The sequence below is a fragment of the Chitinophaga sp. 22308 genome, assembly GCF_052045305.1.
GTDB classification, from domain to species: domain Bacteria; phylum Bacteroidota; class Bacteroidia; order Chitinophagales; family Chitinophagaceae; genus Chitinophaga; species Chitinophaga varians_A.
The window spans coordinates 230685-346027 of sequence record NZ_JBQEOP010000007.1; the positions used below are offsets into that span (position 1 = coordinate 230685).

Below are 115343 nucleotides of genomic sequence, written 5' to 3' on the forward strand. Positions count from 1 at the left end.
ATCTTTGAACGGGTATAGGTGCGTTTGCCGTTGGCAACGGTGATCACCATGCCATATACCGGGCGGCCAAGGAGTTCCGGCCCTTTTTTCCAGCGGCGCACATCAAACCAGCGTTGTCCCTCGAAGGCCAGTTCCACCGTTCTTTCCTGTTCGTATTTTTCCCAGGTCATTTCACCAGCGGGAATAACGGGCATGCCTGCACGTGCGCGGATAAGGTTGACGTACGTGCGTGCTTCTTCTGCATTACCCAGTTTCAGCTGGCACTCGGCGTAGTTGAGATATACTTCTCCCAACCGCATAATGACGCAGTTGTTCAGGTTGGGATTGGAAATCCCCTTCAGATCGTAGGTCGTGTCCAGGAATTTTTTGAGATAATAGCCGGTGGCAGTGCCACGTTCCGCCGGATTGGCGGCGCTGCCTTTCTGCAGGTCGAGTATCTCTCCGCGGAACATCATACCGTCATACAGTACACTGCTGTAAAGACGGGGATCGCGGTTTTCGTAGGGGCGGTCAGGATTGTACAGCGCCGATTCATTCCATGACTTGCCGTCTTTCATCTGAAATGCGTCCACGATGTTTTGCGTAGGATCGTTCACACCGCTGGCGAAGCCGGTAAAGTTACGCGGGTACTCGTAATCGTTCAGGTCATGTTTTTGTTTGCTTTGCAGGCTGCCAAACTGTTTATCGAAAATAACCTCTACATTGTTGTCATTCGCAGGTTGGAACATCGCCTTAAAATCCGGGAACAGCTTGTACTGGTTGAGGTCCATCACCTGTTTGGCCGCGGCAGCAGCACCCTGGTAATCCTGTTCGTTAAGCAGCAGCCGGCATTTCATGGCGTAGCAGGCGCCTTTGGTGGCACGGCCTGTCTGTGCCTTGTCTGTATAAGTGGCGGGAAGGAGAGCGGCTGCCGCTTCAAGATCTTTCAGGATGAAGTTGACACATTCTTTATTGGTGGCGCGTGGGATAGCCAGTTCGTCGTTCAGCCCCAGTGATTTGTCAACAATAGGGAATGCACCGAAATACGCGTAGATGTCCATGTAAAAGAAAGCGCGCAGGAAGTAGGCTTCGCCGCGCATCCTTTGTTGCAGCGCCGCACTGAAAGGAGCTGATTGCAACTGCTCCAGCAGCGTGTTGCATTTACGGATACTGGCGTAGTTGCTGGTCCAGTTGTCGCTGAACACACCGGTAGCGGAATTATACTGGGCAAAGTTTACCAGCTGGCCGTCCAGGTAGGGACGGTTCGATTCACCTTCGTCGGTATAGCTCATCATCAGGTCACTGCCGCCTCGGTCGTACTCGGAGATAATACCGGAGTAGATGTTAGCGATATAGAGATTTACCAGGCTACTGTCTTTCCATATAAGCTCATCGGTAAACCTGTCTAATGGACCTTTGTTCAGAAAGTCCTTCTGGCAGGCCGTCAGGCAGTAGGCGGTGAGCAAAAGGAGATATGCATATTTTTTCATGATGACTGTTATTGGTTGTTTACAGTTGAACATTAATACCCGCATTGTAGCTCCGAATGATCGGATAGGCAACCGTATTGTTGGCAGCAGCCTCGGGGTCAATTTGTTTCAAACGACTGAATGTGAGCAGGTTATTTCCATTTACATATACTCTTACTCCTTTGATGCCCGCAGGGCGCAGCATATACTCCGGTAAATTGTAGGCCAGTTCGGCGTTCTTAAGGCGGATAAAGGAAGCGTTGTGCAACCAGTAATCTGAGTGTTCAGTATTATTAACATAGGCAACAGACAACCTGGGAAATGCGGCAGTTGGATTTTCCGGTGTCCAGTAGTCTTTGTGTATCTCCTGCGGATGTCCGTCGGCGGTGAAGGGGAAAGAGTAGGAACCGTACACATAGGCTTTCACGTTACCATTGCCCTGCCAGAGGAGGTTCAGTTCAAACCCTTTGTAGCGGCCTCCCATAGCGATGCCGTATTGTATTTCCGGATAACCGCCATTGTCGGCAACTATCCTGTCGTTGTTGGTGATTTTTCCATCACCATCAATATCAACATACCTGATATCGCCTGCGGATACTGTCGGGTACAGGGGCTTAGGTCCTTTCTCTACTTCGTCCTGTGACTGGTACAGCCCATTGGACACGAACTTCGGGTTATAGACATTACCTGCCGGCTTCATGATAATAGGCTTGCCGGTTAGGCGCTGCCATTCAGGAATAGAGCTGGCTTCAGGATAGTATACCACTTTGTTGCGGGCGAAGGTGAGATTAGGTTTTACATAATAGGTGAACTTGTCCGTCTTGCCATTGTAACCGATGCTGATCTCGAAGCCGCGGTTGTCTACGATGCCTGCATTTTCTACGGGCAGCTTTATTCCAATCACGTCCGGTACGGCCTGTGCCCTGGGAGCAAGGATATCTTTGGTTCTTTTATAGAAATAGTCGCCGGCAACAGTGATCCGGTTGTCCCACAATTGCATGTCGAAGCCGATGTTGCTCATCACAGCTTTTTCCCAGGTGAAATTAGGGTTAGGCAATACGTTCAGCTCCAGGCCCTGGTAGTACACGGGGCTGGTGCCACCGAAGGAGTAACCATGGCTGACGCCATATCTGTCAGCACCCACGAGGCTATAGCTCGCGAGGAACTGGTAAGGATCTACACGGTCGTTGCCCAGCTGGCCCCAGGAGCCACGTAATTTGAGATAGTCGACCAGGCTTTTTTGCGGGAAGAAATGCTCTTTGGATATCACCCAGCCGGCGCCCACAGAAGGGAAGAAACCGAAGCGGCCGCCCTGCGGGAAGATGTCTGAACCATCATACCGGAAGTTCATTTCGAACAGGTATTTCTGTTGGTAGTCGTAGGTAAAGCGGCCAACAACCCCCTGTCTGTTCTGACGGCTGGCGGTTCCTGACACTGCCACGTTGGTGGGATCGGCGGCATTGAGTATTTCCAGCGCCGGCGACACAAAATTTCTGCCGGTGGCGCCAAAAGAACGTTCGTTATAAGAGGTCTGTGTAAACAGCAACATGCCACCTACATGATGGTCTTTAAACGACCGGTCATAGTTAACGGAAAACTCACTGGTAGCAAAATTGTTCTGCCTGGTGCTCTCTGACAGTTCAGGCGCGGCCGGCAGGTTGTTGGCTTTCTTCATCACGCCTGCATTGTCCATCGTGTACAATACATAAGGTTTGGAAAAGCTCCTGGAGTTAAGCACCAGCCTGTCGTAAGCGAAGGTTCCTTTGAAGGACAGACCCTCTACGAACGGCAGTTTGTATTGCAGGGAGAGGGTGCCGGTGAAGGTGTTGTTATTGTTCTGTATGTAACCGTCTTCGCCTCTGGACTGCTGATAAGCATTGCCTCTGGCTGCAGGAACGAAGCCATACAGACCGTTGCTGAATTGGTTAACATAATAGGGGGGACTGGAAATCGCCATTTTCACCACTTGTCCTCCGCCACCGCGCGTGTCCTTGCTGTCAGACATGATGCCTGCTATTTTAACGTCGAACAACAGGCCTTTGGTGATTTCTGTCTGGAGGTTGGAGCGCACATTGTACCGTTTGTAATTGACTACGGGGTAAAAACCACCTTCATTGTTATAGCCGGCAGATACAAAGTAGCGTGTTTTTTCATTGCCGCCGCTGACAGACAGATCGTACCGTTGCTGTATGGAAGTGGGAGCGAGGATATCGCCGTACCAGTCCGTGTTCGGATAACGGTCGGGGTCGTTGCCGGTCCTGAATTTTTCCAGGACATCATCGGTGTAGCCCTTTCCCAGCGCGGGATTGAAGCTGTTTTCATTTTTGAGTGCCTGGTTGTATAGTTTGGCATATTCGTAGGAACCCAGCGGTTTGAGCGGGCGTGTCTGTTGCTGAACAGTGAGGTTTCCGCTGAAACTGATAACGGGTTTACCGGACCGACCGCCTTTGGTGGTAACGAGAATAACACCGTTGGCCGCCCTGGCGCCGTACACCGCAATGGCGGATGCATCTTTCAATACGGAAATAGTCTCCACCTCGGTAGGTGCGAGGTCGTCCAGGCTTCGGTTGGGAATACCGTCAATCACCACCAGCGGTTCGGAGTTGTTGGTAGTGCTGATACCACGGACATAAAATGTAGAGCCTCTGCCTGGGGCGCCGCTACCTTTGGATACAAACAAACCGGGGGCACGACCGGCCAGGGCGTCGGTAACCCTTGCTACGGGCGCTTCTGCGATTTCTTTACTGTTAACAGTGCTGATAGCCCCGAGCACCTTTACTCTTTTTTGTTCACCATAACCTACCACCACGACTTCCGTCAGCTCTTTGGAAGAGCTGAGGAGGGTTACGTTTACAGGTGTCGCACCGAGGGTTTGCACCTCCCGGGGCGCGTACCCTACGCCACTGATCATCAGTTTTTTATTGGCGGCATTAGGTATGTTAAATGAGCCATTGGCATCCGTATAGGCGCCGGTGGTAGTGCCGGCCACCTGTACGCTGATCCGTTCAATAGGCATGCCTTTATCATCCGTTACGCGTCCTCTTGCGGGAGCTGCGGCAACCGTCGGAAGTGGCTGTGATGGATCTTCTTCTTTCGGGGCGTTGTCAGTCGTAAGGATGTTGTTGCCTTTGTCTTTATTGACAGTAATAGCATAGTAGTCCTTTTTAATATACAGGAACAGCAGACCGTTAGGGTAGAGGATCGCTTTCAGCTGATCTTCCACGCTTTGGTTGCCGGCATGTTCCGGATTAACGGAAGTGTACTTTTCAGAAGCGAGTGTTTTGTCATAGACAAAGGTGACGCCGTATTTTTTTTCCAGCTTTTTTAATGCCGCATCCACGGTCATTTTTTCCTGCCGTTGTTTACCGGTTGGTACGGTTTGCTGCGCCATGGCCCTTTGCGGGAGGGTAGTGGCATTCAGGCAAAGCAATACCATTCCCATAGGGAAGAATAAGACTTTCCTCATCGTTAGTTGGTTTATGTGATTTTGGTTAGCTGTCGCTAGTCCTTGTTCTGCATACAGTCAGCGCTTATGGTGGATGTGCTCCGGACTGAATGATTGGCTTTTGTTATAATTTTTATTTTCGGTTACTGAAATACATGGTATCGTTTCTGCGGCTGATTTCTATGTCGAGGACATTGGAGATGATAAAGAGAATGTCTGCTTTGCTCTCCAGATATATAATACCCTCTATTTTCCTTTGTTTGATTTTTTCATCGTTCACCACTACTTTTTCCCCGTAGTTGTTCTCCAGAATGTCTATGATTTCTGACAGGGGAGCGTCTACCAGCGTGAGTTTGCCTTGCACCCAGCTACTGTAGCTGCTGTCCGTCCTGGAAGCGGAAACCTGTTTGTCCTGTGCATCATATTCCATGAGATCGCCAGGGGAGAGGATTCTGCTTGTTTGCCGCGGATCATGAAAATCGACGCGTACTTTTCCCGATTGCAGGAACACGGTTGTCCGGTGATGTCTTTGTTTCAGATCAAAAGCGGTGCCCAATACGGTCACATCGGCATCCGGCGTATGTACAACGAATCCCGCTGCTTTTTTATCCTGGTTCACCATGAAATATGCTTCACCATGGAGCCAGGCTTCGCGTAGCTGTCCGTTCAGGGAACGGCGGAAGGTCAGCCTGGAGTTGGCCCGCAGGGTAACGAGGGAACTGTCCGGAAGTACCACCTGTCTGGTTTCTCCAAAAGTGGTAGCTACCGCCAGGGTCCTTTTTTGTTGCCAGATATACCAGGCGGTTGTTCCCACACAGGCCAGCAGTCCGGCCCAGATGGCGGCGTTGCGCCACGTCAGCACAGCGTATAGGCGTCTGCGTTTGACAGGTGCCTGTTGTAACTGCGAGATGGTATGCGTATACCTGGTATAGGATGCTGTTAGTGCTGCCGGTGATGGCTCATGCGTTGTAAATCGTACCTGTAAAAGCAGTTGCCTCGCAGTTTCCGCCATGGCGGCGTGCTCCGGGGCAGCAGCTACCCATGGTTCCCATGTTGTCGCTGCTGTTGGATCGTGCTGCAGTACCCATCTCACAAAGGAAGGATTACCCACGAGGTCGGTCACACTATATGTTTCATTGTCCTGTTTATTGCGCTGCATCCTGTTTTAGCTGTTTACTGATATATATAAGTCAGCACAGGGAGATATTACCCCATGGAAACAAAAGTTTTTTAAAAAGATTTCGTTACTGCCGGATAAACAGTAACCGAAGCATAGGCAGCAGCAGGTAGAAGGGGATGTTGACCAGTTGTTTCAGCTCATCCAAAGCACGGGCCATGAGCTTGTAGGTAGCTTTAACAGAGATATCCATTACCCTGGCAATTTCATCGTACTGCATGTTTTCATAGAAGCGGAGGTAAACGGCTTCCCGCTGCCGTGGCGTAAGTTGTTGCAAAGCCTGTAGTATGGCTGCTTTCAGCTGCTGGTCCTGTTCCCGGTGAATCAGAAAATGATCAGCGCCGAATTCGGGAGTGGCGGCCTGGCTGGCGCGTTCTTCGCGCTGCATCCGCTTGATGGCATCCTCGTGGTAGCGGAACAGTTTACGGCGAAAGCTACTGTACACATAACTTTTGCTGGCGTCCATGGCGGGATTGCGGCTGTAAGCCTGCCACATGGATATAAACACGTCATGAATGGCGTCTTCTATCAGACTATTATTGTCCGTCAGTTTCCTGCCGTAGTTGTACAGCTGCCTGTAATAATCCTTATAAGCGGCTGCCGCCTCTGCGGAATCCGGAGCATTAAATATAACGTTGATATTCCGTTGTCCATTAGTGTCCATCAGCGAGGCTAAAGATAGAAATTTTCCGGTTATTATCTTGTCGGGCAATATGTAGACGGCGGATAACAGGGAAGAAGCAGAAATAATTTTGGCGGAACGGTTATGTTTTTTATTTTTGTATTGATCGTTACAAAAATGAGAGGAAGACCAACAACACATGACAACGACGCTGTTGTCTTAAAGGCCCAGCAGGTATTCTGGGAAAAGGGCTACAGTGCAGCGTCTTTGCAGGACCTGCAGACAGCTACCCAAATGGGAAGCGGCAGTTTGTACAATACGTTCCGGGGCGGGAAGAAAGAACTCTTTTCAAAAGCGCTGCAGCAGCGGCGCGAAGCCTTTATGGCATTTAAGAAAGAGATGAAACAACACGAGGCGCCTATTGAGCTGATCAAGGATTTTTTCAGAAGTCTGGCAGAAGCAGATGAGCATACCCATATGAAAGGATGTATTGTTGCCAATACTGTGACAGCCCTGGCTTTTGTGGACAGTGACCTGGAGGCGGAAGCGGTGGGCATCCTGAAAGATGTGGAGCGGATGTTTACCGACACTATCAGAGAGGCGCAGCGGTCCGGCGCTATTGCCAATCCTGCGGATGCTGCTGTTTTAGGGAGATATCTGATCACTTGTTGGAACGGCCTTAACGTGACCAGGAGGATGCATCCGAATAAGGAAAGGCTGAAAGAACTGATCGACATACAGCTGAGTGTATTGACTTAAAATTTTTTACCCATTTTTGTAATGATCATTACAAAAACATAGACCAATTATAATATGGATTTACAGTTAGCATCAAAGCGTGTTTTTATCAGTGGTTCCACTCAGGGGATCGGATTTGCAATAGCGCAACAAATGGCACAGGAAGGCGCCGAAGTGGTGGTCCATGGCAGAACGCAGGCGAAAGTAGACCTGGCTGTACAACAGATCCGTACATGCCGCCCTAAGGTGGTCGTATCAGGCATTGCGGCAGATCTGGCACACGCAGAAGAAATGGAGACCTTGCTACAGCAGCTGCCTGAAATAGATATTCTTATCAACAACGCAGGCATATTCGAGGTAAAAGACTTTATGGACATAACCGACACAGAATGGCTCCATATGTATAATGTCAACGTCCTGAGCGCCGTAAGGCTTTCCAGGCATGTGTTACCGGGGATGCTTTCGAGGAACGACGGCCGGATTATTTTCATTAGTAGCGAGTCTGGTGTCAACATTCCGGGCAACATGATTCACTATGGCACCTCCAAAGCCGCCATGATGGCCTTAGGTAATGGGTTATCGAAATTAACCAAAGGGAAACAGGTAACAGTCAATACGATTCTCGGCGGACCCACTTATTCAGAAGGCGTAGCAGCAGCTGTAGAACAGATTGCCGCCGCACATCAGGCTCCTGTGGACGTGATCAAACAACAGATCATGCAACAGGCGAATCCGCATTCATTACTGGAACGTTTTATAGCGCCTGCGGAAATTGCCAGCCTGGCCGTTTACCTCGCCAGTCCGTTGTCAGCAGCCATCAATGGAGCGTCTATCCGGGCCGATGGCGGCGCGCTGAGAACGCTGTAATCCGGACGGAGCTTAAGGTTCATTTGTTTTACGCGATTCTCAGGGCCTTCATCGAAAGCGCTGAGAATCGCGTATTTCGTATATAGGTAACAGTTAGTTCGTCTCATAGAATCAGCCAGCATCCTGGCTTGGAAAGTTTAGCGGGAATTAGTATCTTCGACGAAATCTTTGCAGGAAATCATTTCCTTGCGTCAGTGCTAACCCTTCATCTTACCAGCGTTTCCTGCTGGCATTTTCATTTTCTAACCTTTGCTTTTAAACTGGATAGGGCGTACGCGTTATACATTTCCGTTGTATGATGCGTTGTTCGCGTCTCGGGTTCTTTGATAGTTAGTTTATCGCGTGACTTCACGACGACCATGTCTCTATATGAGAAGCGTGTTTATGGGAGTAGAGAAGCATTCAGTATTAGTCATCATCACACATTCATATGATCTTACGCTTTAAAAGCCCCGGGAATCGGCTGTATAACGGCTGAACATAGGGTACTCTGGGCAGCTTCCTCAAAACGTTTTAATCCGATTTTGGTTATGAACTTTTCTAATACTTCTTATGGTCGTTTTTTATTTAACATAATGTTTATTATAAGAATATTTGGAGGCTCTGAATTTTGATTCTCCCTCAGCGAAAAAGTCTCTACCAAAATGGGCGGAAATTGCACGAAATGAAGCCGCTGTGGCTGGTTTATACGAATTTATGCTGAGCTGATGTACGGATGTGGAATTCTCAGCGCCTTCGTTTTTGGGGTAAAATGTCTTCGTTTTTGGGGTAAAATGTCGTTGATGCCTCAGTATAACCTGACCTATACCCCAACGGCGAGGTAGAATATCTTTATAGTATTCTTTGTGCTGGTGCAGGCTTTGTTGGCCTGGATCATTTGCTGGTGTGAAACTGTATATATGGAACGGTGACCATAGGCCCTAACCATCAAAGAAATAAAAATGCCGCCGGCATGCACAAAGCTTGACAAAGCCCACGCGCTGGCGGCAAAAAATGTAGCAAAAAATATTATGCAATAACGGCTATGAATTCGATCACTTCGCCATCCAGCCCGTACACCAGTGCGTTCCGGACTTTCAACGGCGGCTGTCCCAACGATAACACCCCAGGCTCAACGCAGCTCGTAGCGCCGAGAGATATTGCATGCGCATACGCTGCGTCCACATCATCCACAGTGAGCGCCAGGTGTAGCAATGCGCCTGCCACAACGTCTTCTCCGGGTGTTCTCCGACGGCCTTGCGTGGCGATATGGGCGTCTTTATCGAAGACCTCTATAAATGATCCTGTGCCCGGAATTTGCAGCAGCGCGGCATGTGTAATATTGAATGCTGGTAGCGTCCAGGAATGAAACGGTATAAGACCCAGCGCCTCATAAAATCTGCAGGTGGCAAAGAAATCATTCGCCTGAATAGCCAAATGATGGATGCCCGTGATATTCGTCTTCTTCATGCTGCAAACATACTACATGATAAGAACACACCATCGGACTAACAAAATTGTTAGCGCTCAAATAAGCCACTGTGGCCATTTTGTTATCGATAAACAGTAGTCTGATCATTTTCCAAACGTCAGCGATCAGATTCAGGGTTGGAATAAAATTTCGATACCATCAGCTTCTGCGAAGCATAAATACCGGAGTGCCCGCTGAAATAATAAGCGGTGAAACATGCCACAGCAAAATAAAGAACATGGTCGGCGCCAAAAAGCTCAACGCCCATCAAGGTGCAGGCTAACGGGGTATTGGTGGCTCCGGCAAATACAGCAATGAAGCCCAGTCCTGCGAATAGGTCTACCGGTGCGCCAAGCAGCAGCGCCAGCGTATGGCCCAGCGTGGCGCCCATAAAAAACAGGGGGGTCACCTCCCCTCCTTTAAATCCCATTCCCAGCGTTACAGCTGTGAAAACGAGCTTCCACAGCCAACTCCAATCGGAAATATTTCCAGTGTCCCGGAAAGCGTTGACAATGCTGACACCATCCGGCGACTGACTATAAACGCCCAGTCCCAGATAATCACGGGTACCGGCGATGAATGTCATGGCGATGATCATTACTCCACCCACCACCGGAATCAACCAGGGTATTTTAATATAGGTGTTGGCGTTATATTTAATAGCATGTATCAGCCAGGAGAACAAGAAACTGGTCAGCCCGAAAGCTACGCCCACCACAATTACTTTCAATAAGAGCAGTAAATCCGCTTTCACAAAAGGCACATAAGGCGTCAGGTGTGTACTGGTATATAATATTTGATAGTGCGTATGGGAAATACCCCAGGCTGAACACACCACATCAGCCAACACGGCGGCAATCAGGCAAGGCACCAGGGCGTCGTAGCGCATCGCGCCGATGGCCAGCACTTCCAGGGCGAATACAGTACCCGCGATCGGGGTACCGAATACGGCGCCAAAACCCGCCGCAATACCGGTCATCAATAATATACGTATATCCCTGTGGGTTAGCCCCAACGTTTTACCGGTCCATGCTGCCATGCTGCCGCCTATTTGTACCGCTGTGCCTTCCCGCCCGGCGGAACCGCCAAACAGATGGGTGATAACGGTCGTCAACAGCACCAATGGCGCCATTCTCGCAGGAACACCGCCACCTGGCTGGTGTATTTCGTCCATGATCAGGTTATTGCCTTTCTCTGCATTCCTGCCACCCAGACGGTACAACCAATAAATCAAGACGCCCGCCACGGGCAACAGGTATAGTAGCCAGCCATGCTCGAAGCGTATTTTTGTTGCCTTGTCCAGCAACCATAAAAAGAGGGCTACCAGACTGCCCACGATAAGGGCGACGGGTAATACCAATACTGTCCATCTCAGCAGCTGATACGCCACTGTTACTTGTTCCGGTTTATTCGTGTGTTGTTTCATGTCCTACAAACAGCAGTTTACGACGATACTTCTGCATCGCCAGGTTCGTTTTGTAGGCGCCATCAGTTTCGGAGGACCCGAAACGGTTCTGAGCAGGAAGACACCATTTCCTGTGCCGCAAAAATAAAACTAATCTGCTAATAATCCAGCATAATATGCTGCGCCCCAAAGGGCTGACTTATCATTATTGACAATATGAATGGGAACACTGCCCAGCAATTCGGCCATCCGGTCGCCCTGCATATAATGGTGGTAGAATTCGCCCGTTTCCAGTAGCCGCGCTATCTTCGGTGGAATGCCCCCTCCAAGGAACAGCCCTCCGGTGGACTTCATCTTCAATACAAGGTTGCACGATTCACGGCCCAGATAACGCACAAACAGCTCCATGGTCTTCACGCAAATAGGAACTTTCCCTTCCATGGCTGCCTTGCTGATGGCGGCGGCATCATCGCCGGTGGCCATTTCAGCTGCCAGTGCTGACGGTACTTCCATGCCTTTCACATCCCGCAGGAACTGGAAGATGGTCACAATACCAGGGCCCGAAATCACCCGTTCCCAGCTGGCGACCTCATATTTTTCCTGCAGATAACGCAACAACGCAATGTCCAGTTCTGTTCGCGGCGCAAAGTCGCCATGACCGCCTTCTGTCGGGAATGGATGATGATATTGGCCATCCCAATATAGTCCGGCCATCCCCAGCCCCGTGCCCGGAGCGATGATAGCCATATTCCCACTGTTGTCGGCTGCGCCACGGTGCAGCGTGGTCAGTTGTCCGGGCGATAAGGTGGCCAGGCCATAGGCGGTAGCTTCCAGGTCGTTGATAAGGGCTACTGCACGGATGCCCGTCGCCTGCCGGATCTCATCTTCACTTAGTTCACGGGCCAGGTTGGTCAGCTCCACTTTTCCCTTTACCACGGGCCCTGCCACGCCAATGCATATACGCTGCGGCTCCTGCCCTCCCTGACTGATAAAATGCTGGATAATCTCTGAGAAACTGGCGTAGTCGCGGGAAGCGTATTTGTCTTCACGCACCAGGTCCAGCTCTCCATCGGTCAATCGGAACAGCGCCAGGTTGGTCTTGGTGCCACCCAGGTCGCCCGCCAGCAAATACAGGTCCTTCCCCTGCTCATATACGGGCGCTACAAACCTGGGCAAATAATGCTGCTTTTTGATCGTCTGCATAACATCGTGAACTTATCTCCTAAAAATAGTCAAATTGGAACAGCATTTGCCCCTCGTTGAACAATTTTCTGAAAAAAATGTAAACCCAATAAATTGATTTTAATGGAAAGACATACCTATCAGACTGGACTTATCGGCAATTGCGCATTCCTGGCGCATATTAACAAAGATACTAATGTAGACTGGCTCTGCTGGCCGCGGATGGACAGCTCCTTTATTTTCGGCGGGCTGCTCGACCGTAAAAAAGGCGGTACCTTTTCCATTTTGCCCAATGGTGATTTTGATTCCCACCAATATTATATGGAGAACACCAATATTCTCTGTACGGAAATCACGACGCATGAAGGGAGCTACCGGGTGACTGACTTCGCTCCCCGCTTTCTGCAATACGAACGGTTTTTTAAGCCGTTGATGCTGATCAGGAAAGTAGAACCACTGGAAGGTTCTCCCCGTGTGCGCGTGAAATGCACGCCCACCTGCGATTACGGCACGGCACTCCTGCATCCTGTCCGGGGCAGCAACCATATTGAGTTTGCAGGATGTGAAGATAAAATAAGGTTGACCACCAATATCGCTGTCAGCTATGTTTTTGAAGAAGAATATTTTGTGTTGAATGATACCAAGTACCTGATACTGACCTACGGCCAGCCGCTGGAAGCACCATTGACCAGCACCGCGGAGCAGTTTTTTCGTGAAACGATCGCCTATTGGCGCACCTGGATCAAACACTCTTCCATCGCCAACTACCACCAGCCATACGTGATCCGTGCCGCGCTGGCGCTCAAAATACACCAGAACGAAGATACCGGCGCCATTATAGCCGCCAGTACCACCAGCCTCCCCGAGTTCCCGGACAGCGGCCGCAACTGGGACTATCGCTACTGCTGGATGCGTGATACCTATTATGTGATCACCGCACTGAACCATATCGGACATTTTGAGGAGATGGAAAAGTATTTCAGCTATATCACAGACATCTCTTTCTCAGGTGATTTCCGATATCAGCCACTATATGGTATTACTGGTAAGAAGGATTTGACAGAGACCATTCTCCCCCATCTGGACGGTTATATGGGCAATCAGCCAGTAAGGATAGGCAACCAGGCATACGAACATATTCAGAATGATATATATGGACAGGTGCTGATCTCCATGTTGCCCCTGTATACCGACCACCGTTTTATTTTCTCTGAAAGAAAAGACTCTGACCGGTGGATCAATCTGCTGCTGAAGAAGATAGAACGGACCATCGATGAAAAAGATGCAGGTATCTGGGAATTCCGGAACATGGCTAACGTACACTGCTATACGAACCTGTTCCAGTGGGCAGGTTGTAATGCCGCTGAAAAAATGGCCCGTACCATTGGCAATGAAGAACTGATCGACCGCGCCATTGCGCTGAAAAACCGGGCTGCAGCCCATATCGAAAGCTGCTACGATCCCGTGCGGAAAGTATATACCAACGCAGCAGGCAGCCAACACCTGGATGCCAGTACCTTACAGCTGATCATGATGAACTACCTGGACCCTGCGTCTGAAAAGGCGCGTGATCACCTGGCCGGACTGGAAAAGGAATTGAAAACACCGGAAGGACTGTTTTACCGTTACCGGCATTCTGACGATTTCGGGTTGCCAAAGACCACTTTCCTCGTGTGTGCATTCTGGTATGTGGAAGCGCTCGCCTGCGTGGGACGGCTCGACGATGCGCAACGTGAATTCAGTAAGCTGCTCCAATATTCCAACCATCTCCTGCTCTTTAGCGAGGACGTGGAGTCGGCTACCGGCAGCCAATGGGGTAATTTCCCGCAGGCTTATAGCCACGTAGGCCTGATGAATGCCGCCTATCGTATCGCCATGAAACTGGATAGGCCCATCTTCATTTAAGTATTTAGGTATTTAGATATTCTATTGGTGTTTTGTTATAACACCAATAGAATATCTAAATACCTAAATCCCTAAATATCCGAATGTACGGTCTTCAACGTACGCAGCAAATGCCTTACTTCATGATGGCTGCGGAGATAATACTGTGCGGCTGATACCTGACTTCCCACTTTAATGGTGATCGCCTTCGGCGGCAGGGCTTTAAAAATATCCTCATCAGTTACGTCGTCTCCCATCGCCATAATAAAATCATACTTCTTGTGGTTCAACCAGCTCAGCGCCGCCTTACCTTTATTGATCTCAACGTTCTTTACTTCAATCACCTTGTCACCGGGCAATACCTGCAACCCCTTTTCCACGGTATAGTATCGTAGGGTGTTCATGAGTTCATTGGCACGCAATTCTCCCAGACCGGATTCCACTTTGCGGTAATGCCACACCAACGAATAACTTTTTTCTTCTATAAAAGACCCGGGGGTACGGTCTGTGGCCAGTTCCAGCATCGGTATTATCTCTTGTTTCCATTTATCGGTAAGCCCTGGCAGCTGGTACCACTCCCCTTCCTTTGTCTTCTGCCAGGCGCCGTGTTCAGCGATCAGGTCAAGCGGTAAGTGGCCAAACCACTCTCCCAGTGTTTCGTGTTTTCTGCCGCTGATCATAACAATATCATTGCCCGGGAAACTTGCCAGTTCCCGCAACAGCTGATACAGGTCCGGGTCTGGCGCCGCCATGTCTATATTGCTCTGGAACCCTACAAGGGTGCCGTCATAATCCAGGAAAATAATGCGCCTTTTGGACTGCCTGTACTGCTGCCGTATCATCATGGCGGTTTCCTGGTTTACCCGGCGGGCCAGCATATTCTGCTGCATCTGGTTCACTTCCTCCAGACGGGTCATAAACAATTTCACCCAGTGGTTAATGTTGAATTTGGACACCAGCTGCCGCATTTGTTTCATGCGCCGCTGTTGTTCCGGCAAAGGCATATTCAACGCGTCCACAATAGCCCGTGTAATAGCCCCGATGTTATTGGGGTTGACGATGATGGCGTCAATCAGCTCTTTAGATGCACCGGCCATTTCACTGAGGATCAGTACACCGTCATTATTGTTCCTGCTGGCCACATACTCCTTGCTGACGAGGTTCATCCCGTCCCGCATTGGCGTTACCAGACAGATATCTGCATAATTATAGAGGGCCGATAACACCTCTACCGGGAAGGAACGATAAAAGTATTGTACCGGGTGCCAGCTGAGGGTACGGAACCTGGCGTTAATATTCCCTACCAGTTTATCGATTTCGTCCCGCAACTCTTTGTATTGCGGAACGGTGTCCCTGGAGGGTACTACAATCATATACAAGACAACTTTACCTACATACTCCGGGTGCAGCTGTAGCAATAACTCAAAAGCCTGCAGGCGCTGCAGGATGCCCTTACTATAGTCCAGCCGGTCGATAGAAAGTACCATTCTCTCCTGCTGGAAATTCTCTTCCAGTTTTTGCAGCTGATGTTTTACCTCCGGGTCCTGTCCGAGGTTGGAAAATTTATTGAAATCGATCCCCATCGGAAATGTTTCCACTACGGTAACACGATCATTGTTGGAGACAACGTTAGCGCTGGTATTGACCGGCAGGATACGGCTGGCGGCATTGAGGAAGTGACGGGTGTCATCAAACGTGTGAAATCCCATCAGGTCGGCGCCCAGCATCCCTTCTAACAGCTCCGCACGCCACGGGATCAGGCGGAACAGCTCGTAGGAAGGGAAAGGAATATGGTTGAAAAAGCCGATGGACATTTCCGGCATTTCCGCCCGTAGCATGCCTGGCAGCAGCAGCAGCTGATAATCATGTATCCAGATGATATCGCCTTGTTCGGCCACCTGCAGCACGATATCGCGGAATTTTTTGTTCACCTGGTAATAGGCGTCCCAGTAGGCCTGGTCATAGCGGGCATACACGGCCATGTAATGGAATACCGGCCATAACGTCTCATTGGAGAACCCTTCGTAGAAATAATTGATTTCTTCCTGTGTGAGAAAAACGGGCATCAGGTTCATTTGCCTGAGCTGTTTGGTGATCTTCTCCTGTTGTTTCGGATCACTGATTTCCTGTCCGGGCCATCCCAGCCAGATGTTGTTCCCTTCCCTGTAAATAGATCCCAAACCGGTAGCCAACCCACCTTCACTGGCCTGCAGTGTAAATTCACCGTCTTTCTCTGTAATTTTTACCGGTAGCCTGTTCGATACAATAATAGTCTTTCGCATAGTCAGTTTATATCTCTAATTATCAATTACGTGATCTGTGTGCAGCAACAAAACAAATAGCACACCCAAAAGAGCGGAACCGATACATTTAAATAAATATAATGCTGCTAAAGCGGCTGTGGTTCATCAACAGGGCATATCCGGAGTGGGATAGCGGGTTTTCCTGCAAAGGGTGATCTTCGCAATATAATGGTTTTCAAGGGCAAAAGGAAGGGAAATATCTCCCCTTCCTGCGAAATACTTGCTACGCAGGGCTTTCAACACATATAAAAATAAAGGGTATTTATTGGCCGAGCAGTTGCTCCATCATCTCCATTCCAATGACGGCATCTTCCACGGAAGAGGGATTGGCGCCCTGGCCGCGGAAATACTGCACTACTTCGGCTATCAGCGGCGCCTGGACATGGGCAGGCGTGTCGAAACGAAAAGATTCGGTCCCTGCCGCCGTTTCCAGCGTGGCCACGTCGAAATTCCGGAAGAAATGAAAGCGGATGGTCCCGGCATCTCCGGTAATAGTACAATTGTCCTCCTCCCGACCATCAGGCGCTGCGAAATTCCAGCTGCCGTTAAAAAGCACTTCCCCGGGAAACAGTATCTGCCCGCTAACCTGGTCGGCTATACGTGGATCGGTTCCGACACTGATACCGCTGATCTTTAACGGCTGCCCGAAATAATACAGGAGGATATCCAGCTGATGCGGGGCGAGGTCGTGAAAGTGGCCGCCGCCTGACAAGGCAGGGTCCAGGCGCCATCCGGCGTTCTCCCTGGGGGCCGCTTTCCACAGGCGCAGGTCCACATGCAGCACCCGGCCGATACGCCCTTCCGCCAGCCACTGCTTCACTGCCACAAATGCGGGCAGCCGACGACGGTAATGCGCCACACAGGCACGAACACCACCCGCATTGACAGCTGCAGCTATACGGCGGGCTGCTGACAGGTCAACGCCGACCGGCTTTTCAATATATACCGGCAGGCCCCGCGCTATGGCGGCGAGGGCATATGCTTCATGGCTGCCTGGCGGCGTAGCGATATAAACCGCGTTCACATCCGGGTCCTGCAACAGCTCATTGGCATCGTCATAGTAACGGTCTACCTGGTGACGCCGCGCATAGTCCTGCGCCAGCTCCCGGTTGCGGCGCATAACGGCGGTTACGTCACTGTTGGCAGCCAGCCGGAAGCCGGGGCCGCTCTTTACTTCAGTTACATTACCGCAGCCAATGATGCCCCAGTTGATCCTGTCCATAGTTTCCTGATTAAGCAGACAAAATACAAATTACTTCTTTAACGTCATCAGCACTACCCCTGCAATGACAACGGCAGCTGATACGCCCACCATGCTGTCGATCACTTCGTTGCCGATGGCCCAGCCCAGGAACATCGCTACGACCGGGTTCACATAAGCGTAGGTGGCGGTGAGACGGGGCGGCGCATTCCTGGTAAGCCAGCTGTAAGAGGTATAGCCAACCAGTGATCCGATCATAACAAGATAAATATAAGCCAGCCAGCTACGTTGGGACATTTCCGGTAGTGTGTCCCATGCCCCGGGCTCCAATAATCCGCTGGCCAGTAATGAAAACACTCCACCTGCCAGCATCTGAACAGCGGTACTGGTCATCTGGGTAGGCATCGGTAGCCGTTGTACGAACAGTGAACCGGTTGCCCAGCAGATATTGCCCGCTACTACCACGAGAATGGGCCACAAAGGAAAACTGCGGCTGGCATGTGCTGCCGAGAACGGGTTAAACAACAGGAACAGCCCCAGGAACCCCAGGACAATCCCTATTGTAGTTAGCAACGACGGACGTTTCCGGCTAAAGAAGGCCCAGTCCAGTCCCATAAACCAGGCAGGCATGGCTGCCACGATCAGGGCCACCAGCCCGGAAGGCATATAGTGAACGGCCAGCGCTACGGTAGTATTCCCGATACCTATCAGCAATACCCCTACGAAAATGGCGGACAACAGCTGCCCTTTAGTGGGAATACTCCTTTCTTTAAGATAACCAATGATCAACAGGATACCTCCGGCGGCAAAAAAGCGGAGGGCCGACAATAAAAAGGGCGGCACGGTTTCCGTAGCGATCTTCATACCCAGATAGGTAGATCCCCAGATGATATATACCGCCAGCAGATACAGGAAGGTCTTTGACCCTGAGCTGGCAGGTTTTACGGACGCGGTCATTTTGCTTTCTTTTTATTACGCTGATTAAATTGCTGCACTTTATTGATATCCCCACAGCTGCTCATGCTACACCATTTACGGGAGCCATTACGACTTTTGTCGAGAAACAGCCACCCGCAGGAAGGACATTGCCGCACCTGCTGTAAACCATTTCCGGTATAAAGCTCCAGTGCGGACTTTACCAGCCACCAGATCAACTGCTCCAGTGCCGGTGCGTTAAACAATAATTCTCCCTGACTTCGCGCAGGTTTCCAGGCCACTTCAATATTGGCATATGCCTCGGCGACATAAGTGTTAAACAAATGCAGGTCCGAAGGGTCAGGTGCTTTCCGATGGATAGCAGCTGTAAAAAGCCGTAATAATAACTCCCGCAGCCCGATGCTTTTGTCAAAAACGACGGCTGCTTTTTGCGGATATCCTTTCGCCAGCCGTTCCAATGTATGAGACACTTTGACAGTAATCACTCCCGTACGACCATACCATTCCAGTAGTTCCCTAAAACCGGAAAGGTAATCATGTGAGGCTGGCTTCATCCGGTTACTGACCGTGTTCACGAAATCCAGACAAAGTATTCCGCCATCAAAACGTAAGGTGGCGATGCTTTTTTCTACTGACATAATTCAGTGTTTAAGATAGTCCTCTGCACAAATGTAAGGCATTATATTAACCAGTAAAATTAATTTTGGTGGTTAATAAAAATTGAGGCTTTGGCAAGGAATTTCACATCTTAAATCATTACAACAACAAAAGCAAAATAATCAACTTAAAATCATCAACTTACAACAACAAGAAGAGCCACTTTTGGTGGCTCTTCCCTGGTAAGTATAATAGTATTTTAAGGCAGATATCGCTAAAGGAAAGTCGAATTTTTTGAGCTGCTCATCTCCTGCCTCCAGGAATAACGGGCGGGGGCAATATTACACTAAAAAAACGAACTATCTGTATAAATTTACGAATACAAAATAATTTTATATTATCAAATATACAAATACTATTTACATATAATAAATATAACCTTGTGAGAACTTTCTGACGCGGTCTGAGATGCTTTAGAGATATATTAAGAAGTGTCATAATGACCGGTTCGCCAGGAAACGAGCCACTTTTTATGGACGACATTTGTCGCAGCCAAACGACAAAAAAGAAAACAGCCAGCTGTATTTTGGTTTAAACTGTACACCGTTTTTGGCGGCCATTTACTACTCATGGACCCGAAGTACCTGTCCGGTCACCACCCCTTCGATACTTCTCAGGTAGGCATTCACCAAGCGCTGCATCGGCACCGGATTAAACCCGGGGAACAAATGCCCAATGGCCCCTGCTGAGTCTTCTGCAAGCCCGGGACTAACAGCATTGATACGAATGCCCCGCTGCAATTCGGTAGCAGCAGCCATCACAAAGCTGTTTACAGCGCCGCTTACGATAGCCCCGGCCACCGTATCGCGGGCGGCCTCGTCTGCCAGTATCCCGGACGTCAGCGTAAAAGAGCCATTGTTGTTCAGATAATGCTGCCCCTTTAAGACCACATTTACCTGGCCCATTAACTTGGAATGGATAGCCTCCATTACATCCGCCGCCTGTAGCCGCTGAAAACTTTCCATGCCGGAAGATCCGGCCGTGACCACGACTGCATCAATATTACCCACTGTTTTATACAGCTGGTCAATAGAAGCCTCATCAGTAATGTCTACACGTACATCCCCGCTACTGCGGCCCGCTGCTATGACTTCATGCCTTTCCAACAATGCTTCCCTTACTTTCATGCCAATGGCTCCGGTAGTACCGATCATCAGGATTTTCATACATTAAATAATTTTATGTTTGATTATGCGGGAGATAATAATCCGCTATTCGAATAAGTCCTCTACATTGGCCAGTATCTCACAGTCACAATGACCGCCATGTTTCCGCAGCCAGATCAAAACAGGTTCTGGCTCCTCCATTCCGGCTGCTTCCAGACAACGTAATGTCAGCCGGGGAGAATGGTCACAACCATACCTTCCCAGCGCTTCGTCCAGGTAGTCGAACAGTTGCTGAAATTGTTCACGTGGCATCGGCAGGCTCTCTTCAAATGCTGCCGCTGCCTGTTGCTGCAAGGGGGCCAGAAGTTGCTTCCGCCGTTCTTTTTCTGCTTTTGATGGCATCTTGATAAGCTACTTTAGGTTTCCGGCTGTAAAGTACAAAATATCAACGTCCTGCATGCTGATGGTGTTACTCCGCTTTCAGGGCATCCACCGGATTGCGCAGGGAGGCGCGGACAGTTTGCACGCCTACGGTGAGGAAAGTCACTACAAAAGTAGCTCCCCCTGCCATGGCTAATATCTCCCAGCCAAAATGCGATCGATAGGCAAACTGGTCGAGCCAGCGATGCATCATCAACCAGGCAAGCGGTAGCCCGATACCAATAGCCAGACTTACGGCCCGTAACAAATCCTTTGACAGCAACAAGGTAAGTTGAGCGGTCTTTGCTCCCAGCACTTTGCGGATGCCTATTTCACGCCGGCGGGTTTCGGCGGTAAACGCTGCGAGACCGAAAACACCCAGGCAGGATATTACGATGGCAAGTGCTGCGGCGTAACCTGCCAGTGTGCCTACCCGCTTTTCAGCAGTGTACAGCGCCTGATAGTCTTCATCCAGGAAATGGCTTTCCAACACATACCCCGGGTTATAGGCACGGTAAAAACCATCCAGCCGCTTCAGCACGTCCTGCTCCATTCCTGCACTGATCTTCAGCATAACGGTGCCACCCCTTGGCTCTATGATGAAAAAAAGCGGCTGTACACGGCTATGCAACGATTGGAAATTAAAATCTTTAACTACGCCCACGATCTCGCGCCTGGCGTTTCCAAACAGGATGGTTTTACCCACTGGTTGTTCCAGTCCCATGGCGGCTATGGCTGCCTCATTGAAAATAATGCGGGAGGTGTCTGCGGCATAGTTACCGGAAAAGCCTGTCCCTTCTTTCAGTTGGATACCCAGCGTCTCCAGCATCCCTTCTCCCGTCTGGAACGGTCTAAAGAGGATATTCTCTGTACGGCCCTGCCTTTCCCAGTTTATTGGCTGACTGGCTTCCCCAAATACATGGCCCACCATACTGGAGGCCGTCACTACGCCGGGTATTTCCCGGACAGCCGCCAGAAAGGCATCCATATGCTCCGGCACTTTTCCTTCTGCATTAAAATATACCACATGGTCTTTCTGGTAACCAAGATTACGGTCCCGGATATACGTCAGCTGATGCTCCACCACCATTACTGCCACAATCAATACCACAGAAAGGCTGAACTGGAAAACCACCAGTCCCTTCCTGGCCCATAGCCCACTGACGCTGTTCACCATTTTCCCTTTCAATACCAGCACCGGCTTAAACGCCGACAGGAAAAAGGCAGGATAACTGCCGGCCAGCAGTCCTGTAAATAAGGTAATACCGGTAAATAACGCTGCCAGCGACCAGCTGAACTCCAGTTGCAGTTGCTTTCCGGTAATGAGGTTGAAAGGGCCCAGTAACAGCCATACCATCAGTATGGCCAGCAACAATGACAGTACCGATAGCAACAGTGACTCACCCAGAAACTGTTTCATCAGCGCCCAACGGCTGGCACCCAGCGTTTTGCGTACGCCCACCTCCTTCATCCGGATATTCGCCCGGGCAGTAGCAAGGTTCATGAAATTGACCGTTGCAATAAAAACAATAAATAATCCTATCAGGCCAAACAGTTTCACATAGGTAATCCTGCCGCCTGCCTGATGCCCGTTTTCGTAAGTGCCATACAGATAGTTGTCGGCATAAGGCGCCACGAAGGAAGTACGCGCTTTATTACCGGTGCGGTCCTGCATGAAGCGGGTCAGTTTGGCGTTGAAGGCGGGTACCGCTGTACCTTTCTTCAACAGTAACCAGGTGACAAACGGCCCTCCGGGTTCCAGATTGTCACCAATACGCATCAACGATTTAAAAGCACTGAAGGGAAGAATAAAATCGAACTGTAAAGAAGAGACACCCGGCACGTCTTTAAAGACGCCCGCCACCACGGCCGGCCTTTTGAACACGTCAATCTGCCAGTCCAGCTGGCGACCTGTTATATTATTAACGGTACCGAATAAACGCAGGGCCATGCTTTCAGAGATCACTATACCATTATTATCAACCAACACCTGCTTTTTATCTCCCATGAGCATAGGATAACTGAAGATGTCAAAGAAGTCTTTACCTGCAAAAAGCCCTTCGCTTTTCAGGTGCTTGCCCGCTGCCGTCACGGTAAAGCCCGGGAACCAGCCCCGGGGGGTACTGACCACCGACGCCTCCACTTCCGGCATTTCCTGTTTCAACACATCTGCCAGCTGTGCAGGCGATTCCATCGTTGTCAACAATCCCTTTGCGTGGGGTTTGCTTTCCATGACAGTGTACAGCCGCGGGCCGTTTTCATGAAAGCGGTCCATGCGCCACTCATCTGTTATCCAGAGACAAATTAATAACGTACAGGCGAGGCCGGTAGACAAACCGGCTAAATTAAGCAGGGTAAAAAGCCGGTGTTTCAACAGGTTACGCCAGGCTACTGTCAGGTAGTTGATAAACATGGTGAGATGGTTACGGATAGCGAAAAGATAAAATAAAAGCGGCACCAAGGAAGGTGCCGCTTTCTATATCCATTTAATACAATCCATAAAACATATCATACTATTTTAAAGTGTCCGCTTTGGGAAGCAGCGCGTCCGTATACGGACGTTGCGCGCCTGCTGCCACATACACTTCGATCATCGCATTGGTAGGCCGGCGTGGCGCCAGGAAAGAGTCTACCAGCTGATAATGCTGCCGCAGTTCACTTCTTAAGGCAAACGGGAAGAAGTTGTTTAACGTTGGCGCATACTCGTAGAGGACAAGATCATAATGACGACCCCGTATTTTCCCCTTAAACGCCGACAGCTGGCGGTTAAACATGCCCACGCCAAGGTGGTACCACAGTGGATAGTCCTGCCCGGTTTCCAGTTTGAAAGGCATGGCTTCCGCCAGGGGCGTCAGCTCTGTCATATTCAATACCCGGATACCTTCTTTTTTCTGCTGTACTACCGGTAACGCCAGTACGCGATCAATACCGGCCACTGTCTGCTGCGGCATATAAATCCTGCGAAATACCGGCAGCCTGGAGAAAGTCCACTCAGACACCGGTACATCCGTGGTGTCGGTATTGACCATAAAGTTCCGGCGGGACACCACATTTTCATGGGTACTGTCATTGGGTGCATAAGCCACTTCCTTCACGGGGAACAACCTGTCTGTGTATCGGCCAATGTATTTCCACCAGGTACCGGACCACCAGAACAAAATCAGTGCGGTAGCCGCAATTAAAGACCTGCCCGAGTTGAGGGGTATTGACAGCAAGCGGCATAACCAGCTGGCAATGAAGGCGAAAGCAAAACTATGGAAGAAAATGTTGTTGTCCGGCGGCGTGTAGCTGGTGACCTGGAAAATGGCCGCTTCGCCTAAGATACCCAGCGTCAGCAGCGCAAACAGTACCTCCCGGCGTTCGTGTATCCAGCTGCCCCATTGTTTTACGCCCGCAGCCAGGCAAAGCGCTACCAGCAACACATAGATCTTGATCCAATTGGAACCGCCCATGATCTCGTCTGTAAAATCGTTTAGGGCTAACCGTGAGCTGTGCGGCGCCTGTCCGTGATTAAACCAGTAAGCGAATCCCGGCATCAGGGGAACGATGAAAGCCACGGCAATCACCGCGAACAGCCCGAGGAACACCGGTAGGTCCAGCCAGCGGCGGGTTTCCAATGAATTGTAGGCCAACAGCGCCAGGCACAGCATCAGCGCCATCCCGCCACCATCCTGTTTGGTGAAGAGCGATAAGAAGATAAACAAAGCCGCCAGCGTCATCAGCAGGTACCGGCGCCCGTTGCCTTCCGCAAAAAAGGAACGCATCAGGAAACTAAGGCCCACCAGTTCGTACACAATTACGGTATGATTGTACCACGGCCAGAAGTTAAAGAAGGAATAAGACATCACGAACACCAGTACCGACAGCAGCCGCACGCCGGGCGTCACGTTCAGGCTTTTGAGGATAGACCGGAAGGAAAGCCCGGCTATAATATTGATGAACACCTGTGCCTTCACAAGTGTGATCATTTGCGGACCGAAGATTTTAAAGAACAGTGCAGGGATGATCCAGAAACCATAGCCCAGCGGGCTGCCATAGTCTTTAAAGGGAACCTGCCCGGAAGACAGCCTGTAAGCCCCTTCCCATGACAGGAAGATGTTCACGCGATAGGGAAAGGTAGTAAACAATGGTACCAATGCCAGCAGCACGATGACCATGATTTCTATAACCGCCCATCTGCGGGCATTGGGAAACGAATTAGACATACTGTATCTGTTATAAGGATATATTATCCTTTATTTTCTGAAAGGTTTGTAGGTTGGGTATTGTGCCAGCGCCAGCATAGGCCGGTCGCCGCTGGTGTCGCCGTAAGCGTAGATATCCGTATAGTCGTGCAGGTTAAACCGCTGCTGTATACGCACTACTTTCTCCTCACCATTGCAATTCATGCCGGAGAGCCGCCCTGTGATCCGCCCGTCCTGCACTTCCAGGGTACTGGCAATACAGTCGATGCCCTGTGCCACGCACCAGGGTTCTACCCAATTATGGGCAGAAGCGGTTACCACTACCACCTGACGGCCCTCCTGTTGATGCTTACGGATAGCTGCCAGCGCAGGCTCACGTACCAACAACGGCAGCCGTTCCCTGCAAAAACGCCGGCAGTTTTCGGTAAACTGCTCTTCCGGCATCCCGCCGAAAAAATGGCGCAGCACCTGCTCCTTGCTTTCCTGTGCTGTTTGCCTGCCCAGTTTAAAACGGACCAGTCCGGGTGCCAGCCGGGCGATACCCCGGTACAGGGCAGCACTTCCCTTCTGGAAACGGATGATCTCCCACATCGTGTCCTTATGGGTGATGGTGCCGTCGAAATCGAAAAAGGCGATGCCCGTCACAGTTTTAATTTTTTAAAGATGGGCTCAGGTATCAACTTAATAATCAGCATGATATATCTCCATGGCCATTTTACGAACAATACATTTTTCTTCCGTTGCACCGCTCTGAACACCACCCGGGCCACCTGTTCCGGTTGCGCCGTCAGTAACGGCGGCAGGGTCAGATGCTGGGTCATCCGGGTATTGACGAACCCCGGCTGCACGCTCATTACGTGAACGCCACTACGAAAAAGGCGGTTGCGCAATCCGCTGAGGTAGGCGGTAAAACCGGCCTTCGCACTACCATATATATAATTGCTTTGCCTTCCCCTTTCGCCTGCCACGGAACTGATGCCGACGATCATGCCGGCTTTCTTTGCTTCGTAAACATTGGCGATCACATTTAGTACAGACACAGCACCGGTGAAATTGGCGTGCAGGATGCGGGATGCCTCCTGCCAGTCGTGTTCCGCCCTCTCCTGGTCTCCCAGGTAACCGAAGGCACATACGGTAATGTCCGGTGTTACGGACAGGGTGGCAAAAAAATCGGTATGCGTATCGTAAGCAGTGGCATCGAAAGGATGCACGGTAGCGGTAATGCCGTACCTTATCTGAAGGTCCTGCTGCAAAGGTTGCAGGGCTGCAGCCTGACGGCCAGCCAGTTGTATATCATATTGAGCGGCAGCAAACCGGCGCGCTATGGCCACAGCCATGTCCGAGCCTGCGCCTAAAAGAAGTACTGTGGGCATTGAAGGTGTTTGGTTAATAAGGGGAACTATTTTGTCAGCAATAATCTTTCTGATTGCAGTGATTCAAACCGTTTACCAGGGTTGTATGCCTTCACGATCTCTGCAAAACGTTCCGCGTTGGGGTAACTTTTCCAGAACACGTCCTGTTTCATACGGGCATCTTTGGACAGGTACAAACGGCCGCCGTACTGCAACACTATTTCGTCCAGCTCATCGAGAAATTCGAAAAGCCCTTTCCGTACCGGGAAATCCAGTGCCAACGTATAACCTTCCATCGGGAAAGAGATCAGGGAGTCCTGCCGGCCAAAGACTTTCAGTACAGCGAGAAAAGATCCCCATCCTTTTTCACTGATACGCCGCAGGATCGCAATCAGTCCATCCTTCTGTTCCAGTGACAATACAAACTGATATTGTATGAAGCCTGCCTTACCGTAACCGCGGTTCCAGTGCAGGATGGCGTCCAGCGGATAGAAGAACGGTTCATAAGGCACCACGTTGTTGATCTCCTTTTTGAAGTTCTTGCCGTAGTACAACCAGTTGAAGGCCTTAACGGTAAATGTGTTCAGGATGAAAGAAGGCAGGTTAAACGGTACGGTCAGCCGTGGTTTAGATGGCAGTTGCAACGGAGCCTGCGCCTGTTTCCCGTTCAGTTCCGCTTTGGTAGCGTGTTCTCCCACGATCAGGATGCTGCGCCCAAAGGAATCCCCCTTTTGCAGGCAGTCAATCCATGCCATGGAATAGGTATAATGTTTATACTCGTCAAACAGCCGAATCACCTCTTCGAGGTTACGGGCTTTGATTTGTTTTTGTTTGATGTAGGCCGTCTCTATTTTTTTCAGGCCGAATTTTACACGGGTGATCACTCCGGTAAGTCCCATCCCGCCGCAGGTAGCCCAGTACAGGTCAGTATGCCGGTCAGGTGAACAGGTGACCGTAGTGCCGTCGCCGATGATCACGTCCATTTCAGTAATGTGGCCGGAGAACGCGCCTTCCACGTGATGGTTTTTGCCATGCACGTCGGACGCTACCGCACCGCCTACCGTAATGAACTTGGTCCCTGGCGTTACCGGCAGGAACCATCCTTTGGGGACAATGATGTCCAGTATCTGGTCAAGTGTAACACCTGCCTGGGTCTCCAGCACACCGGCAGTGGTATCGAAAGAGAGGACCTTGTCGTACCGGAGCATCGACAGGCTGTGCCTTCCCAGGGAGGCATCTCCGTAACAACGGCCATTGCCACGGGCAATAAACCCATGATTGGCCACTACGAACGACCGTAGCTGCTCTTCCTGCGTATACGCACTTTCTTCAGATGTAATAGCGGGGTAATTACCCCAGTTAGCTAACCGCTTCTGCATTATTCAAAAAAAACTTTATTAGTGGGCCAATAAATCAGCACATAAAAACTCAGCACCCACAGGAGTATGGTTAATTGAATAAAACGGTCTTTATATAGGATCTTGGTGGGAGAACCAGTGTTGTTCTCCACGTAGGTTATTTGCAAATATCGTAATAATCCGCCAATTACAAAAAGCGTCGTGTAATAGAGGCGGTAGGTATGAAACCGCACCTGTGTTTCAGGCGCCATGGTGTACATCAGGTAACAGACGATGATCACCGCGGAAACCAGCGAAAGCATCACATTGAGGAAATCGGGATTATAACCTTTGGCTGCTTTGCGCATTTCCTGTCCCGACTCCAGGCGGATCAGCACATCATCACGGCGTTTGGCAATAGCCATGAACAGCGCCAGCAGGAAAATCATGACCATCAGCCATTCAGAGATAGCGATGCCTCCGGCGATGCCCCCGGCCTTTACCCTTAGTACAAAACCGATGGCCAGAATGATAATGTCCAGAATAGAGATGTGTTTCAACCCGAAACTATATAACAAGTTCATCACAAAGTAAATTCCCACTACAAAAGCGAACTTGGAGCTTACTAACCACGCCAGACCGCCACCAAGGGCCACGCACAACAGGAACATGGCAAGTCCTGCCGGCTTTGATATTTCTCCCGACGCCAGCGGCCGCTTACACTTCACCGGGTGTTTCCGGTCGGCCTCAATATCCTGATAGTCATTGATGATATAAATGCTGCTGGCGGTAATACTAAAGGCGATAAAAGCAAGCAGCAGGTCCAGCATCTTGGCCACATTGAAGATTTCTCCGGCGAAAAACAGCGGGATGAACAGGAAGACATTCTTTGCCCAGTGTGCAGGCCGGAGTAATTTGATGTACTTCATGATGGGGAATCAGGGTAAAGTTGACGCGCCAAATTACAATTTTATTCTTTTACCCATCGTCTTCCCGAACATAAAAAAAAATGTCCCACCCTTGCGGTGAGACATTTTTCTATTGTAACAGATTGATTGTACGGTGTTGATTAAGCCGCTTTTTTCATGCGGGCCGGTGTTACCAGCGCCGGTTTGAGTTTAATGATGCCTACTACGTTCAGCAGTTTCATTACCTGGTAGCTTGGGTCCAGTTCGTACCATTTTTTGGCAAAGTTAGGACTGTCTTTGAATTTGTGGTGATTATTCTGGAACAGTTCGCCCAGCAGGATGATGCCCCAGGGAGAAGTGTTTTTAGACTTGTCGCCGTTATCAAAGTTGCTGTAACCGTATTTGTGGCCACACCAGTTCACGATAGCTCCCTGTACAGGGCCCATCAGGAAGTGGATCGGCAGCAACAGGTAAAGATACCACATGCCGGCAGGCACAAAAGCCACGTAGAAAGCAACATAAATAGCCATCCAGGCTATGCGGGTGATATTGCTGTCACCAAACCTGTCCATTGCTTCCCATTCCGGAAGTGGCTCCTCCATAAATTTAGCGTCAACTGTGTTGGTACGGGTTACGAAGCCATTGTAGATCTTACGGGTCTGCACCATCATGGTCCACACGTCCTTAAAGAAATGCGGAGAATGCGGATCGTGTTCAGTATCGCTGTATTCGTGGTGCATCCGGTGCATCACCCCGTAAGCACGCGGGATGAGATAGGAAGACCCCTGGAAAAACCATGTACAGAAATAAAAGAAACGTTCCCAGAATTTATTGGTGGTATACATCTGATGAGATGCATAACGGTGCAGATAAAACGTGTGGAAGAACAGTGACAAGAACCAGTGCACACAGAAGAATATCAGGATCGCCGTCATTAGAATACTTTAAAATTTGACAAATAATCTCCAAAGGTATACTTAAATACCGGGCTTTCACGCCTTTTTACAAATTCGTATAGCTAATGAAATGTTAAAAAACTATTTCTTACGAACATACCTGAGTTCCAACAGGTTCATCCCGTTATTATAAAGACCGGTCACATGAGGCTGGACCAGCCGCACCACCTGGTCGTAGAACAGCGGCACCACCGGCGCGTCGGCAATGATCTGACGGTCCATCTGCTGGTACAGTTCATACCGCAGGCTGTCATTGTTTTCCTCCAGCGCCTGTTCATATAACTTGTCAAAAGCCGGATTAGCGTAGCGGGTGTAATTGGGCGGCGCGGGATTACGGCTGTAGAACATGGCCAGGTAACTCTCTGCGTCGGGATAATCGGCTATCCAGCTGCCGCGGAAAAAGAGCGCCTGTGACTTGGCCGTTTGCTCCAGCAGCAGGCTTTTCTGCACCACCTCCACCTGTATTCGGACACCAATTTCCTGCAACTGGTTGGCTACATAATCCGCCATGTCGGCATAGATAGGAATAGACAGCAGCTTAATGACCGGCAGACCTTTTCCGCCGGGGAACCCGGCCTCTGCCAACAACTGTCGCGCCTTTCCGGGGTCGTAGGTATATCCTTTTACTTTTGCAGTATCAAACGACGGCAGTCCCGCCGGCACAAAACCCGACGATGCGGGCGTACCTTTTCCGTTGCGCAGGTAGGTGATCATCTTCGTACGGTCGAACCCGTAGTTGATGGCCTGCCGTATCTTCTTTATCCGCGTAGGTGCATTTTTCACCAGGGCGTTGTTACTGTCTGCCAGGAAGCCCAGGTATTCGGTATTCAGGAAAGGCTTTTTGTCCAGCACCATTTTATCTCTCCACTCCTGCTTCAGTGCGCCCTGTTTGCTGAGGATTTCGTCTTTAAAGGAAGCATCGATGTCATTAATAAAGTCCAGCTGTCCCTGACGGAACATCAGGAACTCCGATGCTTTACTATCCAAAAAGCTGATCTGCACAGCGTCGAGGTAAGGCAACCGCCTCCCCTGGGCGTCGCGCTCAAAATAGTTCGGGTTGCGATGGAAGACCAGTCCCTGGCCTTCGTCCCAGAAGAAGAACTTAAACGGCCCTGTGCCACAGGGATGATTACGGAAGTCTTTCCCATATTTCTCCACGGCTTCATGCGGCACTATCGAACAGTACTGCATGCTCAGGATGCCCAGTATAGGATGGAAAGGTCTTACCAGCGTCAGCTGAAAGGTGGAATCGTTCAGTGCGCGGAAGCCGCTGTCCGCCGCAATACGGCCGTTGAATATCCAGGCGCCCGGGGAAGCAGTGGCAGGGTCGATGATCCGTTGCAGGCTGTAGGCCACGTCCTGCGCTGTCATACGCCGCCCTTTCCCTCCAGGGAAAATATCGTTGTCATGAAAATAGACGTCTGTCCGCAGTTCGAAAGTATACGTGCGGTGATCGGCGGACACCTGCCATTGCCGGGCCAGGGAAGGCTGAATGGTCAGGTTGGTGTCCGGCGCCACCAGTGTATTATACAACTGGCTTACCGCCCAGATAACGGCCTGACTTTTGGCAAAGGCCGGGTCCAGGCTGCTGATCCCTTCTGTCTGGTTATATCGAAATACCTGCTGATCATGGCTTTCCGTATGTCCACAGGAACCGAGCAGCAAGCTGCACAGTCCTCCAAGGCAAAGAACGGATATAACCACCTGACAATAACTACTTTTCATTTGCCGGTAAATTAATATCTTTCCGCATAAAATATATCATTAATTATGCGTGGCATCACCATATTATGTATGGCCCTGCTGACGGCGGGCTCCCTCAGCGCCCAGCAGCACTTCACCAAAGCAGACACCCTGCGGGGTTCTATCACCAAAGAAAGAGCCTGGTGGGACGTGACCTCCTATGATCTCCATGTACAGGTACACCTGGAAGACAGCACCTTCAGCGGATTCAACACCATCACCTATAAGGTGCTTAAACCCGACTCCATCATGCAGATAGACCTGCAGGAGCCCATGGTGATCGACAGTGTGCTACAGGACAAACAATCGCTGACCTTTACCCGCGAAGGCAATGCCTGGCTGGTGAAAATAAAGGCGCCGCAGGCTAAAGACAAAACCAAACGCATCACGGTATTCTATAACGGCAAGCCGCATAAGGCAAAAAATGCCCCCTGGGATGGCGGCGTGATATGGGCGCGGGATGAAAAACAACGCCCATGGGTGTCTACCGCAGTACAGCATTTCGGCGCCAGCGCATGGTGGCCCAATAAAGACCATCAGAGCGATGAGCCGGAGAACATGACGATCAATGTGACCGTGCCCGCTGAGATGACGGACGTGTCCAACGGACGGCTGAAGAAAAAGACAGACAACCCCGACGGTACCGCCACTTATACCTGGTACGTCAGCAATCCCATCAACAACTATGATGTGGCACTCAACGTAGGCCATTACGCTGAAATAAAAGACAGTTACTCCGGGGAAGGCGGCAAACTGGACCTCAGCTACTGGGTGCTGGACTATAACGTGGACAAAGCGACAGAACATTTCAAAATAGTAAAGCCCATGCTCAAATGCTTTGAGTACTGGTTTGGCAAATACCCTTTCTATAAAGATTCCTATAAACTGGTGGAATCGCCGTTCCTTGGCATGGAACACCAGAGTGCCGTAGCCTATGGCAATAAATTCAAGATGGGTTATATGGGCCGTGACTTATCAGGCACCGGCTGGGGCCTCAAATGGGACTTCCTCATTATCCATGAGAGCGGCCATGAATGGTTTGGCAACAGCATCACCAGCAAAGACATTGCGGACATGTGGATACATGAATCTTTCACCAACTACTCCGAAACGCTGTTCACACAATGCCAGTACGGACTTAAGGCCGGTGAGGAATACGTGGCCGGCATCCGCCATAATATTAAAAATGATGTCCCTATCATCGGGCCATACGGCGTAAATACAGAAGGCAGCGGCGATATGTACTATAAAGGCGCCAACATGATCAACAACATCCGGCTGATCATGAACAACGACGAGGCTTTCCGCCAGATGCTGCGTGGCATGAACAAAACCTTCTATCATCAGACCGTGACCACGCAGGACATAGAACGGTATATGAGCAATGCCGCGGGCATGGACCTCGGCCGCGTGTTTGACCAGTATCTGCGGGACACCGTTATTCCTACTTTGGAGTATCGCATCATTGGACAGCAGGTACAATACCGCTGGGTGAATTGCATAAAGGATTTTAATATGCCTGTGCGGGTGAAGCTGAACGAAAACGGATTTAAACTGATCTATCCTGCCACCACCTGGCGTACAGCCAGTATCAGCCTGCCCGACCCAAATAAGTTCGAGGTGGACAAAGGGTTTTACATCAACATAAAAAGAAAAGAGGCTACTGATAACAAGTAATGCAGGTGGTCTTCATATAAATAAAAGCGGGTAGCATACAATGCTACCCGCTTTTATTTTATTGTTTGATGTGCAGGCTATTTCTTCAGCAATTTAAATGCATGTCCGCTGCTGTTGTTTAAATAACCATAGGCCGTCCATAAAACAGCCAGTGGTTCTATGCTGCGGCTCATCTCTATGCTGCCTACATCAGCCACATCGTTCCAGCCGAATTCATTCAGGAGATCTATCACTGTTTGTTTGGCTTCGGGATTATTGCCGGCGATAAACATAGTAGGAGAACCTTCCTCGAAGTTGGGTGCGAGCATATGTTTGTATCCGATGCAACTGAGGGCTTTGACCACTTTAGCGTCCGGCGGCAGCCAGGCCTGGATCTGTTCGCCGGCGGAGTTGGTATGTCCTATGAGCAGGTTAAGGCGGCCTTTCTCATCCGGGCCTTTGTCATCTACCGGGTTGGTCACATCCACCACTGTCTTTCCTTTGAAGTTCCAGATGCCGGCGGCTTCGATGGCTTTTTTGGTGCCTACCCAACTGGTGCAGATAATGATCAGCTCCCCGAATTCGGAGGCCTGGCGGAAAGTACCAACGGCAGCCTGCTGCCCCTGTTGTTTGGCCCATTGCTGCAACCCTTCCCTGGCGGGGTTACGGGTTCCAATCGTAATATGATGGCCGGTTTGAATAAGGCCTTTGCCTAGCGTCAGTCCAACAGGACCACTACCAAGGATACCGATTCTCATGACCGCGGGCGCGTTTGTTGAACTATGAATTTAGCCATTTTTTTATTTAGCCATTTGATTATTTAAAAGGCAGTGGAGATCATACGGGATCTTCACTGCCTTTTAAATAATCAAATAAAAAATGACTAAATGCCCAGATCCCTGATGTAGGTCAGGAACTTCTGCATGCCCTGGCGCTTGGCCGGTGTGATGGGATAACTGAGGTTGTGTACGTAGTAGGTGGTGAGATCGTACAGATCGTACGGGTTTTCCGCTACCACGGCGGGTATGTTTTTAATGCCGATGCTGGTGGCATCATTGAACTGCTGGATAAATGTCTCCGGCAGTTGTTTGTTGCTGATCCAGGCCGCGAAGAGGAAAGGCAGGCTGGTAAAGCGCATCCAGTGCTCCGCAAGATCGAAGATGAAGGGAGACACTTTCCGTTGTGCCAGGGCACGGTCGCCGATAACAAGACCAGCGTCTGTGCCTTTGATTTTATCTTCATAGTCGCCGGTGGTAGGTACCAGCTCCACATTCAGTTTCCAGTATTCTTTGACCAGTATTTTCAGCAGGGCAACGGAAGTACGGCTCTGGTAGTCCAGGTAAATCCGTTTGATTTCGTTCAGGGGCACATCGCTGTACAGGCATACGGATGCCACCGGGCCTTCCGCGCCAATACCATAGTCTGCTATAATATGATGTTCTTTCAGTTTTGGGATAATAGCCACCGGCACCAGGGCCACATCTACCTCTCCGTCTATCAGCTGCTGGGCGATTTTAGCAGGATAATCCACTGACAATTCCATCTGTTCCATTACCGGATGATTCCTGAATCCGTATAACAAAGGCTTCGTATTCAAATAACTTACAGCCGCAACTTTTACTTTCCGTTCCAATTTCAGTAATTTTGAAGCTGCAAAAGTAACTAAATCCCGGATAACAAGTTCAAATCCTGCATCCCCCCTGAAAACAGGTGGTAAAGAAGGACTTGTTTTTCCTGCAGGCTTTTTTTGTAAAAACTGGAATACATATATATTATGCAACTACAACCATTAACTGCCATTTCCCCGCTGGATGGGCGCTATCGCAAGCAACTGGACGAACTTGCGGGCTATTTTTCCGAATTTGCGTTGATCCGTTACCGTGTGATGGTAGAGGTGGAATATTTTATTGCGCTGGCCGACCAGAAGCTGTTTACCTTGCCCAAGGCCAAAGTTCCTGCCCTGCGCAAAATCTACCAGGAGTTTACGATTGAGAACGCGCAGCTGATCAAAGACACCGAAAAAATTACCAACCACGACGTGAAGGCAGTGGAGTACTTCCTGAAAAATGAGCTGAAGAACCTCGGCCTGGAAGACAAGCTGGAATGGGTACATTTTGGCCTCACCTCCCAGGACGTGAACAACACGGCTACCCCCCTGTTATGGAAAGACGCCGTAGAACACGTGTACATGCCTACCCTGGCCAACCTGGTCCTGGCACTTAAAAAGCTTGGAGAATCCTGGATGAAAGTGCCTATGCTGGCGCGTACCCACGGTCAACCGGCATCTCCTACCATCCTGGGCAAGGAAATACTGGTGTTTGTAGAACGCCTTGAAGGACAGATTAAACTGCTGGGTGAAATTCCTTTCGCTGCCAAGTTTGGCGGTGCTACCGGTAACTTCAACGCCCACAACGTGGCTTTCCCTAAAATCAACTGGGAGAAGTTCGGTGAGAAGTTCGTGAACAACACCCTCGGCCTCCAAAGGATGAAGTACACCACCCAGATTGAACACTACGATAACATCGCCGCCCAGTTTGATGCCCTCAAACGGGTGAACAATATCCTGATCGACTTCTGCCGCGACGTGTGGACTTACATCTCCATGGATTACTTTAAACAGAAGATCAAAAAGAATGAAGTTGGTTCTTCCGCGATGCCGCATAAAGTAAACCCGATCGACTTTGAAAATGCAGAAGGCAACCTTGGTATTGCTAACGCCGTGTTTGAACACCTGAGCGCCAAACTGCCGATTTCCCGTCTGCAGCGCGATCTGACCGATTCTACTGTGCTCCGTAATGTGGGCGTGCCCTTCGGTCATACACTGCTCGCCACCAAGTCTATTCAGAAAGGCCTGGATAAACTGATCCTCAACGAGGCAAAACTGAAGGAAGACCTGGAAAACAACTGGGCAGTAGTAGCGGAAGCTATCCAGACCGTGTTACGCCGTGAGAACTACCCGCAACCGTACGAAGCGCTGAAAGAGCTGACCCGTGGCGGAGAGCACATCACCCAGAAGAGCATGCATAAATTCATTGATGGCCTGAAAATCAGCGCTGCGCTGAAGAAGGAACTGAAAGCCATTACGCCGCATAACTATACCGGCCTGTGGTAAAATAATTTAGGGATTTTCTGATTTGATGTTCAATCAGAAAATCCCTAAATCTAATATGACTCCCGAAAGCATTAAGACAGCTTTACTGTCTTATTTCGATGTTTTTTTCTGCGACCCTTCCGGCCACGGTTACACGGGCTATATATTCTCCGGCTGATAATCCGGTCAAACATACCAGTTGCCCCGCTGATATGCTGTTTGGCGCAATAGGGATCATGCGCACGGGTGAGTGATGATTGTCTGATATTGTCAATATTGGGTTATCCTCCGCTCCCACTGATTCCATCTGCACAAAGAGACGACCACTATATTGTTGCTCCTGAATGATCCTGCATGGTAAACTATTGCTGTTGATCGCTATCGCTCCCATTGTCTGTTGAATAAATACCATCAAGCTCCATAAGTTCATAATAATGATTTTATATGATGAACAATACCATTAAAGGTGTTGTACGGAGTTTTTCCAGGGAGATGATTATGATAGCTGACCCGGTTTTTAAGCGGGTTTGTGATAACTCACAGGGGTCATTTTTTTTGCACGGCAAAGATATAAAATATCTTTTTATTAAACATAGATTATAAGTGTTTATTTTGTTAAGTATTGGTTAACGTAATACGTTGCTAAAACGCGTCCAATAAGCCTGACAGCGCGCTTTAACTTCTGCAATCGATGTAAACCTTTTCCTGTTTCACTGCCGCTGCGAACATGCAGCATCAGAACACATCCCGCAGGTGCAGCAGTTCGTGGCCTCCCATCTCAAAGGTCACCGCAATGATATCGAACCGGATAGCCGGCGGACAGAGTTGAAAATACTCCAGGTAAGCAGCCGCCACTACCTGTATATGTTCCTGCTTTTTATGGTCCACCGCTTCTTCCGGCCAGCCGAAACGGCTGCCATTTCTGGCTTTGACTTCAATAAAATAAATGGTGCCGTTATTTTCCGCAATGATATCAATTTCCTTTCGGTGGTATTTCCAGTTAGTATGGCGGATTGTACAGAAGCGGCGTACATATTCCTGTGCGATCTTTTCGCCTTCACGGCCTGTGTGCTGTGGGTCCATCGGGGCAATGGTTTAACAAACAATGATCGCTAAGGTACACTTTTCCGGCGGCAGCCGCTTGCTTTTCAACTATTTAGCATCCGGGGGCTTAAAAATCTGAATAATTTGACAGTAATTTGCAGATAGTTATCAATGCACGCTGGTCCGGCCTTGCTGCGACGGGGCTGCCTGACGACAAACCGTTAAAACCATAAACCGTAAATCGTTTTTATGAAATTATTCAGACTGGATGGAAAGATTCAGCATTATGCCTGGGGCGGTTCTACTTACATCCCCGCTTTGCTGGGAATAGCCCCATCGGAAAAACCCAGTGCAGAATACTGGATGGGCGCACATCCGAGCGCACCGTCCACCATTACCACCAGCAATGGTCCGGTGCCCATGAATGAACTGATACAACAAGATCCGGCAGGCATCGTAGGGCCACAGGTATGGCAACAGTTCCGGGAACTGCCTTATCTCCTCAAGATACTGGACGTGAAAGACATGCTGTCTATTCAGGTACACCCTACCAAGGAAGAAGCCGAAAAAGGATTTGCCCGGGAAAATGCAGCAGGGATACCGCTCAACGCACCTAACCGCAACTATAAAGACGCCAACCACAAACCCGAAATCATGGTGGCGCTCAGCGAATTCTGGCTGCTGCACGGCTTCCTGCCGGAAGATAAGCTGCGGCAGGTATTGCAGGACACCGCCGAGTTTACCTCACTGGTAGGTATATACGAAAATGAAGGTTATTTTGGCTTGTATAAAAGTGTGATGGAAATGCCACAGGCACTGGTCAACATCATCCTGCGCCCGCTGACAGACCGCCTCATCCCGGACTACAAAGCCGGCAAACTCTCTAAATCAGATCCGGCATTCTGGGCGGCACGCGCAGTACTCAATGATCCAAACGGTGCCGACAACCTCGACAGGGGCATCTTCTCCATTTATTTCTTCAACATCGTTCATGTACAGCCCGGACAGGCCGTGTTTCAGGACGCAGGTATCCCGCACGCTTACCTGGAAGGCCAGAACGTGGAACTGATGGCCAATTCAGACAATGTGCTGCGTGGCGGCCTTACGCCCAAACATATTGATGTGCCGGAACTGCTGAAGCATACCCGCTTTGAAGCCGTGCATCCGAACGTGCTTGCCGGTGACAGCATTTCAGGCGGACTGGAAAAAATCTATCCTACGCCTGCTCCTGATTTTGTGGTCAGCAAAATCAACCTCAGCGCCGGACAGGTATATCAATATACTGCAAAAGCGGCTGAAATCATGATCGTCATGAGCGGTACTGCTACCGTGAAAGGCTCTGACACGCTAGCTCTTCATAAAGGCCAATGTGTAATGGCTGCCTACGGCGAAAGCTATGAAATCACCACCACTGACAACGTAGAAATATTCAAGGCTACTGTGCCGGTAAAATAATTACCCTTTATACAGAAAAGAAAAGCAGTGCAGGACCACCCTGCACTGCTTTTCTCATTTATGGTAACCAGTCAGAAATTACATAACAATCACCGTCTTGCCGGTGGCTTTTCCTTCACGGCTGGCAGCGATGGCGGCCGGTGCATCTTCCAGTCTGATTTTGTTCTCCACCGGAACCTTGATCTGTCCCTGGTCTATCAGACGGGAAAGCTGGTCCAGCGCCGCGGGGCTTCCTTCTGTTTCAAAATTTCCGCCGTGCAGCTTCTTCGCCTTCAGCACTTCATCGTCCGCCACAAACTGCGTGGTCAGTGCGCCGCCTCCTTCTTTTACCAGATCGAGGTTCTGCTCGAATCTTTCTTTATTGCCTATCAGGTCAAGCAAACCGTCTACGCCATGCGGGAATTTTGCTTTTACCTGGTCTGCCAGCGGCGCTTTTTTATAGTTGATGGTCACTGCTGCGCCCAAACGATGCATGCGTTTAGCATCGTCCTCATCACCCACCGTGGCAATCACCTTCAGTCCTTTGGCGGCAGCGATCTGCGTAGCAAAAGAACCTACACCGCCGGTAGCACCGTTGATCAGCACAGCGTCTCCTTTTTGCAATTTGAGTTTCTCCACCATTTGCAGTGCTGTCATGCCTGAAGTAGGCACTGCAGCTGCTTCTTCCGGCTGTATTCTCATCGGCGCTATGGTAAGGCCTGACTTCTCGGGCACAATGGCATATTCGGCATAAGAGCCTTCGCCAATAGGCATATGGATGAACTGTCCATATACCAGGTCTCCTTTTTTAAAACGTGTCACGCCTTCTCCTACTTCTTCAATCACGCCGGCGCCGTCCACTCCCATGATCAGCGGAAACTGGTGTGGTGTTTTTCCATTATTCATAATCCCGTCAGTCATTTTCCAGTCGAACGGGTTCATACCGGCGGCCTGTACTTTTATCAGTACGGTACCGGGTCTGATGGCGGGTTTGGGCAAGTCCATCAAAGTCGGGATACCTTTAAATTCAGATACGGCTATGGCTTTCATATGCTTCTTTGTTTGATTAATAGTAACAGGTTACAACCGGGGGTCTACCGGTTCGCTTTCGAGCGCTAAGATACCGAAAACGCACTGATGCACCATTTGCAGTGGCTCCTTACCAACAAATCTTTCCAGTCCTTCCAGTCCTAGGGCGAATTCCCGCAAAGCCAGTGAGCGTTTGGCTCCCAGCCCTCTGGAACGCAGTCTCGACAGGTTCTCCGGCGCATCATATTCCGGTCCATAAATAATACGAAGATAATTTTTGCCCCGTACTTTCACGGCCGGTTGGATGATCCCCTTTGTATCGGTGGTCAGGAACTGGTGAGGTTTCATCACCATTCCTTCGCCTCCTGCGGCTGTGAGCTTTTCCCACCACGTGATCGCCGCCTGCTCGCTTTCCGGGTCTCCGATGGTGACCACCTGGTAAGCGGTGGCCAGCAGCAGCTCCGCGTCTGTCTCGCAGAATTTGCGGATATTGGTCATATGCCATTCATGATCTTTGTCGAAATAGGTTTTACCCTCTGTGGCCATGATATGAAAAGGCGCCAGTTTATAATCTTCCAGTTTGTTCACCGGCCAGCAGTATTGACGATAGGCGGCCACATATTCTGTTACCTGTTGCTGACGGCCGCGGTACTTCTCCAATAACAATTGAGCAGGCACATTGTTGCGGACAGCCTGCTCCAGCGCAGCTGTCACCGCCGGCAACGCCTGACTGGCAGCGGTCCCCACGGCAGCATACTGTTGCTGCAGCAACGCCTGTGCTTTGGCGCTCCAGGGCATTAGTTCACAGTCCAGGCATACCCAGTCTGTTTCGTGATCGTGATAGAAACCGGACGTTTCCAGCGCTGTATTGACCCGGGCCAGAAACGCCTGTTCCAGCGCTTTGTCTGTAAAGAAACTGCGCCCTGTACGGGTATATACCACACCAATGCCTTCCCCATCTACCCCAAAACGGTCGCGGGCTACATCCCCGTTACGGCATACCACCACAATAGCGCGGGAACCCATGTGTTTTTCTTCACACACCACCTTCTGCACGCCGGTCTCCCGGAAGTATTGCAGTCCGCCTTCCGGATGCTCCAGCAGTCCCGGCAGATTGGATGTTTCCACCGGAGACATAGTCGGTGGCAGGTAAATCATCCATTTGGGATTGATGGCAAAACGGCTCATCACTTCCAGTGCCGCGATGCTGTTTTCCTCCCGGATAGTGATATTACGGCTGTAGCGGGTGTCTACAATTTTTTTGCCGATGAAGTCTGCAATGTCCAGCACGCCATCATATTGCTGTTGCACACTCAGGCTGCTGTCAGCGTTATAGCCTATCGGCCGGGCGGGCACAGCGTACTGTTGCAGCGCCTGTACGGACACCAGCTCTTTCTCAGGGTAACGGAGCGCGGTGAGGCTGCCTCCGAAAACGCAACCGGTGTCTATATCGATGGTGCGGTTCAGCCACTGGGCCTGCGGCACAGGCGTATGCCCGTACACCACCATGGCTTTGCCTTTATATTCCAGCGCCCAGTTATAGCGGACCGGCAGACCGAATTCGTCTATTTCTCCGGTGGTTTCGCCATACATACAGAACTCCCTTACAGCACCGGAGCCGCGGCCCTGCATATTTTCCTTCAGGCCGGCGTGTGCTACCACCAGCTTGCCATCGTCCAGTACATAATGGCTGATTAACCCATCAATGAATGTTTTTACTGCTTCCAGGAATTCCGGTGTTTCGGAGCCCAGTTGCTCCACCGTCTTTTCCAGGCCGTGTTTCAGCTGCACCTGCCTGCCGTTGAGCCATTTGAGGAGCTTGGCGTCGTGATTGCCCGGTACACACAGCGCGGAGCCGTTGCCGACCATATTCATCACCAGGCGCAGCACTTGTGGAGAAGCCGGCCCCCTGTCCACCAGGTCGCCTACAAACACAGGCTTGCGGGTACGCGTATAGCCGTCTTCGTTAGTCGTCTGCGGTGCACTTATCAGCTCTGCATGTTCACGGTCTATGCCGTAACCCAACTGCTGCAGCAGCGTACACAGTTCATCATAACAGCCGTGTACGTCGCCGATAATATCAAACGGCCCGTGTTCATCTTTTTTATTGTTGTATAACGGCGTGCGGGTAATGGTTTCCAGCATGGCCACATCTTCTTCGGAGCGCAGTTCATATACCTGGCGGAAGCCTTCTTCCTTCAGGTGTCGGAGGTTGCGCTTCAACTGGCTTATCTGTTGCGGGATCACATGGCCGCCGAAATTGCGGTCCGAACGGGACTGGTTTCGCTTACGGCACACTTCTTCCGGAAGGTTCAGCACAATAACCACCGGCAACACGTGGTATTCCCTGGCCAGCCTTATCCAGTCTTTACGGCTTTCCGGTTGTACGTTGGTGGCGTCTATTACGGTCAGCAGCCCATGTTTGAGGCGTTTGGCCGCCATAAAGCGCGCCAGCTCAAAAGCATCGGCTGATACCGCCTGATTGTTTTCATCATCACTGACCAATCCGCGGCACACATCCGAAGAGATGATTTCCGTGGATTTAAAATATTTCCGGGCAAAGGTGGACTTACCGGCGCCTGACGGCCCTACCAGCAGTACCAGTGACAATTCCGGAATGGATATATGGGACAAATTATTTCTTCTTGCCATAAAATTCTTCTCTGATCTTAATTAACAGTTGCTGCGTCAGGGCTGGGTCGGGGCGTTCCGGCAGGTCTGATTTGGCATACAGTTCTTCTATACGCGTTAATTTTTCCGTCGCCATCTGCATCAATGTGTCATAGGCAAACTCCCCGTTGCGGATACTTAACAGGAAATCACGGTCCTCCCGGAATACGCGCACTTCACGGTAAAGGGCTATCTCCTCCGCCATGCTCAACAGCCGGAAGGTATGCATCATGTGTTTGCTGTCGTAGTCGGCGCCCAGTTGCTGGTTATGCTGATACCTTGCTTCGTTGCGATGTTCCACCCAGTCCCAGTAGGACGCAAATTCCTTGCAATACACCGTATAGCCGTCCTTGTTAAAATGCATTACTGCCACCGGTTCCACGCCTTTAGGAATGGCACTTAACTGCACATCGTTTGCCTGTAGGCCGGAGAACAGGCCTTTCAGGCTTACGGGACGGGGAAACTGATACCGGTGAAACAAGGCATAGGCATCCCGGAAATGATCAATCCTGGAGATGCCACAATCCTCCTGTTGCAGCTGGTGCGCTTCCAGCCACTGTTTCAGGGGAATGCTCTGGCTCCCCTGTACCACGTAACAAAATTCGAGGATATCTTTTCTTGTTTCCGGGAACGACTGGTTAATCTTTTTATTGAGGCCACGTGCCCTTTTGATCTGGGTTTGAGCGTATCCTGCAAAGGTGTCCATACAGAGGCGCGAAAGAAAATCCTCCGGCTTTACCAGGTCCATCAGCGGATGACGGAACAGGCAATTCTCCTGTTGTGTATTCAGCAGCTCCAGGATATTGGGATTGTTTTTCTCCAGGAGTTCGAGGAAACGTTTTATCTCAAAGTATACTTCATCATTGCTGTCGTTCGACACCTGATCGGTAAAGCTCATGCCATACAGCTCCGCCTGTGGCACTATAAAAATGCCCTTCAGGTCTGTGTCCGACGTGGGCACGTGCAGGTTATAAGCCCTGCTGCCGCTGATGCATTCCAACAGCAGATATTCTCTTTGTTCTTTTAATGTAGCGTACGTCATCATGTATCAGCAATTGTAAACAGTGCCAATTGGCTGGGCGCGCCCACGGCCTCGTCCCATTCGCCCAACGGCTTAAAAGTAACGGTGTATCCGAAACGCTCCGCCACCACTGTGGCCCAGGCTTCAAACTCCGGCCGGGTCCATTCAAAGCGGTGGTCGTTATGCCTGAAAGTGCCGGCAGTAAGGGATTCGTATTTAATGTTATACTCCGCGTTGACCGTCGTGATAATCACGAGAGACGGACGCGCGTATTCAAATACTACTTTCTCCAGCATGGCAAGACGTGGCGGTTCCAGGTGTTCGATCACTTCCACGAGGGTGGCCGCATCGAAACCAGAGAGACGTTTATCTTTATATAACAGGGAGCCCTGTATTAATTCCAGCCGTTTCCGCTGCCGCTCGGGCATACGGTCCAGTTTGAGTTTTTCCCCGGCGATTTCCAGTGAGCGGTAACTGACGTCCATGCCCAGTATACGGGTAAAGGCCGGTTTCTCCATCAAAAGCCGCAGCAGTTTGCCTTCGCCGCAGCCCAGATCAGCAACGGAAGTTACCTGCTGTTCCAGCAACAGGCCGCGTACCGTTTGCAGGCGCAGGTCGTGCAGGCGTATTTTTTCTGCCGGCACCGGCGTGTCTTCCATTTCTTCCGGCACAGCCTCCTCTTTCATGATCAGGTCCAGCGCCTGACGGGTGAGCGGGCCAAGGTGCTTCATATAACGACGTACAATCAGTTCCTTTGCCGGATGCCCTTCCAGCCAGTCGCGCCCCTTCTCCATGAGCTTTTCAATCTCATGGTTACCGATAAAATAGTGTTTATCGTTATCACATACCGGTATCAGCACATATAACTGTGATAACAGCATCCATAGCGGCAGCGTGTTTTTCAGGGATACTTCGTAGTACCTGCTATGGCCCCATTCCGTAAATTGGGTATCTAACGGGAAAGCCTGTACGCTTACTTCGTAACCCAGTGGTTCAAAGAGGCTGCGTAACAGTGGTTCGCCGCCGTTAACGGGCAGTACGGACAAAGTCACTTCCAGCGGGAAGGCTACGTCCACCAGTTCGGGCTTGTCTTTGCAAAGGCCGTTCATGGCCGATGAATATGCCTGTGAAATAGCGGCGCTCATAAAGGAAGAGGCCACATAGGGCCGGTCGTTGACATACAGCTCCAGTGCAAAATCATTGCCTCCCGGACCGTTTTTACGGGTAAGCCGCACCGGGTCAAGGTCCAGCAGCAAAGCCGCTGTGCATTTTTCTTCAGTAGCTTCGGGATAAAAAATGTGTACATCACCGGCAGTCAAAGGAAATGTATGCACCTTAGCCGGATGTTTGTGCAACAGATAACCAAGGTCTGTAGCGGGGTAACGCGTAGTTGTAATCGTCAATAACATAGGTTCACTAAAAACAATCGTCAAATGATCATCCGAAGATAACAGTTTATTTTATATCCCCCGATCATTTGGAAATCTAAATTAGTCTACTATATTTGTGGACTATTTCTTTTGTCTACCTTTATAAAACACCAAGATTATGTCCAGGAAGTTACATTTTGAGACCCTGCAGGTACATGCCGGGTATAGCCCCGACCCCACCACTAAATCGGCTGCGGTTCCTATTTACCAGACTACCTCTTATACCTTTGACAGTGCGGAGCATGCGGCGGACCTGTTTGAACTGAAACAGTTCGGCAACATATACACCCGCATTATGAATCCTACTACGGACGTATTTGAAAAAAGGGTGGCGGCGCTGGAAGGCGGCGTAGGTGCATTGGCCGTGGCATCCGGACAGGCAGCCCAGTTTATTGCGCTGCACAACATCCTGCTGCCGGGAGATAACTTCGTGACCTCCTCCTATCTGTATGGCGGCACCTACAACCAGTTTAAGGTCAGCTTCAAAAGAATAGGCGTAGAAGCCCGGTTTGCCGACCTTGACAACCCCGAGAGCTTTGAAAAACAGATAGACGAAAATACCAAAGCCATTTATGTGGAAACCATCGGTAACCCAGGCTTTGCCATTCCTGATTTCGAAAAGCTCGGCGCTATCGCGCGCAAGCATGACCTGCCGCTGATAGTAGACAATACCTTTGGCGCCGGCGGCTACCTGTGCCGGCCGTTGGAACATGGCGCCAACGTGGTAGTGGAAGCAGCCACCAAATGGATCGGCGGCCATGGCACCAGCATCGGCGGTATCATCGTAGACGGCGGCAATTACAACTGGGGCAACGGAAAGTTCAAACAATTCAGCGAACCCGATGATGCTTACCATGGCATGAAATTCTGGGAGGTATTTGGCTCCCACAGCCCGTTTGGTAATATCGCCTATATCATCCGCGCCCGTGTGACAGGCCTGCGTAGCTGGGGCCCCGCCCTGGCGCCACAGAATGCGTTCCTGTTCCTGCAGGGACTGGAAAGCCTGTCCCTGCGTGTACAACGTACGGTAGACAATGCCCTTCAGCTGGCACAATGGCTGGCCGAACAACCGCAGGTGGAGTACGTAAACTACCCCGGCCTGCCAGGCAACAAATATCACGGCCTGGCGCAGAAATACCTGCAAAACGGCTTCGGTGGCGTACTGAGCTTTAAAATTAAAGGCGGTAAAGAAGCAGCTGACAAGTTCGTACAGTCGTTGCAGTTAATATACCATCTGGCCAATGTAGGCGACAGCAAAACGCTGATCATTCACCCAGCCACTACCACTCACTCTCAGCTCAGCGAAGAGGAACAACGGGCCGCCGGCGTGGAACCTGGGCTGCTGCGTATATCCCTGGGCGTAGAACATATTGACGATATCAGGGAAGATATCAGACTGGCATTTGGCGCTTAATCGCCTTTGCCCAGCTTGATCTTAACCTTACCATCACTTCCTGAAACGGCGTGGAGATGCAGGATGATACCCTTCCTGCTTCTACGCCGTTTTTCGGCTTTATCGGTGATAGCGGAGTCTTTGGCGGGGTTACGCAATGGAACGTCCAGGTTGATATTAGTACCACCGGTAAGACCGTATACACCGTTCACGTCTATGTTCACTGCACTGGATGCGATGCGCATAGGCGGTATCAGGATTTTGTTTCCCTGTATCTGGAAGGTATTACTGAGGTTTTCAATTGTAATACTGTCCAGCCGCCTGCGGCGGAACAAAAAGAGGCCGATGTCTTCGATGGGCCCGAAATTCACCAGGGCACCGTTGCGCAGGGTAAAGTTGACCGTACCATACAAGGAGTTTTTTGCCAGCGCGCCATTATCCAATACGTTCCCCTTTATATCTGCTTTGGCAGACACAATTCCCTTGAGATTGTTTGACTGCAGGCCGTCCAGCCCAAAATTATTGAACGCATAAAACAGTTGCGCGATATGCACATTGTTGACATTGGCGTTCATTTTGAAAGTATTGTTGTTACCCTGCTGATGCACGGTGCCCGACGCCTGGGCTGTGCCGCCGGCGTGCTGGAAGGCGATCTTGTTGAGCAACAGGTCTGATTCTGTCATGGCAATGAGCGCCGTCACATTCTGGGCGGTGAAATGTTCAAACACGATCTTGTCCAGTGCCACGTCCATTTTCACGTTGCTCGAAGCCAGCACTTTGTCCAGTTGTTCGCCTACCCTGCCTGCTGCTTTGGCTTTCGGCTTGTGAGCGGCTTTCTTTCCTTTACGGGTGGTCAGGAAACTTTTGAACTCATTGAGGTCCACCAGGGCGCTTCTGATCTTCCAGTCCAGCTCTATCTTCTCCGGTGCGGTAAAGTACAGGTTCATCATATTGCGGATGGTGCCTTCCATCTGGAGCGCGCTTTTCCGGGATTGTATGCGGACATTGCGTACCAGCAGGTCCTGCCCGGTAAACTGCAACGTGGCGCTGCAATCGTGGAAAGTAAGGTCACGCGGGAGGTAGGTAAACCCACCCCTTTGTATTTGCACCGTTCCTTCCAGGGCGGAAGGCGTATTGTCGGTTTTCAGCACCGGCCCGGTGTAGTACAGGTCTGCCGAAGCCGTGCCTTCGCTGAACAACAGTGGCACATCGCTGGCGGCGGTATTGAGGTGCGCCAGCGGGAACTGCGACCGAAAATGGCCACGCAACAGGGGTTGTTTGAGGTTCACCACGCGGATGGTATCAGCTTCCAGCGGCACCTGGCCCAGGGAAGCCTTCAGGCCAAAGATGTTCACCGCGGAGTTTTCATCGGTATGGCCGGCTCCTGGTATCACTTCATTATTAAAGCGTCCGGAGAAACTGCAATCGCTCCATTCCCCGGCGGCGGTCACCAGTGTGTTTTTCGTGGTTTTCCAGGTAACGACCACATGTGGCGTGTCCCGGAATTTCATATGTCCCTGCAGGTTAGCCTCCGCGTCCAGCGGGGCCGTGAGGTGGATGGTCGACAGTTTACCGGATATATTGGGTGACAGCCACGAGCCCGCCTCCTGCAGCAATACCTGGTTAGCATTGATCTTCAGCCTGAATGGTGGCGGTTTCTCAGAGAAATCGAATACACCGGCTATCTGCACGGGCGTATTATCGATCTTTATCTGTTGTTCCGGTATGATCAACTGTTTGGTTGTCTTATTAAAAAACAGGGACAGGTCAAGTCCCAGGGTCCTGCCTTTCAGGTAACTGCCCTTGTTGGTATTGAATGAAAAATTGCGGGCCAGGATTTTAGAGCGCATGTCGAGGTGCATACCGGAATCCGTACTCTTCAGCTTGCCATCCATCTCCTGGACGTCCAGTTCAAAAAGTTTGAACTTCTGACGGTTGTCTATTGTAAAAGTGATCTGGGAAAGCGCGATATTACTGACATCGGCGTCTTTGGAGGAGCCGTTCTTCCTGCCGCTTTTGCTGGCAATGAATGCTGAAGTGTTGCTATAACCGGTGCTGTCTGTATACAGGTAGATATTACCTTTTTCCAGGGCGATTTCTTTTACATCTACGTGTTTGCGTAACAGTGATAACGTGTTCACCCGTACGAAAACATAATCCAGGTCCAACAGGGCATGATGATGTTGTTGCCAAAGGCTGTCCTGCACCTGTACTTTTTTCAGGGCGATAGACACGTTGGGGAAGCTTTTGAAGAGGGAGGGCTCCATATCTTCCACAGATAACTTTCCATTGATGTTGTCATTGAGCCGGTCTGTAATCTGCTTCAGGAACGCAGCTTTATTGACTTTAATGTACAGTGCCAAGCCTACAGACAACAGAATGATCAGGGCGATGAGGCTTCCTCCTGCAATCAGCACAACTTTGAGCCATTTACGCATGTAATGGATGTTTTAAAGGGTATAACATTCGAACACGTAAACAGTTTACGAAAAATTCCGCTTTTACGGAAAATAAAAACGGCGAAGATTCCGTAGAACCTTCGCCGTTATATAGATTTTCAGCGTATTAATCATCCAGCTTAAGTACGGCCAGGAAGGCTTCCTGCGGCACTTCCACGTTACCGATCTGACGCATACGTTTTTTACCTTCTTTCTGTTTCTCCAGCAGTTTACGTTTACGGGAGATGTCACCGCCATAACATTTTGCGGTAACGTCCTTACGCATGGCGCTGATGTTTTCGCGGGCCAGGATTTTGGCGCCTACGGCGGCCTGGATGGCGATGAGGAACTGTTGGCGTGGCAACAGGTCTTTCAGCTTTTCGCAGAGCTTGCGGCCGAAGTCCTGTGCCCTGCTGCGGTGGATCAGCGCGCTCAGGGCATCCACCTTATCGCCGTTGAGCAGGATGTCCATTTTCACGATGTCGCTGTCACGGAAGCCAATTGGCGTATAGTCAAAAGAGGCATACCCGCGGGTCTGGCTCTTCAGTTTATCATAGAAGTCGAATACGATCTCGGTGAGCGGCAGTTCAAACATAAGCTCTACACGGGTGGTGGTCAGGTAGCTCTGGTTGAGCAGGATACCACGTTTCCCGAGGCAGAGGGTCATGATGTTACCGATATATTCCGGTTTGGTGATGATCTGCGCGCGGATAAAAGGTTCTTCGATCCTTTCCAGTTTTGTGGGGTCCGGCATTTCGCTCGGGTTGTTCACGATCACCACGCCATCTCTGGTAGTATGGGCAATGAACCCTACGTTGGGCACGGTGGTGATCACCGTCTGGTTAAACTCCCTTTCGAGACGTTCCTGGATGATCTCCATGTGGAGCATGCCCAGGAAGCCGCAACGGAAGCCGAAGCCCAGCGCCTGAGACGTTTCCAGTTCGTAGGTCAGGGAGGCGTCGTTGAGCTGGAGTTTGTCCATACATTCGCGCAGCTCTTCGAAGTCTTCGGTCACCACCGGGAAGATACCGGCAAATACCATGGGTTTTACCTCCTGGAAGCCTTTGATGCCTTCTTCGCAAGGGTTGCTGGCGAGAGTGATGGTATCCCCTACTTTTACTTCTTTTGCGCTTTTGATACCGGTGATGATATAGCCCACGTCGCCGGCAAATACCTCTTTACGGGGTTCCAGGCCCAGTTTGAGGATACCTACTTCATCGGCTTCATATTCTTCCCCGGTATTAACGAATTTGATTTTATCTCCTTTTTTGATGGAACCGTTGTACACACGGAAGTAGGCGATGATACCGCGGAAAGAGTTGAACACGCTGTCGAAGATGAGCGCCTGCAGCGGTGTGTCCAGGCTGCCTTTGGGGGCCGGGATACGGGTTACGATCGCTTCAAGGATTTCCTCGATGCCGATACCGGTTTTACCGGAAGCCAACAGAATGTCTTCATCTTTTACACCGATCAGTTCAATGATCTGGTCTTTCACCTCTTCGATCATGGCGCCCGGCATATCAATTTTATTGATCACAGGGATGATTTCCAGATCGTTTTCCAGTGCGAGGTACAGGTTGGAGATGGTTTGGGCCTGGATACCCTGGGCAGCGTCTACCAGCAACAGGGCGCCTTCGCAGGCAGCCAGCGCACGGGACACTTCGTAGGAAAAATCCACGTGACCAGGGGTATCGATCAGGTTAAAGGTATATTTTTCGCCGTTTTTGGCGGTGTAGTTCATTTGGATGGCGTGGCTCTTGATAGTGATGCCTTTCTCACGTTCCAGGTCCATGTCGTCCAGCACCTGCGCCTGCATGTCACGATCAGAGATCGTTTTGGTAAATTCCAATAATCGGTCAGCCAGGGTACTCTTACCGTGGTCAATATGGGCAATGATACAAAAATTGCGAATATTCTTCATATGTTGATTTACTGGCCTGTGGCGGCTAAAGTGCCGCATTAAACCTTTTCAGGCCGCAAAGGTATTAAAATTAGTTCATTAGTCAGCGGTTTCAGTCGATTATGTTTTGATAAACATGCTACATGCGGATTGTCAATTTTTCATATATTAGATATAAATCCCCCTGTGGGATATTATTTGATCTAAAACCTGATGATATGGACCTGACCGCACAATTTGAACAAGCTGCTGCTGAAAGCAAAACCCTCTCTGAGAAACCGTCTAATGAGATACTGCTGCAATTATACAGCCTTTACAAACAAGGTTCCACCGGTGATGTGGACACAGACCCTCCGGCCAATCCGTTCGACTTTGTAGCCAAAGCCAAACATGAAGCCTGGGCTGCGCTGAAAGGTAAGTCCAAAGAGACTGCCATGCAGGAATACATCGATCTCGTAAAACGCCTGAAAGGCTGATTGCATTTTTGTTCCCAGGGCTTAAGCCCTGGGCTACGTTTTGTTTTAGATCTTTTCAAAGCTGCGCACCTAGGCTATGGTTAATTGCGGCATCGGAAAAACAGACCGCTGTGTAATCAAAGCTCATTGCGTTCATCCTCCACTATTATTTCAACGATGTTGCCTACAACACCTTCACGTTATCTGACGGATTTACATCGGCCACCCAGGTGCTTCCCAATGTTACTTTACTGATTTTTTTGGAAGAAGAGAACCCCAGCGTTACAGTTTTATTGCCTTTTTCCCAGCATTCGATGCTCTTATGCAGCTGCAACGTTGTCTGGTCATCGAACAATACTGTTACGTCGACCGGTACGGGTTTGGTGCCTTTTGACAAGACGGTCACTTCCCATCGTTGCCCGTTACGGTTGACTTTTTCGATGGCCAGGTCCGGGTAGCCATCATCGAAGAACCAGCTTTTCCAGAACCAGTTCAGGTTCCTACCGGAGCCGGTATTGATGCAGTTGAAGAAGTCATACGGCTGCGGATGTTTGCCGTTCCAGGTGCGGATATAGTGATGCAGTGCTTTTAGAAAAAGGCTGTCGCCCAGCATATCTTTTACATAGAGATAGCCCAGAGCCGGTTTGGGATAGGAATTGGTCATGTAGGCGTCTGTCAGCTGGTTGGAAGGCGTCATGATAGGAAGGTCCTGGGCACGGCCTGCAATAGCGTTGTAATTGGGCATGCCGTAGTTGTCCACGATGGTGGAGTCGATCATGGGAGAAATCAGCCACTCTCCTATGGTGGCCCAGCCTTCGTCCATCCAGGCGTAGATGGTTTCGTTGGTGCCCATATAAAAAGGGAACATGGTATGAAAGATCTCGTGATCAGTCAACTCTATGGCGCCCGCTTTGCTGGATACCGGGTTGTCGTTTACCATCATGGGGTACTCCATCTGGTCCAGCCCGTCAAATATGGTGATGTGCGGATAAGGGAACGGCCATTTCGGGAAACGATGGCTCATTTTATCGACGGTCGTTGTTGCGTAGTCAATTACTTCAAAATAGTCCGGGTGTGTGGGATTGAAGGCAATGTCCACCCGGGTGCGGCGTTTCGTGGACGGGTCCACTTCTACGCTGGCAGCTTTCCAGCAATAGTGGTTACTGGTGGCGAAAGCGAAATCCACCACATTGGAGGCTTCAAACCGCCAGGTATTGGAGCTGTTGCGGGGGGAGATATTTCCCTTCCGGATGTCTGTGCTGTCAATAATGTCGATGACCTCATCACTTTTTTCAGCGCGGGCAATTCTTTTCAGGTAGGTATCGGTATACACTTCCTGTCCGTTTTTCAGGTCGCCGGTGGCCCATACCTGGTAGTTGCCGGGTACGGTGACCGCTACACGAAAATCGCTGAAATCGTTATAGAATTCCGTCACGCCGTTGTACGGCACCATGTCCCATCCGTTGATATCATCATACACCGCTACTCTCGGGAAGAAGTAGGCAATAAAATAAGCGCCGGTGTCTACCGTGCCCGTGCGGATATGCGTGTTTTCATTCAGTACATAAGAGAAGTCGAGGGAGATCTTTGCCTGTTGTCCCGGTGCGAGGTCGTCCACGTTCACCGGCATATTTGTTCCGGTGACGGCCGACACACTTCGGGCCGTACCATTGACTTTAAAATTTTTAATGGCCACACCTTTGTGCAGGTCTTCCGCCGTCACCACCATATTACGGATGGCGCCATGCTGGAAGAGGTTGGCAAAAAGCTTAAAGTTCAGGAAACGTAGTGTGTCCGGGCTGTTGTTGGTATACACGATCGTTTCTGACCCAGACACCAGGTTGGTCGCAGGTTCAAACTTTACCTGAATATCGTAACTGGCTTTATTTTGCCAATAGCGCGGGCCCGGGGCGCCACTTTCGTTCCGTGTTTGTTTCTCATATGCCTGACGGATATTCCGGGGCATGAACAGGGATTGTGCTGTAACCTGTTGCCAGCCTGCCAGCAACAGTAAAAAAAGGAAACGCTTTGTCATCATACATCATTCATCATTCGTAAAGAGCCGCAAACTGAAGGGCTTGTTCTTCAAAAATAGGGATTTTCGCGGATCTCCCAGGGCTGAAGCCCTGGGCTACGATGTGTTCCGGTTTCTTTTAGCCTGACACCTGCGCTTCTGAAACGTAGCGAAAAAGGTACATTTTAGCCATGAGGAATACTATCCGGTTGCGGCCGCACGCTGTCTGCCGGATGAGGCAGCATGGTACCGATGCTGTCTTTTGTATGCGCGGTGGAGTCTGTGGCGGCGGGGCCATCGCCACCGGCTTTTTTCACGGGTGCCGTAGGGGCGGTATTTCTCCGTTTGCTGTTGTATTCAGACACCACGCCCTGCCGTTCGAGGTCTTTCATTGTCTTTTTATCGAACAGGTATTTAGGATGTTTTTCGGGACGCAGCCCTTTGTCGAACTGCGCTTCCGCACCGATGGCGGGGGCGGTATAAATTTTTTGGGAGGAGTTACAAGCCCATAGCAGCCCTGAAAGCAGCCAGGCATATCGCATGGATCGCATGAAAAACCAGATAAAAGGTGAATGCAGGCAGGGACAAGGGGGACTCTTAAAAAACGGGAATCCGGCCTTTTTAGTATGATGTCGTATTTTGTAATTCAGAGAACCTGTATTAAATTTAACTTACATTCAGCGATTGTCATCCCCTTGTTTACTAATATTTTATATATTTAAGCCCTGTTTAGTATCATGATGAAACCCTCATCCCGGCTAAATTGAGAAAACAACCGTTATTATCAATACAACACTATGAAAGTAACTACAACCAGTTTTCCCAGCGTTTTTGAGACTGCCTTTGGGAACACCGAAAACTCGAGCAAGGATTTGCTCAACGGCTTGAAGATCAAAAAAGATGAAACCTGGTATCTGGTAGGCAACCTGGCCAAACGAGGAGGCATCAATCCCGGAAGGATTACCAATGCAGCTCCGACTGAAGAAGACTATGAAATCCTGTTCAAAGCGGCGCTGCTGAATACCGCCGACAAAGTACAGCAACCCATTGCGCTCACTATGGGCTTCCCTTTTTCCACTTACAATGTCTACAAAACCGCCGCTGAGCAGTTCCTGAGCAAACGGCATTTCCTCATCGACTATGATACGCAGACCTACAATACCAAAGGGTCTTTCAAAAAAGCGATGTTCGACATCGAAAAATATGAAGTCATCCCTGAGATCGTAGGCGGCATCATTGGCCTGAAAAAGACCATCAACGAACCGCAGTTGGACAATTTCATCGCTATCAGCTTCGGTTTCGGCACTATAGAAGGCGGCATGGCCACCGGCGACGGGCTGGTACACCGTACCTGCTTCAGCTCCCACGGTATCCGTTACGCTATCAACAACCTGACCCGTGAACTGAACCAGAAACACTACCTGGAGATGAAAAACGAACACCAGGTAGACGATGCCTTTATGAAAGGCTCCATTTTCACCAACCGCAAACGCATTGACCTGCGGGAGATGCGTAAAGGCGTGCTGACACAGTATTACAAAGAAGTGGTATCTCCGCTGATGCGTAGCTACTTCACTGATCTGGACTTTGAAAGCTGCGAAAAAATATACCTGATGGGTGGCGGTGCTTACTATAAAGAACTGACCGATGCCTTCCAGGAAGAGTTCCGTGATTTTATTCCGGTAGAAGTGGCGCCCGATCCTGAAAAACTCATGAGTATTGGTTATCTTTATAACAGTCTTCGGATATCGGACAATAAACCTCAACGGAGCGTAGGCCTCGACCTGGGCAACTCCAGTTCTATTATCTCTACATTCGATGACGAGCATCAACCAGTCGTAAATAATCCCATAACCCTCTAATTTCTTTGTGTGATAAGTGTGAGACATTTTTTCCGAAACATTATTGTACCGGGAGCATTTCGTATCCCGAAAGAAGTATCCGTAAACGGCAGCATCGACGCTACGATTTCAGGACGGATTGACGGAAACGTAAAGGGTAATGTAAAAACGACCGGCAAACTGGTAGTGAGCGAAACTGCCAGCATTAAAGGGCATATTTACGCTGCCGACCTCGTTGTACACGGAAAAGTGTATGGAGACGTGTATATCAGCAACAAAGCGCATATTAGCAATAAAGCCTTCGTCAAGGGAGATGTGAATGCCATTGTCCTTGAACTGGAAGAGGGCGCGGTCGTGGAGGGAGCCATCCGTAAAAATGTGCTTCCCACGCCTAAAACGGAAACACCATCCGCTGTAGAACCACATCATTCTCCTGTGGCGGGAGAAACCCTTCCTGTTACTGCTGCCGCTGCAACTCCTGCCGCGTCGGCCGCCAACGAAGAAGAAGAACAAACCACCAGTTGGTTTTAACCATGTCCTGACTAAACAACGTATATACTTAAACGTTATTTGGAGAGGCTGCCCGCAAACGAGGCAGCCTCTTTTCTTTCAGGCATTATTGTTTTTTCAGTGGCGTCAGCAAATGTGTGAGGCCGTTCATTTTGATGATCAGCATCGTTTCCAGCATCATGCCCAGTTTCCCTTTGGGAAAACCATTGCGCTGAAACCATTCCAGATAACTTACCGGCAAATCGCACAGCACAACGTCCTTATATTTCCCGAAGGGCATTTTCATGGTCACCAGTTGTTGCAATATCTCCGGATTCGGTTGTGTCATCTCCATAAAATCAATTATAAAACAGGCAAGTTAGGCTTTTATCGTACTTCTTCGTAATTTGATTTCACTCAAACCAATTACCCTGCTATGAAAATGTACTGTACATTTTTCTCTCTTTTCCTGTTGGCATCTTGCGTTCAGCCGGGAGGAAAAATCAGCCTGTCCAACCCTCATGTTCAGGTAGTAAAGGAAATGTTTGCTGCGTTCAATGAACACGACTGGCATAAGATGGCGGCCTGCTACGCTGATTCGGCCCGGTTCCTGGACCCCGAATCCGGTCCGGAAATGGTGACGCTCACCCGTTCCCAGCTGACAAAAAAATACCAGGGCCTCCATCACTTGTTCCCTGATGTTCATGATGAGGTAAAAGAAATCTACGGCGATAAAAACCATATCATCGTTGAATTTGTTTCCAGCGCCACAGGCCGGGACGGCAAAAAATGGCAACTCCCCATTTGCGTGGTTTTTACCGTTGAAGACGGCAAGATCATCCAGGACCGCACCTATTATGACAACCAGCCGTCCAACTGACCGGCTACCGTTTTAGCAGTCCGTTGTTCTGCAATGCCTCCGCCACTTTTTTGGCATAGGCGGTCGCAAAAGATTCGAGGCTGTTGGGGTTATAGGTTTCTGACTGGCCGGACCACACCAGTTTCCCGTCCTGGGTAAGGTCGTACAAGTTGCTTTCCAGGAAATAGACCTTGTCAGTTGTATAGTATCCCGGTGAATACACGGAATTGTACATGTAGCCATAGTAGCCCCAGAACCGGCCATACCAGCCATAGGCAGGATATGGCGCATACATCACGGAGCCGGGCACATAACGGGTTTCAGACTCCTTGTTGACCAGCGTCACGGTCAGCACCGCCTTGTAGCCGGCAGCTTCGATTTTGCCGGAAGCGTTTTTTACTGATTCTTCCTTTTTAGGGTCGAAGTTGGGCGGAAACAGATCGATGCTTTTCCCTGCCATCACGCCGTGTTGTTGTAACTGTGCAACCAGTTTACCTTCCACGGTGGCGCGTGCTGTCTGGTTGGAGCTGAGGCCGGCCACCAGGATATTGTGGTAACCGCCTTGTTCAGCTGCCGGGTCTTTCCAGGTACCGGTCATGTGAACAGAAGTGCCGCAAGCGGCTATAAACAGCGCTATCGCCAGCAGGGCAATATATCCCTGGTAGCGGCGGCCAAAAGATGCAAATAATGTACACATAAAATTTTTTTTAACAATCCCCGGAAAAGGGGGTTGTGTCTATATGGATAACATCCACAGCGTCAAAATGTTCAGCTTTAAACGCTACATATAGGCGTGAGCGTGAATGAATTATATAGTATTTTGAGCACCTTTTATTCAGAGAATAAACCGTACATTTATAACCTGGAGACCGCTATATGGAATACAAGGATCATGGAGAGCTAAAAACCCTCCTGTTGGTGGACGATGATACAGATGACCAGGAGCTTTTCAAACTGGCGCTGGCGGAACTGAATCATCCTGTAAAATGCCTCACAGCCGGCAACGGTCAGGAGGCATTGGACAATCTTTGTACCCGCGCTTACAAACCCGACCTTATTTTTCTGGACCTGAATATGCCATTGATGAATGGGATTGTTTTCCTGGAGCGGATCAAGGATATTGAACACCTGAAAGATATCCCGGTGATTATTTACAGCACCAGTGATGAACCCCGGGAAATATCCACCGCCCGTTCCATGGGCGCCGTGGATTATATCACCAAACCAGCACGGTTTGACGACCTGTGTAAGTTATTGCAGATCGTGTTAGCCAGAGGTACTTCTTCTTTACATTAACCCTCTTCTGTCCGGCGGGCGAAAGCCACCCGGTAAAATTCATACCCTTTTTCTTTTTCCCTTCCATTCAGATAAAGCGCCCGGTATTCATCGGCCCCGAGGTCTTTTGTGAGGGTGAACCCGAAACGCTGCAGGTAAGCGGCCAATGCGGACGGTTCAAAACCGAAAGTCCATTTCTCTTCCAGGTTAGCAACGTCTTTCAGTAGTTTTTCAGCGCCTGTAAAAGTCGCCGGATTGTCCAGCACTTCCTGGTGCACATAGGTGAAGATGACATGAGATCCTGGCGGGAACCGTTGCAGAAAGGCAAAAGTACTGTCAATAGCTTCCGTGGTGAGGTAGTTGGTCACTCCTTCCCAGATGATGGCAGTGGGCACCGTAAAATCGAATTGATGCTGCGCCCCCAGCTGGTCAAGGCTCTGCCGGTTGAAATCTATCTGGTAGTAGCGGATATGCCTGGGAATATGTTGCCTGCTGAGCCTTGACAGCTTGTATTTGGCCGTATTGGGATGGTCTATTTCGATGACTGGCATACCATGCAGAAACGGCAGCCGGAGGCCCCTGGTATCGAAGCCGGCCCCCAGGATCATGACCTGCCGGACTCCTTTACGGACGGCTTCCTCCAGTAACTCATCTATTAACCGGGTGCGGGCTATGCCGGAGGTATAAGCGCCAGGAATTTTTTTGCGGATAATATTTTCAACTACCTTACGAAAAACGCGCAGATGGCTCAACCATGCGGCCACCTTCAAACCGGGTGACAAAAAGAGGTGTGCATATTTATCCCTGAATACTCTTTTTTTTTCTGAACGGGTGGTTTCCATAGCACGGAATAGTGCCATATACTGCGCGGTTTTACTCGAGGCAGATTCCTTCATGGTTGTGTCTTTTTTGGAGAAAGACAATTTACATAATCAGGATGAAATTATCAATATTTCGCTGTCGTGTAATTGTAAGGAATATAGTTTTCCCAGTACCACGGCGTATATACGTCTCCGATAGCCGTCTCCAGCAAAGCTTTAAAGATGTCTTCCCCGTTATCGCTGTTTGTCATGATCGCAACCGCCATCTGTTTTTCCGGGAAGGCGATGGTATAGTGCCCCCAGCCTTCGCTGTGACCTTCTTTAAAGAAAGCCGTGCCGACAGGTGTTTTCAGCAGGCCAACGCCCAGTCCGTAAAAAATATTGGTGGTGGCAGGTGTTTTGTCATACACCCAGGCTTCAGGGCCGAACTGTTTTTTTGAGAGGATGGGTATCTGTGCCTGTAGCATCGCTGCGGCGCTTTTACGGCTAAGGCCTTCACCGGTGAGCATGGCCGTCAGAAACCGGTCCCAGTCGGTGATAGTGGTATAAAGGGAACCGGCGGCGTGCGCGCGGGTCCTGGCATCAAATTCATAGGCATGCTGCGCTGTATCATGCCCCAGGCAGTGGCGCGTATCGAATGCTTTCTGCCAGATATAGCTGCTGTGGCTCATTCCCAGCGGTTTGAATACCTGTTCCTGCGCGATGGTTTCATAGTCCTTGCCGGTGATTTGTTCCAATACAAACTGCAACAGGTAGATGCCTTCACCGGAATAACCGTACAAAGTACCGGGACCGGATTTGATCTTCAGTTTTCCGTCTTCTTCAAACCCGCGGTAGTTGGGGAGTCCGGTAGTGTGGTCGAGGCACATGCGGGCCGTTATTTTTTCATAACGATGATCTTCCCGGATATCCTGGTACCCTCTCGTTTTTTTATCGAACACATAATCCGGTAAGGATTTGGGAAGATATCTCACCAAAGGTGTGTCCAGATCAATGACGTGCTGGTCCACCAGTTTCATCACACAGTAGGCAAATACCGCCTTGCTGTAGGAGCAGGCCCAGAAGATGGTGCCGGTGTCCATTGGAGCTTTTGTTGTTTTGTCTGCGAAGCCAAAGGCGCGTACATAAACAGGTTTATTGCGGTTAAAAACGGCTATCGTCATGCCGGTTACACGCGCGGTGTCCATGAGCTGTTGTATGCGAGCTGTCAACGCCTGCGGCGCAATGGTCGTGTTGTCAAGTCGTTTGATGGACTGCGCGAGGCAGGTTGCTGCAAGGAAACAGGTGAGTAACAGGGATGATATTGTTTTCATCGGGCGTAAATTTTCTACCAGGGAAAACAAAAACATGCCAGATAGCCGGATTATTGGTTTTCAGCAGGATAGGCGTCATTGGCGATCCATGGATGTTCGGAAATGGCCGTTCGTGTACGGATATAAAACATATTCCCTCAAAAAACGGCCCGGGGAAACTTGTAATTCATATTTTTTTGCGATTATTGCAATAAAATGCATATTTTTAGAAAATAATCTAAATCGCCCTGCGAAAATGAGCCACTCTTTAAATATTGACAAATTAGATTTACAGATCATTTCAGAAATGTCAACAGATGCCGGTATTTCATATGCCGAATTGGGTAAAAAGCTGTTTGTATCAGGCGGTACTATCCATGTGCGCATTAAGAAGTTGCACGAAATGGGCGTGATCAAAGGTACCCGGTTGCAGGTGAACCTTCGGGCGATCGGTTACGATGTATTGGCTTTCATTGGTATTTATCTGGAAAAAAGTTCCCTGTATGAGAATGTGGCCAGGCAGTTGCTGAAGATACCGCAGATTGTGCGGTTAAACTATACAACGGGCGCTTACAGCATGTTTGCAGAGATCATCTGCCGTGACAGTGCGGAGCTGCGTAAGATATTACAGGATGATTTGCAGCATATCAAAGGCATCGAGCGTACAGAAACGATTATTTCGCTGGAAGAAAGTTTCTCGCGGCCTGTCAATGTGAGTGAAATAAGTTAACGATCATAGCAGTGAATGAAGGCCTTACCGCCTTCATTCTTTTTTTTCGACCTCCTTCTTCTCCCTGATAACCCTTTTGTTCCATCCGGAAATTTTGTTGTTTAATATTTTTTGCTATTTTTGTACCAAATAGTACAATTTAAATCATGGCAGGAAGAAACCGCATATTTGACGAGCAGGAAGTGATCCGCAAAGCAATGGCCGTCTTCTGGGAACGGGGCTACGAGGCTACGTCCACCGAAGATTTGCTGACAGCCATGGGAATCGGGAAAGGCAGTTTTTATAACGCGTTCCCTGGCGGTAAACAGGAAATTTTTGAAAAGACGATGGAGCAGTTCAGCACACGGGCTTTTACAGACCTGCAAGCTGCCGTTGCCACAGGCGATGATCCGGTGACTGCTGTACTGGATTTCTTCCGGCATATTGCGCAGGAAAGTCGCGCGGTGCATATGAAAGGCTGCTTTATGGGCAACACCATCGCGGAGCTGTCACACACAGAACCGGCACTGGAACGCAAGGCCGTACACCGCCTCCAGGAAATGGAACAGCTGTTCACCGCCGTGATGGAGCAAGGACAGAAAAGCGGCCGGCTAAAAACCAAAACGCCGGCGCCTGTACTGGCCAGGCACCTGGTGAACCTGTGGAACGGACTGAATATCACCCGGCGGATGTATCCTCATGCCGATGGACTCTCCGCGTTGATTGAACTCAACCTCTCCCCTGTCTTCTGACATTTTTTTTATCAATTTTGTACCAAATAGTACAATTTAAAAAACATATATGAGCGCAACATCTTACCGCACCGTCACTATCAACGATCTGGACATTTTTTACCGCGAGGCAGGCAACCCGAACGCCCCGGTAGTACTGCTATTGCACGGTTTCCCGTCTTCCTCCCACATGTACCGCCACCTGATACCGGCGCTGGCGGAAGACTATCACGTAATAGCGCCCGACTATCCTGGTTTTGGCTACAGCAGCAAGCCGGCGACGGACGTATTCACCTACACCTTTGACAACGTGGCTGCCGTCATGGAACAGTTTATCATACAGCTGGGCATCACCAGGTTCCATTTGTACATGCAGGATTATGGCGGCCCTGTAGGCTTTCGCATTATTGCCCGTCACCCTGAATGGGTGGCCTCCCTGCTGGTCCAAAACGCCAACGCCTATACGGAGGGGCTGGGACCACTCGTCCAGGAGATAGGCCGCTTACAGGAAGCCGGTGATCCGGTAGCGCTGGCCGCAGCGGTGGACCGCATGCTGAGCATTGAAGGAATGCGCACGGACAACCTGGTAGGCGCTGCTGACCCGTCCCGCATTTCACCGGACAGCTGGACTTTTGACGCTGCTGTGATCGACAAGCCCATACAGCGGGTATTGTTTGCCAACTACGGCACCAACTTTACGCTGTACCCGGCGTGGCAGGCATGGTTACGCCAGCATCAGCCACGCACCCTGATCACATGGGGCAAAAATGACAATATCTTCCCGGGAGAAGGCGCTGTCGCTTACCTCCGGGACCTGCCGGACGCAGAACTGCACTTGTTTGAAGGGGGGCACTTTTTACTGGAGGAATACTGCGACGAAGTGGCCGCACTGATCAAAACATTTCTGAAGAAAGGGGAACAATCATAAGAGAATAAAAAGGCCGGTCGGCATACCTCCTGGCATGCCGACCCTGCTGTTCTATTCCTGCGCAAGCTTACGGGCATCGCGGGTACCGGCGTACAGTTCGTATTCCAGGAGCCGGCAATCGAGCGTACTGTTATAAAACTCTATCCTGCGTTTGGCTTTAAGGCCAATCTTCTTGGCCAGGTCCAGGTTGCCGGTGAAGATGTAACCGGTGTAACCACCACAACGCTGTTTCATAAAATCACCGATACGGCCATAGGTTTCTTCCAGCGCCGTGATTTCTCCCAGACGCAGGCCGTATTCGGGGTTCATATATACTATCCCACCTCCTTCTTCAGGCACCGGTGTGGCGGCAAAATCGCAGACAGAGAACGTGATCATATCCGCTACGCCCGCTGCGCGCGCGTTTTTCCGGGCATTCTCCACGGCCAGCGGGCTTAGGTCCGTTGCAATGATCTTCAGTTCCGGTACGTCTACGATCTGGCTTTCCAGGATACCCCGTTCCTCCAGATATATCTTTTCATCATATCCCAGCAGGTGCATAAAAGCATAGTTGTTGCGGAACAGGCCAGGACGGCTGTTAGTGGCTATCAGTGCCGCTTCAATGGCAACGGTGCCGGAGCCGCACATCGGGTTGATAAACGGTGAACGGCGGTCCCAGCGCGTAGCCAGAATAGTGGCTGCTGCCAGTCCTTCCAGCATCGGTGCTTTTCCGGGTATTTTGCGGTAGCCGTGACGGCCCAGTGAATCGCCGGAGGTATCAATAAATATTTCCGCATGTTCATTTTTCCAGAACAGGTGGACCACAGCACCATTCAGCTCAGCCCCCGTGGACGGGCGTTGGCCGGTTTTTTCGCGCATACGGTCTATCACAGCATCTTTCACCCGCAGGTTGGCAAACATGCTGTTATTGATGGTCTCATTCTGTACATTACTGGTAATGGAGAAGTATCCGTCGGCCGGGAGCAAGGTTTCCCAGGGATACGATTTCAGCTCCCTGTATATATCGTCGGCATTAAAGGCTTCGAACTGTTGGAGACTGTATAATACCTGGCTGGCGCAGCGCAGTTGGAGGTTTAAGCGGATACATTCATTGACGGAGGCTAACAGGCGTACGCCCGTTACAAAAGTTTCTTCAACGGTAAAACCCAGTTCTTTTATTTCCTGTTCGAGGTAAGGAGTCAACCGTTTGTGACAGGTGACGGTTACCGGTGCTTTCTTTGTATATAAAGACATCATCCGGCAAATGTAAACATTTGGTTATTTAGAAATTTTGGTATTTGGATATTTTGTTATTGAGTTGCCGGGAAAGTGTCTCTGTGAAGGAACGCTGTCAGTGACTTAATAACAAAATATCCAAATTCCTAAATCTCGTTATCTGCTGTGAGGATGATAGGCGCACCATCTGTGATAACGATGGTATGTTCGTGCTGGGCTACAAATCCGCCTTTGTTGCCGATAAGCGTCCAGCCGTCATTGGCCTGGTTGGCGTAGTTGGAGTGGGTAGAAATAAAAGTTTCCACGGCCACAACGCTGTTTTTACGGAAGCGTTCCTTATTGCGTTTTTCGTAGCAGTTGAGAATATCTTCCGGCGCTTCGTGCAGGCCTCTGCCTACACCGTGACCGGCCAGGTTACGGATGACGGTAAAACCGGCTTTCGCTGCTTCCTTTTCTATCAGCTTTCCGATGTCAGCGATTTTTACGCCGCCACGGATCTGGCCAAGCGCTTTATACAGGATGTTGCGGGAAGCGTTGACCAGTGGCAGGTGCCGGTGCAGGTCATTGCCCAATACAAATGAGCCGCCGTTGTCTGCCCAGAAACCATCCAGTTCCGCAGATACGTCGATGTTCACCAGATCACCTTCCTGCAGGATCTTTGTAGCATGGGGAATACCATGGGCTATTTCGTTGTTGATGCTGATGCACGTCCACCCGGGAAAACCGTAGGTAAGTTTGGGGGCGGATTTAGCACCATACCGTTGCAGTACTTCTCCTCCGAATTCGTCTACTTCCTTTGCGGACATACCCGGTTTGGCGTAGTTGCGCATCTCCTTCAACGTAACGGCCACTACTTCACTGATCCTTTTCATTCCTTGTAATTCCGCTTCTGATGTAATTGACATAGCTGCTGTTTTTGTTCATAATAAAGGTAGCAAAAGCATTGCAAACCATCAAAAGTGGCGACTGGCGCCGCCACTTTTAAAACTCAATATACTTCGCCGGTACGTTGTCTGTCAGCCATACGTTGTTGGCCGACCGGAAAAAGGTGATGCCGTCCCGGTACATGCGGCCACTGTGGACGGTGAGTATCACTGGTTGGCCTCTGCGTGCGCCTACGGCGGTGGCGGTATCTCTTTGTTCGGAAAGGTGTACATGGTGCCGGCTCATTTTGCGCAGTCCCTCCTGCCGGATTGCCTGCATAAATTTTCCTACAGTGCCGTGGTACAGGTATTCCGGTGGTGTAGCCGTTTCGAGGTCCAGCGACACATCAATAGAATGCCCCTGGTTGGCCCGGATGCGCGTGTGGTCTTCATTGATCGCGAAACGTTGTTTTTCACATTCCGCTACCACTGCCAGCAGCTCTTCCATGCTGAACCGCTGGCCTTTACGGGCGGCTTTGCCCATTAGTTCCTGTACATCGGCCCAACCCTGATCATCCAGTTGCAGACCGATAATTTCCGGGCTATGCCGCAGTACAAGGCTCATGAATTTGCTGATATTTTTTCTTCTTTTCTGGTCCATTATGATAATAGTTTGTCCCTGACCGCCATGAGCGCATAACCCAGCAGGTTCTGGCCTTTCCAGCGCAGGGGGTTCTCCACATGTTCGTGATCGGACTTCATACCGATGCCCCATATGGAATCGACCGGACTGGCTTCTACCAGGACGCGGTCTTTCGTGTTTAATAAAAATGTTTTTAAGTCCGGATGCTGGGAAAACTTCAACAGGTTACCAGCGATCACGATAGCAGATTTGTTTTCATCCCACAACACAGGATCGAATGATTGTACCAGTCGGCCGAGTTTCTTGGCTTCAGCAGGCGTTTTTGCTTTCAGGATGCGCTGCAGGGTCGCCTCGTCGTTGAACAGGCGCGCTTTCCCGGCCATCATCCAGTGTTCTGCGGTAGGATAAGTGATACTGTTTTCCCGGAAGGGTGCTACCCACCACTGGCTTAAACAACTCTGCGTAACCGTACCATTGGGTGATTCCTGATGTCCCCAGAAAAACAGGTACTTGATTTTATCTTTACGCTGATACTTTTCGATCAGCCACTGATTATTATAAGACATGCTTAATTAATTAGTTAGTTTGTTTTTAAAAGTACGGACCGTGTCCTGACCGGCCGTATTATCATATACCGCAAATACCACTTTAGCGAAACGATGGCGGAATGTGTCACAGTTCAGCAGGGAGGCAAACCATCCGGCCACATCTTCTTTATTGTTACGGAATACGCCGCAGCCCCAGGCACCGAGTACCAGGGTGGTCTGTTGCTGTGCCACGGCTACAGACAACAGTTTCTCCATTCTGGCCAACATGACCGGTTTGATGCGGTTGATATTTTCCGGCTCATTGTCGTTCACTGCTCCTGCATTTACGGCAGGCGCCGTGATAACTGATACCGTATAATAGTCTTCCAGCAGCTGACCGGCATCGTTGCGGAATACCGGCACCAATGGAGAATATATCATATGGTCCGTATAAAGACAGCTGCCGTTGTTCCTGTTGATCTGATACATTTCGGGCTGCTGCTGCAGGCAGGTGTACAGGCCGCTGGCCCTGGCCAGTGCCTCTTCCTGTGCATGGGCGCCTTTAAGGAAACCACCACCCGGATTTTTAGCAGAAGCAAAGTTCAGGCAGCAAACATTCGCCTGCTTCTCTTCTACTACCAACCGATAGGCGGCCGCATAAGTGCTTTCACCTGTTACTTCAATACGGCCTTCGTGCTGAACAGGCTGTTGGTCGCGCTGAAGATAAACCGTTTCAAAGTCATCAGGTCGGTATAATACAGTGTTGCTGGCGGCATCTTGCAGGGCGGGCTGAATGTTTACTGTTTTTCCGCGGGGATTAACATAACTGCCACTGGTCAGGATGTCCAGTGTTTCCCAGGCAATCTTTGCCCTTGTTTCTTTTTTCATGTTGTCATCAATTATACATCAGGTGATTGAAAGCGCATCAAATGGGGTACTGCTTCCTATGCTGATATTTGTTTACGTCATTATGACGCAAAGTAAAACAAATTTATTTTAACGGGCAACATTTTTTTCTTTTCAGGATGGTCTGGATACAGAAAGCCCCGGCCAGACCGAGCTGGGGGCTGAAATATGCGTATAGTCTTTGACGTTGCCAAACTATTTACCGGATGGTGCCGAGAGATTGCAGGTATAGCCCGTACCTACAGGCGTTTGCGCCTCTTGTTGACGAAGCAGCGAATCTATTTGGCTTTATATCCGGCGATTCCCGTGTTTGTGTAAGAACTTCCGAGCCGCGTGGTATCCGTCCATTCCCCGCTTTTCATTACTGCTGGCAGCCCATCCGGACACTGCGGAGCAGTTAATGTCAGGGTTTTAATTCACTGGTTATATGGTCTGGTGTACTGACCGCTGGTGTAACCACAGAAAAAAATATTTGGAATTAAGTTGCACACAATTTAATTTTACACTGCTAAAATTCAAATTATGACAATCACAGAAACAATTTATACCGCGCAAGCCACCGCCACAGGCGGCAGAAGCGGCCATGTCCGCACATCTGACGGCGTACTGGACCTTGAAGTAAGAATGCCGACCTCCATGGGTGGCCAGGGCGGCGCACATACCAACCCCGAACAACTGTTTGCCGCCGGTTACGCCGCCTGTTTTGACGGGGCGCTTAACCTGGTGATCCGGACACAGCGGGTACAGACCGGTACCACCAGCGTTACCGCAGAAGTTAGCCTGGGCAAGAACAATGCGGGCGGTTATGGGTTATCTGTAAAGCTGCGGGTACATGTTCCGGACACCGACCTGCAGTTGGCCCGGGAGCTGGTGGAAAAAGCGCACCAGGTATGTCCTTATTCACTGGCTACACAGGGTAATATTTCCGTTGACCTTGAAGTGATTTAAACTGTTTCTTATGAAAGTATTAATTGTGCTTACCTCCCATGATGAATTGGGAAACACCGGTCAGAAGACTGGTTTCTGGATAGAAGAATTTGCAGCACCGTACTATGCGCTGGCAGATGCAGGCGCGGAAGTCACCATCGCGTCGCCGAAGGGCGGGCAGCCTCCCATTGATCCGAAAAGCGAGCTTCCGGATTTTCAGACGCCCGCCACACAGCGGTTCAATGAAGACCAGGCCCTGCAAAACAAACTGGCGCATACCGCGAAGCTCAATGAGGTAGCCGCCGACGATTACGACGCAGTATTTTATCCAGGCGGCCACGGGCCGCTGTGGGACCTCGCCAACGACCCTGTGTCTATCGCACTGATTGAGACATTTTACAAGCAGAACAAGCCGGTGGCCTTCGTTTGTCATGCACCGGGCGTGCTAAACAAAGTCAAAGCCCCTAACGGTGAGCCGCTGGTAAAAGGTAAAGAGGTAACAGGGTTCAGCAATACCGAAGAAGATGCCGTGCAGCTGACCAAGATCGTTCCTTTTCTTGTGGAAGAGGAGCTGAAAAAGAATGGCGGCATTTACAGCAAGGAAAAGGACTGGCATCCCTATGCGCTGCGGGACGGCCTGCTGATCACCGGCCAGAACCCGGCGTCCTCCGAAGAAGTAGCCCGTATTTTACTGGAAACATTAGCGTAGTTTTGTGTTGTTAAATTGCGAACATTGAAACAGCTCAAATTCTCCAATCAACTTTGTTTTCCGATATACGCATTATCGCGACTGATCACCTCCCATTATCAGCCATTCCTGGGTGAGCTGGACCTTACGTATCCGCAATACCTGGTGATGTTGCTGCTATGGGAGCATCAGTCCATGAATGTAAAAACACTTGGAGAAACGCTGATGCTGGATTCCGGCACGTTAACCCCGTTACTGAAACGGCTGGAAGCCAAGAAGCTGATCAGGCGTGTACGCAGCAAAGAAGACGAGCGTGTAGTAAATATCCAGCTGACGCCACAGGGCGCTGCGCTGGAGCAACGGGCGGCCGAAACGCCGCTCCGCCTGGCCGAGAGCCTGGGCATCACCGCTACCGAAATGCAGGATATCAAAGATGCGATCACACCATTGCTGTACCGGCTTAAACCGGCATTGAAAGGATAGTCAGTTGTATCATTTCCCTCTCTCCCGAACGTTCATCAATATTCTCTTTCTTCTCTTCGAAAAATGATTATTTTAGTGTAAAATGCAATCGTTTGCATAAAACCACGATTATGATGAACTACCCTACCGGAGAAGCCTCCGGCCTGAGTCGCCGTGCCTGGCTTCAAAAAATTTCCATGCCTGCCCTGGCAACTGCCGGCGCCTGCGCCCTTCCCTCCATGGTCCTTGGGGCATCAGCACCGGCGAAAGAAAATCAGCCTGGCATCTACGATATCAGGCGGTATGGCGCCCGTGGCGATGGTCAGACCAATGACACCGCAGCTATTCAACGTGCCGTTGACGAATGCCATCAACAGCGGGGCGGTACGGTACTGGTACCTGTGGGTGATTATCTGTGCGGCACCCTGGAACTTAAAAGTAATGTAACGCTGCATCTGGCCGTTGGCGGGCGTATCCTGGGAAGTCCCCGCAGGGAAGACTATCAGGCGCCAGCCGCCATACCGCCCGGCAACGGCAATGTTGTATTCCTCTTTGCCGCCAATGCCGAAAACGTGTGTATAGAAGGCAGCGGCACTATTGATGGAGACGGCATTCACTTCAACAATGGCAGAGGAGATGGTACCGGTCCGGGCGGGCAGAAAGGCGGAAATTTTGACCGGCCGCACCTGGTGATTTTTTATCACTGCCGCCACATAGGCATAAAAGATGCATTCTTCACCCGTAGCGCCTATCACTGCTTCCGCATCCTGGAATGCCGGGAAGTGAACATCCGCGGTGTTCGTATATACAACCGCGTTAACCGTAACAATGACGGGTTCCATTTTAACAGCAGTCAACATATCCATATCTCAGACTGTGACGTGGCCTGCCAGGATGATGGCTGCGCACTCTTTGGCAGCAACCAGTTTGTCACCATCACCAACTGCACGTTCAGCACCCGATGGTCGGTCTTCCGCTTTGGCAGTGGCGAAGCAAAAAACATCACGGTATCCAATTGTATTATTTACGATACCTATGGATGCCCCATCAAGATTGGCGCAAGCAAATCAAAAATAGAGAACCTGCTTTTCAGCAACATTGTAATGGAGAATGTCACCGGACCTATAGGCATCGGTTTTAATGCAGGCAACTACAACGATACGTTTGTCCGTAACATTTCGTTCAACAACATCCGGGCATCGCTGGTCACTAAACCGGTGAACCATCCGGATATTCCATTTGATGTAAAACCTTTTGAAGGAGAGCAATACAGCTGTATCACCCTTAACGGCGTGGGCAACAGCTATCTGGAAAACATCAGTTTTACCGACGTACAGATAACCGCCGCCGGTGGAGGCACGGCTGCCATGGCGGCCAAGGAGGTACCGGCCGTTTCCGTTGAATACTTCGGGGTATGGGGCAGCGCTCCCGCCGGCGCCAGCGCCTATGGGCTGTATGCGCGCAATGTAAAGGGGCTCACGTTGCAAAATGTACGGCTTACTTACCGGGAAGCGGACCTGCGTCCTGCCCTGGTATTGGATAACGTTTCCGACGCAGCCGTCCACGCGTTGAGCATACAGGGACATCCTGATGCGACCGCGCTGCGGTTCATTAACAGCCGGGATGTATTGTGCACAGCCACCAGGTTGTTGTCTGCCTCCCGTACATTTTTACAGGTTGAAGGAGATCGGAGTGACAACATTATCATAGAGGGTGGCGATCATCGTAAAGCGCAGCAAGCATTACAGGGCAGCCTGTCAGCAGTGCAAATAAAATAACACAGGGTGCTGACATTTATCATAATATTTTTACGTATTTTGTTGTTATTAGAAATGCGTAAATCCTATTTGTCCACCTAACGCTTCCAATGAACAGATGCAACAGAAACAAGTTCCGTTGTCTGCTGCCGACGCTCAACTGCTGAAAGAACTGGAGATTATCCCTGGCACGTATGAAAAAACTGTCTGTAGCGGGCACCTGGTGAGGCTGGAACTCGCCGAAAACCATACCCTTCGTTATTATTTTGAAGACGGCCAATTCGTACAGGCCTTCCCGTTGTTGTGCATGCAGGGCACTGCTGCCTTACCGCAGTTGACGCAGGCAGCCGGACTGGTACATCAGCCGGTGCGGCTGGAAACTGTGCGTTGCGGTGCGGATACCTGGCTGCTGCCCGATGTGTTGTACGAAGCGCATCCGGAAGTATCACAGGAACAGCCGATACTGACGGCCGCCCGCTCCTCTTTGCTGAAAGACACCTGCCTTGTAGCGCTGGTCTTCGCCATTATTCTCTCCGTCCTCTTTTATGTGATCGGCATGCCAGAGCATTTCAGCACGCCCGCTGTACTGCTGGGATGGACGCCGCCTGCCCTCGTAGTCGGCGCCGGCTTATGTTTTATGATCAGGAGATACCGGCATTACCTTAAAAGCATTACCCACAGGGCCACTATCCGGGGCGTTGTAACAGAGCGGCTGCAGGGCGTGATTAACGGCCAGGACTACACGTGGTACCGAATCGGCGCACAGGCATTTTACAGTATGCAGACTTTGCCTGCCACGCCCGGACAATCCTTGCAGGTAACGATCGTCACTGCGAAAGACGGCTCCCGGTCATTCCGCTTCCATACCCAGCAAGATTCTGTGGCGATTTAAAAGCGACTGCTTATTTTCGCGGTATGATTAATGCGATCGATCAATCCGGCATATTGGCAATTTCCACGCGCCTGCAGCGCCTGGGCGAGTTGCTGCGCAAAGACGGCCAGCAGATCTATAAAGCCCATGGCATCGACTTTGAACCTAAATGGTTTCCCGTGGTATACAGCCTGCATGCCAATGAAGTACTGAGTGTGGTGGAAATTGCGCATGAAATAGGCTATAGTCATCCCTCTACCATCAGCCTGCTGAAAGAACTGGAAGCCAAAAAGCTGGTGCGGTCCAGGAAAGACAAGACCGACACCCGCAAACGCCTGATCAGCCTTACCGAAAAAGGCCAGCAGCTGGTGACTGAGATGAAGCCTGTCTGGGACCTGATCACCGCAGCCCTTACCGATCTGACCAATACCTCCAATAATATCATGGATGCCGTCAATGAAGTGGAAGCCCGTTTCCGGGAGAAAAGCTTTTTCGAACGGGCGGAGGACATTCGTCGCCGCAGGTCCCAGGGCTGAAGCCCTGGGCTACGATGTGTTTGTGTTTTTATGATAATGCCTTTCCATGAAGCCCAGACTGCGATGTGTTTATGTTTGTGTGATGAACCCTTATGATAATGCCTTTCCATGAAGCCCGGCTGCAATGTGTTTATGTTTGTATGATGAACCCTTCCCCTGACGCCCACTGCCCTTCTCCAACCCTGCTTAATACTGTATATGCTGCTTCAAAATGCTTTGCCATGGCTTTTTTATATTTTTTTTCATTTATGTAGTCAACTACATATCTTTGTGAAAAAAATAATCACATGGCAATTTCCTACAGACCGATTGGCAATGATTATTCGGAAGAGGTAATCAATCTGATCCTGCCGATACAGCAACAGGAGTTCAACGTACAGACCAACCTGTCGCAGCAGCAGGACCTGCTGGACATTGAGCAGTATTACCATCAGACCGGTGGTGGCTTCTGGGGAGCTTTTGACGGCGACAGGCTGGTAGGTACCATCGCGCTGATCGCTTATGCGCCTGACGGCGGTGCCCTACGCAAAATGTTTGTCCGCAAGGAATACAGAGGCCGGGAGCATGGCATTGCCACCGCATTGCTGGACACTTTGCTCAGTTACGCCGCCACCCGCGGCATCCGGGACATTTACCTGGGCACGGTGAACTTCCTTCATGCAGCCCGTCGCTTTTATGAGAAAAAAGGATTTGACCAGGTGACGATTGACCAGTTACCTGCCGCTTTCCCCAGAATGATGGTAGACGACGTCTTTTACCACTACCACCATTAAATTTTTCAGCAGCAGACAAGGGGCCATTGTTTTGTCTGCTGCTTCTTTCCGGCAAATAGCGGAAAAAAATCCCCAAACGTATAACGTTGCCCGTTACCCTTCCCCCTGCTCCAATGCCCGTTTTCACCCGCCTGAGACGCTATCGGCCTGAAAATATGTACATTAAGTTGTGACCGGAATAACAAAAAAGACCGTTTTTTGTAATATTATTGGGCTCAGATTTAGTTTCATGTAGTTAAAAATCGGCAAATGGATTCCAGCAACGGACAACCAGAAAAACCATTCATATCACCCGGAATTGATCGCTTTTTCATCAGCGTACATACCACCTTTCTTTTCGTAGCCCGGTTTTTCCGGGAACTTTTCAGGTTCCCCTTTGAAACCCGGGAATTTATACGGCAATGTTACATGGTTGGCTATAAATCGCTGGCGCTCATTAGCTTAACAGGCTTTATTACCGGGTTGGTATTTACCAAACAATCAAGGCCATCCTTGTCTGAATTTGGCGCCACCTCCTGGCTTCCGTCACTGATAGCGATTGCCGTGATCAGGGCACTGGCCCCGCTGGTGACTGCATTGATATGTGCGGGCAAGGTAGGTTCCAGTATTGGCGCGGAATTAGGGTCTATGCGGGTAACAGAACAGATAGATGCCATGGAAGTATCCGCCATCAATCCGTTCAAGTACCTGGTAGTGACACGCGTACTGGCCACTACTGTATGCTTGCCGATCCTGATGGCCTACACCGCCCTGGTAGGTCTGATGGGTTCTTATCTTGATGTCCATGTAAACGAACAGACCAGCATCACCTTCTTTTTTCTGAAGGCCTTTAGTGACATCACCTTCCTGGACCTGTTCGCTTCCACCTTTAAAGCCATGGCCTACGGTTTTACGATTGGCATTGTAAGCTGTTACCAGGGATACAACGCCTCTCAGGGCACACAGGGCGTAGGTAAAGCCGCCAACACTTCGGTGGTGATTTCCATGTTCCTGATATTTATAGAAGAAGTAATCATTGTTCAGGTAGTAAATTCAATCAGGTAGGATGAAACAACGTAACCCGGAAATAGACATGAACGACGTCGTGATTTCGATCAGGGACCTTTACAAGTCCTTCGGTTCAAATCATGTGTTGCGGGGTATCAATTTAGACGTTCACAAAGGAGAGAATGTGGTCGTGCTCGGACGGTCCGGCACCGGTAAGTCAGTCCTGATCAAAATCATCGTAGGCTTGCTGTATCCTGACTCCGGAACTGTCAACGTGCTGGGAAAAGACGTCAGCGCGCTCACTGAAGCTGACCTGCGCGAACTACGGATGCAGGTTGGTTTTTCTTTTCAGAGCGCAGCCCTCTATGATAGTATGACCGTTGGTGAAAACCTGGCCTTTCCGCTGCGCCGTAACAACAAACAAATCAGCAACGATCAGGTACGCCGTATGGTAGACATTGTACTGGACGCCGTGGGACTGTCACAAGCTATCAACCAGTTGCCGGCAGAACTGTCCGGAGGCCAGCGTAAACGCATCGGCATTGCGCGGACACTCATCCTGAAACCACAGATCATGCTGTATGATGAGCCTACCGCCGGCCTGGACCCTATCACCTGCATAGAAATCAATAACCTCATCAACGAAGTACAACGCCGGTTCAATACCAGCTCCATTATCATTACCCATGACCTGACCTGCGCCAAGGAAACAGGCGACAGCATTGCGGTAATGCAGGAAGGACAGTTTGTGGCACAGGGTTCCTTCGATGACGTATTCCGGAAAGAAAATGATCTCATCCAAAGTTTTTATCAATACAATTTCATACAGTAAGCTATGATTAAAGAAAGCAACAAACGAACAGTAACAGTAGGTATCTTCATTTTTGTTGGACTGGTCATTTTTACTGTAGGGATACTCTTCCTCGGCGGACAACGCAAGGCTTTTGTATCCTCTATCCGTGTTAAAGCCATGTTTCATGATATCAATGGCCTCGCCCCCGGCAACAATGTCTGGTATTCCGGCGTGAAAGTAGGGACGGTTAAAAAGATCACGTTTGTACAACACAACGTGATTGAAGTGGTCATGAACATAGAAAGAAGCTCCCGTCAGTTTATCCATAAAGACGTGAAGGCCAAAGTTGGCTCCGATGGCCTTGTAGGCAACAAGATCGTGGTCCTGTCCGGCGGCACCGAAACCATGCCGGCCATAGACAATAACGATGTGATCGTAGCTGAAGCAGCCTTAAGCCCGGACAATATCATGGCTACCCTGCAGGTCAACAATGAAAACCTGGTGGAAATCACCGGTAACCTGAAAAGCATCACCAAACATATTGCAGAAGGACAAGGTACCATCGGCAAACTGGTGAAAGATGATTCTGTATACAACAATGTACAGGCAACGCTGAGCAACCTGAAAACCACCGCGGCCAATACCCAGCGGCTGACAGACAGGCTGGCTGATTATGCCGCCAAGTTACAGTCCAAAGGCTCGCTGACCAATAACCTGATTACCGACACAGTGGTGTTCAGCAGGCTGCGTTCTACCGTGACCGAAATGGAGGCCGCCGCCCAGAAAGCCAACGGCATGGTGGCCGACCTGAAAAAAGCCAGCGAATCTGTCAGCGAAAATCTGACCAGCGACCAGTCACCCGCCGGCGTACTGTTACACGACCAGGAATCAGCTGCTGCCCTGAAGAAAATCATTACTAACCTGGAATCCAGTTCATCCAAACTGGACCAGAACATGGAAGCGTTGAAACACAACTTCCTGTTAAGAGGATATTTCAGAAAACAGGCCAAGCGCGAGAAAAAAGAGCAGGCCGAAAAAGAGAAAGCATTAAACCAGGTGCAGGGCCAATAAGCCCCTGCACCTGATTCGTTTTATTATTTTGCCATTGGGCTATTTTTCTTCCACAGTTTTAAGTAGCGGAGAATTAAACATGCTTACCGGAGAGATGATCTGTTCCGTCATCGGGATATTGTTACCGTAGATCTGTTTCATCTGCTCCTTTACCGCCGGGCTATTCAGGTCAAAGTCTTTCAGCTGCTCCAGCTTGCCCAGTTCCAGGCCAGTTGACTCCTTATAAATCTTCCAGACCAGTTCAGAACAATAGATCCGTTCATCCGACCAGCCGAAATAAAAATCGTAGTTCTTCCCGTTGTATTTTTTACCTGCGTCCACCATCTTCTGCACGGTCGTTTGGGTGATAACGCTGTCTGCATTTTTCAGCCGCTTGATAACATAATGTCCTTTGCGCCCCCGGTTAATCCATGCCTGCAGCGGTGTATAGCGCACTGGTTGCAGCGCTTCATAGACATATAGCTCCCCGTCTTTCGGAAGAATAATGCCGCAATGGCTGTACTTCGAATGTGTAGCCAGTTTAATGGCCGTACTCAGATCGGACATGGATTCCTGGAAGATCACGTCTCCAGCCTTCGCGGCCGGCGGTTGTTGAACAGGTTTCTTTACCGGCATTCCGGTGAGATACAGCGCACCGCCAATAAGCGCCGCCAGTGGCAATGAGGAGAACAATGCTATTTTTTTAAAGCTGGACATATGTTTGGGATTAATGGTAATCGTTTATTTTGTAATGATAAAACTTTTATAGCAATAACAGCCGTTGTATTTTTAGCACATGAAAGCAAAGAAGCGCTGGCTGTATTTTGTACTGATCATGTTGAACATACCCCTTGGATTAGCCACCAGATGGGCCCCACAGTACTTCCCTACCCTTGTCCGCATTTATGGCGGTGATGTTTTTTCCGCCACCTGCATTTTTTTCGGTATCCGTTTTTTGTATCCGCTGAAATCTGTTGCGAAAGTTTCCGTGATCAGTTTTCTGGTATGTATTGCTATTGAAGTGCAGCAGTTGTACCAGGCAGAATGGGCCGTGAAGCTGCGTAATACGCCGCTGGGTATTTTACTGGGGCATGGCTTTTTGTGGAGCGATTGCGTATGTTATGCTGTAGGAACGGCGATAGCAGCAGGAGTAGCGCTTTTGCTGGAACGCCTTCCCTATTTTCGGATTTCCTGATCTACGATTTTTTGATGTTGTTTGATAATAAACGGGAAGAGCGAAGCGGATAATTACCCGCATCGCTCTTCCCGTTTATTCGCTCTGCTGATTTACGAAATCGAAAAATTTCTAAACAGCTAATTTGATCACTACTTTCTTCACAGCTGCAGGCTGGTCGATCCGGAGATTGGGCATATGCAGGTCTGTGGGAAAGAAGATAGCAAAGTGTTGTTGATCGAGGCGGGTGAAGAAAGCCGGCTTTTCCCCGAACAGCATGTAATCTTCTGTTTCGCTGTATGCTTTGGAAGGTGTTTGTTGTTGCAGGAAATCATGGCCGATCAGTTCAGCGCCTTTCACGATATATTGTATATCGATGTATTTTTTATGCGCTTCCATTTGTTCACCTGACGGGTCTACGGTATCATATTCATTCACAATGGCGAAGAGATTGGTACCGTCTATTTCATATTTTCCTTTTTCCAGTGCATGGAAATCTGTTTGTGCGAGGTATTCAAAAGCCTTGACAAATCCGGGGCCCAGGCAATGATAGCGATGGGCATTGGTGATGGTGTCGAGAATCATGTGCTGATAAATAAAGATAGATGAGCCGTAAAGATATTTAAAAACACGAAAGTGTTTATACGATCGTTACTTTGATGCCCATATCTTCCATGGCTTTTACGAGGTGTGGGGAGATGCCGGTGTCGGTGATCACTTCGTCCACGTCTTCCAGGCCACAGATGCGGCCAAAACCTCTCTTCCCGAACTTGGTGGAGTCTGCCAGCACAATGATTTTCTGTACCGTAGCGATCATCTTCTGATTGAGATGCGCTTCCATGATATTGGAAGTGGTAAGGCCAAATTCCAGGTCAATACCGTCTACCCCCAGGAACAGTTTACTACAGGAGAAGTCTTCCAGTATTTTTTCCGCATACGGGCCTGTCACCGAGGATGAGCTGGTACGGAGCTGGCCGCCGAGTTGTATCACTTCCACATCGGGGATGCGGATCAGTTCCAGCGCTACGTTCAGCGCGCCGGTGATCACTGTCAGATGTCCTTTGGGATGGATATTTTTAGCCAGCGCCAGCACGGAGGTGCCCGATGCGATGATGATTGCGTCGTTGGGTGCTATGAGCGCCGCTGCCGCCAGGCCGATATTGTTTTTCTCTTCGCTGCGCAACTTCTCCTTTTCATTCACCGGTTTATCATTGGTGTAAGGATTATTGATGGAGGCGCCTCCATGCGAGCGGAACAGCAGTGCTTTATCTTCCAGCAGTTTCAGGTCTTTACGTATAGTCACGCCCGATACATCGAGCTCTTTGCAGAGGTCGACCACATTTACGTATCCTTTTTCTGCCAGTTTATCCAGTATAAACTTGTGGCGTTCAGCTATATTGATCATAGACATATCACATAAAAATAACGTATTAAAACCTATTGGCAAGTTTTTTCGCGCGCAAAGCATTCAAAGAGAGCGAAAAAGCAAGGCCGCCATTTTCGATCTATTTTCTATTATTACATTTTTATCCAGTGAAAGTTTCATTTGGAAGAAACTGAAAAGTCCGCCATTGCTCACAGCCATTTTCCCTTTCATCCAAAAAATATTTCACTTTCTCGTTTATTTTTCTATTTTACTTTCGAATTGTTTTATTTTCTTTTATTTTACACTCAAATATAACAATTTGAAAGTAATTAAAAGGAACATCGTAATTATATGAACAGACCGGAATCAATCAAAAGCCTGCGACCCATGTCTGCCCGTACCTGGGACATGATCATTATAGGAGGAGGAGCCACAGGCCTGGGGATAGCCATGGACGCCGCTTCCAGGGGGTATAAAACCCTGCTGCTGGAACAGGCGGACTTTGCCAAAGGAACATCCAGTCGCGCTACCAAACTGGTACACGGTGGCGTGAGATACCTGGCGCAAGGCGACGTGGCACTGGTGAGGGAAGCATTATATGAAAGAGGGTTATTGCTCCACAACGCCCCTCACCTGGCACATAACCAGCAGTTTATCATTCCTCATTACTCCTGGTGGCAGGGCCCTTTTTATACTATCGGTATGAAAGTATATGACCTGCTCTCCGGCCGGTTAAGCCTGGGCAAGTCCAAACACATTGGTAAAAACGAAGTCACTCAGCGGTTGCCCAATATACAGGCCGAAGGTCTCAAAGGCGGCATCGTATATCACGACGGTCAGTTTGACGATGCCCGTCTTGCTGTGAACATTGCACAGACGGCCGCAGAAAACGGCGCGGTGCTGCTCAATTACTGTAAGGTTGACGGCCTGCTGAAAGAGAACGGTAAAGTCAGCGGTGTGACCGCTACCGACCTGGAAAGCGGCGAGTCCTTCCACCTGGCTGCCCGCACCGTCATTAACGCCACGGGCGTATTTGTGGATGAGATCCTGCAACTGGACAATCCCGGTGCCCGTCCGATGGTACGTCCCAGCCAGGGCGTACACTTGGTGCTAGACTCGTCTTTTTTGCAAAGCAGCAGCGCCATCATGATACCCAAAACATCCGACGGCCGTGTACTCTTTGCCGTGCCCTGGCACAACAAAGTATTGCTGGGCACCACCGATACGCCTTTGGAATCACACAGCATGGAGCCGGTAGCCCTGGAACAGGAAATAGATTTCATTCTCGCCACTGCTGCGCAATACCTCACGCGCACGCCTACACGTGCCGATGTACTCAGTGTATTCGCGGGCTTGCGCCCACTGGCAGCGCCACAGAAAGATACCAACAGCACCAAGGAAATTTCCCGCAGCCACAAAATCATTGTAGCGCCCTCCGGACTGATCACCATCACCGGCGGCAAATGGACCACCTTCCGCAAAATGGCTGAAGACACCGTGGATGAAGCTATCCGTCAGGGTAACATCACACCGGCCAAATGCAATACCAAAACATTACGTATACACGGATACCAGAAACAGCCCATGGCACAGGTCCCGCTGGACGTATACGGCAGCGATGCCGCACAGCTACAGGCACTGGCGGCCATGCGCCCGGAATTCGCCCAAACACTCCACCCCCGGCTGCCCTATATCAAAGCACAGGTGATATGGGCCGTGAGACAGGAAATGGCACGCACCGTAGAAGACACCCTCGCCAGGAGGACAAGGGCGCTGTTCCTCGATGCACAGGCAGCCATCGACATGGCGCCGGAAGTGGCCGCACTGATGGCCGCAGAACTGGGCAAAGACGAGGCATGGCAACAACAACAGGTAAAAGCCTTTGCCGCCGTGGCACAAAACTATTTGCTGAAAAATGTCCGTACACGCGAACAATTGCCTGTCGGCGCTTAAGGCCCGGTAACAGACATTCCACTATAGCCAACTATATTATCCACGCAGAAAAAGAAAAACATGACCAAATACGTAATGGCGCTGGACCAGGGTACCACCAGCTCACGAGCCATCATCTTTGACAAAACAGGAGCCATTATTTCTGTAGCACAGAAAGAATTCACGCAGCTGTTTCCCGCACCGGGATGGGTAGAACACGACCCCGCTGAAATATGGAGCAGCCAGATAGGCGTAGCCACCGAAGCAATGGCCAAAGTTGGCCTCGAAGGTGGCAACATCGCCGCCATCGGTATTACCAACCAGCGGGAGACCACCATTGTATGGGACCGTGAGACCGGCAAACCGGTACACAACGCCATCGTATGGCAGGACCGTCGTACCGCTGCTTTTTGCGACAGCCTGAAAGCCGACGGCAAAGAAGAACTGATCAGGACCAAAACCGGTCTGGTGATAGATGCCTATTTCTCCGGCACCAAAGTAAAATGGATACTGGACAACGTAAGTGGCGCCCGTGAAAGAGCCGCCCAGGGCAAACTGGCTTTCGGCACCGTCGACGCCTGGCTTGTGTGGAACCTCACCCATGGCGCCGTACATGCCACCGATATCACCAACGCCTCCCGTACCATGTTGTTCAACATCCACACGCAAACATGGGACGAAGAACTGCTGGCACTGCTGGACATTCCCGCCTCCATGCTGCCTGAAGTAAAAGAATCAAGTGAAGTATGCGGCCTCACCGCTCCGGGTGTTTTCGCTGAACAGATACCTATCTCCGGTATCGCTGGCGATCAGCATGCCGCCTTGTTCGGCCAGATGTGCACCGAGCCGGGCATGGTTAAAAACACCTATGGCACCGGCTGTTTTATGCTGATGAACATCGGCCCGAAACCTATTCTCAGCAAAAACAACCTGCTGACCACCGTTGCCTGGAAAGTGAATGGAGAAACACACTATGCCCTCGAAGGCAGCATCTTCATCGCCGGCGCCATCGTGCAATGGCTGCGCGACGGCCTGGGCATCATCCGCTCCTCTTCCGAAGTAGAGGCGCTGGCAGCTAAAGCCGCACAGAACGACGGCGTATACCTGGTGCCGGCCTTCGCCGGACTGGGAGCCCCTTACTGGGACCAGCATGCCCGTGGCACGCTCGTAGGCATGACCCGCGGCACCAACGCCTCACATATCGCCCGTGCCGCGCTTGAGAGCATCGCCTACCAGACCATGGACGTGCTCAAAGCCATGGAAGCCGATGCCGGTATCAGCATACAAGAATTGCGCGTAGATGGCGGCGCCACCGGCAACAACCTGCTCATGCAGTTCCAGGCCGATATCCTGCAGGCGAAAGTAGTACGCCCGGGCATCACCGAAACCACCGCCCTGGGAGCCGCCTACCTAGCTGGACTGGCCACCGGTTACTGGCAAAACCTGGAAGACATCCGCAGCCAGTGGCAGATGGAAAAAACCTTTGCACCTGACCCGCAGCAACAACAGCGCGAAACATGGATCAACGGCTGGCATAAAGCCGTAGATGCAGCCAGGCACTGGGCACAACAATAATATCAACCAAATATAAAACCAACAAATCACCAATCTCTATGTCTCCGATTTTAGCAGAATTTATAGGCACTGCATTACTGCTCCTGCTGGGCAACGGCGTAGTAGCCAATGTGGTGCTCAACAAAACCAAGGGCAACAGCGGCGGATGGATCGTTATCACCACCGGCTGGGCGCTGGCCGTATATGTAGGTGTAGTGGTGGCCGGCCCATACAGCGGCGCACATCTCAATCCCGCTGTGACCGTAGCGCTGGCCGCCGCAGGCAAATTCAACTGGGCTGACGTGCCCATGTTTGTTGTAGCACAACTGGCAGGCGCCATGCTGGGCACTTCCCTGGTCTGGTACAACTACAAAGACCACCTGGACGCCACGCCCGACAACGGCCTGCAACGCGCCTGCTTCTGCACGGAGCCGGCTATACGTAAACCGCTGCGCAACTTTATCTGCGAAGTGACCGGTACGTTCGTACTGCTCTTTACCATCTTCTACTTTACCGGTGCAGAACTAGGCAGCGATAAAACGCCAGTGGGACTGGGTTCCCTGGGCGCCGTACCTGTAGCTTTCCTGGTGTGGGGCATCGGCCTTTCCCTTGGCGGCACCACCGGTTACGCTATCAACCCGGCCAGAGACCTGGGCCCCCGTATCATGCACGCCATCCTGCCGATGAACGGCAAAGGCCATAGTGACTGGGGTTATGCCTGGATACCGGTTGCCGGTCCGCTGGCAGGCGGCGTGCTCGCCGCAGCCCTGTACCTGCTGCTGAAATAAAAAATTCGTTTAGTAACCATAATGCATATGCGAACGCACGTTTGAAAAAATGAATACAACCTGTAACAATTCATCAACAATGAAAAAACAAATGAATGTCCGGCTGATGGCCTGTGCCATGGCAGCTGCCGCCACTGTTTTTACAGCCTGTAAAACATCAAAGCCCGCCACCGCTTTACAGCACAAAGACCTGCCTGCTTTCTTTAAAGTAGGTCACCGCGGTACCCGGGGACTGATGCCGGAAAACACCATCCCGGCCATGTACAAAGGCATCGAGACGGGCGCCAACACCATCGAATTCGATGTACACATCACCAAAGACGGCCAGGTGGTAGTATACCACGACGCCTCTTTCACCCCGTCTTACACCACCATGCCTGATGGCAAAGACATCGCAGCTGCAGAACGCAGCAAATACATTTTCTACCAGATGAACTACGCCGATGTCCGTCGTTTTATCATCGGTGAGAAACCGTATCCCGCTTTCCCCGAACAGGAACGCCTCCGCTCTTATGCGCCGCTGTTGGGTGAAATGATCGACTCCGTAGAGAACTATACCAACAAACACCACCTGCCTCCTGTTTACTACCTGCTGGAAGTAAAGTCTTCCGAAAAAACAGATGGCACCGAACAACCCTCTCCGGAAGAATACATGAAGATCATGATGGCCGTAAAACAACTGAAGCCATTGGGCAATCGCCTGCTGATCCAGTCCTTCGACATGCGCCCGCTGCAGGTGCTGCATAAAACGCATCCGCATATCAGACTGGGCTTCCTCACCGGCGACAAACACGTAACGTTTGAGCAGAACATGCAACAGCTAGGCTTTACACCCACCTTCTACAATCCGGCTTACCCGCTGGTGACACCGGAGCTGATCAAAAAATGTCATGACCAACATATGCTGATTGTTCCGTGGACAGTACAGGAACCGGCAGAAATGAAACAATTAAAAGCCATGGGCGTAGACGGTATCATTACAGATTATCCCAACAGGCTGGAAGAAGCGATCAAATAATATCAACCAAAAAAAAGAAAACAGCTATGAAATTGCGAACACGGTTCCGGGCATTCCGTCCGGCTGGTATGCTATTGCTATGCCTCGGAATCATCCTTATCTCTGTCACATCCCTGTATGCACAGGATGTCAGCATCACCGGTAAAATAACCGGCGCCGGCGGCACACCACTGCCCGGCGTTAGTATCCAGGTGGCAGGTACCACCAAAGGCGCCAGCACCAGCGCCGACGGACAGTTCAAACTGAACGCTCCTACAGGTTCTACGTTAAAAATCTCATTTATCGGTTACCTCTCCAAAGAGATCAAAGTAACCAATGCCACCCCGCTGCATATCACGCTGGAAGAAGATGTACAAAAGCTCAACGACGTGGTAGTGGTAGGTTATGGCACACAGAAAAAAGCCACGCTCACCGGCGCTATTACCACTGTATCCATGGCCCAACAGGAAGGCCGCCCGCTGACCAACGCCAGTAATGCGTTGCAGGGCGTTCCCGGGGTGTTCACCAACCTAAGCAACAGCCAGCCTGGTGTAGACCGCAGCACGATCCGCATCCGTGGCGTGGGTACGCTCAGCAGTAACGAACCGCTGGTATTGGTTGACGGAATTGAGTATTCCATGGATGAACTGAATCCGAACGATATCGAGACGATCACCGTGCTGAAAGATGCTGCTGCGGCCATCTACGGTTCGCGTGCAGCCAGCGGCGTTATCCTGGTGACCACCAAAAAAGGCAAAGGAGCATCTAAAATCAACTACAGCTACTATCGTGGCGTACAGAAAGCTACCTATCTGCCCGATATCATCGACGATCCGATCGCCTATATGAAGCTGAAAAACCAGGCCAACCTGAATGAAGGCACCACCAAAGTCGATTATTCAGACGCACAGATCGCAGAATATGAAAAGGGCATGGCCACAAATCCTATCTTGTATCCTGCGAATAACTGGTATGACATCGCACTCAAAAACGGCGTTATTCAGAAACATGACCTGAGTGTGGCAGGTAGCACTGACAAATACCAATACCGTCTGTCACTTGGTTATCTCGACAGGGAAGGTATCCTTTTCGGCCCTGGTAACCACGAGAAAAAATATTCTGTAGGCCTTAACACCTCCATGCAAGTCACCCAAAGGCTGAGAGCAGGCTTGACACTGGATGGCTACTATCGCAATTATACGCAGCCTTTTTATAACTCCACCTGGGAATACCTCGCCCGCGCACTGCCTATCCTGACAGATACGCTGGAAGATGGCCGCTATGGTAATTCCTGGATGAGGACTTCCGGCCGTAACAACTGGGAGCATCCCCGCATGTTGTCCTACAATGGCTTACAGACCAAGATCGTACAACGTTTTCTGGCAACCATCTTTGCTGAATACAAGTTGCCATTTGATATCAATTACAATATCAAATTTGGCGTTGATAAGTACGATGGCCAGCTGACCCAATTCACGCCGCGTATGCAGACATTTGATCCTAAAACCAATGTCGCTACCAACTGGAATAATCCCAACACGGCGCCACGTTCGTACAAGACGGATTACAATGACATGAACATCCACTTCTACAACACGCTGGACTGGAAAAAAACTTTTGCCGCCAAACATAACCTGAGCGTGATGCTCGGCGCCAGCTATGACAACTTCGACAAGGACCAGTTTGATGCCAGCATGTATGGCTATCTGGACGGCACACTGGACGCACTAAGCGCCGGCGTGTACTGGAACGCCACTTCCGGCAATACCACCCGCGATGTGCTGGAGTCTTACTTTGGCCGTGCCAACTATGACTACGACGGCAAGTACCTGTTTGAAGCCGCTTTCCGTTATGACGGTTCTTCCCGTTTCGCTCCCGGAAAACGCTGGGGCTTCTACCCTTCCGCTTCCGCAGGATGGCGCATAGATAAAGAGTCCTTCTTCCAGTCCCGCCTGATTGACGTATTGAAACTGCGCGCTTCCGTAGGCCAGTTGGGCACACAGGCAGTAGCGTTATACAGCTATACGCCTTCAGTGAGCATGGGTGAAGATTACAGCTTTGGCGGCAATGCCCCTGTACTGGGCTCCGGCGCTGCCGTTACCAGTGCGGTAGATCCGGGGATCAAATGGGAAGTTACCACCACCTATAACGCCGGTGTGGACGTCAACCTGTTCAAAAGCCGTTTAGCCGTTACCGTTGATGTGTATAAAAAAATCACTGATGGCATTTTGCGGGCAGTGGCGCTTCCTTCACAGGTAGGCAACCTGGCCGGGCCTAAAAGAAACGTAGGCCGTGTAGACAACACCGGTATTGAGCTGGTGCTGCAATACAAAAATAATATCGGCAACCTCGACTATAGTGTGTACGGTAATGCGTCGTACAACAAAAACGAGGTGGTAGACCTGAGAGGCGAAAAAATCTACAGTGGGAACACCATTACACAGGCAGGTTACCCGATAGACGCTTACTATGTATTATTGTCTGACGGCATCTTCCAGTCCGACGAAGAAGTAGCTAAAAGCGCCTTCCAGAGCGGAAAAACCAAAGCCGGTTACATTAAGTACAAAGATATCAATGGCGATGGCGTGATCAACGGCGACGACCGTGTAGCGTTAGATGCTTCTTCTTCAGTGCCCAAATGGACATTCGGTTTTGGCTTCAACCTGGGCTATAAAGGTATCTCCCTGAGCGCCTCCTTCCAGGGTATTGCCGGTGTTAAAGCCTACCCTGTGGGTAACCTGGCCTTACCTTTCGTAAATGGCGCCAATGCCACCAAAGAATGGTTAACAGACGCCTGGACGCCGACCAATACCAATGCGCGCCTGCCTATTGTCACTACCGGCACCAATGGCGTAGATAACTTCCGGGGCTCCGATTTCTGGCTGAGAAACAACTCTTATGTAAGAATGCGTAACCTCCAGCTGGGTTATTCCCTGCCTGACAGATGGTTGTCTAAAGTAAAAATCAGCAAAGTGAATGTATTTGTGAATGGAGAAAACCTGCTGACGTTCTCCCGTTACAAAGACTTCGATCCGGAAGCTGTTCTGGACCAGAGCAACCTGTATCGTTACCCGATGCTGAAGACTTTTAACGGTGGACTGAACGTAACCTTCTAATCTTATTCAATCATGATCCAAATGAAAAAGATACATATAGCGATAGTAGCCATGGGCCTGCTGGCGTCAGCCTGCAACAAAAGCCTGCTGGATACACAACCGCACGATAAATATACAGATGAGACTTTCTGGAGAACTCCGGAAGCCGCCAATGCAGCGCTGACCGGCTGTTATTCCGTGTTACGCAATGACGGCATCTACGGCGGTAAAGGCTCTAACAACGCCACGGCCCTCTGGGAAGAGACAATGTCACCCAATGCATACTATAAAACCAACGGAATGGCATACAACTCCATCGCTTCCGGCCAGCAAATGCCCAGCAGCGGTGGTATTATCAGTTCCCGTTATGCCGACTGCTACGGCGGCATCGGCCGTTGCAATACTTTCCTGAAGAAAGTGGACGAAGTGCCCGGCATGGACGAAGCCCAGAAAAAAATCATGAAAGGCCAGGCGCTCTTCCTGCGTGGTTTTTACTACTTCACCATACAAAACTACTATGGTGGCGTGCCGCTGATCCTGGACCCTCCGGATATGAACACCCAAAGCAAACTGCCACGCAACAAACGCGAAGAAGTGATCGCACAGGTGATCAAAGACCTTGACGACGCAGCAGCTGTTTTACCACTCACCTACGGCGCCACTGATAAGGGCAGGGCTACCAAAGGCGCTGCCATGGCGCTGAAGGCAAGGGTATTATTGTACGAAGCCAGCCCTCTGCTGAACCCGGGCAACGACGCAGCCAAATGGGCCGCCGCAGCTGCCGCCGCCAAAGCAGTCATGGACCTGGGCGGCACCGGGTACGGATTGTTTGCCAATTACCGCAACCTGTTCCTCAAAGCCAACGAAAACAACAAGGAAGTTATTTTCGACGTGCAATACATGTTCCCTAACCAGGGCAACTCTTTCGACCTGATCTGCTCACAGTATAACTCCAACGCGCCGCTGCTGGGCCTTGCACAAACTTACTATATGAAGAATGGATTGCCGATCACAGATCCCGCTTCCGGCTACGATGCCACGAAGCCTTATCTGAACCGTGATCCACGCCTGCAGGGCACCATCACTTTCCCAACCGACATGTACCAGGGCAAGAAAGTAGACTCCAGCCGCTTTGCGATTACCGGTTATGGCGTTAAAAAATTCAGCGTGTATGACACGCTGGCCCCCGCACAGGCAGATAAAGACCTGAAAGGCGGCCAGTCAGAAATCAACTTCATTGTGCTGCGTTATGCTGACATCCTGATGATGTATGCCGAAGCGCAAAACGAAGCGGCGGGCCCCGATGCAACCGTATACGCAGCGTTGAACCAGCTCCGCGACCGGGTGGGCATGCCGCGTTTCAATCCGGGCCTTTCCAAAGATGACATGCGCCGCGAAATACGTCATGAAAGACGCGTGGAATTTGCAGGTGAAGGATTGTATTACAGCGATATCCGTCGCTGGAAGACAGCCGAGACGGAGCTGAACACTGAGATCTATGACTTCGCCGGCAAGGTGCTGGAAAAAAGGACCTTCAACCCCAAACGTGACTACTGGTGGCCTATCCCGCAGGGAGAAAAGGACCTGAACCCTAATCTGGAGCAGAATCCGGGATACTAGTATTCATCCAGCTATTTGTCCGTTCATACAAAAAAAAGCAGCATAATTGCGGAAACGGAATAAACTTAGCGGTTCTGGCCTGAGGGACCAGGACCGCTAACTATTTACAGCTATATAGAAATCTAAAAAAATATGACCAGACTAAAACTCTCCGCCCTGCTGATGATGGGCTCCTTAGCCATAGGGCTGGGACCATCGGCAATGGCACAAGCACCGGAAAGGCCCAAACTAGTAGTGGGAATTGTAGTGGACCAGATGCGTTGGGATTACCTGTACCGTTATGCTGATCGTTATGAATCCGGCGGCTTCAAAAGAATGCTGAATGAAGGTTTCTCTTGTGAGAACACCACCATCAGCCATCTCCCGTCCTTTACCGCTGTAGGGCACAGCACCGTATATACCGGGTCAGTACCTGCCATCCATGGCATTACCGGCAATGACTGGACCGATCAGCTGACCGGCAGAAAATGGTATTGCACCGAAGACACCGTGGCACAATCCGTAGGCAGCACCTCCAAAGCCGGACAGATGTCGCCACGCAACCTGCTGGCATCCACCATCACCGATGAACTGCGTTTCGCCACTAACTTCCGTTCCAAAGTAGTGGGCGCGTCGCTGAAAGACCGCGCTTCCATACTACCCGCCGGACATACACCCAGCGGCGCTTTCTGGTTTGATGATGCCAACGGCAGCTTTATCACCAGCACATACTACATGAAAGACCTGCCGGAATGGGTAAAACGTTTCAATGCCCGCAAACTGCCGGAGCAGCTCATGTCCAAACCCTGGGAGCCGCTGTACCCTATCAACAGCTACGTGCAGAGCAGCACAGACAATGTATCGTGGGAAGGCACCTTCAGCGGCGAGAAAGCACCCGTGTTCCCGCACAACATGAAAGAGATCTACAAAAAAAATCCGGGCAGCCTGCGCACCACGCCTTCCGGCAACACCCTCACGCTGGAATTCGCGATGGCAGCCGTTGACGGATACAACCTCGGCAACGGTGAAGCCACCGACTTCCTCACCATCAACTGCGCTTCTACTGACTATGTAGGCCACCAATACGGCCCTAACTCTATTGAAGTGGAAGACACCTACCTCCGTCTCGATAAAGACCTGGCCGGCTTCTTCAGCTATCTCGACAAAAAGGTAGGTAAAGGCAACTACCTCGTATTCCTTACCGCAGACCACGGCGCCGCCCACTCTGTAGGCTTTATGAACGAATACAATGTGCCGGCCGGCTTTGTAAAAGACAAACCGATGATGGCCAGCCTAGACAGCCTGCTGGCTGCACGTTTCGGCGTAAAAGGCCTCGTACGCTCCGGCATGAACTATCATGTGAACTACGACGTCAATAAAATAGAAGCCAATAAACTGGACTACGACGCCATCAAAAAAGAGACCGTAAAATTCCTCCAGCGTCAGCCAGGTATACAGTTCGCCGCAGATATCGATAACCTGGGCGATAGCCCCATACCACAGCCGATCAAAAGCATGATCGCCAATGGCTATAATCCTAAACGCACCGGCTCCGTGATGATCATCCCTGAACCAGGATGGTACCAGGGCTTCGAGAAAGGCACTACCCATGGCAACTGGAACATGTATGACATTCACATCCCGCTCGTATTCATGGGATGGCATGTTCAACATGGCGCCAGCAACGAAATCACGCATATGACAGACATCGCCGCCACACTGGCTGCCATGCTGCATGTGCAAATGCCGAACGGCTGCGTAGGCCGCCCGATTGAAAGCGTTATTAACCGAAAATAGTCCCAGGGCTGAAGCCCTGGGCCACAATTGGGGATTGACATATTTCCGTGTTGTCTGTCTGGAAGGAAACAGTTGATATTGCAAAATATAAACTGTTTCCTTCCAGACAGACAACACGGATTTTTATTTTATTGAGATATGAATTGACTCTGATGTACAGCGGATTTAGTTTTGCTCCGGTGATACTTTCTCGCCAAGCCGCAGGTTCCTGCGGATCACGCGATAGATGTCCATTTCCCGGAAAGGTTTCATCAGCCAGTCGTTGAAGCCGGCACGTTTGAAATCGCGTACGTCCTGTTCCGTGATATCCGCAGTAAGCGCCAACACTACCACCGCCGCCTTCTGCGGATCTGCATCCTTCCGTATCCGCTCCACCACTTCCAGGCCGCTGAGTTTAGGCATGTGCAGATCGAGCAGCACGAGATCGTAGCGCTGCTGGCTCAACATGCGCACAGCTGTTTCTCCGTCACGCGCCATATCAAAACGGCATTTCCAGCGGGTCAGCATCATCTTCATCAATAACAGGTTCATCTCCTGGTCTTCGGCCACTAAGACATAACGTCCTTCCATAAACGCTCCTACCGGTTGTTCCGTTTCCGTGGTGGTCACCGCTTCATGGCTGGTGCCGGTGGACAGTTCATACGGTATCCGGCAGATAAATTCTGACCCTTGTCCCGGCTCGCTGGTAAAGGAGATCGTACCTCCGTGCATTTCCACCAGCTTCTTAGTGATAGCCAGGCCCAGGCCGGTGCCTTTGACGGTCACCCGGGCCGGTGCCGCCTGATAAAAACGTTCAAACAGACTGGCCTGTGCTTCTTTGCTAATACCTTCACCCGTATCTTTCACGGCAAAGGTGAACAGGCCATGGGTATCGGATTGTGTTTCCAGTGTGCCCGTCACCGTTACACTGCCGCTGGGCGTGTATTTAACAGCGTTGCTGATCAGGTTGAGCAGGATCTGTTTCAGCCGGAAGCCATCGCCCATTACTTCGCGGTGCCGTTCTCCCATAAAATCAGCGGTGAACTCCAGGTTCTTTTGTACCGCCAGAATACGGGTGGTATTGATCACGTCCTCAAAAGTATCATACAGGGAGAAAGGCTCGTGCAGGATGGAAATGTATTCTTTTTCCAGCTTGGAGAAGTCCAGCACGTCGTTGACCACCTGCATCAGCATGTCAGCGGATGTTTCCACGGAACGTAGCAGATCGCGCTGATTGGCGGACAGTTCGGAGTATGCCAGTTGTTCACTGAAGCCTACCACTGCGTTCAGTGGTGTCCGTATTTCATGGCTCATATTAGCCAGGAATTCCGTCCGCACGCGGGCCTGCTCCCGTGCTGCCTCTTCGCTGGCTTCCAGCTGCAATTCTTTTTTGCGCAGCAGCCAATATGTTCCCAGTGCAGTGGCGACTGCCAGCACCAGGGAAATAAATCCCCATACCGCGATGTTGCGCATGGTACTGGCATCGGCATACACGCTTTGTTTGGCCTGTTGTTTCTGTTGCGCCAGGGCCGTGGCGGCGTTTTCCCTTAGCGCCACAATCAGCGTGTCCAGTTCTCCCAGCATGGAGATATTGGTACCGGCCAGCGACTGTTCGTCGGCGTCTATTTTGAGGCGGTTGGACAGCTGTGTGCGCAGGATTTTTTTATAATATCCGTTGACGTCCGTGATAATATCTTTCATACGCTGGGCATCATAGGTCTCTTTGTCGATGACCTTTCCGCTTTTGGTTTTCACCAGCACGGCCATCTGCGCTTTTACCGTATCTCCCTTGTTTTTGTTGGAGAAAGCGTTGCCCAGTCTTTTAAAGAACCCTTTCTTTTTCTCCGGTTGCGCCTGCACATTGCTGACAGTATCCATGGTCACCTCGTCTTTCTTGATCTGGGTGACCTTATAACTGGGGATACTGCTCAGCAGCTTATCGATACGGTCGTCCGTAAGAGAGGTAGACAACATGGAGTCCGTTGCTTTTTTCATCTGGGCTATCCGTTCAGAGACTTCGGTTTTTTTAGCCACCAGTCCATCGAACTGCTGATGGCCAGGGGCTTTGGCCAGCATGCCCGCTACCATGTCTACCGACGACAAGACTTCTCCCAACTGAACGGAAAACTGTTGCAGATAGTTCCTTTTGTAGGTGATGGTGAACATGCGGAAATTATTTTCCGCGCGGCTGAGGGTCAACAACGCATTGTCCATAAGGTGTATGCCGGGGTTATCACGGGACAGGGTATCTGCCGACGCCAGCAGTTTCCCTGCGCTGCGCTGGTGAACATCGTATCCGAAAATAAACAGCACGCCAATGGCAAAGGCGGCCAGGAACAAAACAACGAAGAATATTTTAAGTGATCGACGCATGTTAACGTATAGTTGGTTATGAATATACAAGACGATACAGTACAGGAGGGTTTTACAGTACTGATGGTTACTGATACGATTAAAACAATACGATTAAAATGATACGAGAAAAACGGATGATTCAGGATATGGTCAGCGCTTTCAGCTGCTATAAAGGGGAAGGTAAAGAAAAATTCGGAATTAACAGTCAAGGCTACCGGTATTTAACACCGGCAGCCTTTTACGTTCTTTTATCTTGTCGGGATCAGAGATACCAGACTTCGTCCGGGTGAATGGAGAGAAACACCGTATCTCCTTTTTTCACCTCAGATTTGGCGGTCCTAATCAGGACCGTGTCTTTAGCAAGTGTAACAACCGTCTCGTAAAAGCTGCCATAGAAACGCACTTGTTTGACCTTGCCTTTCAGAGCCAGTTCGCTTTCCGGTACCAGCATAAGGCTTTCAGGGCGAAGGAACAGATTTTTGTTGTTGGTTTCCACACCCGGCAAACCCGCGAATTTCTTTGCCTTCGCAGGACTGAAAAGATTATAGGCGCCCAGCAGACCAGCCACGTATTCGTTGACCGGCCGGCCATATACCTCGCGGGGCGTGCCTTGCTGGACAATTTCACCGTCTTTCATGATCAGCACTTCGTCCGCCCAGGACAGGATGTCCAGCGGATCGTGTGAAATGAGCATGCAGGTGATGTCCAGGTTTTCGGAGATATCGTGGATGACTTCTTTCAGTTTGTTTTTATGGATAAGGTCCAGGTTGGAAAACGGTTCGTCCAGCAGTAAGAGCCGCGGCGCTGTGACCAGCAGCCTGGCCAGTGCGATCCTTTGTTTTTCGCCGCCGGACAACTGGTCTGTTTTCCTTTTCAGCAAATGGGAGATCTGGCACAGCTCATATAACTCTGTAGCCGATTCTTCTGTGAGCTTGTTGTTGTAAGACAGGATTTCCTCCACGCGATAGTTGTTACGCAATTCGAAATGCTGCGAGAGATAAGCGATACCGGGTTGTCCGGGAATCAATACTTCCAGCGGCCCTTCTACCCTCACGTCTTCAAAAGACACCTTACCGGCATCGGGCTGCGCAAACCCGCCGATCATTTTCAGCAGTGTGCTCTTACCGGAGCCTGTTTCCCCGGCGATAGCCACTTTCTGAAATTTTTCCACTGTGAAGCTGATATCCTTCACTACCGGAACACCCAGTTGATTTTTACTGATGTTGGAGACCGTTAAAAAGCTCATATGTCCTGTTTGTCTGTTACCCGGAAATGCCCGGTCGAAAGACCTTTCAATCGGGCAAATATAACAGAAAATGGTAAAATACAACCCCATGACAGTCATTTAACCAATCCAATCCTTGCTGGCAGGGGGTTCTGTCCGCGTAAAGAAAATAGTTAATATATCATCCCCAGGGGGTGTATTTCCGCCAAACGCAGGGGTTGATCCCGACAAACACCCCATTTACCTTTACCATATGAAACACATATCTATCCTGGTTCCCAAGGGAGCCGTACTAGGCAGCATTGAAGGGCCCCGTCAGGTGTTTACCGAGGTAAACAAGATGTTGAAAAACAATGGCGACTCCCCTATGTTTAAGGTACAGCTGGTAGGGCTGACCCGAGAAGTACCCGCATGCGGGGGTATGTACACTGTTTATGCGGATGCCACTATCAAAGACATCCCCAAAACAGACCTTATCATTATTCCGGCATTGGATGGTGATATGCCGAAAATCATTGAGCAGAACAGGGAGTTCCTTCCCTGGATCGTGCAACAGTACAAAGGCGGCGCCGAAGTGGGCAGTCTTTGTGTAGGCGCTTTCCTCCTGGCTGCCACCGGCCTGGTCAACGGCCGCCGGTGTGCCACCCATTGGATGGCCGCCAATGATTTCAGAAGAATGTACCCGCAGGTAGATCTGGTGGAAGATAAAATCCTCACCGACGAATATGGCATATATTCCAGCGGTGGTGCTTTTTCCTACCTCAATCTCATTCTCTACCTGATAGAAAAATATTGCGACCGGCAGATAGCTGTTTTCTGCTCCAAAGCTTTCCAGATAGACATTCAGCGTGACAGCCAATCGCCGTTTATGGTGTTCCGTGGCCAGAAAGACCATGAAGACGAACCTATCCGCAAAGCGCAGGAATTCATTGAGAAAAATTTCACGGAAAAGATCACGGTAGACCAGCTGGCTTATATGTTCACGCTTGGCCGGAGGAACCTGGAGCGGCGGTTTAAGAAAGCCACTTCCAATACAGTGGTCGAGTACATCCAGCGGGTGAAAATAGAGGCTGCCAAAAAAAGCCTTGAGTCATCCCGCGAAAATGTCAACGAAGTGATGTACAATGTGGGTTATACAGATCCCAAGGCTTTCCGGATCACCTTCAAAAAGATAACCGGTATGTCGCCGGTACAATACCGGAACCGGTACAACAAAGAAATAGAAGTAGAATAAGCAATTACGAATTACAAATTACGAATTACGAATTAAGGGCTCTTTTATGGGAAGTTTACTTAGTATCCTCTCCATAAGGAAGCCTTTAATTCGTAATTCGTAATTTGTAATTCGTAATTAATTCGCGGGGATTGGTTCCATAAACATATATTCCCAGAAATGACCATCGAGGTCACGGAAACCGTGGCCATACATAAATCCGTGGTCCTGCGGCGCTCTGGGCGCTGTAGCGCCGGCTGCTACGGCTTTGGCCACAATGGTATCAACCTCCTCCCTGCTGCTGGCAGAAAGGCAATTGAGACATTCTGTATGGGTACTGGTGTCACAGATCTCATTATTGGTGAAGGTCTTAAAGAACGGTTCAACCAGCAGCATCGCATAGATGGTATCAGAAATCACCATACACGCGGCTTTATCATCTGTAAACTGAGGATTGAAGCTGTATCCCAGCTGCGTAAAAAACTGAATGCTTTTCTGAAGGTCTTTAACCGGCAGATTAACGAAGATAGCTGTCGCCATAATTGGATTTTTTTGTTTGATGTTGATGCAAACTTATATCGTTTTCCTGCGTGCGATAGCGTCCAAAAACGACAATAATGGTGGCAAAATGCGACTGTTGCCTGCCACAACGCGCAACTGTACTACTTCTTTTTATACGATGTGTACCACCTCAAAGGCAGGCTGCGGGATTACCTTTGCCATGAAACAATGAATAATGCAATGGAGACCGTACTGAACATCACCACCAAATTTGTGGTTGTCAATGAAGCCAACATACAGGCCCTGCTTTCCCTCATCACCGGACTGGCCAGGGAAAAATACGGACAACTGTTATCCTCCGCTCAGCTGGATGATTACCTGAGCAGGTTTACGCCACAACAACTCACATCGGACATCAACAATTTCTCCAATCAATGGCTTATGGTATATGCCGACAAGGAGCCGGCCGGATATGCGCTCATCACCTCCGCCGGGAAACGGCCGGACGTACTCACTGAAAAAAAGGTAAAACGGCTGGCCGGCTTTGGCGTATTGCAACAATACCAGCACAGCAACTGCGCAGCGGTATTAATGAAAAAGTGCCTGCAGGCAGGACAATCCTACGACGCCCTGTGGATGCATGAGCATGCCGGCAACCCGTTGTTGCCCTACTTTGAGGAAAACAATTTCCGGCAGACAGGTCAACAGGATGAATTGGAAGCGCTGCCCTTACAGGGTGTATACCTGATCAGGCGAAAATGATTAAATTACCAGGAGGAAGGCAGGCCCGATAGTACTTTTAAACGGACAGGCCGACTTCCTGGCACATCATTTTATGCACTAACAGTTATGCTTATACGCAAATCCCTTCGGCCGTTGTTACTGGCCTTCACGCTCTACAACCAGACAGTCGCCGCACAGGCGCCCAATATTCCCAACGCCGTCGAGGTCCGTTCCATAGATCCGTCGGACGACCGCTATGCAGACCTGGAGCTGCTCCGCGCCGCTATCGGCCGTTCCAGGATAGTGCTGCTCGGGGAACAGACACACGGAGAAGCCACTACGTTTCTCGCCAAAACACGGCTTATTAAATTCCTGCATGAAAAGATGGGATTTGAAGTGCTGGCATTTGAAAGTGGTCTGTACGACTGCGCCCGTATTTGGGACAACACCGTCAAAGGCGGACAGTTTTCCAAAGAAGTCATAGGCAGCCTGTTTTTCATGTATGCCACCAGTAAACAGATGCAGCCCCTGCATGATTACATTCAGGCAAACGTGAAAAGCCGTACGCCGCTCGTCGTGACCGGTTTCGAGAGCCAGCATTCCGGCGAATTTGCCAAGACGAAGCTATTCCCCGATTTTGACCAGTTTCTGCAACAAAAACACATCTCCCTTCCGGACAGCAGCTGGCAACTGTTTCAGCGCGTTGCCCTGGCCACCTTTGCCTCCAACCAGTACAGGCCTTCCGCTGCGGAACAAGAAACGTTTTTCAAAGTACTGAATAAGCTCAAAGCCACGTTGTCCAAAGAAGCGGACAAACCGGCACACTTCACTGCCGCTCCCGGTTTCTGGTTAAAAATCACCGAAAGTATCGAGTCGCAGGCATTGCGCTACTGGGGCCTTGTGACCGGCAATGAGCTAAGCGTGCGCGACAAGCAGATGGCAGAAAATTTTATCTGGCTGGCCGAGAAAGCCTTCCCTGGTAAAAAAATTATCGTGTGGGCACATAACATCCACATCTCCAAAAATACCAGTCAGCTAACAGACGCTAATGACAAGCCCATACCTTTCCTGCAAACATATGTGCCTATGGGCGCCACGGTGAGCAAACATTTCGGCAAAGCAGCGTATGTTATCGGCTTCTCCGGTTCTACCGGAACTTACATTGATTTTAATAACGGTCAAACCGCCAATGTACCGCCCGTAGTGCCGGGCAGCGTGGAGGGACAGCTTGATGCCGGCGGTTATGCACAGGCGTTTACAGACTACCGCACCGCCAAGGGCTGGTTGCAGCAAAAACAACAGGCCACCCTGTTTGACTTTATCCCGACGAAAGGTATCTGGCCGGAGATTTTCGACGGTCTTTTTTACATACACGCCTCCACGCCGGTAGATCGTTGAGCCTTTTTTTCTGATGTACGGTTTTTGATTTAAGGTTGATCAGGTCGCTTTCAAATCAAAAAATCGTGCATCAGAAAATTCCTAAATTATTCCTATCTTAGAATAATTCCTCGTCGCAGCAACCAATAATCAATTTAACCATATGGCGTCAATACAGTTCGAGAACGTATCCGCGATCCTTGCAGAAAATCCCGGAGTATTCAGTAAACCCGCCGCAGAAGAGTTATCCCGTTTGACCCACGGCGACACGGTGTGTCTTTTTTTCGTTTATGGTTTCAGTACTTCCGGCCGCAAAGCAGAGCGGCTGCTGGCGAGAGTCACGGCCGTGGAAGCCCATCAGTACAAAGGTATTCTGCTCTCTCCCACCCGACATGTAAAAACAATACAGCAGGGAGATGAAGTTACTTTTTCCAGCGAGCACATTGCTGCAGTACTAGCAGAGAGCCACTGTTAAGCGTTTCCCCTTTTATCTTTTTCAAAATGAGACAGCAGCAGTACACTGCTGCTGTCTCATTTTACACTTCGCCGCAAACACCCCCTAAGAATGTCGGATTCACACAACATACGTTATCGCAATTGACACTACTTTTGTATCAGTCAATCACCACAAGGATTTCCGGAAAGATTTGATGGCGATTGACAAACAAAAAATTTACTATTCATTAAAACCTACACAAAAAAACTACACACATGACAACGATAACAGCTCCTACCAAATCAGTACGCATCACCGGCAAAGTGATCAGTATCATCGTGATTCTTTTTATGTTGTTTGATGCGATTATGAAAGTGATCCAGAATAAATATTCCATGGAAGGCTCTGTGGCGCTGGGATGGCCGGCTTCACAGGTACAATTCATTGGTTTTGTACTGCTGGTCGCTACCATTCTGTATGCTATTCCCCGTACAGCCGTACTCGGCGCCATTCTGATTACGGCTTACCTTGGCGGCGCCGTGGCCATTATGATCCGTGTAGCGCAGCCGTTTTGGTTCGCTGTAGTTATAGGCGTGCTCACTTGGGCAGGATTATACCTGCAGGACAACGGTGTCCGTAATCTGATACCCCTGCGTAAAGATTAACCGCTGATTAATATCATGACCTGTCCGGGGAAATTGGTGCATCACCAGTTTCCCCGTTTTTTTTATCCGGGCACATGGGGCGCTTCTTCGGACGTGCGTTTAAGATAGACGTCCGGCCGGTGTACCTCCATTATTGACGCCGCATTGCCCGGGCTATTGAAACCATATCCACGGTACAACTCATGTGCGTCGCGCGTGCTCAGCATGAACCGGCGCAGTTTTCCCACCCAGGGCTGGTCTGTCAGAAAACGCATCATACTTTTGGAAATACCCCTGCCCCGGTAATCAGGCAACACAAACACATCTGCCAGCCAGCCAAACGTATGGTAGTCTGTGATGACGCGGGCAAAAGCAACCTGCTTGTTGTCCAGGAACACGCCGACACAAAAAGAGTTTTCCAGCGATGCTTTTACTATATCAAAATCGATCCCTTTGGCCCAGTAGGAATCGTTTTGCAGGAACTGATGTATTGCCGCGAGGTCCATTTGCGCGATACCTGTTTTTATCTCCATCTGAAGAAGTTTTAACAAAAATGAGGAAAAACAGCACATGGATACAGTTACAGTTTTTGTATTTTTGACAGACACAGTTAACAACCGGGGATTATGAAGAAGGACTATATCTACCAACAGATATCACAGAAGATCACACAGTTGATCCGTGGCGGCGTATTAAAGCCGGGCGACAAACTGCCTTCCATCCGTATTATCTGCCAGGAACAGGGGATCAGCATGAACACCGCCAAACGGGTATATCTTGATCTGGAAAGCAAAGCGTTGATCACCTCCAAACCGCAATCCGGCTACTTCGTCGCCCAAACGAGCCACCGGCAGTTGCCCTTACCTGCCGCCAGCAAACCATCCGGGAAAGACAGCCGCTCCATCCCCGACCAGCTGATCAGTAAAATATATGGCGGAACAGACCGCAAAGGCGTGACGTTCTTTTCCGTCGGTGTGCCGGCCCCGGAACTCCTGCCTGTGGCCAAGCTCAACAAATGTTTATTGAAAGCGTCCCGAGAACTGAAAGACAGCAGTACCGGTTATGAGCCATTGCCGGGCAACGAAAAATTACGCCAGGCCGTGGCCAGGCGCAGTTTTATGTGGGGTGGCAGTTTATCTCCCGATGATATCATCACCACCTGTGGAGGTATGAATGCTATTAGTCTCTGTATGCTGGCCCTGACCAAACCCGGCGATACCATCGCCACCGAGAGCCCGCTGTTTTCCGGTATCCTGCAATTGGCACAGAGCATGGGATTGCGGGTATTGGAACTGCCTACTGACCCGCAAACGGGTATCGACCTGAAAGCACTAAAGGCTGTCGTTAAGGATATCAACCTGTGTTTGCTGGTGCCCAATTTCAGTACGCCGCTCGGCTGTTGCATGCCGGACACGCACAAAAAAGCCGTTGTGCAGCTGCTGGACCAGCATCAGGTACCGTTGATAGAAGACGATCTGTATAGCGACCTGTATTTTGGCGCCTCCAGGCCTTCCACCTGCAAAGCTTTTGACAAAACGGGGAATGTATTGTGGTGCAGTTCTGTTTCCAAAACACTGGCGCCGGGCTACCGCGTAGGCTGGGTATCGCCCGGCCGTTATAAGGAGCAGCTGCTCCGGATGAAATACGTACATATGTTGTCCACCTCTCCCCTTACCCAGGAGGCTATTGCCACGTTTCTGGAAAACGGCGGTTATGACCTGCACCTGCGTAAGTTAAGGGATACATTGCATACTAACTGCATCCGCTATACGAATACAATTGCGGCCCATTTTCCTGAAGGCACCCGTATATCGCGGCCGCAAGGGGGGCTGTCGCTCTGGGTGGAGCTATGCAAAGACATTGATGCAACAGAGCTTTATGAGCAGGCCATCCGGCAGAAGATCAGTATTTCGCCGGGGCGGATGTTTACGCTACAACAGCAGTTTGACAATTGCCTTCGGATAGCGATAGGCATGCCCTGGTCAGATCAGTTGCAGCGCAAACTTCAACAGCTGGGCAGGATTGCGGGGAATCTATAGTTCTTTAAAGCTGTAACGGTCTTCCATATACGCCAGGGCGTCTTCTGTGCGACAGGAAGCAAAGAGGGTTTCACTGACACCTCCTTCCTTATCGGGAAAATACCATACCAGGGTATCCTGGTACCAGTAGATGATCAGATTACCAGGTTGGTTGACCACCTTCTCCCAATGCTGCGCGTCTTCTAATACCATCGCTATTTCCTTATCATCCATACCGGTATGGAGGGCGCTCACCCATTCGTAGCCGCCCTGTGCAAACTGGTAGTACAGGACTGCTTCGAGAAAAGCGTTCAACGTATCATCTTCCGCGTACCATTTATCATCCGGATACGGGCATTGATATACGGTAGCCTGGTCATTGGCCGTTTCATTCAAGGCGATGCCCCATACACATACACCCTGATTTTCTTCCAGGAAAACCAGTTTGTCTCCTTCTGTGAAAAGCGTTTCCAGCGGTGTAAAATGCTGGAAGCTGTCCATCACGGTTTCTTCTTTGCCGGCCAGCCGGTAAAAAGATTGTAGCACAGGTGGCAAAGGACTGCCTGACTTTTTTTCCGCTTCCGTTATTTCCGCTGCGCTGACGCCGTCTTCCGGTTGTAATTTCCTGCCCAGCAACCGCTCTATGATAAATTTCAGTTTGTTTTCCATGCCTGCAAAAATGGAATAAAAAGGAGTATAAACAAATATTCTTTACGCTGGGCAACCTGATCGCGACATGGCACAAAAGCCCTTTTAACAACCGCTGGTGCGCTGATTTGGGCAACTGGCCAAAAGCTATTAACTTACTGTATATAAAACATCACCATGAACGAACTCCGGCAACTGAAAGTGATTGTTACCGGTGCCAGCGGTATGGTGGGTGAAGGGGTGCTTCATGAATGCCTGCATCACCCACAGGTAGCGCGCGTGCTGGTGATCAGCCGCAAGCCCAGTGGCGTCAGTCATCCCAAATTAACAGAGCTTATTCATCACGATTTCCTGGAGCTGTCTCCTATTGCAGAGCAGCTCCGGGGTTATGACGCCTGCTATTTCTGCCTGGGCGTATCCTCCATCGGCATCAGTCAGGATGCCTATTATCATCTCACCTATACCCTTACCATGCGGGTGGCCGGTGTACTGAGCGAACAGAACAGCGGTATGGTTTTCTGTTATGTGTCGGGCGCCGGAACAGACAGCACAGAGAAAGGCCGTCGTGCCTGGGCACGGGTAAAGGGGAAAACTGAAAACGACCTGATGAAGCTGCCATTCGGGAAAGTATATGCTTTCCGGCCAGGCTTCATCAGACCCACCAAAGGGCTCAAAAACACCCATACCTTTTACCGTTTCATCAACTGGCTGTACCCCGTGGGCAGGATCATACAGCCCAATTATTTCTGTACGCTGCGGGAGCTGGGCCAGGCGATGGTGAATGTTACGCTGCTGGACTATCCCCGGCAGATCATCAACGGAAAAGATATCATCAGGCTGGCCAAAAGCAGCTGCTGATAATTCCCGTAATTTTCCATTATTTTTACGCCATGACAACTCATGAGCTTCCATCCTGGTATCAGCGGCTGATGAAAAAGTACCCGGTGGTGACGCCGGAAGAATGGCAGCTGCTGGACGCTATAGCTGTAGTAAAACATATCCGCAAAGGAGAATCTTTTCTGCGTTATGGTAAAGTGGCCCGCTACTCCGCTTTTGTTCTCTCCGGCATGTTTAAGTTTTCTATCCTCGATGAGGAGGGCAATGAAAAAATAGTGCGCTTTGGTTTTGCAGACGACTTCCTCGCCAACTGTGAGAGCTATAATAAGAAAGCACCGTCAGCAGTCAGCATCACCGCTATGGAAGACGCGGTGATATTGCGTATGAACATCAAAAAACTGCAGCCGCTGTACGATCTTCATATGAACCTGCTGCATGTCAACCTGCAGTTGTTCCAGGAGCTGTCCGAACAGCAGTCGGAGCACCAGTATATCCTTTCGCTGAAAACGCCGCTGCAGCGGTACCGTTTCCTGCTGGAAAGGCGACCCGCCATTATCCAGAAAATATCCCTCACTAATATCGCCCGCTACCTCTACACCAGCCGCGAAGCCTTGAGCAGAGCGCGTTTATACCTGCTGGACCAGTCCCGCAACTTTTGTGATTGAGATCACGGACGCTGAAAGAACGAACTGATAATTTTGCTTCAAAAAAATAATCATATGAAGCAAAGCATGATTTTATTACACGGACTTTTCGGCGGGCTTAGCAATTGGAAAGGTGTTATACAGCATTTTGAATCACGCTATGATATTCACATCCCGTTACTGCCTATTTTTGATCAGCACAAGGAAGACAATCTCAGCTACCTCGTTCATTCCCTGGAAAAGTATATCCAACAACATCAGCTGGAAAAGCCGGTCATCATTGGCAATTCCCTGGGCGGCCATGTGGCCGTCCTTTTTACGCACCGGCATCCCGATAAAGTATCACAGCTGGTATTGACCGGCAGTTCCGGTTTGTACGAAAACAACAGTATGGGCAGCTATCCCAAACGGGGCAATTATGAATATATCCGGGAACGGGTAGCCTATACCTTCCATGATCCGGCGGTAGCCACTGACGCTCTGGTGGAGGAAGTGTTTAAGATCACACGGGACCGTGTCAAGTGCCTGCGTATTGTACAAAACGCCAAGTCCGCCAACCGTAATTACGTTGCGCCCCTTTTACCTGAAATAACTACCCCGACGTTATTGATTTGGGGAGATGATGACCGTATTACCCCGCTGGACGTGGCCCATGAATTTGCATCGCTGCTGCCACAGGCGCAACTGGTCATATTGCCGGCATGTGGCCATGCCCCGATGATGGAGCGTCCGGAGGAATTCAATCGTATACTGGAAGAGTTTCTCAGGAAATAATTTAAACGTGTATCGGCAATATTCAAACAACGTCCCAGGGCTGAAGCCCTGGGCTACGATTTGTTGTTCAGGTTCTTTAGCATTAGGAATTCAATCGTTTATGTTGGATGGCATTTAATGCCTGAGCTCTAAACGAAAGAGCCCAAAATTGAAAGAAACCAAATAACTAATCATAGCCCAGGGCTTCAGCCCTGGGACGTTTGCAATGCATATTAATCCGTGACAGATACGTAATATCCGTCCGGATCTCTCAATGAGAATTCATTTCTGCCGGAGTTGTTGTTTACATGCGGGGGCTCTTCTACGATGGCTTTCAGTTGTTGTGCTTTCTTCCATGCTTCTTCGAAAGCGGCCACCCGGAAAAAGAGGATCAATCCGTTGCCTGGTGTCGGGGTTGGATCTGTCATGGTTGGATGTCCGTGTGCGGCCCATTTGTGCAGGCATAACACAACGGTGTCATCTCCGGGGTCGGCGAGGATTTCGAAGGTGCTGCCGCCATGACGGCTTACACAGCCCAGCAGGTGTTGATACCACGCGGAGCTTTTCTCCACGTCTTTTACGGCGATAATAATTTCAGGTCTTATCATGGTTAGTTTTTTCCGGTCAGATTTCCCGGTTCCGTATTTTTTGTTTGTGCTCCAGTCCCCATTGCACCAATTCTTTCATCACGTTTTTCAGCGAGTCTGCATAGTCATTGCGGACATACAGGATAGTGCCGTCATCCAGTATTTTTCTGCTGACAAGGCCATTCAGTTCCAGGTCTTTCAGTTCGTTGGACAACACCCGGGCGGAGATACCTGACAATGTCCGTTGCAGTTCATTGAACCGTTTGTCGCCCCCGGTCAGCGCGATAATGATGCGTACTTTCCATTTGCCGGCAATAATATACAACGCGTCTTCCGCTGCGGGGACCATGCTCTGGCATTTTTCTGCGCATGTTATTGTTTCCATATATCCGGTTTTACTATCCCGCAGGTTAGCACTAACCTACAGGTTATGTTGATAGTATAGCTTTTAAAGGCAGGTACTTTTGTACCGCAAAAAGTTCTTGTTGAACTTAACAAAAATATCTAAAAAAACAAATCATGGGAAACATCTTGCATATCATATCCAGTGCACGCGGAGACGCCTCCAATAGCATTCTGCTGGGTAACCGCATTGTTGAAAGACTGCAACAGCGGAATCCGGACAAGGAAGTAGTGGTTAACAATGTGGCCGGGCAGTCCTGGCAATGGTTGCATAGGGAATTGGTAGATGCCTACCGTACCCCTTCTGTGGCGCTTACTTCCGAACAACAGGCATTGCTGGAAGCGTCCGATACGGCCATTACCCAAATGCAGGAGGCTGATATTATTGTGATTGGCGTACCGCTTTACAATTTTAATCTGCCTGCGCCGCTCAAAGCATGGGTAGACCACATTGTACGGCCCGGTAAAACGGTGAACTACCAGGACGGAGGGTTTGTCGGGCAGCTGACCGGCAAAAAGGTGTACCTCGCCATTGCTTCCAATGGCATTTATTCAGAAGGCCCGATGCGCCCGTATGATTTTGCCGAGCCATATCTCCGGTATGTATTGGGTTTTGTGGGCATCACAGATATTACTACCTACCGAATAGAAGGCGCCGGCTTGTCTGCCACCAAAGAAACCGCTGTAGAGAAGGGATTAACCAGTGTAGAAGCGATTTAAAGTCATTATCAGGGAAATAAAGTTGGTTCTTTATTTGGAGAACCAACTTTATTTTTTCAACTTTGTGTTGACAAAAACAACAGCATTGGAAAAATACAGAGACAGGATAGAGAAACTGAGTGTTGCCATGGAAGGCCTTGGCCTTACTCCGGTGGCGGCACGGACATATATTTACCTGTTACTGTGTGAAGGCCATGAAGCAACGTTTGAACAGATCGTGGAGTATTTTAGGGTCAGCAAAAGTGCTGTGTCCAACGCCATTAAAATGCTGGAATCAGCGAGGATGATTTCGTCTAAAACCGTGGGTGGGCAAAGAAAACGCTATTTCTCTCCTAATGTGACTTCTATGTTCAATGAAGATACGCTCACCGCGAGGATTAAAATGTTTTTTGAGATTTTGGATGAAATCAGGTCCATGCGTCAAACTGATGATGAGCTTAACCAGGAGTTAGGGGATGTTTCCCTGCTCTATAAAATGATGCTGGTGGAACTGCCGCTCATCCTGGAAAGATGGAAACGTACCATCGCACTTAACAAGGCCCATTCATAAGGGGCTTTTTTTTGCCGCGCTTGGTTCTCTAAGTTCAGAACTAAAAGAATAATAAACGTTTAAGATGAAAACAGGTATCCTATTACTGTTGCTGGCTATCCCTTTCCGGGTAGCAGACGGACAGACCATGCCTGAGAAAGACACCGGTCAACCTACGACTGCCCTGAGTCTGCAACAGTGCCTTGACTATGCCGGCACCCACAACCAGGAACTGCTGAGTAAAGCGCAATCCGCCGTTGCCGCGGCTGAAGACCGCAAAGCCGCCACCGCCAAACTTCTCCCGGACGTTTCGGTCACCGCAGCGGTAAACAATTACTGGAAGATTCCCGTGCAGGTATTTCCCGGTGAACTGGTCAACCAGCCAGCCGGTACCTTTGTGCCGGTCCGCATGGGCACCCCCTGGATGGGCAACTATGGCGCTGAAGCCAATCTGCCGCTGGTAGACGTAAAAACCTGGCAGGCCATCAAACTGGCCAGGTTACAACAACAGGCCGGCGCCAGCGAATACCGGTCCTTACAGCGTTCCCTACAGAAAAACATATGCATGGCCTATTACAGCGCACAACTGCAACAGGATTATCTCACCGTAGCGCAACAGCTGTACAGCAACTATCAGCAGATCCACGACCTGATCAAACTACAATTTGATAAAGGGCTGACAGACAAAATTGCGTTCAATCAGTCTGCCACGCTGCTGAAAAACAGGCAGCAGGCGGTACAACAGGCCGGCGTATCATTACAGGAGGCTTACCTCGATCTTAAATTCTGGATGGGCTTTCCGCTGGACAGCCAGTTGACGACCCAAGCCACCAGTCCGTTACTTCCGCTCGATATCAACGACTACCATACTTCACAGTTGCCCGACTATGAAACCGAGCAATTGAAAGTAGCCGTGGCCGCTCAGGAATATCATAACACCCGGGCCAACTACTATCCCAGCCTGCATTTTAAGGGTTCTTACCAGCAGCTGGGATTTGGCGACAAGATGGATTTCATCACCCGTTCGCCCTGGTTTACGGTAGGCTTCGCGGGCGTAGAACTGCGTTTTCCATTGTCATGGTCCAACTTTTCCGCTAAACCGCGCAGCATGAAAGCACAATGGCTGGCCGCATCCAGCCGTTTTAAACAATACGAATCGGAGCAGGAAAAGAAATACCGCCAGGAGAAACTGCTGCTTGAAAAAGCTTCCGGCGACATTCAACTGCAAAAGGAAAATATCGCGCTGGCACAGGAAAATGAAGCCCTCAGCAAACAGAAGATCGACAAGGGCATCATTGACATGATACAACTGAAACAGATACAACAGGACCTCTACGACGCACAGGCCAAACTTAACGACGCGCGTACAGACTTCTATAAACATTACACTGAACTCAACTATCTGCAACATCAATAAAGATCTGCATGAAAACATTGCTCTCCATCGCAGGAATGGCCTTACTGTTCACCGCCTGCAAATCTAAAACCGCCAGCTATACCGTGCAATCCCGCACGCTGAATGAAGCGGTATATGCTTCCGGAGAAATCATGCCTGAAGCCTACTATTTCCTGAAAGCCAATTCCGCCGACCTGCTGCTCCAAGTAATGGTACAAGAGGGCGATACCGTGCATCAAAACGAAGTGCTGGCCGTACTGGGCACTCCCGGTCAACTGGAGCAGGTAGACATCCTGCAACGGCAGGTGGCGCTGGCCGGCAGCAATGCGCAGGAACAGTCCGCCGCACTGACAGAACTCAGGAGCCGCATCGCGCTGGCCAAAACCAAACAGGAACAGGACGCGCTTAACGCTAACAGATATACGGAGCTGGCACGAAGCAAAGCTGTATCCGAGAAAGACGCCGAACAGGCCCGTGTACAGGCCGCCACCAGCGCCACGGAATATAAAACGCTGCAAGACCAGTACCAGACATTGCAAAGCGATCTTTCCGGCAAACTGCTGCAGGCCCGGCAACAACTGACCGCCACTACACAAAGCCGCGAAGGGAAAGTGCTGAAAAGTCCTGTCAACGGGCGTGTATATAAAGTATACCTGAAAACAGGCGAACTGGCCCAACTCAATGCCCCCATCGTGATGGTGGGCCTGCCGGGGCAATTCAAACTGGAACTGCTGGTCGATGAACGCGATATCAGCAAGATACGGACCGGTCAGAAAGTATACTTTGAAACCGACGTGTACAAGGGCAAACAGTTCGAAGCCACTGTCAACAAGATCATTCCGCTGCTGCAAAAAGAAAGCCGCAGCTTCCAGGTGGAAGCGGCCGTACAGGATACCGCCCTCTTTTATCCACAATCATCAGTGGAAGCCAACATTCTCATACGGGAACGCATCAACGCACTGGTAATACCTTCCGATTATCTGATGAAAGGCGACAGCGTATACCTGCAGCAAGGCAAAGAACTACATAAAACTGCCATTGTCACCGGCATCCGCAATGGCGACTGGGTAGAAGTAAAATCCGGTCTGAAAGCAGGCGACGTGATCGCCACAAAAGAAGGAAAATGAAAATATTCACCAATATCAAACTGGCAGCAACCATTGCCTTCACCCACATGCGTGCGCGGTTAAAACAAACGGTGATTGCCACCGCAGGCGTCACCTTTGGTATCACGGTGTTCATTTTTATGGTCAGCTTTATACAAGGCTCCAATGATTTCGTACAGGCGGTCGCGTTTGAACAATCACCACATCTGCGCCTGTACAACGAGATACAGACCGCCCCTTCCAATATACTGGACCGCGCCGAACCGGGCACCATCAATATGGTCAGCCATGTAAAACCAAAAGACATCCTGCTGAACCTGAAAGACGGGCCGCAGATAGTACAGGCATTGCAGCAGGACCCGCGGGTAACTGCGGTTTCCGGCTCCGTCAACACCCAGGTGTTCTACCGCCTCGGCTCCAGCAGTATCAATGGTACGATCAACGGTATCCGTTTTGAACAAGAGAATGCTTTGTTCAACCTGCAGGCTAAACTGGTGGATGGCAGCTTCAGAGAACTGTCTACCCTGCCTAACAGCATCGTGGTGGGCGTAGGGCTGGCCCGGCGGCTCAATGTAAAAACCGGCGACCGGCTGGAAGTGACGACAGAAAAGGGCAACAACTTTTCAGTTAAGGTAGTGGGCATTTTCAAGACCGGCCTTACGGACATCGACAAACAGCAGAGTTACGCCAGTCTCAATACCGTGCAGCGTTTCCTCGAAGTGCCGGTTTCCTATATCACCGACATCAAGATTAAATTACATGATATGGAGCTGGCGCCGGCCATGTCGAAGGAATTACAGGCCAAGTACGGCTTTCACGGCTCGGACTGGAAACAGGACAACTCCGCGCTGCTGGAAGGCGACGCCCTGCGGAAAATGATTGTTTATGGCGTAGCCACCACCATATTACTGGTAGCGGGTTTTGGCATCTTTAACATTCTTACCATGATGATTTATGAGAAGATGAAAGATATTGCCATTCTGAAAGCGATGGGCTTTTCCGATACGGACATCCGGTGGATATTCCTGGTACAGGCGCTTATCATCGGTATCACCGGTGCGTTAATGGGACTGGTGTTCGGTTTTCTGGCGGCCTATGGTATTTCAAAAATGCCGTATAAAAGCGATGTCATGATCACCCTAGACCATCTGCCGGTGAGCTTCAGTGTTGTGTACTATGTTACCGGTTTCACCTTCGGTATTCTCACTACTACCCTTGCCGGTTACCTGCCATCGCGTAAAGCCGCCGGCGTAGATCCGATCACTATTTTAAGAGGATGACCATGAACCTGATTGAAGTAAGGAACATCAACAAATATTTTTACCAGCCCTCCAAAATGCAGGTGCTGACGAACGTCAGTCTGGATATAGAAAAAGGCCATTTTGTTTCCATCACCGGTAAATCGGGCAGCGGCAAATCCACGCTGCTCTATCTGTTGTCCACTATGGACACGGCTTTTGAAGGCAGCATCCGTATCAATGGTGAAGAAATGCAAGGCAAACGTAACCGGTGGCTGGCAGACTTCCGCAACCATCATATTGGCTTTGTATTCCAGTTCCATTATCTGTTGCCCGAATTCAGTGCGCTCCGCAATGTGATGCTGCCTGCGCTGAAGCTGGCCCGTTATGCTCCTGATGAGATAGAACACCGGGCCATGGACCTTTTAAAACTGCTGGGGGTAGACGAGCAAGCCACCAAACGGGCGTCCATGCTTTCCGGCGGCCAGCAGCAAAGAGTGGCCATTGCCCGGGCATTGATCAATGAACCGCTGATCATTATGGGCGATGAGCCGACAGGTAATCTGGACAGCCAAAATGCCGCCATCGTGTTCGATCTCTTCCGGCAGCTGTCTTCAGAACGAGGACAAACCATCCTCACCGTTACGCATGATGATGATTTTGCCCGACGTTCCGATAAAATTATTCATTTGGTAGATGGCAAGATTGCCGATTGACGCCCGTCAGGCCACCTTCTTTTGTGATCCCTGCGCGTTGTAGGCGATGGTTGCCCTTCCCAGCACGCGGTCACGCATCTTCAGCGCCGGCTTCTCTATCAGGATACGTATCAACCACGCTGCCAGTATACAGGTAATGGTACATAACAACATCATCCAGCCGCTGCTTTTGGCGAGGCCGAGCGTCCCTGCCAGGTCCTGGGTGACGTGTATTACGCCTTTGTGGCTCAAGTAAATAGCATAGGATAATGTGGCAATCAACGTCGTGACACTTGAGTTGATCCGGTACAGCCAGCAACGCGGGCATACCGCCGCGGCCACTATCAGGCCGTAGCCAACAGACACTAACGGGAAACCATATACGGTCGCTGCCAGGGAAAGGCTATCTTCCGTTATAAACCAGGCGGCAGCCAGCAAGGCCAGCCCTGCCAGGAAAAGCAGGTTGGCATAACGGTTGGCCCACTCCTTCGCCATTGGCCTGAACCGGAAGAGCGCTGCGATGGACACGCCTGCCAGCAAACCGTCCAGCCTGTTGTAAACCGGATAATAAATAGCCCGGTACCATACCACCCAAAAGTTAGGACTGTCACTGAGCGGCGCCACCTGCTGCGTATATATCCACCAACGACAATAAAAGCCGCCGGCAAAAAGCAGCGGTATCAGCCAGAAAGCCCTGCGGCCGGCTTTTACATACAGTAACAGTGCAAGCAGACAGGGAAACACGATATAAAACTGTTCCTCTACGCACAACGACCAGGCATGCGAGAACGTCCCATGTGTTTTGAGATTTAAGCCGAAGTTCTGCGTGAAAGTGAGAAACTTCCACAAGGGAGGCAGCATTTCTTTCTCCCGGAAAACAGGGAGCAAAACATACAATGCCAGCACCAGCAGGTATGGCGGTATGATCCGGAAAAACCGTTTGATATAAAAAGGTTTCAGTTTAACCGTCCCCGTGTCTGCCACCTCTTTGAACAGCTGCCCTGCAATGAGGTAACCGCTTAGCACAAAAAACAGGTCCACGCCAGTCCATCCAAACCGCGCCGGCGTGTCCAGCCATTCCGGATGCGGGAAGATGCGGTAATGATAATAAAAGACGAAGAAGATGGCGAATGCGCGCAGGTGATCGAGCGACGCCAGCTTGTACTGCAACGCATGAACAGCGTTCCTGGGATGGGTGGACATAAAGTTTGTTGGGAAGATTTTTTTGTGTTTTACAAAAGTAGGAAACGTTTTATTTTTTTTATTTTTTTTCTGCGGCAACTAATCCTGTAACTTGTTATTACAATACAGCCCTCAATTTGTAATTCGTCATTCGTAATTGATATACGTTATGCTTTCCACCCATCATCAGGTTTTTATTGAAGTGGCCAGGGAGAGAAGTTTCTCTAAGGCCAGCCAGACCCTGTTTATTTCTCAACCGGCCATCAGCAAGCATGTGAAGTACCTGGAAGAATATTACAGAACGCGGTTGTTTGAGCGTAAAGGCATTCAGATATCGCTGACAGATGCCGGAAGCTTTTTGCTGAAGCGTTTGTTGCAGGTCGCCAATATACAGGCGGAGACAGAGTTTGAGATGGCCGCGTTCAGCGACAAGCACCAGGCCAAAGGATTGTTAAAGCTGGGCGCCAGTACTACTGTGGCGTTGTACATCCTCCCGAAGGTGCTTTCTGCTTTTCAGCAGGAATATCCGCAGGTAGAGATCAACCTGTTGAACCGTAACGCCGAGATCGTGCTGGAGGCGCTGCTGAACCAGGAAATCAATCTGGGCATTATCGAAGGGCGGGGCAAGTTGACCAATGTGGTGTACCATCCTTTCATCAATGACCAGGTGATTGCCGTCTGTGGCAGGAAAAGCGGCTTTTCCAAAACGCGGCATTATCCGCTGAAGGAAGTGCTGCGGATGCCGGTAGCGCTGCGGGAACGTGGCAGTGGTACGCTGGAGGCTTTGAAAGACGCCTTACAGAAACATAAGACCGGTATTGACGCGCTACAGGTAAAAGCTCGGCTGGGCGGCACCGAAGCGCTGAAGAATTTTCTGATAGAATCCGGCTGCATAGGCTTTCTGCCCAAACGCTCTGTGTTCAAGGAGTTGAAGCAGGGCGACCTGACCGAGATTTCATTTGAAGGACTGCATATAGAAAGAAGTTTTTATTTCATTCAGCGGAAAGGCGAGACCAGTGAACTGAATAAAAAACTGATTCGCTACGCCAGAAGCATATATAACCAATAGTTATAGGTTATAACAAAATCGACCAGCTGTTTGTTATAGGTCATGCCTACATTTACAAGGAATGACACTTACCCGGAAAAACATATCGCACCTTACTGCTTTGCAGTGTCCCCGGTGTGGCAAACAATACGACGCTACTATATTGCAGTCATACGCCACCTGCTGCCAGCAACCGCTGACAGCTGTTTACTCCTGCGACCTGCCTGCACCTGATTTCCTCAAGGGAAGGGACCACAGTATCTGGCGGTACCGCGAAATGCTGCCGGTAGCTGATCCCCGTCATATTGTTAGCCTGGGTGAAGGTGGCACGCCGTTGACCACCCTGCATAGCCTCAGCGCACGGACGGGCGTACAGGTATTACTAAAAGATGAAAGTGTGAACCCGACCGGCTCCTTCAAAGCCCGGGGCATCAGCGTGGCGGTATCCAAAGCGCTTGAATTTGGCATTACGCACTGTATCATTCCTTCCGCCGGCAACGCAGGCGGCGCCTTAAGCGCCTATTGCGCCAAAGCAGGCATGAAAGCCACGGTGATCATGCCGCGGCTTACCCCTGTCACACTACAGGAAGAATGCCGCCTCTATGGCGCGGAACTGCTGCTCTCCGACGGGCTGATAGACAGTTGCGGGCGCATGGCGCGCCAGCTGGTACAGGAAACCGGCGGCTTTGACATGTCTACCTTAAAAGAACCATACCGCCTGGAAGGCAAAAAAACGATGGGGTATGAAATCGCCGAACAGCTGCATTGGCAGCTGCCCGATGTGATCATCTATCCTACCGGCGGCGGCACCGGCCTGATAGGCATGTGGAAAGCCTTCCGCGAAATGCAGCAGCTGGGCTGGATCACCGGCAAGCTGCCCAGAATGATCATTATTCAATCTCAAAATTGTGCTCCCATGGTACAGTACATCGAAAACGGAAACCTACCGGACGACTTCAGCGGTTATCCATCCATAGCTTATGGACTGGCTGTTCCACAGCCTTTTGCAAAAGACATGATGCAGGAAGTGATCCGGCAAAGCGACGGCAAAGCACTGACCGTCACCGAAGAGGAAATGGAAGCCGGCATCTCCGAAATTGCCGAGGCAGAAGGCATCCTGCTCTCCCCGGAAGGCAGCGCAACTTATATGGGCCTGAAAAAACTGATTGAAAAGGACTGGGTGCAGGAAGATGAACAGGTATTGCTGTTCAACACCGGTTCCTGGTACAAATATCGTTGACCATGAAAGCCTCCGGGCTTTCGTGGTCCGCTCAGGATTTGCCCTCTTCCCACCCCTGCAGCAAATCCTGCAGGAACTTCCGTGATTTGGACGCTTCACTTCGAAAGCCCAGTGTCACCAGCAGGTACCCGAAGATCAACATACCGAAAGGTATCAGCAAAAGTGGCTCAAACTTGCTGCCGGTACGGATGCTGTTGACTATCTCAACCAAACATCCCGTCAAACCGATAGCAACCCCTCCCATCCAAAACGTCATAAACACGGCCACTACAATAGACAATGTCATTCTGATCTTCACAGCTGTATGCACGATCTCATTGCTGATATCGCCGGTAATCACCGGCAGGAACGAGTTTCTGTAATCAATGATCCGGATGATCTCAAAGCGGTTGTTTTTCACCACCCCTTCATAAGGCTTGCCGGTGGCAGGCTTAGACCAGTTGATGGTAGCCCTCAGCCCCTTTCTGCTGGGCTCAACATTAGCTTCCAGCAGTTTTTTTATTTCTTCCGGAGAAAGTTTGGTTAACAACGTATAACGTTCTATGGGTAATAATTTCATGGATGATTATTGTGCCTCACAAATATGTTTAATAAATTTCCGGGCAAGGCGATCTTCATAGCTGAACCGGCCAAATATCACCACACACATGACCAACAACGCCAGCGCATAGATTAGCTTTCCCAGGCGAATGTCTCCGATAGTGGCCCATTCAAACAGCGCCCACAACAGAAATGCAGCCGCTCCTCCTCCCGTCAACAACACAAATACCATAAACATGGTGGTTACTTGCGGTATGATATCCACCTCCATGTCGATGGCTGTCTGGTGCAAGGATTTACTGACGGTTCCCTTTACCCTTATTAATTCTTTTCTTTTGAGTTTTTGACTAAGCCTGCTGATAACAAAAGTATTACCATTAACCGTGCCTGTGAAACGCAGGTCCGGATTCAATATCCCCTCAGTATACCAATAAAACTTTGGATCATACGAGGAGAAATTCGCCTGCAATGCAGCCATCACTTCATCGGGAGAAAGAGGGCTCAGTAAGGTATACCTATTCGTTGGCAGCCAGTTCATCCGTCGAAAATAAAGAATTTGCTCCGATGTCGCAAACACCCCTTCACAAAGTCGCCCCCTCCCCCCTGCCGGCCCAACAAGGCTTTTTACCTTTAGGTTGTTATCAAACATCTCCATTTCACTAGCTGTTAAAATAAAAAAACTATGGCAAACAAAATCATTTCACAACGTATTTCACCGCATTTATGGTTTGAGCACCAGGCCGAAGAAGCGGCTAAATTTTATACATCGATCTTTCCTAATTCATCTATAGGCAGGATATCCCATTACACCGAGGCAGGGCACGAAATACACGGCATGCCGGCCGGTTCTGTACTGACGGTTGAGTTCACCCTCGACGGACAAACCTTTATTGCCCTCAATGGTGGCCCGCATTTTAAATTCAATGAGGCCATTTCATTTCTGGTGAATTGCCAGACACAGGAAGAGATAGACTACTACTGGGAGAAACTGCGTGCTGGCGGTGATCCCAAAGCGGACCAGTGCGGCTGGCTGAAAGATAAATTCGGCCTGTCCTGGCAGGTAGCTCCCGTGCAGATCGCGGAAATGCTCGTTGACAAAGACCAGGAACGCCTCAGCCGCGTGATGAACGCTGTCTTCCGGATGAAAAAGCTGGACCTGAAAGCGATAGAAGCCGCATATGGCGAACCTGTAGGTGCTAAATAACGTACACGGACATATAATACCTGGCCCGCTAACTGGCAGGATCGTTTAAAAAACGAAAAGCGCGAAGACAGGTGTCTTCGCGCTTTTCGTTATCTCTTTATATAGTTAGATTTTATAAGCCACTCCCAGTGTCAGATAGATATTATACAACGGGAAGTCCAGGCCTTTGAATTCGCTGTCGAATACAGGTCTCAGGCCCCAGTTCAGATTACCCATCACTTCCAGCTTGTTCCCTACCTTGCGTAGCGCGCCGCCTTGCAGGCCGATATCAAATTTGCGGACATCTGTTCCGAAATCAAAAGTGGCATGGTCGATGGCTACCTTCCCGCCGGTAGGGCCACCGTTGCGGATATAACCGTCTGACACAGTGCCATAGAAATTGGAGCTGAACAGCCAGGCGGCATAACCACCCAGGTTGAAACGCCATTTGTTATTGGGCGTGAAAGTGGCGCTGAGCGGAAATACCACATAGGCATTACGGACAGTCGTCTGGTTTTTACCGGAGAAGTCACCGGCAAAGGTACCGCCATCTTCAGTGGTGACGATGGTAGGAAAATACAGTACCTGATCTTTGGTGCCCATGCCTTTATAGTCCAGCTTTACACCCACAGCAGCGCCCCATTTTGGCGTAATGCAGTAGCCCAGCTCATAACCCAGCGAGGGACTGAATTCCGGCCAGTAGCTGTTTATTTTCCGGATAGTATTGGGCAGGCCTACCGGTGCTGTGGCGCCGAAATTAAATCCGGCCATGATCCGGTGTTCCAGGTGAGGCTGAAAATCTGGTTTTTCTTTATCGCTTTGTTGGGCGGAGAGCCGTCCGGCTGCAAGTAACAGAGCTGCCAGCAGTCCTTTTGTTTTTATATTCATCGGTTAATGAAGGGTCTTTATTCGTGAACAATTTCGAGGCTGTCAAGTACCAGGCGGCTGCCGATGGCGCCTTTGTAGTTATCGCCGTCTTTACT

At 50.2% G+C, this 115343-nt stretch carries 108 protein-coding genes and 1 riboswitch (2 of these 109 cut by a window edge); of the genes, 51 read left to right on the plus strand and 57 right to left on the minus strand.

Annotated features, from left to right (window positions below; all coding sequences use genetic code 11):
* The 4 genes from ACTJJS_RS26890 to ACTJJS_RS26905 form a co-directional block, all read right to left on the minus strand.
* Nucleotides 1-1469, minus strand: partial view of a RagB/SusD family nutrient uptake outer membrane protein gene (locus ACTJJS_RS26890; protein WP_440666481.1) — the 5' portion only. Its footprint begins 112 nt before the window's first position; only the first 1469 of its 1581 coding nucleotides appear in the window; the start codon lies at nucleotides 1467-1469; its stop codon lies beyond the left edge, outside the window.
* 19 nt (nucleotides 1470-1488) lie between these two features.
* Nucleotides 1489-4914, minus strand: coding sequence for a SusC/RagA family TonB-linked outer membrane protein (locus ACTJJS_RS26895; protein ID WP_440666483.1), 3426 nt, complete (start codon nucleotides 4912-4914; stop codon nucleotides 1489-1491).
* A gap of 112 nt (nucleotides 4915-5026) precedes the next feature.
* Nucleotides 5027-6052, minus strand: a complete 1026-nt coding sequence (locus ACTJJS_RS26900; RefSeq protein WP_440666485.1) for a FecR family protein — start codon at nucleotides 6050-6052, stop codon at nucleotides 5027-5029.
* A gap of 85 nt (nucleotides 6053-6137) precedes the next feature.
* Complete coding sequence (locus tag ACTJJS_RS26905; protein ID WP_440666486.1) at nucleotides 6138-6734, minus strand: RNA polymerase sigma factor; 597 nt, start codon at nucleotides 6732-6734, stop codon at nucleotides 6138-6140.
* A gap of 135 nt (nucleotides 6735-6869) precedes the next feature.
* Between ACTJJS_RS26905 and ACTJJS_RS26910 the strand changes: the two genes are divergently transcribed.
* The gene (locus tag ACTJJS_RS26910; protein ID WP_440666488.1) at nucleotides 6870-7451 is read left to right on the plus strand and encodes a TetR/AcrR family transcriptional regulator; all 582 of its coding nucleotides are present in this window, start codon (nucleotides 6870-6872) and stop codon (nucleotides 7449-7451) included.
* A gap of 54 nt (nucleotides 7452-7505) precedes the next feature.
* The gene (locus tag ACTJJS_RS26915) at nucleotides 7506-8297 is read left to right on the plus strand and encodes an SDR family NAD(P)-dependent oxidoreductase (protein ID WP_440666489.1); all 792 of its coding nucleotides are present in this window, start codon (nucleotides 7506-7508) and stop codon (nucleotides 8295-8297) included.
* Nucleotides 8298-9305: 1008 nt separating this feature from the next.
* On the opposite strand, the gene ACTJJS_RS26920 is transcribed toward ACTJJS_RS26915, so the two are convergent.
* From ACTJJS_RS26920 to glk, 3 genes are all read right to left on the minus strand, one after another.
* The gene (locus tag ACTJJS_RS26920; protein ID WP_440666491.1) at nucleotides 9306-9746 is read right to left on the minus strand and encodes a VOC family protein; all 441 of its coding nucleotides are present in this window, start codon (nucleotides 9744-9746) and stop codon (nucleotides 9306-9308) included.
* A gap of 119 nt (nucleotides 9747-9865) precedes the next feature.
* Nucleotides 9866-11173 (minus strand): voltage-gated chloride channel family protein, encoded by a 1308-nt coding sequence (locus ACTJJS_RS26925; protein WP_440666492.1) that lies wholly within the window; start codon nucleotides 11171-11173, stop codon nucleotides 9866-9868.
* Nucleotides 11174-11219: 46 nt separating this feature from the next.
* Nucleotides 11220-11293: riboswitch (Fluoride riboswitch) on the minus strand.
* 9 nt (nucleotides 11294-11302) lie between these two features.
* The gene (gene glk / locus ACTJJS_RS26930) at nucleotides 11303-12355 is read right to left on the minus strand and encodes a glucokinase (protein WP_440666494.1); all 1053 of its coding nucleotides are present in this window, start codon (nucleotides 12353-12355) and stop codon (nucleotides 11303-11305) included.
* 102 nt (nucleotides 12356-12457) lie between these two features.
* On the opposite strand from glk, the gene ACTJJS_RS26935 reads away from it, so the two are divergent.
* A complete protein-coding gene (locus ACTJJS_RS26935; RefSeq protein WP_440666495.1) occupies nucleotides 12458-14239 on the plus strand; it encodes a glycoside hydrolase family 15 protein in 1782 nt (593 codons plus the stop codon).
* 71 nt (nucleotides 14240-14310) lie between these two features.
* Here the strand turns inward: ACTJJS_RS26935 and ACTJJS_RS26940 are convergent, their stop codons facing one another.
* From ACTJJS_RS26940 to ACTJJS_RS27005, 14 genes are all read right to left on the minus strand, one after another.
* Nucleotides 14311-16500: a bifunctional alpha,alpha-trehalose-phosphate synthase (UDP-forming)/trehalose-phosphatase gene (locus ACTJJS_RS26940; RefSeq protein WP_440666497.1), complete on the minus strand. Its 2190-nt coding sequence runs from the start codon at nucleotides 16498-16500 to the stop codon at nucleotides 14311-14313.
* A 283-nt stretch (nucleotides 16501-16783) separates the two neighbouring features.
* Entirely contained in the window at nucleotides 16784-17743 is a 960-nt protein-coding gene (locus tag ACTJJS_RS26945; protein WP_440666498.1) for a Gfo/Idh/MocA family protein, read from the minus strand.
* Nucleotides 17744-17773: 30 nt separating this feature from the next.
* A complete protein-coding gene (locus tag ACTJJS_RS26950) occupies nucleotides 17774-18679 on the minus strand; it encodes an EamA family transporter (protein WP_440666500.1) in 906 nt (301 codons plus the stop codon).
* Nucleotides 18676-19296, minus strand: a complete 621-nt coding sequence (locus ACTJJS_RS26955; RefSeq protein WP_440666502.1) for a CGNR zinc finger domain-containing protein — start codon at nucleotides 19294-19296, stop codon at nucleotides 18676-18678. Before ACTJJS_RS26955 ends, ACTJJS_RS26950 begins: the two co-directional genes overlap by 4 nt.
* A gap of 582 nt (nucleotides 19297-19878) precedes the next feature.
* The gene (locus tag ACTJJS_RS26960; RefSeq protein ID WP_440666504.1) at nucleotides 19879-20481 is read right to left on the minus strand and encodes a short chain dehydrogenase; all 603 of its coding nucleotides are present in this window, start codon (nucleotides 20479-20481) and stop codon (nucleotides 19879-19881) included.
* A 45-nt stretch (nucleotides 20482-20526) separates the two neighbouring features.
* Nucleotides 20527-20823 carry a DUF2695 domain-containing protein gene (locus ACTJJS_RS26965; protein WP_440666506.1) on the minus strand — a complete coding sequence of 99 codons (297 nt, stop codon included), beginning with the start codon at nucleotides 20821-20823 and terminating at the stop codon, nucleotides 20527-20529.
* A gap of 67 nt (nucleotides 20824-20890) precedes the next feature.
* Nucleotides 20891-23254 carry an ABC transporter permease gene (locus ACTJJS_RS26970; protein ID WP_440666508.1) on the minus strand — a complete coding sequence of 788 codons (2364 nt, stop codon included), beginning with the start codon at nucleotides 23252-23254 and terminating at the stop codon, nucleotides 20891-20893.
* A gap of 100 nt (nucleotides 23255-23354) precedes the next feature.
* Nucleotides 23355-25046 (minus strand): hypothetical protein, encoded by a 1692-nt coding sequence (locus ACTJJS_RS26975; RefSeq protein ID WP_440666510.1) that lies wholly within the window; start codon nucleotides 25044-25046, stop codon nucleotides 23355-23357.
* 30 nt (nucleotides 25047-25076) lie between these two features.
* Nucleotides 25077-25670 carry an HAD family hydrolase gene (locus ACTJJS_RS26980; protein ID WP_440666512.1) on the minus strand — a complete coding sequence of 198 codons (594 nt, stop codon included), beginning with the start codon at nucleotides 25668-25670 and terminating at the stop codon, nucleotides 25077-25079.
* Nucleotides 25667-26398, minus strand: a complete 732-nt coding sequence (locus ACTJJS_RS26985) for an SDR family oxidoreductase (RefSeq protein ID WP_440666513.1) — start codon at nucleotides 26396-26398, stop codon at nucleotides 25667-25669. Before ACTJJS_RS26985 ends, ACTJJS_RS26980 begins: the two co-directional genes overlap by 4 nt.
* A 26-nt stretch (nucleotides 26399-26424) precedes the next feature.
* Nucleotides 26425-27756: an FAD-binding protein gene (locus tag ACTJJS_RS26990; RefSeq protein ID WP_440666515.1), complete on the minus strand. Its 1332-nt coding sequence runs from the start codon at nucleotides 27754-27756 to the stop codon at nucleotides 26425-26427.
* Entirely contained in the window at nucleotides 27756-28643 is an 888-nt protein-coding gene (locus ACTJJS_RS26995; RefSeq protein WP_211092764.1) for a decaprenyl-phosphate phosphoribosyltransferase, read from the minus strand. Before ACTJJS_RS26995 ends, ACTJJS_RS26990 begins: the two co-directional genes overlap by 1 nt.
* Before the next feature lie 140 nt (nucleotides 28644-28783).
* Complete coding sequence (locus tag ACTJJS_RS27000) at nucleotides 28784-29557, minus strand: acyl-CoA desaturase (RefSeq protein ID WP_168874130.1); 774 nt, start codon at nucleotides 29555-29557, stop codon at nucleotides 28784-28786.
* A 102-nt stretch (nucleotides 29558-29659) separates the two neighbouring features.
* Entirely contained in the window at nucleotides 29660-31303 is a 1644-nt protein-coding gene (locus ACTJJS_RS27005) for an ABC transporter substrate-binding protein (RefSeq protein WP_440666517.1), read from the minus strand.
* 45 nt (nucleotides 31304-31348) lie between these two features.
* On the opposite strand from ACTJJS_RS27005, the gene ACTJJS_RS27010 reads away from it, so the two are divergent.
* On the plus strand, nucleotides 31349-32998 hold the full coding sequence (locus ACTJJS_RS27010) for a M1 family metallopeptidase (RefSeq protein ID WP_440666519.1): 1650 nt from the start codon (nucleotides 31349-31351) through the stop codon (nucleotides 32996-32998).
* 77 nt (nucleotides 32999-33075) lie between these two features.
* Here ACTJJS_RS27010 and ACTJJS_RS27015 read toward each other — a convergent pair whose 3' ends face one another.
* Nucleotides 33076-33735 (minus strand): NADPH-dependent F420 reductase, encoded by a 660-nt coding sequence (locus ACTJJS_RS27015; protein ID WP_440666521.1) that lies wholly within the window; start codon nucleotides 33733-33735, stop codon nucleotides 33076-33078.
* A gap of 125 nt (nucleotides 33736-33860) precedes the next feature.
* A complete protein-coding gene (locus ACTJJS_RS27020; RefSeq protein ID WP_440666523.1) occupies nucleotides 33861-34610 on the minus strand; it encodes a menaquinone biosynthetic enzyme MqnA/MqnD family protein in 750 nt (249 codons plus the stop codon).
* Between the two features lie 141 nt (nucleotides 34611-34751).
* On the opposite strand from ACTJJS_RS27020, the gene purB reads away from it, so the two are divergent.
* On the plus strand, nucleotides 34752-36089 hold the full coding sequence (gene purB / locus ACTJJS_RS27025) for an adenylosuccinate lyase (protein WP_168874135.1): 1338 nt from the start codon (nucleotides 34752-34754) through the stop codon (nucleotides 36087-36089).
* An 82-nt stretch (nucleotides 36090-36171) separates the two neighbouring features.
* Here purB and ACTJJS_RS27030 read toward each other — a convergent pair whose 3' ends face one another.
* Together ACTJJS_RS27030 and ACTJJS_RS27035 are read right to left on the minus strand one after the other, a co-directional pair.
* Complete coding sequence (locus ACTJJS_RS27030) at nucleotides 36172-36498, minus strand: hypothetical protein (protein ID WP_440666525.1); 327 nt, start codon at nucleotides 36496-36498, stop codon at nucleotides 36172-36174.
* Between the two features lie 305 nt (nucleotides 36499-36803).
* Nucleotides 36804-37151, minus strand: a complete 348-nt coding sequence (locus ACTJJS_RS27035) for a YraN family protein (protein WP_440666526.1) — start codon at nucleotides 37149-37151, stop codon at nucleotides 36804-36806.
* 210 nt (nucleotides 37152-37361) lie between these two features.
* On the opposite strand from ACTJJS_RS27035, the gene manA reads away from it, so the two are divergent.
* On the plus strand, nucleotides 37362-38567 hold the full coding sequence (gene manA / locus ACTJJS_RS27040; RefSeq protein WP_440666528.1) for a mannose-6-phosphate isomerase, class I: 1206 nt from the start codon (nucleotides 37362-37364) through the stop codon (nucleotides 38565-38567).
* Nucleotides 38568-38645: 78 nt separating this feature from the next.
* Here the strand turns inward: manA and ACTJJS_RS27045 are convergent, their stop codons facing one another.
* The 4 genes from ACTJJS_RS27045 to ACTJJS_RS27060 are packed head-to-tail and all read right to left on the minus strand — an operon-like array spanning nucleotide 38646 to nucleotide 44675.
* Entirely contained in the window at nucleotides 38646-39596 is a 951-nt protein-coding gene (locus ACTJJS_RS27045) for an NADP-dependent oxidoreductase (protein ID WP_440666529.1), read from the minus strand.
* Between the two features lie 30 nt (nucleotides 39597-39626).
* Entirely contained in the window at nucleotides 39627-42227 is a 2601-nt protein-coding gene (locus tag ACTJJS_RS27050) for a polynucleotide kinase-phosphatase (RefSeq protein ID WP_440666530.1), read from the minus strand.
* Nucleotides 42211-43290, minus strand: coding sequence for a DNA polymerase beta superfamily protein (locus ACTJJS_RS27055; RefSeq protein WP_440666531.1), 1080 nt, complete (start codon nucleotides 43288-43290; stop codon nucleotides 42211-42213). The genes ACTJJS_RS27050 and ACTJJS_RS27055 overlap by 17 nt, the downstream gene beginning before the upstream one ends.
* Nucleotides 43287-44675, minus strand: a complete 1389-nt coding sequence (locus ACTJJS_RS27060) for a 3' terminal RNA ribose 2'-O-methyltransferase Hen1 (RefSeq protein ID WP_440666532.1) — start codon at nucleotides 44673-44675, stop codon at nucleotides 43287-43289. The genes ACTJJS_RS27055 and ACTJJS_RS27060 overlap by 4 nt, the downstream gene beginning before the upstream one ends.
* A 139-nt stretch (nucleotides 44676-44814) precedes the next feature.
* On the opposite strand from ACTJJS_RS27060, the gene ACTJJS_RS27065 reads away from it, so the two are divergent.
* Entirely contained in the window at nucleotides 44815-46110 is a 1296-nt protein-coding gene (locus tag ACTJJS_RS27065; RefSeq protein ID WP_168874141.1) for an O-acetylhomoserine aminocarboxypropyltransferase/cysteine synthase family protein, read from the plus strand.
* Here ACTJJS_RS27065 and ACTJJS_RS27070 read toward each other — a convergent pair.
* Nucleotides 46107-48527: an AsmA family protein gene (locus ACTJJS_RS27070; RefSeq protein WP_440666534.1), complete on the minus strand. Its 2421-nt coding sequence runs from the start codon at nucleotides 48525-48527 to the stop codon at nucleotides 46107-46109. The genes ACTJJS_RS27065 and ACTJJS_RS27070 overlap by 4 nt on opposite strands.
* A gap of 127 nt (nucleotides 48528-48654) precedes the next feature.
* Entirely contained in the window at nucleotides 48655-50448 is a 1794-nt protein-coding gene (gene lepA / locus ACTJJS_RS27075) for a translation elongation factor 4 (protein ID WP_168874143.1), read from the minus strand.
* A gap of 197 nt (nucleotides 50449-50645) precedes the next feature.
* Here lepA and ACTJJS_RS27080 point away from each other — a divergent pair, with 197 nt between their 5' ends.
* Nucleotides 50646-50903, plus strand: coding sequence for an acyl-CoA-binding protein (locus ACTJJS_RS27080; RefSeq protein WP_440666536.1), 258 nt, complete (start codon nucleotides 50646-50648; stop codon nucleotides 50901-50903).
* A gap of 163 nt (nucleotides 50904-51066) precedes the next feature.
* Here ACTJJS_RS27080 and ACTJJS_RS27085 read toward each other — a convergent pair whose 3' ends face one another.
* Both ACTJJS_RS27085 and ACTJJS_RS27090 read right to left on the minus strand, forming a co-directional pair.
* Nucleotides 51067-52920 (minus strand): M1 family metallopeptidase, encoded by a 1854-nt coding sequence (locus tag ACTJJS_RS27085; RefSeq protein ID WP_440666538.1) that lies wholly within the window; start codon nucleotides 52918-52920, stop codon nucleotides 51067-51069.
* 161 nt (nucleotides 52921-53081) lie between these two features.
* Entirely contained in the window at nucleotides 53082-53447 is a 366-nt protein-coding gene (locus ACTJJS_RS27090) for a hypothetical protein (RefSeq protein WP_440666544.1), read from the minus strand.
* Between the two features lie 246 nt (nucleotides 53448-53693).
* On the opposite strand from ACTJJS_RS27090, the gene ACTJJS_RS27095 reads away from it, so the two are divergent.
* Both ACTJJS_RS27095 and ACTJJS_RS27100 read left to right on the plus strand, forming a co-directional pair.
* The gene (locus ACTJJS_RS27095; protein WP_168874146.1) at nucleotides 53694-54758 is read left to right on the plus strand and encodes a ParM/StbA family protein; all 1065 of its coding nucleotides are present in this window, start codon (nucleotides 53694-53696) and stop codon (nucleotides 54756-54758) included.
* 9 nt (nucleotides 54759-54767) lie between these two features.
* Nucleotides 54768-55268, plus strand: a complete 501-nt coding sequence (locus ACTJJS_RS27100; protein WP_440666546.1) for a bactofilin family protein — start codon at nucleotides 54768-54770, stop codon at nucleotides 55266-55268.
* A gap of 85 nt (nucleotides 55269-55353) precedes the next feature.
* On the opposite strand, the gene ACTJJS_RS27105 is transcribed toward ACTJJS_RS27100, so the two are convergent.
* Nucleotides 55354-55581, minus strand: coding sequence for a DUF3820 family protein (locus ACTJJS_RS27105; RefSeq protein ID WP_440666548.1), 228 nt, complete (start codon nucleotides 55579-55581; stop codon nucleotides 55354-55356).
* Nucleotides 55582-55662: 81 nt separating this feature from the next.
* Between ACTJJS_RS27105 and ACTJJS_RS27110 the strand changes: the two genes are divergently transcribed.
* Nucleotides 55663-56106, plus strand: coding sequence for a nuclear transport factor 2 family protein (locus tag ACTJJS_RS27110; RefSeq protein ID WP_440666549.1), 444 nt, complete (start codon nucleotides 55663-55665; stop codon nucleotides 56104-56106).
* 4 nt (nucleotides 56107-56110) lie between these two features.
* Here the strand turns inward: ACTJJS_RS27110 and ACTJJS_RS27115 are convergent, their stop codons facing one another.
* Nucleotides 56111-56782: a hypothetical protein gene (locus tag ACTJJS_RS27115; protein ID WP_440666551.1), complete on the minus strand. Its 672-nt coding sequence runs from the start codon at nucleotides 56780-56782 to the stop codon at nucleotides 56111-56113.
* Nucleotides 56783-56961: 179 nt separating this feature from the next.
* Here ACTJJS_RS27115 and ACTJJS_RS27120 point away from each other — a divergent pair, with 179 nt between their 5' ends.
* Complete coding sequence (locus tag ACTJJS_RS27120) at nucleotides 56962-57381, plus strand: response regulator (protein WP_168874150.1); 420 nt, start codon at nucleotides 56962-56964, stop codon at nucleotides 57379-57381.
* On the opposite strand, the gene ACTJJS_RS27125 is transcribed toward ACTJJS_RS27120, so the two are convergent.
* On the minus strand, nucleotides 57378-58256 hold the full coding sequence (locus ACTJJS_RS27125; RefSeq protein ID WP_440666553.1) for a class I SAM-dependent methyltransferase: 879 nt from the start codon (nucleotides 58254-58256) through the stop codon (nucleotides 57378-57380). The two genes, ACTJJS_RS27120 and ACTJJS_RS27125, sit on opposite strands and share 4 nt — an antisense overlap.
* Nucleotides 58257-58306: 50 nt before the next feature.
* A complete protein-coding gene (locus tag ACTJJS_RS27130; RefSeq protein ID WP_440666555.1) occupies nucleotides 58307-59494 on the minus strand; it encodes a serine hydrolase domain-containing protein in 1188 nt (395 codons plus the stop codon).
* A 235-nt stretch (nucleotides 59495-59729) separates the two neighbouring features.
* Here ACTJJS_RS27130 and ACTJJS_RS27135 point away from each other — a divergent pair, with 235 nt between their 5' ends.
* The 3 genes from ACTJJS_RS27135 (at nucleotide 59730) to ACTJJS_RS27145 (ending at nucleotide 61841) form a co-directional block, all read left to right on the plus strand.
* Nucleotides 59730-60203, plus strand: coding sequence for an Lrp/AsnC ligand binding domain-containing protein (locus ACTJJS_RS27135; RefSeq protein WP_078672604.1), 474 nt, complete (start codon nucleotides 59730-59732; stop codon nucleotides 60201-60203).
* Nucleotides 60204-60349: 146 nt separating this feature from the next.
* A complete protein-coding gene (locus ACTJJS_RS27140) occupies nucleotides 60350-60934 on the plus strand; it encodes a TetR/AcrR family transcriptional regulator (RefSeq protein WP_440666557.1) in 585 nt (194 codons plus the stop codon).
* Nucleotides 60935-60983: 49 nt separating this feature from the next.
* Entirely contained in the window at nucleotides 60984-61841 is an 858-nt protein-coding gene (locus ACTJJS_RS27145) for an alpha/beta fold hydrolase (protein ID WP_440666559.1), read from the plus strand.
* Nucleotides 61842-61892: 51 nt separating this feature from the next.
* Here ACTJJS_RS27145 and ACTJJS_RS27150 read toward each other — a convergent pair whose 3' ends face one another.
* From ACTJJS_RS27150 to ACTJJS_RS27170, 5 genes are all read right to left on the minus strand, one after another.
* Nucleotides 61893-63077: a THUMP domain-containing class I SAM-dependent RNA methyltransferase gene (locus tag ACTJJS_RS27150; protein WP_440666560.1), complete on the minus strand. Its 1185-nt coding sequence runs from the start codon at nucleotides 63075-63077 to the stop codon at nucleotides 61893-61895.
* Between the two features lie 125 nt (nucleotides 63078-63202).
* Nucleotides 63203-63961, minus strand: a complete 759-nt coding sequence (map, locus tag ACTJJS_RS27155; protein WP_168874156.1) for a type I methionyl aminopeptidase — start codon at nucleotides 63959-63961, stop codon at nucleotides 63203-63205.
* Between the two features lie 76 nt (nucleotides 63962-64037).
* Nucleotides 64038-64580, minus strand: coding sequence for an RNA 2'-phosphotransferase (locus tag ACTJJS_RS27160; RefSeq protein ID WP_440666563.1), 543 nt, complete (start codon nucleotides 64578-64580; stop codon nucleotides 64038-64040).
* Nucleotides 64580-65128 carry an NADAR family protein gene (locus tag ACTJJS_RS27165; protein WP_440666564.1) on the minus strand — a complete coding sequence of 183 codons (549 nt, stop codon included), beginning with the start codon at nucleotides 65126-65128 and terminating at the stop codon, nucleotides 64580-64582. Before ACTJJS_RS27165 ends, ACTJJS_RS27160 begins: the two co-directional genes overlap by 1 nt.
* A gap of 6 nt (nucleotides 65129-65134) precedes the next feature.
* A complete protein-coding gene (locus ACTJJS_RS27170; RefSeq protein ID WP_440666566.1) occupies nucleotides 65135-65977 on the minus strand; it encodes a TIGR02452 family protein in 843 nt (280 codons plus the stop codon).
* A gap of 540 nt (nucleotides 65978-66517) precedes the next feature.
* On the opposite strand from ACTJJS_RS27170, the gene ACTJJS_RS27175 reads away from it, so the two are divergent.
* From ACTJJS_RS27175 to ACTJJS_RS27220, 10 genes are all read left to right on the plus strand, one after another.
* On the plus strand, nucleotides 66518-66943 hold the full coding sequence (locus ACTJJS_RS27175; protein ID WP_440666567.1) for an organic hydroperoxide resistance protein: 426 nt from the start codon (nucleotides 66518-66520) through the stop codon (nucleotides 66941-66943).
* A gap of 10 nt (nucleotides 66944-66953) precedes the next feature.
* Nucleotides 66954-67631, plus strand: a complete 678-nt coding sequence (locus ACTJJS_RS27180; protein ID WP_168874161.1) for a type 1 glutamine amidotransferase domain-containing protein — start codon at nucleotides 66954-66956, stop codon at nucleotides 67629-67631.
* A 24-nt stretch (nucleotides 67632-67655) separates the two neighbouring features.
* The gene (locus ACTJJS_RS27185) at nucleotides 67656-68093 is read left to right on the plus strand and encodes a MarR family winged helix-turn-helix transcriptional regulator (RefSeq protein ID WP_440666570.1); all 438 of its coding nucleotides are present in this window, start codon (nucleotides 67656-67658) and stop codon (nucleotides 68091-68093) included.
* A gap of 110 nt (nucleotides 68094-68203) precedes the next feature.
* Nucleotides 68204-69850, plus strand: coding sequence for a glycoside hydrolase family 28 protein (locus ACTJJS_RS27190; protein ID WP_440666571.1), 1647 nt, complete (start codon nucleotides 68204-68206; stop codon nucleotides 69848-69850).
* Nucleotides 69851-69947: 97 nt separating this feature from the next.
* Nucleotides 69948-70721, plus strand: coding sequence for a hypothetical protein (locus ACTJJS_RS27195; protein WP_440666572.1), 774 nt, complete (start codon nucleotides 69948-69950; stop codon nucleotides 70719-70721).
* Nucleotides 70722-70744: 23 nt separating this feature from the next.
* Nucleotides 70745-71236, plus strand: coding sequence for a MarR family winged helix-turn-helix transcriptional regulator (locus ACTJJS_RS27200; RefSeq protein WP_440666574.1), 492 nt, complete (start codon nucleotides 70745-70747; stop codon nucleotides 71234-71236).
* A gap of 287 nt (nucleotides 71237-71523) precedes the next feature.
* On the plus strand, nucleotides 71524-72009 hold the full coding sequence (locus ACTJJS_RS27205) for a GNAT family N-acetyltransferase (RefSeq protein WP_440666576.1): 486 nt from the start codon (nucleotides 71524-71526) through the stop codon (nucleotides 72007-72009).
* Nucleotides 72010-72258: 249 nt separating this feature from the next.
* Nucleotides 72259-73053: an MlaE family ABC transporter permease gene (locus ACTJJS_RS27210; RefSeq protein ID WP_168874167.1), complete on the plus strand. Its 795-nt coding sequence runs from the start codon at nucleotides 72259-72261 to the stop codon at nucleotides 73051-73053.
* Between the two features lies 1 nt (nucleotide 73054).
* Entirely contained in the window at nucleotides 73055-73828 is a 774-nt protein-coding gene (locus ACTJJS_RS27215) for an ABC transporter ATP-binding protein (protein WP_247655064.1), read from the plus strand.
* A gap of 3 nt (nucleotides 73829-73831) precedes the next feature.
* Nucleotides 73832-74860 carry an MlaD family protein gene (locus ACTJJS_RS27220; protein ID WP_168874168.1) on the plus strand — a complete coding sequence of 343 codons (1029 nt, stop codon included), beginning with the start codon at nucleotides 73832-73834 and terminating at the stop codon, nucleotides 74858-74860.
* 39 nt (nucleotides 74861-74899) lie between these two features.
* Here the strand turns inward: ACTJJS_RS27220 and ACTJJS_RS27225 are convergent, their stop codons facing one another.
* Nucleotides 74900-75556: a YiiX family permuted papain-like enzyme gene (locus ACTJJS_RS27225; RefSeq protein WP_440666579.1), complete on the minus strand. Its 657-nt coding sequence runs from the start codon at nucleotides 75554-75556 to the stop codon at nucleotides 74900-74902.
* 79 nt (nucleotides 75557-75635) lie between these two features.
* On the opposite strand from ACTJJS_RS27225, the gene ACTJJS_RS27230 reads away from it, so the two are divergent.
* The gene (locus tag ACTJJS_RS27230; RefSeq protein ID WP_168874170.1) at nucleotides 75636-76034 is read left to right on the plus strand and encodes a DUF2809 domain-containing protein; all 399 of its coding nucleotides are present in this window, start codon (nucleotides 75636-75638) and stop codon (nucleotides 76032-76034) included.
* A 111-nt stretch (nucleotides 76035-76145) separates the two neighbouring features.
* Here the strand turns inward: ACTJJS_RS27230 and ACTJJS_RS27235 are convergent, their stop codons facing one another.
* Nucleotides 76146-76598 (minus strand): YhcH/YjgK/YiaL family protein, encoded by a 453-nt coding sequence (locus ACTJJS_RS27235; RefSeq protein WP_440666580.1) that lies wholly within the window; start codon nucleotides 76596-76598, stop codon nucleotides 76146-76148.
* A 55-nt stretch (nucleotides 76599-76653) separates the two neighbouring features.
* Complete coding sequence (locus ACTJJS_RS27240) at nucleotides 76654-77424, minus strand: DeoR/GlpR family DNA-binding transcription regulator (protein WP_317166454.1); 771 nt, start codon at nucleotides 77422-77424, stop codon at nucleotides 76654-76656.
* 306 nt (nucleotides 77425-77730) lie between these two features.
* On the opposite strand from ACTJJS_RS27240, the gene ACTJJS_RS27245 reads away from it, so the two are divergent.
* From ACTJJS_RS27245 to pafA, 7 genes are all read left to right on the plus strand, one after another.
* Nucleotides 77731-79332 (plus strand): glycerol-3-phosphate dehydrogenase/oxidase, encoded by a 1602-nt coding sequence (locus tag ACTJJS_RS27245; protein ID WP_440666581.1) that lies wholly within the window; start codon nucleotides 77731-77733, stop codon nucleotides 79330-79332.
* Between the two features lie 60 nt (nucleotides 79333-79392).
* Nucleotides 79393-80886: a glycerol kinase GlpK gene (gene glpK / locus ACTJJS_RS27250; RefSeq protein ID WP_440666582.1), complete on the plus strand. Its 1494-nt coding sequence runs from the start codon at nucleotides 79393-79395 to the stop codon at nucleotides 80884-80886.
* 38 nt (nucleotides 80887-80924) lie between these two features.
* Nucleotides 80925-81653 (plus strand): MIP/aquaporin family protein, encoded by a 729-nt coding sequence (locus ACTJJS_RS27255; protein WP_440666584.1) that lies wholly within the window; start codon nucleotides 80925-80927, stop codon nucleotides 81651-81653.
* A 79-nt stretch (nucleotides 81654-81732) separates the two neighbouring features.
* Complete coding sequence (locus ACTJJS_RS27260; protein ID WP_440666586.1) at nucleotides 81733-82671, plus strand: glycerophosphodiester phosphodiesterase family protein; 939 nt, start codon at nucleotides 81733-81735, stop codon at nucleotides 82669-82671.
* A 26-nt stretch (nucleotides 82672-82697) separates the two neighbouring features.
* Nucleotides 82698-85766 (plus strand): SusC/RagA family TonB-linked outer membrane protein, encoded by a 3069-nt coding sequence (locus ACTJJS_RS27265; RefSeq protein ID WP_440666588.1) that lies wholly within the window; start codon nucleotides 82698-82700, stop codon nucleotides 85764-85766.
* Nucleotides 85767-85787: 21 nt separating this feature from the next.
* A complete protein-coding gene (locus tag ACTJJS_RS27270; RefSeq protein ID WP_440666590.1) occupies nucleotides 85788-87365 on the plus strand; it encodes a RagB/SusD family nutrient uptake outer membrane protein in 1578 nt (525 codons plus the stop codon).
* A 132-nt stretch (nucleotides 87366-87497) separates the two neighbouring features.
* Nucleotides 87498-89141 carry an alkaline phosphatase PafA gene (gene pafA, locus ACTJJS_RS27275; RefSeq protein WP_440666592.1) on the plus strand — a complete coding sequence of 548 codons (1644 nt, stop codon included), beginning with the start codon at nucleotides 87498-87500 and terminating at the stop codon, nucleotides 89139-89141.
* A 165-nt stretch (nucleotides 89142-89306) separates the two neighbouring features.
* On the opposite strand, the gene ACTJJS_RS27280 is transcribed toward pafA, so the two are convergent.
* Together ACTJJS_RS27280 and ACTJJS_RS27285 are read right to left on the minus strand one after the other, a co-directional pair.
* Nucleotides 89307-91493, minus strand: a complete 2187-nt coding sequence (locus tag ACTJJS_RS27280; protein WP_440666594.1) for an ATP-binding protein — start codon at nucleotides 91491-91493, stop codon at nucleotides 89307-89309.
* Between the two features lie 244 nt (nucleotides 91494-91737).
* Nucleotides 91738-92721 (minus strand): ABC transporter ATP-binding protein, encoded by a 984-nt coding sequence (locus ACTJJS_RS27285; RefSeq protein ID WP_440666596.1) that lies wholly within the window; start codon nucleotides 92719-92721, stop codon nucleotides 91738-91740.
* 232 nt (nucleotides 92722-92953) lie between these two features.
* Here ACTJJS_RS27285 and ACTJJS_RS27290 point away from each other — a divergent pair, with 232 nt between their 5' ends.
* Nucleotides 92954-93934 (plus strand): GlxA family transcriptional regulator, encoded by a 981-nt coding sequence (locus ACTJJS_RS27290; RefSeq protein ID WP_168874181.1) that lies wholly within the window; start codon nucleotides 92954-92956, stop codon nucleotides 93932-93934.
* A gap of 117 nt (nucleotides 93935-94051) precedes the next feature.
* On the opposite strand, the gene ACTJJS_RS27295 is transcribed toward ACTJJS_RS27290, so the two are convergent.
* Entirely contained in the window at nucleotides 94052-94453 is a 402-nt protein-coding gene (locus ACTJJS_RS27295; RefSeq protein ID WP_440666598.1) for a VOC family protein, read from the minus strand.
* Nucleotides 94454-94654: 201 nt separating this feature from the next.
* On the opposite strand from ACTJJS_RS27295, the gene ACTJJS_RS27300 reads away from it, so the two are divergent.
* The 4 genes from ACTJJS_RS27300 to ACTJJS_RS27315 all read left to right on the plus strand — a co-directional run bounded on the left by ACTJJS_RS27300 (nucleotide 94655) and on the right by ACTJJS_RS27315 (nucleotide 97615).
* A complete protein-coding gene (locus tag ACTJJS_RS27300) occupies nucleotides 94655-95176 on the plus strand; it encodes a GNAT family N-acetyltransferase (protein ID WP_440666599.1) in 522 nt (173 codons plus the stop codon).
* Nucleotides 95177-95263: 87 nt separating this feature from the next.
* The gene (locus tag ACTJJS_RS27305) at nucleotides 95264-96535 is read left to right on the plus strand and encodes an erythromycin esterase family protein (RefSeq protein ID WP_440666600.1); all 1272 of its coding nucleotides are present in this window, start codon (nucleotides 95264-95266) and stop codon (nucleotides 96533-96535) included.
* Nucleotides 96536-96677: 142 nt separating this feature from the next.
* Nucleotides 96678-96989 (plus strand): hypothetical protein, encoded by a 312-nt coding sequence (locus ACTJJS_RS27310; protein WP_168874187.1) that lies wholly within the window; start codon nucleotides 96678-96680, stop codon nucleotides 96987-96989.
* A gap of 236 nt (nucleotides 96990-97225) precedes the next feature.
* A complete protein-coding gene (locus tag ACTJJS_RS27315; RefSeq protein WP_440666602.1) occupies nucleotides 97226-97615 on the plus strand; it encodes a DoxX family protein in 390 nt (129 codons plus the stop codon).
* Nucleotides 97616-97677: 62 nt separating this feature from the next.
* Here ACTJJS_RS27315 and ACTJJS_RS27320 read toward each other — a convergent pair whose 3' ends face one another.
* Nucleotides 97678-98127 carry a GNAT family N-acetyltransferase gene (locus tag ACTJJS_RS27320; protein WP_440666604.1) on the minus strand — a complete coding sequence of 150 codons (450 nt, stop codon included), beginning with the start codon at nucleotides 98125-98127 and terminating at the stop codon, nucleotides 97678-97680.
* A 93-nt stretch (nucleotides 98128-98220) separates the two neighbouring features.
* On the opposite strand from ACTJJS_RS27320, the gene ACTJJS_RS27325 reads away from it, so the two are divergent.
* Entirely contained in the window at nucleotides 98221-99633 is a 1413-nt protein-coding gene (locus ACTJJS_RS27325) for a PLP-dependent aminotransferase family protein (protein ID WP_440666606.1), read from the plus strand.
* Here the strand turns inward: ACTJJS_RS27325 and ACTJJS_RS27330 are convergent.
* Complete coding sequence (locus tag ACTJJS_RS27330) at nucleotides 99628-100281, minus strand: hypothetical protein (RefSeq protein WP_440666608.1); 654 nt, start codon at nucleotides 100279-100281, stop codon at nucleotides 99628-99630. The genes ACTJJS_RS27325 and ACTJJS_RS27330 overlap by 6 nt on opposite strands.
* Before the next feature lie 156 nt (nucleotides 100282-100437).
* Here ACTJJS_RS27330 and ACTJJS_RS27335 point away from each other — a divergent pair, with 156 nt between their 5' ends.
* The 3 genes from ACTJJS_RS27335 to ACTJJS_RS27345 are packed head-to-tail and all read left to right on the plus strand — an operon-like array spanning nucleotide 100438 to nucleotide 102515.
* Nucleotides 100438-101118 carry an NAD-dependent epimerase/dehydratase family protein gene (locus ACTJJS_RS27335; RefSeq protein ID WP_168874192.1) on the plus strand — a complete coding sequence of 227 codons (681 nt, stop codon included), beginning with the start codon at nucleotides 100438-100440 and terminating at the stop codon, nucleotides 101116-101118.
* 32 nt (nucleotides 101119-101150) lie between these two features.
* Entirely contained in the window at nucleotides 101151-101762 is a 612-nt protein-coding gene (locus ACTJJS_RS27340; protein WP_440666610.1) for a Crp/Fnr family transcriptional regulator, read from the plus strand.
* Nucleotides 101763-101816: 54 nt separating this feature from the next.
* On the plus strand, nucleotides 101817-102515 hold the full coding sequence (locus ACTJJS_RS27345) for an alpha/beta fold hydrolase (RefSeq protein ID WP_440666612.1): 699 nt from the start codon (nucleotides 101817-101819) through the stop codon (nucleotides 102513-102515).
* Between the two features lie 212 nt (nucleotides 102516-102727).
* Here the strand turns inward: ACTJJS_RS27345 and ACTJJS_RS27350 are convergent, their stop codons facing one another.
* The gene (locus ACTJJS_RS27350) at nucleotides 102728-103102 is read right to left on the minus strand and encodes a VOC family protein (protein ID WP_440666614.1); all 375 of its coding nucleotides are present in this window, start codon (nucleotides 103100-103102) and stop codon (nucleotides 102728-102730) included.
* A 16-nt stretch (nucleotides 103103-103118) separates the two neighbouring features.
* A complete protein-coding gene (locus ACTJJS_RS27355) occupies nucleotides 103119-103466 on the minus strand; it encodes a winged helix-turn-helix transcriptional regulator (RefSeq protein ID WP_440666616.1) in 348 nt (115 codons plus the stop codon).
* 134 nt (nucleotides 103467-103600) lie between these two features.
* On the opposite strand from ACTJJS_RS27355, the gene ACTJJS_RS27360 reads away from it, so the two are divergent.
* From ACTJJS_RS27360 to ACTJJS_RS27385, 6 genes are all read left to right on the plus strand, one after another.
* On the plus strand, nucleotides 103601-104203 hold the full coding sequence (locus ACTJJS_RS27360) for an FMN-dependent NADH-azoreductase (protein ID WP_440666618.1): 603 nt from the start codon (nucleotides 103601-103603) through the stop codon (nucleotides 104201-104203).
* A gap of 85 nt (nucleotides 104204-104288) precedes the next feature.
* A complete protein-coding gene (locus tag ACTJJS_RS27365) occupies nucleotides 104289-104753 on the plus strand; it encodes a GbsR/MarR family transcriptional regulator (RefSeq protein ID WP_168874203.1) in 465 nt (154 codons plus the stop codon).
* Between the two features lie 64 nt (nucleotides 104754-104817).
* The gene (locus tag ACTJJS_RS27370; RefSeq protein WP_440666620.1) at nucleotides 104818-106149 is read left to right on the plus strand and encodes a TolC family protein; all 1332 of its coding nucleotides are present in this window, start codon (nucleotides 104818-104820) and stop codon (nucleotides 106147-106149) included.
* A gap of 8 nt (nucleotides 106150-106157) precedes the next feature.
* Nucleotides 106158-107255, plus strand: coding sequence for an efflux RND transporter periplasmic adaptor subunit (locus ACTJJS_RS27375; RefSeq protein WP_440666622.1), 1098 nt, complete (start codon nucleotides 106158-106160; stop codon nucleotides 107253-107255).
* Nucleotides 107252-108514 carry an ABC transporter permease gene (locus ACTJJS_RS27380; RefSeq protein ID WP_440666624.1) on the plus strand — a complete coding sequence of 421 codons (1263 nt, stop codon included), beginning with the start codon at nucleotides 107252-107254 and terminating at the stop codon, nucleotides 108512-108514. Before ACTJJS_RS27375 ends, ACTJJS_RS27380 begins: the two co-directional genes overlap by 4 nt.
* Before the next feature lie 2 nt (nucleotides 108515-108516).
* Nucleotides 108517-109188, plus strand: a complete 672-nt coding sequence (locus ACTJJS_RS27385; protein ID WP_440666626.1) for an ABC transporter ATP-binding protein — start codon at nucleotides 108517-108519, stop codon at nucleotides 109186-109188.
* 6 nt (nucleotides 109189-109194) lie between these two features.
* On the opposite strand, the gene ACTJJS_RS27390 is transcribed toward ACTJJS_RS27385, so the two are convergent.
* Nucleotides 109195-110370, minus strand: a complete 1176-nt coding sequence (locus ACTJJS_RS27390; protein ID WP_440666628.1) for an acyltransferase family protein — start codon at nucleotides 110368-110370, stop codon at nucleotides 109195-109197.
* Between the two features lie 148 nt (nucleotides 110371-110518).
* Between ACTJJS_RS27390 and ACTJJS_RS27395 the strand changes: the two genes are divergently transcribed.
* Nucleotides 110519-111418: a LysR substrate-binding domain-containing protein gene (locus ACTJJS_RS27395; protein WP_440666630.1), complete on the plus strand. Its 900-nt coding sequence runs from the start codon at nucleotides 110519-110521 to the stop codon at nucleotides 111416-111418.
* A gap of 61 nt (nucleotides 111419-111479) precedes the next feature.
* A complete protein-coding gene (locus tag ACTJJS_RS27400; RefSeq protein WP_440666632.1) occupies nucleotides 111480-112637 on the plus strand; it encodes a threonine synthase in 1158 nt (385 codons plus the stop codon).
* Between the two features lie 31 nt (nucleotides 112638-112668).
* Here the strand turns inward: ACTJJS_RS27400 and ACTJJS_RS27405 are convergent, their stop codons facing one another.
* Both ACTJJS_RS27405 and ACTJJS_RS27410 read right to left on the minus strand, forming a co-directional pair.
* Nucleotides 112669-113196: a hypothetical protein gene (locus tag ACTJJS_RS27405; protein ID WP_440666634.1), complete on the minus strand. Its 528-nt coding sequence runs from the start codon at nucleotides 113194-113196 to the stop codon at nucleotides 112669-112671.
* Between the two features lie 6 nt (nucleotides 113197-113202).
* Entirely contained in the window at nucleotides 113203-113832 is a 630-nt protein-coding gene (locus ACTJJS_RS27410; RefSeq protein WP_440666635.1) for a hypothetical protein, read from the minus strand.
* A 27-nt stretch (nucleotides 113833-113859) separates the two neighbouring features.
* Here ACTJJS_RS27410 and ACTJJS_RS27415 point away from each other — a divergent pair, with 27 nt between their 5' ends.
* Nucleotides 113860-114381: a VOC family protein gene (locus tag ACTJJS_RS27415; protein WP_440666636.1), complete on the plus strand. Its 522-nt coding sequence runs from the start codon at nucleotides 113860-113862 to the stop codon at nucleotides 114379-114381.
* Between the two features lie 105 nt (nucleotides 114382-114486).
* Here the strand turns inward: ACTJJS_RS27415 and ACTJJS_RS27420 are convergent, their stop codons facing one another.
* Both ACTJJS_RS27420 and ACTJJS_RS27425 read right to left on the minus strand, forming a co-directional pair.
* Nucleotides 114487-115248 carry an outer membrane beta-barrel protein gene (locus ACTJJS_RS27420; RefSeq protein ID WP_440666638.1) on the minus strand — a complete coding sequence of 254 codons (762 nt, stop codon included), beginning with the start codon at nucleotides 115246-115248 and terminating at the stop codon, nucleotides 114487-114489.
* A gap of 17 nt (nucleotides 115249-115265) precedes the next feature.
* Nucleotides 115266-115343, minus strand: the final stretch of a protein-coding gene (locus tag ACTJJS_RS27425; protein WP_440666639.1) for a PCMD domain-containing protein. 981 nt of this gene lie beyond the right edge of the window; 78 of the gene's 1059 nt are visible here — the last part of the coding sequence; the start codon falls outside the window, past its right edge — the gene reads right to left on this strand; its stop codon occupies nucleotides 115266-115268.

Bases quoted from the DNA above. Each gene is read 5' to 3' on its own strand.
- ACTJJS_RS27135 (WP_078672604.1), top strand. From the start codon at position 59,730: ATGAGCCACTCTTTAAATATTGACAAATTAGATTTACAGATCATTTCA.
- ACTJJS_RS27060 (WP_440666532.1), bottom strand. From the start codon at position 44,675: ATGTTATTGACGATTACAACTACGCGTTACCCCGCTACAGACCTTGGT.
- ACTJJS_RS27220 (WP_168874168.1), top strand. From the start codon at position 73,832: ATGATTAAAGAAAGCAACAAACGAACAGTAACAGTAGGTATCTTCATT.
- ACTJJS_RS26960 (WP_440666504.1), bottom strand. From the start codon at position 20,481: ATGAAAATCCTGATGATCGGTACTACCGGAGCCATTGGCATGAAAGTA.
- ACTJJS_RS27240 (WP_317166454.1), bottom strand. From the start codon at position 77,424: ATGTCTATGATCAATATAGCTGAACGCCACAAGTTTATACTGGATAAA.
- ACTJJS_RS27115 (WP_440666551.1), bottom strand. From the start codon at position 56,782: ATGTGTACATTATTTGCATCTTTTGGCCGCCGCTACCAGGGATATATT.
- ACTJJS_RS26940 (WP_440666497.1), bottom strand. From the start codon at position 16,500: ATGCGAAAGACTATTATTGTATCGAACAGGCTACCGGTAAAAATTACA.
- ACTJJS_RS27120 (WP_168874150.1), top strand. From the start codon at position 56,962: ATGGAATACAAGGATCATGGAGAGCTAAAAACCCTCCTGTTGGTGGAC.
- ACTJJS_RS27350 (WP_440666614.1), bottom strand. From the start codon at position 103,102: ATGATAAGACCTGAAATTATTATCGCCGTAAAAGACGTGGAGAAAAGC.
- ACTJJS_RS26995 (WP_211092764.1), bottom strand. From the start codon at position 28,643: ATGAAGTACATCAAATTACTCCGGCCTGCACACTGGGCAAAGAATGTC.
- ACTJJS_RS27305 (WP_440666600.1), top strand. From the start codon at position 95,264: ATGCTTATACGCAAATCCCTTCGGCCGTTGTTACTGGCCTTCACGCTC.
- ACTJJS_RS27200 (WP_440666574.1), top strand. From the start codon at position 70,745: ATGATTAATGCGATCGATCAATCCGGCATATTGGCAATTTCCACGCGC.
- ACTJJS_RS27300 (WP_440666599.1), top strand. From the start codon at position 94,655: ATGGAGACCGTACTGAACATCACCACCAAATTTGTGGTTGTCAATGAA.
- ACTJJS_RS27395 (WP_440666630.1), top strand. From the start codon at position 110,519: ATGCTTTCCACCCATCATCAGGTTTTTATTGAAGTGGCCAGGGAGAGA.
- ACTJJS_RS26925 (WP_440666492.1), bottom strand. From the start codon at position 11,173: ATGAAACAACACACGAATAAACCGGAACAAGTAACAGTGGCGTATCAG.
- ACTJJS_RS27105 (WP_440666548.1), bottom strand. From the start codon at position 55,581: ATGGAGATGACACAACCGAATCCGGAGATATTGCAACAACTGGTGACC.
- ACTJJS_RS27280 (WP_440666594.1), bottom strand. From the start codon at position 91,493: ATGCGTCGATCACTTAAAATATTCTTCGTTGTTTTGTTCCTGGCCGCC.
- ACTJJS_RS27410 (WP_440666635.1), bottom strand. From the start codon at position 113,832: ATGGAGATGTTTGATAACAACCTAAAGGTAAAAAGCCTTGTTGGGCCG.
- ACTJJS_RS26945 (WP_440666498.1), bottom strand. From the start codon at position 17,743: ATGGACAGGATCAACTGGGGCATCATTGGCTGCGGTAATGTAACTGAA.
- ACTJJS_RS26965 (WP_440666506.1), bottom strand. From the start codon at position 20,823: ATGCCATCAAAAGCAGAAAAAGAACGGCGGAAGCAACTTCTGGCCCCC.
- ACTJJS_RS26900 (WP_440666485.1), bottom strand. From the start codon at position 6,052: ATGCAGCGCAATAAACAGGACAATGAAACATATAGTGTGACCGACCTC.
- ACTJJS_RS27315 (WP_440666602.1), top strand. From the start codon at position 97,226: ATGACAACGATAACAGCTCCTACCAAATCAGTACGCATCACCGGCAAA.
- ACTJJS_RS27420 (WP_440666638.1), bottom strand. From the start codon at position 115,248: ATGAATATAAAAACAAAAGGACTGCTGGCAGCTCTGTTACTTGCAGCC.
- ACTJJS_RS27330 (WP_440666608.1), bottom strand. From the start codon at position 100,281: ATGGAAAACAAACTGAAATTTATCATAGAGCGGTTGCTGGGCAGGAAA.
- ACTJJS_RS27055 (WP_440666531.1), bottom strand. From the start codon at position 43,290: ATGATGACGTACGCTACATTAAAAGAACAAAGAGAATATCTGCTGTTG.
- ACTJJS_RS27270 (WP_440666590.1), top strand. From the start codon at position 85,788: ATGAAAAAGATACATATAGCGATAGTAGCCATGGGCCTGCTGGCGTCA.
- ACTJJS_RS27180 (WP_168874161.1), top strand. From the start codon at position 66,954: ATGAAAGTATTAATTGTGCTTACCTCCCATGATGAATTGGGAAACACC.
- ACTJJS_RS26905 (WP_440666486.1), bottom strand. From the start codon at position 6,734: ATGGACACTAATGGACAACGGAATATCAACGTTATATTTAATGCTCCG.
- ACTJJS_RS26935 (WP_440666495.1), top strand. From the start codon at position 12,458: ATGGAAAGACATACCTATCAGACTGGACTTATCGGCAATTGCGCATTC.
- ACTJJS_RS26920 (WP_440666491.1), bottom strand. From the start codon at position 9,746: ATGAAGAAGACGAATATCACGGGCATCCATCATTTGGCTATTCAGGCG.
- ACTJJS_RS27380 (WP_440666624.1), top strand. From the start codon at position 107,252: ATGAAAATATTCACCAATATCAAACTGGCAGCAACCATTGCCTTCACC.
- ACTJJS_RS27225 (WP_440666579.1), bottom strand. From the start codon at position 75,556: ATGTCCAGCTTTAAAAAAATAGCATTGTTCTCCTCATTGCCACTGGCG.
- ACTJJS_RS27385 (WP_440666626.1), top strand. From the start codon at position 108,517: ATGAACCTGATTGAAGTAAGGAACATCAACAAATATTTTTACCAGCCC.
- ACTJJS_RS27150 (WP_440666560.1), bottom strand. From the start codon at position 63,077: ATGATGTCTTTATATACAAAGAAAGCACCGGTAACCGTCACCTGTCAC.
- ACTJJS_RS27265 (WP_440666588.1), top strand. From the start codon at position 82,698: ATGAAATTGCGAACACGGTTCCGGGCATTCCGTCCGGCTGGTATGCTA.
- manA (WP_440666528.1), top strand. From the start codon at position 37,362: ATGAAATTATTCAGACTGGATGGAAAGATTCAGCATTATGCCTGGGGC.
- ACTJJS_RS27145 (WP_440666559.1), top strand. From the start codon at position 60,984: ATGAGCGCAACATCTTACCGCACCGTCACTATCAACGATCTGGACATT.
- ACTJJS_RS27070 (WP_440666534.1), bottom strand. From the start codon at position 48,527: ATGCGTAAATGGCTCAAAGTTGTGCTGATTGCAGGAGGAAGCCTCATC.
- ACTJJS_RS27165 (WP_440666564.1), bottom strand. From the start codon at position 65,128: ATGTCTTATAATAATCAGTGGCTGATCGAAAAGTATCAGCGTAAAGAT.
- ACTJJS_RS27360 (WP_440666618.1), top strand. From the start codon at position 103,601: ATGGGAAACATCTTGCATATCATATCCAGTGCACGCGGAGACGCCTCC.
- ACTJJS_RS27415 (WP_440666636.1), top strand. From the start codon at position 113,860: ATGGCAAACAAAATCATTTCACAACGTATTTCACCGCATTTATGGTTT.
- ACTJJS_RS27110 (WP_440666549.1), top strand. From the start codon at position 55,663: ATGAAAATGTACTGTACATTTTTCTCTCTTTTCCTGTTGGCATCTTGC.
- ACTJJS_RS27195 (WP_440666572.1), top strand. From the start codon at position 69,948: ATGCAACAGAAACAAGTTCCGTTGTCTGCTGCCGACGCTCAACTGCTG.
- ACTJJS_RS27255 (WP_440666584.1), top strand. From the start codon at position 80,925: ATGTCTCCGATTTTAGCAGAATTTATAGGCACTGCATTACTGCTCCTG.
- ACTJJS_RS27090 (WP_440666544.1), bottom strand. From the start codon at position 53,447: ATGCGATCCATGCGATATGCCTGGCTGCTTTCAGGGCTGCTATGGGCT.
- purB (WP_168874135.1), top strand. From the start codon at position 34,752: ATGCAACTACAACCATTAACTGCCATTTCCCCGCTGGATGGGCGCTAT.
- ACTJJS_RS26910 (WP_440666488.1), top strand. From the start codon at position 6,870: ATGAGAGGAAGACCAACAACACATGACAACGACGCTGTTGTCTTAAAG.
- ACTJJS_RS27050 (WP_440666530.1), bottom strand. From the start codon at position 42,227: ATGGCAAGAAGAAATAATTTGTCCCATATATCCATTCCGGAATTGTCA.
- ACTJJS_RS27160 (WP_440666563.1), bottom strand. From the start codon at position 64,580: ATGGACCAGAAAAGAAGAAAAAATATCAGCAAATTCATGAGCCTTGTA.
- ACTJJS_RS27245 (WP_440666581.1), top strand. From the start codon at position 77,731: ATGAACAGACCGGAATCAATCAAAAGCCTGCGACCCATGTCTGCCCGT.
- ACTJJS_RS27370 (WP_440666620.1), top strand. From the start codon at position 104,818: ATGAAAACAGGTATCCTATTACTGTTGCTGGCTATCCCTTTCCGGGTA.
- ACTJJS_RS27015 (WP_440666521.1), bottom strand. From the start codon at position 33,735: ATGAGAATCGGTATCCTTGGTAGTGGTCCTGTTGGACTGACGCTAGGC.
- ACTJJS_RS27125 (WP_440666553.1), bottom strand. From the start codon at position 58,256: ATGAAGGAATCTGCCTCGAGTAAAACCGCGCAGTATATGGCACTATTC.
- ACTJJS_RS27290 (WP_168874181.1), top strand. From the start codon at position 92,954: ATGAAACACATATCTATCCTGGTTCCCAAGGGAGCCGTACTAGGCAGC.
- ACTJJS_RS27340 (WP_440666610.1), top strand. From the start codon at position 101,151: ATGACAACTCATGAGCTTCCATCCTGGTATCAGCGGCTGATGAAAAAG.
- ACTJJS_RS27320 (WP_440666604.1), bottom strand. From the start codon at position 98,127: ATGGAGATAAAAACAGGTATCGCGCAAATGGACCTCGCGGCAATACAT.
- ACTJJS_RS27030 (WP_440666525.1), bottom strand. From the start codon at position 36,498: ATGAACTTATGGAGCTTGATGGTATTTATTCAACAGACAATGGGAGCG.
- map (WP_168874156.1), bottom strand. From the start codon at position 63,961: ATGTCAATTACATCAGAAGCGGAATTACAAGGAATGAAAAGGATCAGT.
- ACTJJS_RS26950 (WP_440666500.1), bottom strand. From the start codon at position 18,679: ATGACCGCGTCCGTAAAACCTGCCAGCTCAGGGTCAAAGACCTTCCTG.
- ACTJJS_RS27000 (WP_168874130.1), bottom strand. From the start codon at position 29,557: ATGACGGCGATCCTGATATTCTTCTGTGTGCACTGGTTCTTGTCACTG.
- ACTJJS_RS27140 (WP_440666557.1), top strand. From the start codon at position 60,350: ATGGCAGGAAGAAACCGCATATTTGACGAGCAGGAAGTGATCCGCAAA.
- ACTJJS_RS27010 (WP_440666519.1), top strand. From the start codon at position 31,349: ATGCGTGGCATCACCATATTATGTATGGCCCTGCTGACGGCGGGCTCC.
- ACTJJS_RS27355 (WP_440666616.1), bottom strand. From the start codon at position 103,466: ATGGAAACAATAACATGCGCAGAAAAATGCCAGAGCATGGTCCCCGCA.
- ACTJJS_RS27205 (WP_440666576.1), top strand. From the start codon at position 71,524: ATGGCAATTTCCTACAGACCGATTGGCAATGATTATTCGGAAGAGGTA.
- ACTJJS_RS27005 (WP_440666517.1), bottom strand. From the start codon at position 31,303: ATGAAAAGTAGTTATTGTCAGGTGGTTATATCCGTTCTTTGCCTTGGA.
- pafA (WP_440666592.1), top strand. From the start codon at position 87,498: ATGACCAGACTAAAACTCTCCGCCCTGCTGATGATGGGCTCCTTAGCC.
- ACTJJS_RS26970 (WP_440666508.1), bottom strand. From the start codon at position 23,254: ATGTTTATCAACTACCTGACAGTAGCCTGGCGTAACCTGTTGAAACAC.
- ACTJJS_RS27405 (WP_440666634.1), bottom strand. From the start codon at position 113,196: ATGAAATTATTACCCATAGAACGTTATACGTTGTTAACCAAACTTTCT.
- ACTJJS_RS26895 (WP_440666483.1), bottom strand. From the start codon at position 4,914: ATGAGGAAAGTCTTATTCTTCCCTATGGGAATGGTATTGCTTTGCCTG.
- glpK (WP_440666582.1), top strand. From the start codon at position 79,393: ATGACCAAATACGTAATGGCGCTGGACCAGGGTACCACCAGCTCACGA.
- ACTJJS_RS26985 (WP_440666513.1), bottom strand. From the start codon at position 26,398: ATGCCCACAGTACTTCTTTTAGGCGCAGGCTCGGACATGGCTGTGGCC.
- ACTJJS_RS27260 (WP_440666586.1), top strand. From the start codon at position 81,733: ATGAAAAAACAAATGAATGTCCGGCTGATGGCCTGTGCCATGGCAGCT.
- ACTJJS_RS27170 (WP_440666566.1), bottom strand. From the start codon at position 65,977: ATGAAAAAAGAAACAAGGGCAAAGATTGCCTGGGAAACACTGGACATC.
- ACTJJS_RS27045 (WP_440666529.1), bottom strand. From the start codon at position 39,596: ATGAAAGCCATAGCCGTATCTGAATTTAAAGGTATCCCGACTTTGATG.
- ACTJJS_RS26915 (WP_440666489.1), top strand. From the start codon at position 7,506: ATGGATTTACAGTTAGCATCAAAGCGTGTTTTTATCAGTGGTTCCACT.
- ACTJJS_RS27175 (WP_440666567.1), top strand. From the start codon at position 66,518: ATGACAATCACAGAAACAATTTATACCGCGCAAGCCACCGCCACAGGC.
- ACTJJS_RS27390 (WP_440666628.1), bottom strand. From the start codon at position 110,370: ATGTCCACCCATCCCAGGAACGCTGTTCATGCGTTGCAGTACAAGCTG.
- ACTJJS_RS27080 (WP_440666536.1), top strand. From the start codon at position 50,646: ATGGACCTGACCGCACAATTTGAACAAGCTGCTGCTGAAAGCAAAACC.
- ACTJJS_RS27095 (WP_168874146.1), top strand. From the start codon at position 53,694: ATGAAAGTAACTACAACCAGTTTTCCCAGCGTTTTTGAGACTGCCTTT.
- ACTJJS_RS27210 (WP_168874167.1), top strand. From the start codon at position 72,259: ATGGATTCCAGCAACGGACAACCAGAAAAACCATTCATATCACCCGGA.
- ACTJJS_RS27085 (WP_440666538.1), bottom strand. From the start codon at position 52,920: ATGATGACAAAGCGTTTCCTTTTTTTACTGTTGCTGGCAGGCTGGCAA.
- ACTJJS_RS27375 (WP_440666622.1), top strand. From the start codon at position 106,158: ATGAAAACATTGCTCTCCATCGCAGGAATGGCCTTACTGTTCACCGCC.
- ACTJJS_RS27285 (WP_440666596.1), bottom strand. From the start codon at position 92,721: ATGAGCTTTTTAACGGTCTCCAACATCAGTAAAAATCAACTGGGTGTT.
- lepA (WP_168874143.1), bottom strand. From the start codon at position 50,448: ATGAAGAATATTCGCAATTTTTGTATCATTGCCCATATTGACCACGGT.
- ACTJJS_RS27345 (WP_440666612.1), top strand. From the start codon at position 101,817: ATGAAGCAAAGCATGATTTTATTACACGGACTTTTCGGCGGGCTTAGC.
- ACTJJS_RS27400 (WP_440666632.1), top strand. From the start codon at position 111,480: ATGACACTTACCCGGAAAAACATATCGCACCTTACTGCTTTGCAGTGT.
- ACTJJS_RS27130 (WP_440666555.1), bottom strand. From the start codon at position 59,494: ATGAAAACAATATCATCCCTGTTACTCACCTGTTTCCTTGCAGCAACC.
- ACTJJS_RS27235 (WP_440666580.1), bottom strand. From the start codon at position 76,598: ATGATTCTCGACACCATCACCAATGCCCATCGCTATCATTGCCTGGGC.
- ACTJJS_RS27335 (WP_168874192.1), top strand. From the start codon at position 100,438: ATGAACGAACTCCGGCAACTGAAAGTGATTGTTACCGGTGCCAGCGGT.
- ACTJJS_RS27035 (WP_440666526.1), bottom strand. From the start codon at position 37,151: ATGGACCCACAGCACACAGGCCGTGAAGGCGAAAAGATCGCACAGGAA.
- ACTJJS_RS27215 (WP_247655064.1), top strand. From the start codon at position 73,055: ATGAAACAACGTAACCCGGAAATAGACATGAACGACGTCGTGATTTCG.
- ACTJJS_RS26990 (WP_440666515.1), bottom strand. From the start codon at position 27,756: ATGCAGAAGCGGTTAGCTAACTGGGGTAATTACCCCGCTATTACATCT.
- ACTJJS_RS26955 (WP_440666502.1), bottom strand. From the start codon at position 19,296: ATGTCAGTAGAAAAAAGCATCGCCACCTTACGTTTTGATGGCGGAATA.
- ACTJJS_RS27325 (WP_440666606.1), top strand. From the start codon at position 98,221: ATGAAGAAGGACTATATCTACCAACAGATATCACAGAAGATCACACAG.
- ACTJJS_RS27190 (WP_440666571.1), top strand. From the start codon at position 68,204: ATGATGAACTACCCTACCGGAGAAGCCTCCGGCCTGAGTCGCCGTGCC.
- ACTJJS_RS27295 (WP_440666598.1), bottom strand. From the start codon at position 94,453: ATGGCGACAGCTATCTTCGTTAATCTGCCGGTTAAAGACCTTCAGAAA.
- glk (WP_440666494.1), bottom strand. From the start codon at position 12,355: ATGCAGACGATCAAAAAGCAGCATTATTTGCCCAGGTTTGTAGCGCCC.
- ACTJJS_RS27230 (WP_168874170.1), top strand. From the start codon at position 75,636: ATGAAAGCAAAGAAGCGCTGGCTGTATTTTGTACTGATCATGTTGAAC.
- ACTJJS_RS26975 (WP_440666510.1), bottom strand. From the start codon at position 25,046: ATGTCTAATTCGTTTCCCAATGCCCGCAGATGGGCGGTTATAGAAATC.
- ACTJJS_RS27310 (WP_168874187.1), top strand. From the start codon at position 96,678: ATGGCGTCAATACAGTTCGAGAACGTATCCGCGATCCTTGCAGAAAAT.
- ACTJJS_RS27065 (WP_168874141.1), top strand. From the start codon at position 44,815: ATGTCCAGGAAGTTACATTTTGAGACCCTGCAGGTACATGCCGGGTAT.